This window comes from Streptomyces sp. 4N124 (genome assembly GCF_052245395.1).
In the GTDB taxonomy this organism is placed as follows: domain Bacteria; phylum Actinomycetota; class Actinomycetes; order Streptomycetales; family Streptomycetaceae; genus Streptomyces.
In genome coordinates this window covers 170641-271041 of the sequence record NZ_JBQQBS010000006.1, presented here as the reverse complement: position 1 = coordinate 271041, position 100401 = coordinate 170641, and the positions used below count along the sequence as shown (strand labels likewise).

The 100401-nt window shown below is 69.8% G+C and carries 83 protein-coding genes and 2 pseudogenes (1 of these 85 only partly in view); 23 read left to right on the top strand and 62 right to left on the bottom strand.

Features of this window, described 5'->3' with window-relative positions:
• Positions 1 to 3 precede the first annotated feature (3 nt).
• Entirely contained in the window at positions 4 to 2214 is a 2211-nt protein-coding gene (locus ACTWQO_RS08895) for a 2Fe-2S iron-sulfur cluster-binding protein (protein ID WP_443236649.1), read from the bottom strand.
• Positions 2215 to 2281: 67 nt separating this feature from the next.
• Between ACTWQO_RS08895 and ACTWQO_RS08890 the strand changes: the two genes are divergently transcribed.
• Positions 2282 to 2902, top strand: coding sequence for a TetR/AcrR family transcriptional regulator (locus ACTWQO_RS08890; RefSeq protein WP_443236648.1), 621 nt, complete (start codon positions 2282 to 2284; stop codon positions 2900 to 2902).
• A 39-nt stretch (positions 2903 to 2941) separates the two neighbouring features.
• On the opposite strand, the gene ispG is transcribed toward ACTWQO_RS08890, so the two are convergent.
• The 6 genes from ispG to ACTWQO_RS08860 all read right to left on the bottom strand — a co-directional run bounded on the left by ispG (position 2942) and on the right by ACTWQO_RS08860 (position 10030).
• On the bottom strand, positions 2942 to 4099 hold the full coding sequence (ispG, locus tag ACTWQO_RS08885) for a flavodoxin-dependent (E)-4-hydroxy-3-methylbut-2-enyl-diphosphate synthase (RefSeq protein ID WP_443236647.1): 1158 nt from the start codon (positions 4097 to 4099) through the stop codon (positions 2942 to 2944).
• A gap of 168 nt (positions 4100 to 4267) precedes the next feature.
• Positions 4268 to 5560: a M50 family metallopeptidase gene (locus ACTWQO_RS08880; protein WP_443236665.1), complete on the bottom strand. Its 1293-nt coding sequence runs from the start codon at positions 5558 to 5560 to the stop codon at positions 4268 to 4270.
• An 8-nt stretch (positions 5561 to 5568) separates the two neighbouring features.
• Positions 5569 to 6825, bottom strand: coding sequence for a 1-deoxy-D-xylulose-5-phosphate reductoisomerase (gene dxr, locus ACTWQO_RS08875; protein ID WP_443236646.1), 1257 nt, complete (start codon positions 6823 to 6825; stop codon positions 5569 to 5571).
• 229 nt (positions 6826 to 7054) lie between these two features.
• Positions 7055 to 8995 (bottom strand): acyl-CoA dehydrogenase family protein, encoded by a 1941-nt coding sequence (locus ACTWQO_RS08870; protein ID WP_443236645.1) that lies wholly within the window; start codon positions 8993 to 8995, stop codon positions 7055 to 7057.
• A 68-nt stretch (positions 8996 to 9063) separates the two neighbouring features.
• On the bottom strand, positions 9064 to 9771 hold the full coding sequence (locus tag ACTWQO_RS08865) for a hypothetical protein (RefSeq protein ID WP_443236644.1): 708 nt from the start codon (positions 9769 to 9771) through the stop codon (positions 9064 to 9066).
• Positions 9725 to 10030 (bottom strand): hypothetical protein, encoded by a 306-nt coding sequence (locus ACTWQO_RS08860; protein WP_443236643.1) that lies wholly within the window; start codon positions 10028 to 10030, stop codon positions 9725 to 9727. Before ACTWQO_RS08860 ends, ACTWQO_RS08865 begins: the two co-directional genes overlap by 47 nt.
• 208 nt (positions 10031 to 10238) lie before the next feature.
• Between ACTWQO_RS08860 and ACTWQO_RS08855 the strand changes: the two genes are divergently transcribed.
• Both ACTWQO_RS08855 and ACTWQO_RS08850 read left to right on the top strand, forming a co-directional pair.
• On the top strand, positions 10239 to 11252 hold the full coding sequence (locus tag ACTWQO_RS08855) for a LacI family DNA-binding transcriptional regulator (RefSeq protein WP_443236642.1): 1014 nt from the start codon (positions 10239 to 10241) through the stop codon (positions 11250 to 11252).
• A gap of 62 nt (positions 11253 to 11314) precedes the next feature.
• A complete protein-coding gene (locus ACTWQO_RS08850) occupies positions 11315 to 13366 on the top strand; it encodes a glycoside hydrolase family 31 protein (protein ID WP_443236641.1) in 2052 nt (683 codons plus the stop codon).
• Between the two features lie 52 nt (positions 13367 to 13418).
• On the opposite strand, the gene ACTWQO_RS08845 is transcribed toward ACTWQO_RS08850, so the two are convergent.
• The 6 genes from ACTWQO_RS08845 to ACTWQO_RS08820 form a co-directional block, all read right to left on the bottom strand.
• Positions 13419 to 14138 carry a glycoside hydrolase family 12 protein gene (locus ACTWQO_RS08845; RefSeq protein ID WP_443236640.1) on the bottom strand — a complete coding sequence of 240 codons (720 nt, stop codon included), beginning with the start codon at positions 14136 to 14138 and terminating at the stop codon, positions 13419 to 13421.
• A 58-nt stretch (positions 14139 to 14196) separates the two neighbouring features.
• Positions 14197 to 16386 carry a glycosyl hydrolase family 95 catalytic domain-containing protein gene (locus ACTWQO_RS08840; RefSeq protein WP_443236639.1) on the bottom strand — a complete coding sequence of 730 codons (2190 nt, stop codon included), beginning with the start codon at positions 16384 to 16386 and terminating at the stop codon, positions 14197 to 14199.
• The gene (locus ACTWQO_RS08835) at positions 16383 to 18362 is read right to left on the bottom strand and encodes a beta-galactosidase (protein ID WP_443236638.1); all 1980 of its coding nucleotides are present in this window, start codon (positions 18360 to 18362) and stop codon (positions 16383 to 16385) included. Before ACTWQO_RS08835 ends, ACTWQO_RS08840 begins: the two co-directional genes overlap by 4 nt.
• A 126-nt stretch (positions 18363 to 18488) precedes the next feature.
• Positions 18489 to 19424 carry a carbohydrate ABC transporter permease gene (locus tag ACTWQO_RS08830; protein ID WP_443236637.1) on the bottom strand — a complete coding sequence of 312 codons (936 nt, stop codon included), beginning with the start codon at positions 19422 to 19424 and terminating at the stop codon, positions 18489 to 18491.
• Complete coding sequence (locus ACTWQO_RS08825; protein WP_443236636.1) at positions 19421 to 20473, bottom strand: ABC transporter permease; 1053 nt, start codon at positions 20471 to 20473, stop codon at positions 19421 to 19423. Before ACTWQO_RS08825 ends, ACTWQO_RS08830 begins: the two co-directional genes overlap by 4 nt.
• Positions 20474 to 20500: 27 nt before the next feature.
• Positions 20501 to 22192, bottom strand: coding sequence for an extracellular solute-binding protein (locus ACTWQO_RS08820; RefSeq protein ID WP_443236635.1), 1692 nt, complete (start codon positions 22190 to 22192; stop codon positions 20501 to 20503).
• Between the two features lie 288 nt (positions 22193 to 22480).
• On the opposite strand from ACTWQO_RS08820, the pseudogene ACTWQO_RS08815 reads away from it, so the two are divergent.
• A pseudogene (locus ACTWQO_RS08815) lies at positions 22481 to 25301 on the top strand (glycoside hydrolase family 3 C-terminal domain-containing protein).
• A 97-nt stretch (positions 25302 to 25398) separates the two neighbouring features.
• Here ACTWQO_RS08815 and ACTWQO_RS08810 read toward each other — a convergent pair.
• From ACTWQO_RS08810 to ACTWQO_RS08800, 3 genes are all read right to left on the bottom strand, one after another.
• Entirely contained in the window at positions 25399 to 26844 is a 1446-nt protein-coding gene (locus ACTWQO_RS08810) for an aldehyde dehydrogenase family protein (protein ID WP_443236634.1), read from the bottom strand.
• Positions 26845 to 26987: 143 nt separating this feature from the next.
• Entirely contained in the window at positions 26988 to 28565 is a 1578-nt protein-coding gene (locus tag ACTWQO_RS08805; protein WP_443236633.1) for a PucR family transcriptional regulator, read from the bottom strand.
• Positions 28566 to 28683: 118 nt separating this feature from the next.
• Positions 28684 to 30807: an ATP-binding protein gene (locus ACTWQO_RS08800; protein WP_443236632.1), complete on the bottom strand. Its 2124-nt coding sequence runs from the start codon at positions 30805 to 30807 to the stop codon at positions 28684 to 28686.
• 168 nt (positions 30808 to 30975) lie between these two features.
• Here ACTWQO_RS08800 and ACTWQO_RS08795 point away from each other — a divergent pair, with 168 nt between their 5' ends.
• The 3 genes from ACTWQO_RS08795 (at position 30976) to ACTWQO_RS08785 (ending at position 33618) form a co-directional block, all read left to right on the top strand.
• A complete protein-coding gene (locus ACTWQO_RS08795; RefSeq protein ID WP_443236631.1) occupies positions 30976 to 31128 on the top strand; it encodes a hypothetical protein in 153 nt (50 codons plus the stop codon).
• Between the two features lie 98 nt (positions 31129 to 31226).
• Positions 31227 to 32561 (top strand): 4-aminobutyrate--2-oxoglutarate transaminase, encoded by a 1335-nt coding sequence (gene gabT, locus ACTWQO_RS08790; RefSeq protein WP_443236630.1) that lies wholly within the window; start codon positions 31227 to 31229, stop codon positions 32559 to 32561.
• A 181-nt stretch (positions 32562 to 32742) separates the two neighbouring features.
• On the top strand, positions 32743 to 33618 hold the full coding sequence (locus ACTWQO_RS08785; RefSeq protein ID WP_443236629.1) for a phosphatase PAP2 family protein: 876 nt from the start codon (positions 32743 to 32745) through the stop codon (positions 33616 to 33618).
• Here ACTWQO_RS08785 and ACTWQO_RS08780 read toward each other — a convergent pair.
• The 9 genes from ACTWQO_RS08780 to ACTWQO_RS08740 form a co-directional block, all read right to left on the bottom strand.
• Positions 33557 to 35350, bottom strand: a complete 1794-nt coding sequence (locus ACTWQO_RS08780; protein WP_443236628.1) for a chitinase — start codon at positions 35348 to 35350, stop codon at positions 33557 to 33559. The genes ACTWQO_RS08785 and ACTWQO_RS08780 overlap by 62 nt on opposite strands.
• An 88-nt stretch (positions 35351 to 35438) precedes the next feature.
• Positions 35439 to 35891 (bottom strand): hypothetical protein, encoded by a 453-nt coding sequence (locus ACTWQO_RS08775; RefSeq protein ID WP_443236627.1) that lies wholly within the window; start codon positions 35889 to 35891, stop codon positions 35439 to 35441.
• A 136-nt stretch (positions 35892 to 36027) separates the two neighbouring features.
• A complete protein-coding gene (locus ACTWQO_RS08770) occupies positions 36028 to 37431 on the bottom strand; it encodes an NAD(P)/FAD-dependent oxidoreductase (RefSeq protein ID WP_443236626.1) in 1404 nt (467 codons plus the stop codon).
• On the bottom strand, positions 37428 to 38228 hold the full coding sequence (locus ACTWQO_RS08765; RefSeq protein ID WP_443236625.1) for an ABC transporter permease: 801 nt from the start codon (positions 38226 to 38228) through the stop codon (positions 37428 to 37430). Before ACTWQO_RS08765 ends, ACTWQO_RS08770 begins: the two co-directional genes overlap by 4 nt.
• Entirely contained in the window at positions 38229 to 39155 is a 927-nt protein-coding gene (locus ACTWQO_RS08760) for an ABC transporter permease (protein ID WP_443236624.1), read from the bottom strand.
• Positions 39155 to 40309 (bottom strand): ABC transporter ATP-binding protein, encoded by a 1155-nt coding sequence (locus ACTWQO_RS08755; RefSeq protein WP_443236623.1) that lies wholly within the window; start codon positions 40307 to 40309, stop codon positions 39155 to 39157. Before ACTWQO_RS08755 ends, ACTWQO_RS08760 begins: the two co-directional genes overlap by 1 nt.
• Positions 40306 to 41553 (bottom strand): polyamine ABC transporter substrate-binding protein, encoded by a 1248-nt coding sequence (locus tag ACTWQO_RS08750; protein WP_443236622.1) that lies wholly within the window; start codon positions 41551 to 41553, stop codon positions 40306 to 40308. Before ACTWQO_RS08750 ends, ACTWQO_RS08755 begins: the two co-directional genes overlap by 4 nt.
• A gap of 49 nt (positions 41554 to 41602) precedes the next feature.
• Entirely contained in the window at positions 41603 to 43132 is a 1530-nt protein-coding gene (locus ACTWQO_RS08745) for a gamma-aminobutyraldehyde dehydrogenase (protein WP_443236621.1), read from the bottom strand.
• Positions 43133 to 43402: 270 nt separating this feature from the next.
• The gene (locus ACTWQO_RS08740) at positions 43403 to 44191 is read right to left on the bottom strand and encodes a DUF4190 domain-containing protein (RefSeq protein WP_443236620.1); all 789 of its coding nucleotides are present in this window, start codon (positions 44189 to 44191) and stop codon (positions 43403 to 43405) included.
• 23 nt (positions 44192 to 44214) lie between these two features.
• Here ACTWQO_RS08740 and ACTWQO_RS08735 point away from each other — a divergent pair, with 23 nt between their 5' ends.
• Entirely contained in the window at positions 44215 to 45402 is a 1188-nt protein-coding gene (locus tag ACTWQO_RS08735; protein WP_443236619.1) for an adenosine deaminase, read from the top strand.
• A gap of 20 nt (positions 45403 to 45422) precedes the next feature.
• Positions 45423 to 46166 (top strand): glycerophosphodiester phosphodiesterase, encoded by a 744-nt coding sequence (locus tag ACTWQO_RS08730; RefSeq protein ID WP_443236618.1) that lies wholly within the window; start codon positions 45423 to 45425, stop codon positions 46164 to 46166.
• Here the strand turns inward: ACTWQO_RS08730 and ACTWQO_RS08725 are convergent.
• A complete protein-coding gene (locus tag ACTWQO_RS08725) occupies positions 46111 to 47784 on the bottom strand; it encodes a sigma-70 family RNA polymerase sigma factor (protein ID WP_443236617.1) in 1674 nt (557 codons plus the stop codon). The two genes, ACTWQO_RS08730 and ACTWQO_RS08725, sit on opposite strands and share 56 nt — an antisense overlap.
• A 267-nt stretch (positions 47785 to 48051) precedes the next feature.
• On the opposite strand from ACTWQO_RS08725, the gene ACTWQO_RS08720 reads away from it, so the two are divergent.
• The 4 genes from ACTWQO_RS08720 (at position 48052) to ACTWQO_RS08705 (ending at position 52772) form a co-directional block, all read left to right on the top strand.
• Positions 48052 to 49221, top strand: a complete 1170-nt coding sequence (locus ACTWQO_RS08720; RefSeq protein ID WP_443236616.1) for a serine hydrolase domain-containing protein — start codon at positions 48052 to 48054, stop codon at positions 49219 to 49221.
• Positions 49222 to 49257: 36 nt separating this feature from the next.
• Positions 49258 to 51273, top strand: a complete 2016-nt coding sequence (locus ACTWQO_RS08715) for an FAD-dependent oxidoreductase (RefSeq protein WP_443236615.1) — start codon at positions 49258 to 49260, stop codon at positions 51271 to 51273.
• Positions 51274 to 51377: 104 nt separating this feature from the next.
• A complete protein-coding gene (locus ACTWQO_RS08710) occupies positions 51378 to 51923 on the top strand; it encodes a PadR family transcriptional regulator (protein ID WP_443236614.1) in 546 nt (181 codons plus the stop codon).
• 195 nt (positions 51924 to 52118) lie between these two features.
• Positions 52119 to 52772, top strand: a complete 654-nt coding sequence (locus tag ACTWQO_RS08705) for a LuxR C-terminal-related transcriptional regulator (protein ID WP_443236613.1) — start codon at positions 52119 to 52121, stop codon at positions 52770 to 52772.
• A gap of 42 nt (positions 52773 to 52814) precedes the next feature.
• On the opposite strand, the gene ACTWQO_RS08700 is transcribed toward ACTWQO_RS08705, so the two are convergent.
• Positions 52815 to 53654, bottom strand: coding sequence for a GntR family transcriptional regulator (locus ACTWQO_RS08700; RefSeq protein WP_443236664.1), 840 nt, complete (start codon positions 53652 to 53654; stop codon positions 52815 to 52817).
• A gap of 258 nt (positions 53655 to 53912) precedes the next feature.
• Between ACTWQO_RS08700 and ACTWQO_RS08695 the strand changes: the two genes are divergently transcribed.
• Positions 53913 to 55328, top strand: coding sequence for a cellulose binding domain-containing protein (locus ACTWQO_RS08695; RefSeq protein WP_443236612.1), 1416 nt, complete (start codon positions 53913 to 53915; stop codon positions 55326 to 55328).
• 101 nt (positions 55329 to 55429) lie between these two features.
• Here ACTWQO_RS08695 and ACTWQO_RS08690 read toward each other — a convergent pair whose 3' ends face one another.
• The 3 genes from ACTWQO_RS08690 to ACTWQO_RS08680 all read right to left on the bottom strand — a co-directional run bounded on the left by ACTWQO_RS08690 (position 55430) and on the right by ACTWQO_RS08680 (position 59352).
• Positions 55430 to 56470: a glycoside hydrolase family 5 protein gene (locus tag ACTWQO_RS08690; RefSeq protein ID WP_443236611.1), complete on the bottom strand. Its 1041-nt coding sequence runs from the start codon at positions 56468 to 56470 to the stop codon at positions 55430 to 55432.
• 169 nt (positions 56471 to 56639) lie between these two features.
• Positions 56640 to 57830 carry an extracellular solute-binding protein gene (locus ACTWQO_RS08685; RefSeq protein ID WP_443236610.1) on the bottom strand — a complete coding sequence of 397 codons (1191 nt, stop codon included), beginning with the start codon at positions 57828 to 57830 and terminating at the stop codon, positions 56640 to 56642.
• Positions 57831 to 57912: 82 nt separating this feature from the next.
• The gene (locus tag ACTWQO_RS08680) at positions 57913 to 59352 is read right to left on the bottom strand and encodes a gamma-aminobutyraldehyde dehydrogenase (protein WP_443236609.1); all 1440 of its coding nucleotides are present in this window, start codon (positions 59350 to 59352) and stop codon (positions 57913 to 57915) included.
• Between the two features lie 168 nt (positions 59353 to 59520).
• Between ACTWQO_RS08680 and ACTWQO_RS08675 the strand changes: the two genes are divergently transcribed.
• The 7 genes and pseudogenes from ACTWQO_RS08675 (at position 59521) to ACTWQO_RS08645 (ending at position 66253) form a co-directional block, all read left to right on the top strand.
• Positions 59521 to 60018 carry an Lrp/AsnC family transcriptional regulator gene (locus tag ACTWQO_RS08675; protein ID WP_301984594.1) on the top strand — a complete coding sequence of 166 codons (498 nt, stop codon included), beginning with the start codon at positions 59521 to 59523 and terminating at the stop codon, positions 60016 to 60018.
• A gap of 19 nt (positions 60019 to 60037) precedes the next feature.
• On the top strand, positions 60038 to 61402 hold the full coding sequence (locus ACTWQO_RS08670; protein ID WP_443236608.1) for an aspartate aminotransferase family protein: 1365 nt from the start codon (positions 60038 to 60040) through the stop codon (positions 61400 to 61402).
• 183 nt (positions 61403 to 61585) lie between these two features.
• Positions 61586 to 62326 carry an ABC transporter ATP-binding protein gene (locus ACTWQO_RS08665; RefSeq protein ID WP_443236607.1) on the top strand — a complete coding sequence of 247 codons (741 nt, stop codon included), beginning with the start codon at positions 61586 to 61588 and terminating at the stop codon, positions 62324 to 62326.
• A pseudogene (locus ACTWQO_RS08660) lies at positions 62308 to 63660 on the top strand (hypothetical protein). The gene ACTWQO_RS08665 and the pseudogene ACTWQO_RS08660 overlap by 19 nt, the downstream one beginning before the upstream one ends.
• A gap of 108 nt (positions 63661 to 63768) precedes the next feature.
• Positions 63769 to 64176, top strand: a complete 408-nt coding sequence (locus ACTWQO_RS08655) for a VOC family protein (protein ID WP_443236663.1) — start codon at positions 63769 to 63771, stop codon at positions 64174 to 64176.
• Positions 64177 to 64279: 103 nt separating this feature from the next.
• On the top strand, positions 64280 to 65404 hold the full coding sequence (locus ACTWQO_RS08650) for an LOG family protein (protein ID WP_443236606.1): 1125 nt from the start codon (positions 64280 to 64282) through the stop codon (positions 65402 to 65404).
• 147 nt (positions 65405 to 65551) lie between these two features.
• On the top strand, positions 65552 to 66253 hold the full coding sequence (locus ACTWQO_RS08645) for an LAETG motif-containing sortase-dependent surface protein (RefSeq protein WP_443236605.1): 702 nt from the start codon (positions 65552 to 65554) through the stop codon (positions 66251 to 66253).
• A 72-nt stretch (positions 66254 to 66325) separates the two neighbouring features.
• On the opposite strand, the gene ACTWQO_RS08640 is transcribed toward ACTWQO_RS08645, so the two are convergent.
• From ACTWQO_RS08640 to rpsB, 11 genes are all read right to left on the bottom strand, one after another.
• Positions 66326 to 67123, bottom strand: a complete 798-nt coding sequence (locus ACTWQO_RS08640) for a maleylpyruvate isomerase family mycothiol-dependent enzyme (RefSeq protein ID WP_443236604.1) — start codon at positions 67121 to 67123, stop codon at positions 66326 to 66328.
• Positions 67124 to 67148: 25 nt separating this feature from the next.
• Positions 67149 to 68168 carry an ABC transporter ATP-binding protein gene (locus ACTWQO_RS08635; RefSeq protein ID WP_443236603.1) on the bottom strand — a complete coding sequence of 340 codons (1020 nt, stop codon included), beginning with the start codon at positions 68166 to 68168 and terminating at the stop codon, positions 67149 to 67151.
• Complete coding sequence (locus tag ACTWQO_RS08630) at positions 68168 to 69868, bottom strand: ABC transporter permease (protein ID WP_443236602.1); 1701 nt, start codon at positions 69866 to 69868, stop codon at positions 68168 to 68170. Before ACTWQO_RS08630 ends, ACTWQO_RS08635 begins: the two co-directional genes overlap by 1 nt.
• Positions 69844 to 70920: a thiamine ABC transporter substrate-binding protein gene (locus tag ACTWQO_RS08625; protein WP_443236601.1), complete on the bottom strand. Its 1077-nt coding sequence runs from the start codon at positions 70918 to 70920 to the stop codon at positions 69844 to 69846. The genes ACTWQO_RS08630 and ACTWQO_RS08625 overlap by 25 nt, the downstream gene beginning before the upstream one ends.
• Before the next feature lie 180 nt (positions 70921 to 71100).
• Positions 71101 to 72207, bottom strand: coding sequence for a 23S rRNA (adenine(2503)-C(2))-methyltransferase RlmN (rlmN, locus tag ACTWQO_RS08620; RefSeq protein WP_443236600.1), 1107 nt, complete (start codon positions 72205 to 72207; stop codon positions 71101 to 71103).
• Between the two features lie 43 nt (positions 72208 to 72250).
• A complete protein-coding gene (locus tag ACTWQO_RS08615; protein WP_443236599.1) occupies positions 72251 to 72700 on the bottom strand; it encodes an SRPBCC family protein in 450 nt (149 codons plus the stop codon).
• A 179-nt stretch (positions 72701 to 72879) separates the two neighbouring features.
• Positions 72880 to 74028: a phosphatidate cytidylyltransferase gene (locus ACTWQO_RS08610; RefSeq protein ID WP_443236598.1), complete on the bottom strand. Its 1149-nt coding sequence runs from the start codon at positions 74026 to 74028 to the stop codon at positions 72880 to 72882.
• The gene (frr, locus tag ACTWQO_RS08605; protein ID WP_443236597.1) at positions 74028 to 74585 is read right to left on the bottom strand and encodes a ribosome recycling factor; all 558 of its coding nucleotides are present in this window, start codon (positions 74583 to 74585) and stop codon (positions 74028 to 74030) included. The genes ACTWQO_RS08610 and frr overlap by 1 nt, the downstream gene beginning before the upstream one ends.
• A gap of 130 nt (positions 74586 to 74715) precedes the next feature.
• Positions 74716 to 75474 carry a UMP kinase gene (gene pyrH, locus ACTWQO_RS08600; protein ID WP_210588117.1) on the bottom strand — a complete coding sequence of 253 codons (759 nt, stop codon included), beginning with the start codon at positions 75472 to 75474 and terminating at the stop codon, positions 74716 to 74718.
• A 185-nt stretch (positions 75475 to 75659) separates the two neighbouring features.
• Entirely contained in the window at positions 75660 to 76496 is an 837-nt protein-coding gene (gene tsf, locus ACTWQO_RS08595; RefSeq protein WP_443236596.1) for a translation elongation factor Ts, read from the bottom strand.
• Between the two features lie 195 nt (positions 76497 to 76691).
• Entirely contained in the window at positions 76692 to 77642 is a 951-nt protein-coding gene (gene rpsB, locus ACTWQO_RS08590; RefSeq protein WP_443236595.1) for a 30S ribosomal protein S2, read from the bottom strand.
• Positions 77643 to 77914: 272 nt separating this feature from the next.
• Here rpsB and ACTWQO_RS08585 point away from each other — a divergent pair, with 272 nt between their 5' ends.
• The gene (locus tag ACTWQO_RS08585) at positions 77915 to 78514 is read left to right on the top strand and encodes a peptidoglycan DD-metalloendopeptidase family protein (RefSeq protein ID WP_443236594.1); all 600 of its coding nucleotides are present in this window, start codon (positions 77915 to 77917) and stop codon (positions 78512 to 78514) included.
• A gap of 116 nt (positions 78515 to 78630) precedes the next feature.
• Here ACTWQO_RS08585 and ACTWQO_RS08580 read toward each other — a convergent pair whose 3' ends face one another.
• From ACTWQO_RS08580 to proS, 18 genes are all read right to left on the bottom strand, one after another.
• Entirely contained in the window at positions 78631 to 79188 is a 558-nt protein-coding gene (locus ACTWQO_RS08580; RefSeq protein WP_443236662.1) for a TetR/AcrR family transcriptional regulator, read from the bottom strand.
• An 83-nt stretch (positions 79189 to 79271) separates the two neighbouring features.
• Positions 79272 to 80114: an RNA polymerase sigma factor WhiG gene (gene whiG, locus ACTWQO_RS08575; protein WP_301984576.1), complete on the bottom strand. Its 843-nt coding sequence runs from the start codon at positions 80112 to 80114 to the stop codon at positions 79272 to 79274.
• Between the two features lie 270 nt (positions 80115 to 80384).
• Positions 80385 to 81545, bottom strand: a complete 1161-nt coding sequence (gene dprA, locus ACTWQO_RS08570) for a DNA-processing protein DprA (protein WP_443236593.1) — start codon at positions 81543 to 81545, stop codon at positions 80385 to 80387.
• Positions 81542 to 83167: a YifB family Mg chelatase-like AAA ATPase gene (locus ACTWQO_RS08565; RefSeq protein WP_443236592.1), complete on the bottom strand. Its 1626-nt coding sequence runs from the start codon at positions 83165 to 83167 to the stop codon at positions 81542 to 81544. The genes dprA and ACTWQO_RS08565 overlap by 4 nt, the downstream gene beginning before the upstream one ends.
• A 1-nt stretch (position 83168) precedes the next feature.
• The gene (locus ACTWQO_RS08560) at positions 83169 to 83561 is read right to left on the bottom strand and encodes a YraN family protein (RefSeq protein WP_210577482.1); all 393 of its coding nucleotides are present in this window, start codon (positions 83559 to 83561) and stop codon (positions 83169 to 83171) included.
• A gap of 58 nt (positions 83562 to 83619) precedes the next feature.
• Positions 83620 to 83928 (bottom strand): DUF2469 domain-containing protein, encoded by a 309-nt coding sequence (locus tag ACTWQO_RS08555; protein ID WP_003993268.1) that lies wholly within the window; start codon positions 83926 to 83928, stop codon positions 83620 to 83622.
• A gap of 56 nt (positions 83929 to 83984) precedes the next feature.
• A complete protein-coding gene (locus tag ACTWQO_RS08550) occupies positions 83985 to 84509 on the bottom strand; it encodes an NUDIX hydrolase (protein WP_443236591.1) in 525 nt (174 codons plus the stop codon).
• Positions 84499 to 85275 (bottom strand): signal peptidase I, encoded by a 777-nt coding sequence (lepB, locus tag ACTWQO_RS08545; RefSeq protein ID WP_443236590.1) that lies wholly within the window; start codon positions 85273 to 85275, stop codon positions 84499 to 84501. The genes ACTWQO_RS08550 and lepB (ACTWQO_RS08545) overlap by 11 nt, the downstream gene beginning before the upstream one ends.
• 70 nt (positions 85276 to 85345) lie before the next feature.
• Positions 85346 to 86326 carry a signal peptidase I gene (lepB, locus tag ACTWQO_RS08540; RefSeq protein WP_443236589.1) on the bottom strand — a complete coding sequence of 327 codons (981 nt, stop codon included), beginning with the start codon at positions 86324 to 86326 and terminating at the stop codon, positions 85346 to 85348.
• On the bottom strand, positions 86217 to 87308 hold the full coding sequence (gene lepB, locus ACTWQO_RS08535; protein WP_443236588.1) for a signal peptidase I: 1092 nt from the start codon (positions 87306 to 87308) through the stop codon (positions 86217 to 86219). The genes lepB (ACTWQO_RS08540) and lepB (ACTWQO_RS08535) overlap by 110 nt, the downstream gene beginning before the upstream one ends.
• Positions 87301 to 88017, bottom strand: a complete 717-nt coding sequence (gene lepB, locus ACTWQO_RS08530; RefSeq protein WP_443236587.1) for a signal peptidase I — start codon at positions 88015 to 88017, stop codon at positions 87301 to 87303. The genes lepB (ACTWQO_RS08535) and lepB (ACTWQO_RS08530) overlap by 8 nt, the downstream gene beginning before the upstream one ends.
• A gap of 45 nt (positions 88018 to 88062) precedes the next feature.
• A complete protein-coding gene (rplS, locus tag ACTWQO_RS08525; protein ID WP_031485105.1) occupies positions 88063 to 88413 on the bottom strand; it encodes a 50S ribosomal protein L19 in 351 nt (116 codons plus the stop codon).
• A 136-nt stretch (positions 88414 to 88549) separates the two neighbouring features.
• Complete coding sequence (trmD, locus tag ACTWQO_RS08520; protein ID WP_443236586.1) at positions 88550 to 89383, bottom strand: tRNA (guanosine(37)-N1)-methyltransferase TrmD; 834 nt, start codon at positions 89381 to 89383, stop codon at positions 88550 to 88552.
• Positions 89380 to 89925, bottom strand: a complete 546-nt coding sequence (gene rimM, locus ACTWQO_RS08515; RefSeq protein ID WP_443236585.1) for a ribosome maturation factor RimM — start codon at positions 89923 to 89925, stop codon at positions 89380 to 89382. Before rimM ends, trmD begins: the two co-directional genes overlap by 4 nt.
• Before the next feature lie 88 nt (positions 89926 to 90013).
• Positions 90014 to 90253 (bottom strand): RNA-binding protein, encoded by a 240-nt coding sequence (locus ACTWQO_RS08510; RefSeq protein ID WP_007384965.1) that lies wholly within the window; start codon positions 90251 to 90253, stop codon positions 90014 to 90016.
• Positions 90254 to 90255: 2 nt separating this feature from the next.
• Positions 90256 to 90675, bottom strand: coding sequence for a 30S ribosomal protein S16 (rpsP, locus tag ACTWQO_RS08505; protein WP_443236584.1), 420 nt, complete (start codon positions 90673 to 90675; stop codon positions 90256 to 90258).
• A 388-nt stretch (positions 90676 to 91063) separates the two neighbouring features.
• The gene (locus tag ACTWQO_RS08500) at positions 91064 to 91660 is read right to left on the bottom strand and encodes a hypothetical protein (RefSeq protein WP_443236583.1); all 597 of its coding nucleotides are present in this window, start codon (positions 91658 to 91660) and stop codon (positions 91064 to 91066) included.
• Positions 91661 to 91911: 251 nt separating this feature from the next.
• Positions 91912 to 93327: a proline--tRNA ligase gene (gene proS / locus ACTWQO_RS08495; RefSeq protein WP_443236582.1), complete on the bottom strand. Its 1416-nt coding sequence runs from the start codon at positions 93325 to 93327 to the stop codon at positions 91912 to 91914.
• A 199-nt stretch (positions 93328 to 93526) separates the two neighbouring features.
• Between proS and ACTWQO_RS08490 the strand changes: the two genes are divergently transcribed.
• On the top strand, positions 93527 to 94384 hold the full coding sequence (locus ACTWQO_RS08490) for an SAM-dependent methyltransferase (RefSeq protein ID WP_443236581.1): 858 nt from the start codon (positions 93527 to 93529) through the stop codon (positions 94382 to 94384).
• Positions 94385 to 94479: 95 nt separating this feature from the next.
• Here the strand turns inward: ACTWQO_RS08490 and ftsH are convergent, their stop codons facing one another.
• The 3 genes from ftsH to ACTWQO_RS08475 all read right to left on the bottom strand — a co-directional run.
• Positions 94480 to 96417: an ATP-dependent zinc metalloprotease FtsH gene (ftsH, locus tag ACTWQO_RS08485; RefSeq protein ID WP_443236580.1), complete on the bottom strand. Its 1938-nt coding sequence runs from the start codon at positions 96415 to 96417 to the stop codon at positions 94480 to 94482.
• Positions 96418 to 96546: 129 nt separating this feature from the next.
• Positions 96547 to 98097 (bottom strand): signal recognition particle protein, encoded by a 1551-nt coding sequence (gene ffh / locus ACTWQO_RS08480; protein ID WP_301984557.1) that lies wholly within the window; start codon positions 98095 to 98097, stop codon positions 96547 to 96549.
• Positions 98098 to 98220: 123 nt separating this feature from the next.
• On the bottom strand, positions 98221 to 100401 hold the 3' portion of the coding sequence (locus ACTWQO_RS08475) for a [protein-PII] uridylyltransferase (RefSeq protein WP_443236579.1). Its footprint extends 270 nt past the window's final position; 2181 of the gene's 2451 nt are visible here — the last part of the coding sequence; the start codon falls outside the window, past its right edge; the stop codon is at positions 98221 to 98223.

Sequence of the window (100401 nt, the reverse complement as noted above, 5' to 3'; positions counted from 1 at the left end):
CGATCACTCGTCCGGGATGTCGAGGGTGACCTTGGACAGCGGGCAGCCCACGCACGTCAGGACATAGCCGTCGGCTTTCTGCTGTGGCGTGAGGCAGTTGGGCTCGTTCTGGGTGACCTCTCCGCTGCGGAGCCGCACCATGCAGTCGCCGCAGTTTCCGACCGTGCAGGAGTACGGCATCGGCAGCCCGGCGGCGAGTCCCGCGTCGAGGAGCGTCTGGCCGGGCTCGACCACCACCGCGCCGAGGGGGTGCCCGTCCTGCTCGACGGTCATCTCCTGCGGCACCGTCGTCGCGGTCCCGGTGTCCGCACTGCTGGTGTAGCGCTCGTGGTGCACCCTCTCGTCCGGGACCCCGAGCCCGGCCAGAACGCCCTGGACGGTGTCCATCAGCGGTTCGGGACCACAGACGTAGTAGTGAGCGTCCCGGGACGGCGACCGGCCGGTGATCCACCGACGCACGCCGTCCGCGTCGAGCCGCCCGTCCCTGCGGGTCAGGACGTGGGTGACCGAGAGCCGGTCGGGATGGTCCTTCGCCAGCCGGGTCAGCTCCTCGGCGAAGATGATCTCCTCCGCGCTGCGGCTGCTGTAGAGCAGCGCGATCCGGTCCCCGCCCGGCCGGCCGGCGAGCCGGGTGCGGATCATGCTCATCATCGGCGTCATGCCGCTGCCCGCCGCGACGAGCACGATCTCGTCCGGGGGCTGCGGCCCGGCGTGGAAGGTCCCCGAGGGGCCGCGCACCGCGAGGCGGTCCCCGGCGCGGAGATTCCGGTGCGCGTGGGTGGAGAACCGGCCGCCCTCGACGTGCTTGACGGTGACCTCCAGCCGGGACGACCCGGGCGCCGACGAGGCCGAGTAGGCCCGTCGCACCGGGCGGCCGTCGATGTCGGCGACGAGCGTGAAGAACTGGCCGGGCCGGAAGGCGAACGGTCCCGGGTTCTCGGCGGCGTCCTCCAGCACGAGGGTGACCGCACTCGGTGTCTCCCTGCGCACCTCGACTATGCGCACCTCCCGCAGGAGGTGCTCCGTCCCAGCGTCGTCGGCGGGACGCCGGCGCAGGATGCCACGGCGCCGGCCGCCCGCGCCGGGCTCGATGTCCTCGTAGCCCTCTTTCCGCAGCCCGGAACGGTAGAGACGGTTCCCCACCAGCCGCAGCAACCAGTTCACTCCCGGGATCGCCCCGACGACCTTGAGCAGGAACGCGGGTGGACCACCCTCGGCGTCGGCCGCGTTGGCGGTGAGGTGTTCTCCTGCCAGCGCCATCAGGTCCGGCATCGTGCCGCGGTCGAGGTGCGCGCCGGGAGTCCACAGCCGCGAGCGCGCGACGGCGTCGTTGCCGGTCACCTCGGCGTGCTCGACGTCGATGAGCAGCGCCAGGTGCGGAGGCATCCCGCGCAGCGCCATCGTCTCCAGCAGTGCGGGATCGTCGGTGATCGCGCCGCGGCCGCGGACGTGCAGCACACCACTGCGCCCCGGAACGAGCGCGGCGAACGAGAGCCTGTCGTCCCGCAGCAGGTTGTGGAGCGTGTCGGCGCGTTTGTTGCCCTTCCGATCCGGGATGACCAGCGTGCGGCTGTCCAGGATCCGCGCCACCGCCTGCCGGTCCCCGCGCGGGCTCGTGTCGCTCCCACCGGAGGAGTCCCACGTGGACAGTGCGAGAAACGGTGCCGCGGCCAGGAACTCGGCGACGCCGGGCCGGCACAGGGGCCCGTCACCCGCGAGTTCGGCGGCCGGCTCGGCAGGGGCGGGCGGCTGCCACAGACGGGACCGGAGGACGGCCTGTGCGCAGTGCACGTACGCCTCCCCGATGTCGACGGTCGTCTGCGCGCCCTTGCGTGCGGCCACCGAGCCGTTGACGCGCAGGATCTCGCCGACTCCCGGCAGGAGGAAGAAGAACGAGACCGGACCGTGCGGGTCGCCGGGCTCGGGCAGGGAGAACGAGATCCGCGTGGGCGAGTGGACGCGTGCGAATCCCGGAGTGCCGCCGATGAAGGTCGTCCTGCTGGTGCCGTCGGCGTCCCGGTAGCCGAAGGCCGCGACCGGACACCGGGCGAGGACGGTCCGGCAGCCCTCGTCGAGGGCGCTGATCTGCTTGAGCATGACCACCGGCGCCGGACGGCCGACGGTCGTCTCGACCTCGTCCACCGTCGTCACACGGCGCAGGCCGCTCAAGCGGTCGTTTCCCGCACCTGTCAGGGCCTTGTTTTCGCAGCTCATGGCACTATTGTGAGCAATAGCTCAGCTCTCTGGCTACTCGCTTTTCATGCCTTGAGGAGGCCTCCGGATGCCGTCGGCCGACCGCCGCCTTCAGCCACGTCGCAAGCCCCGCCAGGTGCGCGCCGAACTCACCCGCGAGCGCATCCTCACCGCCGCTGCTCACGTTTTCACCGAGTTCGGCTACGCCGCCGGCACCACCAACCGCATCGCCGAACGCGCCCGCATCTCCATCGGCTCGCTGTACCAGTACTTCCCGAACAAGGACGCCATCCTTGCCGAGCTGCTGGTGCGGCACCTCGACCGAGGCACGTGGACCGAGGCCGAGCAGCTCGATCTGTCCGCCGGGAGCCTGGAGGCAACGGTGCGGGCACTGGTCCGCGACGCGATCAACAACCACCGCGACGATCCGCAGCTGCTGCGGATCATGCTCGAGGAGGCGCCGCTCTCGCAGGAAGTGCTCGACACGATCAACCGGCACGGTAAGAAGCGCGTCGGTCAGGTGCGTGATCTCCTCGCCCGGCACCCGGATGTCCGCGTGCGGGACCTCGACATCGCGGCCGAGCTCATCGTGTTCACAGTGGAGACGAACACGCACAAGCTCATGGCCGACCCTCGGACCATCCCGGTCGAGACGCTCGAGAACGAACTGGTGGACATGGTCACCCGCTATCTGCGCGGCGATCAGTAGCCGCTCACCAGCACGGCGCGGGCGCGGCAGGGCTCGGTGTCAGCCCGCCACCGACACCGACGGCTCGCCCGACTCGGTCCCGTCCGCCTCCATCTGTTCGGCCAGCTTCATGGCCTCCTCGATGAGGGTTTCTACGATCTTGGATTCCGGGACGGTCTTGATGACCTCGCCCTTGACGAAGATCTGGCCCTTGCCGTTGCCGGAGGCGACGCCGAGGTCGGCCTCGCGGGCTTCGCCGGGGCCGTTCACCACGCAGCCCATCACCGCAACGCGGAGGGGAACCTCCATGCCGGTCAGGCCCGCGGTGACTTCCTCGGCGAGCTTGTAGACGTCGACCTGGGCGCGGCCGCAGGACGGGCAGGAGACGATCTCCAGGCCGCGCTGCCTGAGGTTCAGGGACTCCAGGATCTGGTTGCCGACCTTGACCTCCTCCACCGGAGGCGCGGACAGCGAGACGCGGATCGTGTCGCCGATGCCCTGGGAGAGGAGGGCGCCGAAGGCCACCGCCGACTTGATCGTGCCCTGGAAGGCCGGGCCCGCCTCCGTCACACCGAGGTGGAGGGGGTAGTCGCACTGGGCGGCGAGCTGGCGGTACGCCTCGACCATGACCACCGGGTCGTTGTGCTTGACCGAGATCTTGATGTCCCGGAAGTCGTGCTCCTCGAAGAGGGACGCCTCCCACAGCGCGGACTCGGCCAGCGCCTCGGGGGTCGCCTTGCCGTACTTCTGGAGGAGCCGGCGGTCCAGCGAACCGGCGTTGACGCCGATGCGGATCGGCGTGCCGTGGTCCTTGGCGGCCCGCGCGATCTCCTTGACCTTGTCGTCGAACTGCTTGATGTTGCCGGGGTTGACGCGGACCGCGGCGCAGCCCGCCTCGATGGCGGCGAAGACGTACTTCGGCTGGAAGTGGATGTCCGCGATCACCGGGATCTGCGACTTGCGGGCGATGGTGGCGAGGGCGTCCGCGTCGTCCTGCGTGGGGCAGGCGACCCGGACGATCTGGCAGCCGGACGCCGTGAGTTCGGCGATCTGCTGGAGCGTGGCGCCGATGTCCGACGTACGGGTCGTGGTCATCGACTGGACCGACACGGGAGCGTCCCCGCCGACCGCCACGGATCCGACCTGGATCTGCCGGCTCTTCCGGCGTTCGGCGAGCTTGGTCGGAACGGACGGCATGCCGAGAGAAATCGCAGTCATCTGCTGTGCAACCCCAAGTCGTGGATCAAGTCCGGTTCCCGTCGAGGGCGGGCTCCAGGCTTCGAGATTACGGCACCTGCCTGGGCCCAGGCACATCGCGCTCGTAAACCCACTCGATGGAGAACGGCCCAGCACAGATCGTGCCGGGCCGCCACAAACTCCGTATGACTAGGAGATTCTCACCGGGTTAACCACGTCCGCCACCAGCACGAGCAGCGTGAAGCAGATGAAGATCCCGGCCACCACGTAGGCCACCGGCATCAGCTTCGCCACATCGAACGGGCCCGGGTCGGGGCGGCGCAGCACCTTCGCCAGGTTGCGGCGCAGGGACTCCCACAGGGCGCCCGCGATATGGCCGCCGTCCAGCGGCAGCAGCGGGAGCATGTTGAAGAGGAACAGGGAGAGGTTGAAGCCGGCCACCAGCATCAACGCCATGGCCAGCTGCTGCGTCGGCGGGATGTCGAGGGTGAAGATCTCGCCGCCGACGCGGGCCGCGCCCACCACGCCCATCGGGGAGTCCGCCTCGCGCTCACCGTCACCGAAGGCGGCGTCCCACAGGGCGGGCACCTTGCTGGGGATGGCGGCGAGGGAGTCGACGGCGTCGCCGACCCGGTCTCCCATCCAGGTCACCGAGGAGCCGAAGTCCTGCTGGACGATGCCGGTGGCGGCGCTGAAGCCGAGGAAGCCCGCCGAGACGAACTCGCCCTGGACGATCTGGCCGCTGGAGTCCTTCTTGGCGACCTGGTTGGCGACGATCTTCGCGTGCAGGGTGACTTCCTGGCCGTCGCGGTCGACGACGATCGGGACGTCCTTGCCGGGGTTGGCGCGGATGAGGTCCGAGAGCTGGTTCCATTCGTCGGTGCGCACTCCGCCGAAGGAGACGATCTTGTCGCCCGCCTTCAGACCCGCGGCCGCGGCCGGGGAGGCGGGGTCGGACTTCTCGCAGGTGTCGCGGTTCTCGGTCTGTGCGATGACGCACTGGGAGACCGAGCTGACGGTGGTGGTCTGCTGGGAGATGCCGAAGCCCATCAGGACGGTGAGGAACAGCGCCACCGCCAGGATCAGGTTCATGAACGGGCCCGCGAACATCACGATGACCCGCTTCCACGGCTTGCGCGTGTAGAAGAGGCGGGTCTCGTCGCCGGGCCGCAGTTCCTCGAAGGCCGCCGAGCGGGCGTCCTCGATCATGCCGCGCCACGGTGAGGTGGAGCGGGCTTCGAGGCGGCCGTCGGGGCCGGGCGGGAACATGCCGATCATGCGGATGTAGCCGCCGAAGGGGATGGCCTTGATGCCGTACTCGGTCTCGCCCTTGTTGCGCGAGAAGATCGTCGGCCCGAAGCCCACCATGTACTGCGGCACGCGGATGCCGAAGAGCTTGGCTGTGGACAGGTGCCCCAGCTCGTGCCACGCGATCGAGACCAGGAGGCCGAACGCGAAGACCACTATGCCGAGGATGAACATCAAGGTCGTCATGCACGGGCCTCCGCCGTCTGTGCCGCCAGTTCGCTCGCCCGGGTCCGCGCCCAGGCCTCCGCCTCGAGGACGTCCGCGACGGTGAGTGAGGTTCCCGTACGCGGTGTGCCGTGCTCCTCGACCACGCGCGTCACAGTCTCCATGATCCCGTTGAACGGCAGTGCGCCGGCCCGGAAGGCCTCCACGCACTCCTCGTTGGCGGCATTGAACACCGCCGGGGCCGTGCCCGCGAGCTGTCCCACATGCCGGGCCAGTCCGACCGACGGAAACGCGTCGGTGTCGAGCGGGAAGAACTCCCAGGTGGACGCCTTGCTCCAGTCGAACGTGGGCGCGGCGTCGGGGACGCGTTCCGGCCAGCCGAGGCCGATGGCGATCGGCCCGCGCATGTCGGGGGGCGTCGCCTGGGCGATCGTGGATCCGTCGGTGAACTCAACCATCGAGTGGACATACGACTGGGGATGCACGACCACCTCAATGCGGTCGAAGGGAATGTCGTAGAGAAGGTGTGCCTCGATGACTTCCAGCCCCTTGTTGACCAGGGTCGCGGAGTTGATCGTGATCACCGGGCCCATCGCCCAGGTGGGGTGGGCGAGGGCGTCCTCGACGGTCACCCGGTCAAGGTCAGCCTTCGTCCGGCCGCGGAAGGGCCCGCCGGACGCCGTGACGACCAGCTTGCGTACGTCGGCCCGCGCACCGGACGCCAGCGCCTGGAACAGCGCCGCGTGCTCGGAGTCGACCGGGATGATCTGGCCGGGCTTGGCGACCGCCTTGACCAGCGGACCGCCCACGATGAGCGACTCCTTGTTGGCGAGCGCGAGCGTGCGGCCCGCCTCCAGGGCGGCGAGGGTCGGGGCGAGGCCGATCGAGCCGGTGATGCCGTTCAGCACGGTGTGGCAGTCGGAGGCGGCGAGCTGGGTGGCCGCGTCCGGTCCGGCGAGGATCTCGGGGAGCGGCTCCCCCGCGCCGTACTCGGCGGTGAGGGCCTCGCGCAGCGCCGGTACGACGTCCTCGCGGGCGACCGCGACGGTGCGGACCCGCAGCCGGTGCGCCTGCTCGGCGAGGAGGGCGACCCGTCCGCCGGCGGCGGAGAGTCCGGTGACCCGGAACCGGTCCGGGTTGCGCAGCACGAGGTCGATGGCCTGGGTGCCGATCGACCCGGTGGAGCCGAGGATGACCACGTCCTTCGGACCGTCGCCCGACACCGGGTCATAGACGAGGTGCGGGTCGGCGAGGGGGGCTGGGCTGTCGCTCATTCCTCCATTGTGGCCGTATCCACTGTCAGTAAGGACAGGGCGTCCCTCGGGAAGGTGCCCCAGCAGTTGTTTGCGGTGATTGAAGCAACTTCCCCTCTTGTGAAGCTCTCGTGAAGATCGCGCGATAACGCTTCTTTCGTGGTCGGCAGACAACCTGGCCCTCACCGGCTCCGTGCTCAGCACTCCGGCCCAGGCCGCCATCGGTGTCCGAGCGGCAGCTCCCGTTGGCTCACCTGATAGGGCGATGCACGTTCTCCTTCGTTGACGGCCCGGGGGTTGCGTCCGCGATCCACGGGCCCTCGCCCGAGGGGTCGACGATGCCTTCCTCTAGCCAGGTGTAGGCGCCGCCGAGGACTCCCTTGACGACCTTGCGGTCCAGGTCGTCCGTGTTGGTCCACAAGCGGCCGAAGAGCTCGTCGATCCGGATGCGGGCCTGGCGGCAGAAGACGTCGGCGAGTTGGTAGGCCTCGCGGCCGTGATCGCCCTTGCTGCGCAGGAGTTCGGCGCGGACGCAGACCGCGCTCATCGCGAACAGCTCCGCGCCGATGTCGACGATCCGGCCCAGGAAGCCCTGCTTGGTCTCCATCCGGCCCTGCCAGCGGGACATGGCGTAGAAGGTGGAGCGGGCGAGCTTGCGCGAGGTCCGCTCGATGTACCGCAAGTGCGGCGAGAGGTCGACGCCGCGGTTGAACTCGGCGTACGCGCGCGGGTTCTGGCCCGGTCCCGCGACCAGCTTCGGCAGCCACTTGGCGTAGAAGACACCCGCGTTCCCGGCCGCCTTCGCCTTGTCCTGGAGGGACTTGTCGGGGTCGATCAGATCGCCGGCGACCGACAGATGGGCGTCAACCGCCTCGCGGGCGATCAGCAGGTGCATGATCTCGGTCGAGCCCTCGAAGATCCGGTTGATGCGCAGATCGCGCAGGACCTGTTCGGCGGGGACCGCGCGTTCGCCGCGGGCGGCGAGGGACGCGGCCGTCTCGAAGCCACGGCCACCGCGGATCTGAACGAGTTCGTCGGCCATCAGCCAGGCCTGCTCGGAGGCGAAGAGCTTGGCCAGCGCGCCCTCGATGCGGATGTCGTTGCGGTCCTCGTCGGCCATCTGCGACGACAGGTCGAGTACGGCCTCCAGAGCGAAGGTCGTCGCGGCGATGAAGCTGATCTTCGACCCGACCGCCTCGTGGTGGGCGATCGGCTTGCCCCACTGTTCACGCGCGGCCGACCACTCGCGGGCGATCTTCAGGCACCACTTGCCGGCCGCGACGCAGGACGCGGGGAGCGAGAGGCGGCCGGTGTTCAACGTCGTGAGCGCGATCTTCAGGCCAGCGCCCTCGGGGCCGATGCGGTGGGCGGCGGGGACCCGGACCTGGTGGAAGCGGGTGACGCCGTTCTCGATGCCGCGCAGGCCCATGAAGGCGTTGCGGTTCTCGACCGTGACGCCGGGCGAGTTGGTCTCCACGACGAAGGCGGTGATGCCGCCCTTGTGGCCCTCGCTCCTGGGCACCCGGGCCATCACCACGAGCAGGTCGGCGACGACGCCGTTGGTGGTCCACAGCTTGACCCCGTCGAGCACGTACTCGTCCCCGTCGGGGATCGCGCTCGTCGCGAGCCGTGCCGGGTCGGAGCCGACGTCCGGCTCGGTGAGGAGGAACGCGCTGATGTCCGTGCGGGCGCAGCGCGGCAGGAACTGCTCCTTCTGCTCCTGGGTGCCGAACAATTTCAGCGGCTGCGGTACGCCGATCGACTGATGCGCCGACAGCAGCACCCCGATCGCCGGACAGGCCGAGCCCGCCAGGGCCAGCGCCTTGTTGTAGTACACCTGGGTGAGGCCGAGCCCGCCGTACTTGGTGTCGATCTTCATGCCGAGGGCGCCGAGTTCCTTGAGCCCGTCGATGACCTCGTCGGGGATCTTGGCCTCGCGCTCGATCAGGGCCGCGTCCACCTTGGTCTCGCAGAAGTCGCGCAGCTTGGCCAGGAACTCCTCGCCACGCTGCACGTCCTCGGCAGGCGGGGTGGGGTGCGGGTGGACCAGATCGAGCCGGAAGCGGCCCAGGAACAGTTCCTTGGCGAAGCTGGGCTTGCGCCAGTCCTGTTCCCGGGCGGCCTCGGCCACCTGGCGTGCCTCGCGCTCAGTGACAGAAGGTCGAGAAGATGACGCGGGTGCTGCGGACATGAGGCTCACCTCGCCGCGAATAGGGATCTTGGGGCCGCACGTTACTGACTGGTGCTACTGGATCGTTACTACCCGATACGGGACGACCCCACCACCCTCGCGCGGCCCCGGTCCCCGTTCAGCCGATGTCGCCCTGGTTCAGGCCAGCGGGTACACCCTGAGGCGGTCGCCGCGCAGGACGTACAGGGTCCGGTCGTCGGCGAGCAGTTGGGGCTCGGTGGCGGCGCTGTCGATGGACTTGAGGGTCCACGCAGGTCGACCGCGACCACGTCCTCCTCGGGGGAGGTGAGGTTGACGGCGGTCTGGGGGAAGACGTAGCCGCCCGCGAGCAGCGGGGGCGGGGCCGGGCCGGAGCCGATGGTGCCGGGGCGCTCCCAGTTCCACAGGGGCTTGCGGCGGTCGCTTCGGACGGCCATCAGGTCCTGGCCGACGAGAGTCAGGTAGATCGTCCTGCCGTCGATCGTCGCCCCGCCGTACAGGATGTCCCCGGCCAGTTCGGTCCCGGTGTCCTCGGGGTCGAGGCTCCAGCGGGTGCGGCCGGTGCGCAGGTCGAGGCAGAGGCAGCCGCGTCCGGCGACGAAAGCGATGCCATGGCCGGCGGTGACCGTGCGGTCGGTCAGCGCGCCGACGCAGAAGGCGCCGTCGTGCACGGCGGGGGCGGGGGCGCCTGCCGCGCCGTCGTTCCACAGGACCGGCCTGCCGATGGCCCAGCGCCAACTCGGCGTTCCGTCACGGGTGTCGAGGACCTGGGCGGTTCCGTCGTCGGTGCTGACCATGAGCCGCTGCCGGGTCACGGCGGCGCGCGCGGGGCCGGTACCGCACCGCCGAGGCCGCGTCCGCCTCGCGCCGGAAGCGCCGCACCATCTCGGCGTCCCGCGACAGCTCGGCGCGCAGCACCTTCACGGCCGCCGGCCGCCCGCGCCGGTCCCGTCCCAGATGGACGGCGCCCATCCCGCCCTCGCCGAGCAGTGCGACGATCCGGTACGGCCCTATGTGCCGGACCGGCTCCTCCGCCCCCGTTCCATGGCCCCCCACGGCCGGTCATGGTAGGCAGGAAGCCACACCTCGGGAAGGCCGTTCCGGGACGAACCGCCCCAGCCGCCGCTCCGGCCCGCAAGTCCGTGTCGAAGCGCTTCGACAACCTATGGACACCCACTCGCGGTAGGGCTAGTGTCGAACCACCCCCACCCGCCCATATTCGCACTGCGCACTGTCGAAGCGCTTCACAAACTTGGAGAGCTGGATGGTCACCCTCGCCGAGGTCGCCCAGCACGCCGGAGTCTCGGCGAGCACGGTGAGCTATGTCCTCAGTGGCAAGCGGTCCATCTCCACGACCACCCGGCAGCGGGTCGAGCAGAGCATCCGCGATCTCGGCTACCACCCGAACGCGGGCGCCCGCGCCCTGGCCAGCAGCAGGTCGAACATCATCGCGCTGATGGTCCCGCTGCGCACGGACATGTATGTGCCGGTGATGATGGAGATCGCCATCGCGGTGGCCACCACGGCCCGTACGCACGGATACGACGTCCTGCTGCTCACCGGCGAGGAGGGCCCGGACGCCGTCCGCCGTGTCACCGGCAGCGGACTCGCCGACGCGATGATCCTGATGGACGTCGAACTCGACGACGAGCGGCTGCCGTTGCTGCGCGGCACCGACCAGCCGTCCGTGCTGATCGGACTGCCCGCCGACACCTCCGGACTGACCTGTGTCGACCTGGACTTCAGGGCGACGGGCGCACTGTGCCTGGAACATCTGGCGATGCTGGGGCACCGCGACATCGCTGTCATCGGCGAGGCCCCCGCGGTCTACGAACGGCACACCGGGTTCGCCGAGCGCACCCTCGACGGACTGCGCGGCCGCTCCCAGGAGTTGGGCGTACGGCTGCTGCACCGCCCCTGCGACGGCGGGTACGACGCGATGGCCGTGACCCTCGCCCGCATCCTCGACGAGCGCCCCGGCACCACGGGGTTCGTCGTACAGAACGAGTCGGCGGTCGAGCCGCTCCTCGGTCTGCTGCGCCAGCAGGGCCGTGCCATCCCCGAGGACGTGTCGGTGGTCGCGATCTGCCCCGACCAGGTCGCCACCCAGGCCTCGGTGCGGCTCACGTCGGTCGCCATCCCCGCCCAGGAGATGGGCCGGCACGCGGTGGAGCACCTGGTCGCGAAGCTCGACGGCCGCGGCACCGACGAAGTCCTGCTGATCGCACCCGAGTTGACGGTCCGGGCGAGCACGGGTCCGGCGCCGGCCCGGTCCTGACCACCACCCCTTCCATGTGTCGGCCCCCACCGGGGCTCCCCATGTCCTGAGGAGTACGCGTCGTGAACCAGCCTGCCGAAATCCAGACCCCGACCGGCGCGGTCAGCCTCGCGCAGTCGTCACCCACCGTCGGCACGCTCCGTGAGCGGGGCGGTGCGCTGGAGTGGAGCGGCCGCCAGGAGACCGTACGCATCGAGCCGTGGGGCCCGGACGCGGTGCGGGTCCGGGCCCGGCTCGGCGGCCCCCTCCTGGAGGGGCTGCCCGGCGCGCTCCTGGACGAGGCTCCGGCGACCGAGTCCACGGTCAAGGTCGCGGACGGAGAGGGCCGGCTGACGGTCGGCGCGCTGACCGTCGAGGTGAACGCCGAGGGGATGATCCGGTTCCTGCGGACGGACGACCTCTCGGAGATCCTCGCCGAGGAACGCGCCCACTTCTGGTGGCCCGGTCCACGCCTCTACACGGCCGTCGGCAACGGCCACCACCGCCTGGAGCAGCGCTTCGCCGCCTACGACGACGAGAAGCTGTTCGGCCTCGGCCAGCACCAGCACGGGCGCCTGGACCAGAAGGGCCTGGTCGTGGACCTGGTCCAGCGCAACGCCGAGGTGGGCATCCCGGTCCTCACCTCCAGCCGCGGCTACACCCTGCTGTGGAACAACCCGGCGATCGGCCGGGTCGAGCTGGCGGGCAACGGCACCCGCTGGGTCGCGGACTCGGCCCGCCAGATCGACTACTGGATCACCGCGGGCGCCCCGGCCGACGCCCAGCGCCGCTACAGCGCGGTGACCGGCCGCACCCCGATGCTGCCGGAGTGGGCGGCGGGCTTCTGGCAGTGCAAGCTGCGCTACCGCACGCAGGACGAACTCATGGCGGTGGCGCGGGAGTACAAGCGCAGAGGCCTGCCCATCTCCGCCATCGTCTGCGACTTCTTCCACTGGACCCATCTGGGCGAGTGGAAGTTCGACCCGAAGGAGTGGCCCGACCCGGCGGCGATGGTGCGGGAGCTGGAGGAACTCGGCATCAAGCTCGTCGTGTCGGTCTGGCCGTCGGTGTCGCCGCTGAGCGAGAACCACCCGGTCATGGAGCAGCGCGGCTACTTCATCGGCACGCAGTACGGCCCCATGGCGCACGCCGACTGGCCGGACAAGGAGGTCGCCTCCACCGTCCAGGTCGCCTTCTACGACGCCACGAACCCCGATGCGCGGGAGTTCATGTGGTCGAAGGTGAAGGCGAACTACCTGGACCCGTACGGCATCACCGCCTTCTGGCTGGACGCCTGCGAGCCGGAGCTGAAGCCGGGCTTCCAGGAGAACCTGCGCTACTGGGCGGGCCCGGGTCTGGAGGTCGGGAACATGTACCCGGCCGAGAACTCCCGCGCCTTCCACGAAGGGCTGGTCGCGGAGGGCGAGTCCGAGATCGTCACCCTCAACCGCTCGGCCTGGGCGGGCAGTCAGCGCTACGGCGCCGCCCTCTGGTCCGGCGACATCGGCACCGACTTCCCGACCCTGCGCCGTCAGATCGCGGCGGGCCTCAACACGGCCCTGTCCGGCATCCCCTGGTGGAACACCGACATCGGCGGCTTCCACGGCGGCGACCCGACCGACCCCGCGTACCAGGAAGTCATGGTCCGCTGGTTCCAGTTCGGCACGCTGTCCCCGCTGATGCGTCTGCACGGCTTCCGCGACCCGGGCATGCCGCTGGGCCCGAAGATGACCGGCGGCCCGAACGAGGTCTGGTCCTACGGCGAGCAGGCCGGCGCGATCCTGGAGCGGTACCTGCGCCTGCGCGAGCGCCTGAAGCCGTACGTCCTTCAGGTCATGCGCGAGGCCCACGAGGAGGGCCTGCCCGTCATGCGCCCGCTGTTCCTGGAGTTCCCCGAGGACCAGGCGACGTGGTCGGTCGACGACTCCTACCTCTTCGGCCGGGATCTGCTGGTCGCCCCGGTCCTCACGGCGGGCGCCACGGCCCGCACCGCGTATCTCCCGGCGGGCGCGACCTGGACGGACGCGTGGACGGGGACGACGTACGAGGGCGGTACGACCGTGACGGTCGACGCCCCGCTGGACCGCATCCCGCTGTTTCTGCGGGACGGGGCGCGGCTGCCGATAGGGGAGTAGCCGGGCGGGAGATGGCCGGAGCCTGACGGTTCCGGCCATCTCTGTCAGTCGCTCAACTACTGCTGACCGTCAGGTCGTTGGTGCGGAAGTCGAGTCCGCCGGACGACGAGGTGATCTCGTAGCCGAACTGGACGTCACCGATGGTCTCGCTGCTGGACATCCAGCCCTTGGTGCCGGAGATCCAGCTGAGGATCGGCTTGATGTTCACGCTGCCGGAGCTGGAGTCGGAGGTCCGCAGGAACGAGAACACCTCGTTGACGCCGTTGCTGCCCTTGTAGACGTTCCACGTGTGGCCGCCGAGGGTGACGCTGCCCTGCGAGGTGCCGAGCGGACCGACGGCTCCGTTGTAGTTGACCCAGAGCATGATCTCGTAGTCGTAGTCCGTGTCCCAGATGTCGTACGACGTGTTGTACGCGCCGGACGACGGCACCGTGACGTTGTAGTTGCTGGTGAGCGAGCCGAGAGAGGCGATCGTCTTGTTGATCACCTTCTTCGAGTTGGGGTACGACTTGATGCCGCCGGTGTTGGGGTGGTTGGCCCAGACACCCCAGTTCGTGCCGGAGTTGGCCCAGACGCACTGGCTGCCGGCGCCGGAGCCCCAGATGTTGTTGTAGAGCGTGTAGCCGTTCAGGTTGGTGTTGCCCCACTGGTCGCAGGAGTTCCAGACGGCGGCCTGGGCGGGGGCGGAGGCGAGACCGACGGTGGCGCCGAGCGCGAGGGCCGGGGCCAGCAGGGCCTTGGTGATTCTGCCGAGCGTGCGGGTTGTTGCCATGGTGTCCCTTCCATGGATGGGGGGATGAGCGCGGGACTAGCACGGGACTAGCGGTGATTCACCACGTCTCCAGGGTGAGGACGTGGTCTTCTCCGGCGACGAGGTCGAGCGGCCGTGCGCCGGAGGAAGTCCGGAGTTCGACGCGGTGGGTGCGGGTGGGACGTACGACTGCGGTGGCTTGTCGCGGGCTCCAGCTGAGGTCGACTTCCGCCCCGAACCGCGTGCGGATGCCGGTGAGTTCACCCTTCGGATACGCCGCCGGAAGCGCGGGCAGCAGCACCAGCCGGTCCGGGGTCGACTGCACGAGCATCTCGACCAGGACCGCGGGCAGGGTGTGGGCGGCATCGGCGTTGTAGACGTTGAGGTTCGGGTAGTGCGAGCTCATCAGCGAGGCGTGGAAGAAGTCGCCCTTGAGGACCTGGCCGAGGGCATGCGCCACCCGGTCGCCGTCGCGCAGCCGGGCCGCGACGAGGGCGTGGTGGAGGTGGCCGTGCGCGGAGTCGTTCTCGGCGCCGCGGAGTTCGAGGGCGCGGTGTGCGGCGGTGGCGAGGTCCGGGGTGTCGTAGGGGTTGATCTCGTCGAGCGGCCAGACGCCGTAGAGGTGGCTGAGGTGCCGGTGGTCGTAGGTGTCGTCGAGGCCGGGCCAGGCCCATTCCGCGAGTGCGCCGTCGTCGTTGATCCGGTGCGGCGGAAGCCGGTCTGCGAGGGCACGCCACGCTTCCGCCTCCTCCGGGTGGTACTCGGCGGCCGTGCGCAGGGCGTGCCCGGCCGCGGAGAGGTCCATCGCCGCGTTGATCGCGCCCCAGCTCGCGTTCGCGGGCCGGTTCTCGGGTGAGTAGGAGGGGACGACGATGACGTGTCCCTCGTCATCGGTGCGGGTGAGGAAGTCCTCGTAGAACAGGGCGACTTCGGCGAGCGCGTCGGCGGTGCGCGGGTCGCGTTCGCCGCGGGTCTCGTCGTGGTCGACGAGCGGCTTGAGCAGCCAGTCGGCGCCGGCGGTCCACAGATGCAGCGGGTATTCGCGGTTGAAGTGGTACGTCAGCCCCGACTCGCCGTCGCTGTGGGCCGGGGCGACGGCACCCCGCGCACCGAAGATCGCGCGGGCGTTCTCCCGCCAGTCCGGCAGCTGGCGGCCGATCAGGGTGGCGAGGGCGTCGGTGACTTCGGGGAGCGCGGCGGCTGCGGCCGATGCGGTCTGGAGGTTGACGTTGGCGTCGTTGGTGAACGCCCCCGACCACGCCGTGTTCCAGTCGCCGGTCCACAGGCCGGTGAGGCGGGGCGGGAGCAGGCCCGCGGCGGAGAGCAGGTGGTAGCGGCCGGCAGCGAAGAGGCGTTCCAGGAAGGCCGGGCTCTCGGGGAGCTGAAGCAACTCCGAGCCCGGCAGGGCGCGTTCGGCGGGGTCGGCGTCCAGGTCGAGTGTCACGCGCGTGTAGGCGGTGCGGTGGAGGGCGGCGTGGCGGTCGAGAAGATGGGCGTAAGCGTCACCGTCCGGTACCAGGTCTCGCAGGTCACGGGAGACAGCGGGCACGTCGATCTCGCCCGTGTGACGCAGTACGCGGGTCAGCAGCAGGGCCGAGTCGGCGCCGGTGACCTGGAGGCCGAGCGGCGTGAGCGTGGTACGGCCGCCGGTGACGATGACCAGCGTGATGCCCGTGTACGCGCGGTCGCTGCCGGGGTAGCGGGCGCGCAGGTTGAGCAGGGCGCCGTCGGGGGTGAGGACGGCGCCGTGGCCGACGGCGAGGTCGTGCGGGGCGCCGGGGATGCGGTGGTCGAGGTCGATGGTGAGATCGGCGCCGGTGACCCGCTGGACGATGACGTCGTCGGCGCGGGAGACGAAGACGCGGCTGTCCCAGCCGTCCCCTTCGGCTTGGGTGACGCCGGTGGTGAAGTCGACCGAGCGACGGTAGTGCCTGCCCGCGCCGGACGCCCTCCGCAGCCGTATCTGAAAGGCCGGATGGAAGGGCTGCACCCACTGGAGGTAGCGCCCGTCCGTGAAGGTCTCCGCCGCCCGCAGCTCCCCCGCGAGCAACCGGTCCTGGAGTTCGGGAAGTCGGGAGGCCAGCTCGGGCGGGCGGGCGCGCTCGCCGCCGTTGGGGCGGACCAGGGTGTGGTGGGTGACGACGACCCGCTCGTCGTTCGGATCACCGAACACAAGGGCGCCGTGGTGGCCGTTGCCGCTGAGGTAGCCGTCCTCCCAGCGGGTGGCGGGGGTGGGCTCCCAGGTGCCGTGGACAGGATCGGTGGTCATGGGCGCAGCACCGCCACTCCGTAGCGTGAGAGGGCGAGTTGGCCGGTGACGGTCTCGCCGGTCAGCAGGTCGTGGTGGGTACCGGGGATGTCGACGGTCACCGGCTCGCGTCCGTGGTTGAGGACGAACAGCAGGTCACCGCGGCGGACGGCCTCCACGCGCGCGGGCAGGCCGTCGAGCACGGGCCGGGCGCCCGCTTCGGTGGCGATCCCGGAGAGCAGATCGCTGAGCGCGTCCGGCTCGGGGAGGGTGGAGACGTACCAGGCGCGATCCTTGTGGAGCACGGCAGGCAGGCCGTCGAGTTCGCCGCCCTTGTACGAGATGGCCGCCTCGCCGCCTCCGGCCTCGATCTCCTCCGACCACAGCGTCCCGCGGAACCCGTCGCACTCGACGGTCTCCTCCGCGTCCAGCGGCCACCACTCGTGCAGGGTGCGGATGCCGAACAGCTCGCGCAGCCGGGCGTCCATGCCGCCGGGGCGTACCCGGTCGTCCTCGTCGGCGATGCCGGTGAGGAAGCCGCAGACGAGGGTGCCGCCGCCGTGGACGTACGCGAGGAGGTTCTCGATCGCCGTGTCCGTGAGGAGGTAGAGCTGCGGGGCGACGACGAGCTTGTACCGGGTGAGGTCGTGCTCGGGGTGGGCGAAGTCGGTGGTGAGGTGGGCTTCCCAGAGGGCGCGATGCCAGGCGCGGAGGACGTCGGAGTGGTCGACGTGGGTGGAGAGGCGGCCGTCCTGGGCGCCGGCCCACCAGGAGTGCCAGTCGTGAAGGATGGCGATGTCGGACGTGATCCGACCACCCGTCACCTCACCACTGATCCTGTCCAGCTCAGCCCCCAGCTGCTTGACCTCCTGATAGGTACGGCCCTCCTCCCCCGCGTGGCTGACCATCCCGGAGTGGAACTTCTCCGCGCCCTGCCGGGACTGCCGCCACTGGAAGTAGCAGACGGCGTCGGCACCGCGGGCCACCGCCTGGAGGGACCAGAGGCGATTCATTCCGCGCGGCTTGGGGTGGTTGACGCCCCGCCAGTTGACCGGTCCGGCCGCCTGCTCCATCAGCATCCAGGGGCCGCGGGCCTGTGAACGGGTCATGTCCTGGACGAGGGCACCGCTCTGTGCGCCGTACGGATCACGGGGGTCGGGATAGAGGTCGACGGAGACGACGTCCTCCTCGTCCGCCCAGCGCCAGGCGTCCTGCCCCACCCACAGAGGCATGAAGTTGCTGGTCACCGGGATATGCGGGGTGTGCCGCCGGACGATGTCCCGCTCGGTGACGTAGCACTCCAGGAGCATGTCGGAGGTGAAGCGTTTGAAGTCCAGTACCTGGGTGGGGTTCTTGAGGTAATGGGCGTGGCGCGGCGGGAGCACCTCGTCCCACTCGCCGTAGCCCTGGCTCCAGAAGGCGGTGCCCCAGGCGGTGTTGAGGGCGTCGAGGGTGCCGTACTTGCCCTGGAGCCACCGACGGAAGCGGACGGCGGCCTCGTCGCCCCAGTCGTAGGTGCAGTACTCGTTGTTGATGTGCCACAGGGTCAGGGCGGGGTGGCTGCCGTAGCGGGCGGCGAGATCCTCGGTGATGGCGGCGGCATAGCGACGATACGCCTCGCTGGAGTGCGAGAAGTGCTGACGCCCGCCCCACCATTCGACACGGCCGTCCTCGTCACGGGGCAGGGTCTCGGGGTGCCGGCGCCCGAGCCACGGCGGGGGCGAGGCGGTCGGCGTGGAGAGAACGACGCCGATGCCATGGTCGTGCATCAGATCCATGAGCCGGTCGAGCCACCCGAACTCCCGTGCCCCCGGCCGTGGTTCGAGCTTCGCCCAGGAGAAGACGCCGAGCGTGACCGAGTTGACGCGGGCCTCTTTCATCAGGCGTACGTCATCGAGCCAGACCTCCTCCGGCCACTGCTCGGGGTTGTAGTCACCGCCGTAGAGGACACGACCGCGGGTGACATCACCGAGCGCGGGCAGATGGGACGTACGCATGACAGACCTCGTTCTATGAAAGCGGGGGACCGGAGAGCCCCAAAGGGGCGCGGGGAACTGCGCGACAAGCCACAACGAACCCGCAGCCGCCGGACGGTCCGCAGCCCCCTCTGATCAGGCACCCCGTCACCCCTTAACCGCCCCAGTCAACATGCCCTTCTTGAAATGCCGCTGCACAAACGGCGACAGCACAGCCACCGGCAACAGAGCCATCACCATCACAGCCATCTGCACAGCAAGCCCGGACAACTGCCCGGTCTTGATCGCCTGCCCCAATCCCACCGGCGCCTCCTGCTTCTGCACCAGCTGGATCATGACATTCTGCAACGGCATCATGTCCTGCTCGTTCAGATACAGCGACGCATTGAACCAAGCACTCCAGTACCCCACCGCGTAAAACAACGTGATCACCGCGATGACGGCCCGCGACAACGGCATGACGATCTGCCAGAGAATCCGGAAATCCCCCGCCCCGTCGATCCGCGCACTGTCGATCAGCTCCTGCGAGATCCCCATGAAGAACCCCCGCAGCACCAGGATGTTGAAGACACTGATCGCGCTCGGCAGGATCAACGCGAGGTACGTGTCGGTCAGCCCGAGCGTCTGCACCAGCAGATACGTGGGAATGAGCCCGGCGCTGAAGAACATCGTCGCCAGCAGCGTCATCAGAATCCACCGGTGCGCCAGCGACCCGGTCCGGGACAACCCGTACGCACACAGCACGGACACGGTCATCGAGAAGACCGTACCGACCAGCGTGACCAGCACACTGATGATCGCGGCCCGCGTGACCTGACCGCCGCTGAGCAGCTCCGTGTAGGCGATGAAGGTGATGTCCTTGGGGATCATCACCAGCCCACCGGCCTCGTCGATGGTCTTGCGCGTGGACAGACTGGTGACCACCACGATCCACAACGGAAAGAGAATCGCGAAGCAGGCAAGCCCCAGGACCAGCCCCTTGCCCGCCAGCCCCACCTTGGTGGGCTCCTCCTCCCACACGGGCCGGGGAGGTGCGGCCCAACGCCCGGGCCTGCGCACGGGTTTGTCGATGACGGCGGTCACTTCTTGTACACCCCCTGCTCGCCCATGAGATGGGCCACCTTGTTCGCGGCGAGGACCAGTCCGATACTGACGACGCCCTTGACGAGTCCGGCGGCGGCCGCGTAGCCGAAGTCCTGGTTGCGGACGCCGTTCCACCACACGAAGGTGTCGAGGACTTCCGCGGCGCCCGGTCCCACCGCGTCGCGTTGCAGCAGGATCTGCTCGAAGCCGACGGTGAGGGCGTCGCCGACGCGCAGCACCAGCAGCAGCGCGATCACCGGCCGCAGCGCGGGCAAGGTGACATGCCACATGCGCCGCCAGCGGTTCGCGCCGTCCATCGCGGCGGCCTCGTACAGATCGGGGCTGACGGCGGCCAGCGCGGCGAGGAAGACGATGATCCCCCAGCCGGCGTCCTTCCACACGGTCTGCGCGGTGACCAGGAACTTGAAGGTCTCCGGGTCGGTCATGACGCTCAGGCCGTCATAGCCGTGGTCGCGCAGCAACGTCGAGAGCAGCCCGGCGCCGCCGAGCAGCTGCTGGAAGACGGCGATGACCAGCACCCAGGAGAAGAAGTGCGGCAGATAGAGAACGGCCTGCGCGATCGCCCGCACCCGGGGCCTGACCACGCTGTTGATGAGCAGCGCGAGCAGGACCGGGATCGGGAAGAACAGCACGAGCTGGAGGAAGAACAGCACCAGGGTGTTCTCGAGCGCCTGCCAGAAGGCGGAGTCCTCGAAGATCCGCTGGAAGTTCTCCACTCCCACCCATGGGCTGTTCAGGATGGAGACGATGCCGTTCTCGCTGATGTAGGGGTCGTAGTCCTGGAAGGCGACCACGTTGCCGAGGATCGGCACGTAGTTGAAGAGCAGGACCAGGACGACGGCCGGCAGCGTCATCAGCAGCAGGACGCGATCGCGCCGGAACCTCAGTCGCAGGCTCAGCTTGTCCGGGGGGCGTTTCCCCGGTGAGCCGGTGGATCCGGTGGATCCGGTGGCGCCGCCGGACGTCGCCGGGGTCTTCGCCGTCGTGTCGGCCTCGGCCCTGCTCCGAGGCACCGTGCTGTGGGACACGGCCGTTCTCCTTGCCTCGGTGCCCGGTCAGTTGGCCGCGGAGCCGTTCTCGTCGAGGATCTGCTGGTACCAGTCGCGCAGCCGGTCGCCGCCCTTGCTCTTCCAGTCGGAGACCCACTGCTGCATGTCGCTGATCTTCTTGCGGCCGCGGACGACGTCGTCCTCCATCTGCTCCATGTCGTTGGTGAGGTTGGTGTAGCGGCCCGGCTCGGTGATCTGCATGCCCCAGAAGGAGGACTTCTTGGTGAAGGCACCCATCCGCTGCTGCCACTCGACCTGGCCCTTGGCGACCTCGGGGAAGTCGGGGTGCGCAGTGGTCGCGGCGGGGCTCGCCACCATGACGTAGGCGTTCATCACTTCGATGTTGCCCTGGTCGGTCTTGGTGGGGACGCCGTCCTTGACGGTGTAGTGGGTGCCCTCCACGCCGTAGTTGGTCATCATGTACTCCTTGGTGCCGTACGGCGCCGCGGTGACGTTCGCGACGGCGAGCACGTCGCGGATGACCGACTCGGAGGCCTTCTTGTTGACGAAGGCGAAGATGCCGGCGGGCTGTTCGGCCCATATGGTGGGGTTGCCGCCGTCGTGGCCCCAGACATCCATGCCCCAGACCTTGAACTCCGGGTTCTGGGTGGCCTGTTCAGTGGTGCGGCTCCACCACTGCGAGATGTTGTTGGCGTAGATGAGGAACTCGCCCGCCGCGAACTTGGGCCCCGGGTCCGGGGAGTTCTTGCCCATCTTGGCGTCGGGGTGGACGACGCCCGCCTCGAAGAGCTTGCGGGACCACTCCAGCGCTTCGAGGTACTCCTCGGTCTCGATGCGGTAGACCAGCTTGCCGTCGACCAGGTTCCAGCCGAGCGGCTTCTCGCTGCCGGAGAACACGCCGAAGGCCTGGAAGGCGGTCCACTTCATGTCCAGGCACGCCCAGCGCTTGGCCTTGGCGTTGGTGATGTCCTTGGCCAGGGCCATGAACTCGTCGCAGGACTTGGGGACTTCGTAGCCCTCTTTGTCGAAGATGTCCTGGCGGTACAGGGGCACGATGCCGGGCGCCCACGGGGACGGTTGCGGCAGGCCCAGCAGCTTGCCGCCGAAGATGGAGCGCCGCCAGGCGTCCGTGGGGATCGCCGCGAGGTTCGGGTAGTCCTTGACCGCGTCGCCGGACAGGTAGGGGCCGAGGTCGGCGAACTTGCTGATGATGGCGCTGGGTATCTTGCCGCCCATGTTCCAGCCGGGGACCACCACGACGTCAGGGATGTCGCTGGAGGCGAGCACCGCGCCGAGCTTCTGGTCGTAGGTGTTGCCGTCCTGGTTCTGCCACTGGACGTCGACACCGATCAGGTCGTTCATCCCCGTGTAGTAGGGGTTGTTGCCCTTCGGGGGTGAGCCCCAGAACGGCGACATGATGGTGATCTTGGAGCCCTTGCCGAGCTTCTTGGGCACCGAGGTCTTCAGGCCGGCGAGGTCGAGCTTGCTCGTGAAGCCGACCGCGGATCCGTTCTTGGCGGGGATGTCGGGTGTCACCACGTTGTTGGTGACATACGCCGGCAGCAGCTTCTTGGCGTCCTTCCCCGACGTGGTCCCCTCCCGCGACCCGCTCTCCGATCCGCCGCAGGCGGCAAGCAGCGGCATCCCTCCACCCACCGCCACAGCGGCGATCGCCGTGTTGGCGAGGAAGGTTCTCCGGCTGGGAGCGGCGGAGGCGGAAGCGGCGTTCGGCGTCATTGCGTCAACCCTTCATGGCGCACCAGGACACCCGGCGGAGGCCGTCGGCTGCGGTGTCGTGAGAGGAACTGGCTGTAGTCGAAGCGCTTCGATGTTGCTGTGAGGTTAAGTGAACCCCCAGGGGTGCACAAGGGTCGCTTCCAAGATTCCTCCGACGCTTGGCAGTCGACCTTTTGTTATGCACCGCTTGAACTGACAGTGTTGATGTCTTGACACCCGGCCTTGCGTCGAACCAGCATCGAAGCGCTTCGAAAGAGCCGAGCCGATCCATCGCAAGGGGTTCCCCACGTGACCGCACAGACGCCGCACACGCCACCTTTTCGCGATCCGCAGCTGCCCGTCGCGAAGCGCATCGACGATCTGCTGTCGCGGCTGACCCCGGACGAGAAGACCGGATTCCTGCACCAGTTCGCCCCGGCCGTGGAACGGCTCGGCGTCGCGGCCTTCCGCACCGGCCAGGAGGCGCTGCACGGCGTGGCGTGGATGGGCCCCGCGACGGTGTTCCCGCAGGCGGTGGGCCTGGGCGCGACCTGGAACCCGGATCTCGTACGACGGGTCGGCGACGCCGTGTCCAAGGAGATCCGGGCGCTGCGCGTCCGCGACGACCGCGTGGGCCTGAACGTCTGGTCGCCGACCGTCAATCTCCTCCGCCACCCCCTGTGGGGCCGCAACGAGGAGGGCTACTCCGAGGACCCGAAGCTCACCTCCGCCATCGCCACCGCGTACACGCACGGCCTGCGCGGCGACCACCCCACGTACTGGCGCACGGCCCCGGTCCTGAAGCACTGGCTCGCCCACAACAACGAGACGGACCGCGCCGTCAGCTCCGCCTCCGTTCGCCCGCGCGTCCTGCACGAGTACGACCTGCGCGCCTTCCGCGAGACGGTGGAGGCGGGCGCGGTGGCCGGGGTCATGCCGGCGTACAACCTCGTCAACGGCCGCCCGAACCACGTCTCGCCGTACCTGCGCGAGCATCTGCGCACCTGGAGCGAGGACGAGTTGCTGGTCTGCTCGGACGCGGGCGCGCCCTCCAACCTGGTCGACCACGAGCACTACTTCGACACCCACGAGGAGGCGACCGCCGCCGCGCTCCTCGCCGGCGTCGACAGCTTCACCGACCACGGCACGGACAGCTCGCAGATCGTCACGCGGGTCCAAGGCGCCCTGGACCAGGGCCTGTTGACGGAGGCCGATCTCGACGCGGCGGTCCACCGCCAGCTCTCGGTCCGTTTCCGGCTCGGCGAGTTCGACGCGTACGACGAGAGCGGCGCCTTCGACACCCCGGAGCACCGCGCGCTCGCGCGGGAGGCGGCCGAGCAGGCGATCGTCCTGCTCAAGAACGACGGCCTGCTCCCCCTGGCCCCCGACACCCGCCTCGCCGTCGTCGGTCTGCTCGCCGACGAGTGCAAGCTCGACTGGTACAGCGGCACGCTCCTGCACCGCTCGTACACCGCTGGAGGGCCTGTACGAGCGGTTCGGCGCCGAGCGGGTGGAGTTCGCGGAGGGGGTGGACCGCGTACGGCTGCGGACGTCGGACGGTTCCTACCTGCACGTTCCCGCCGCGGAGGGGGTCGACGAAGTCCGCGGCGCCGAGGGCGCGTTGGACCCCGCGCTGCTCGCGGGCCGTACCGACCTCCCGCCGCTCACCACCGACGCCACCGGCTCCGAACTCGCCCTCGTCGACTGGGGCGAGGGCCTCCTGACCCTGCGCGCCCCCGACGGCCGCTACCTCTCGGTCGCCGACGACGGCTGCGTACGGGCCTCCGCCGACCAGCCCGGAGGCTGGATCGTCCAGGAGACGTTCCGCCTGGAACCGCACGAGAACGGACACCTCCTCAGGCACGTCGGTACGGGTCGCCACGTCTCTGTCGCCGCCGACGGCGTGAAGGTTGCCGAGGAGAACCCGGAGATCTTCCGGCTGGAGATCGTCGAACGCGGCGAGGACGCGGTGGCGCGCGTCGCCGCGCAGGCGGACGTGGTCCTCGTCGTCGCGGGCAACGACCCGCACATCAACGGCCGCGAGACCGAGGACCGTACGACGCTGCGCCTGCCCGACCACCAGGAGCGCCTGCTGCGCGCGGCCCGTACCGCGAACCCCGCCACGGTGCTGACGCTGGTCTCCGCCTACCCGTACGCGGTCGAGACGGCCGCCCTCCCCGCCCTGCTCTGGACCGCACACGGCGGCCAGGCGGCCGGCACCGCCCTGGCCCGGGTCCTCGCCGGTGACGCCTCCCCCGCGGGTCGCCTCCCGCAGACCTGGTACGCCGACGACGCCGACCTCCCGGACCTGCTCGACTACGACGTGATCGGCGCCCGCCAGACCTACCTCTACTTCGAGGGCACGCCCCTGTTCCCCTTCGGCCACGGCCTGTCGTACGCGTCCTTCTCGTACGCCGATCCGTCGGTCCGGGTGGAGGGGGAGACGGTGCACGTCTCCTTCAGCGTCACCAACACCGGTGATGTGACCGCCGACGAGGTCGCCCAGCTCTACACCCGGGCCGTGGACCCGTCGGTCCCGCGCCCGCGCCGCGAGCTGGTGGCCCACCGCCGCATCACGCTCTCCCCGGGGTCGACCGAGCAGCTGGCCTTCGAAGTCCCGCTGTCCGCCTTCGAGTTCTGGGACGTCGCACACGGGAGGTGGCGGCGCGAGCCGGGCCCGTACGACGTCCTGGCCGGCGCGTCCAGCGAGGACATCCGCCTGCGGACGACCCTCGTCCTCGACGGCGAGCCCGCCACGCCCCGCCCGGTCGCCCGACTCGGCCTGGACGCGGCCGACTTCGACGAGCAGAGCGGATCGATGATCGTGGACCGTACGAAGGTGGCGGGCGACGCGGTGACGCCTGCGGGCAGCTCAGCGGCCGAACTCGTCTACCGTGCCTGCGACTTCGGGACGGGTGTCACTCAGGTGAGTGCGACGGTGGCGGGCGTGGGCGCGGTGGAGGTGTCGCTGGACGGCGGCCCCGCGCTGGCGGTCCTGGAGGCGGTCGCGGGATCGGGCCCGTACGACTACACCACCCTCGGCGCCGATCTCAACGGCGCGGGTGTGCACGACGTGTACCTCAGGCTGCGCGGCCCGGTGCGGCTCGCGCATGTCGGCTTCTCCGGTTGAGGGTCCGGAGCAGGCCGGCACAGAGAAGGGGCCCGGCACCGGAAGGCATCGGTGCCGGACCCCTTCGGGAACTCTATATGAAAATGGTTCCCATGAGCTAGAGGGTGAGGCCCGTGAGTACCAGCACCCGCTCGTAGGTGTAGTCGTCCATCGCGAACTTCACGCCCTCACGGCCGACACCGGACTGCTTGGCTCCGCCGTACGGCATCTGGTCGGCGCGGTAGGAGGGCACGTCGCCGATGACGACACCGCCGACCTCCAGGGCGCGGTGGGCCCGGAAGGCGACCTGGAGGTCGTGCGTGAAGACGCCCGCCTGGAGGCCGTACTTGGAGTCGTTGGCGGCGGCGAAGGCCTCGGCCTCCCCATCGACCTTCTGGACGGTGAGGACCGGCCCGAAGACCTCCTCGCAGGAGATCGTCGTGTCGGCCGGTACGTCGGTGAGGACGGTCGGCGCGTACGAGGCGCCGTCGCGCTTGCCACCGGTGAGGAGCGTGGCACCGGCGTCGACGGCCTCCTGCACCCAGGCCTCCACGCGCTTGGCGGCGTCCTCGCTGACCAGCGGGCCGACATCCGTCGTGTCGTCGCTCGGGTCGCCGGTGACCTGGGCCTCGACGGCGGCGACGATGCGCGGCAGCAGGCGGTCGTAGACGGACGCGTCGGCGATGACCCGCTGCACGGAGATGCAGGACTGGCCGCCCTGGTAGTTCGAGAACGTGGCGATGCGGGTGGCCGCCCAGTCGAGGTCGGCGTCGGAGGCGTAGTCACCGAGCACCACGGCCGCACCGTTTCCGCCCAGCTCCAGCGTGCAGTGCTTGCGCGGCACCGAGTCCATGATCGCGTAGCCGACCTTCTCGGAACCCGTGAAGGAGATCACCGGCAGCCGCTCGTCCTGGACGAGGGCGGGCATACGGTCGTTGGTGACCGGGAGGATCGACCAGGAACCGGCGGGCAGCTCCGTCTCGGCGAGCAGGTCGCCGATGATCAGGGCGGAGAGCGGGGTCGCCGGGGCCGGCTTCAGGATGATCGGCACGCCCGCCGCGATCGCCGGGGCGATCTTGTGGGCGCAGAGGTTCAGCGGGAAGTTGAAAGGCGCGATACCGAGGACGACGCCCTTCGGGAACCGTCGCGTGAGGGCGAGTCGGCCCTGCCCGCCGAGGTCGGTGTCGAGACGCTGGGCCTCGCCGCCGTTGAAACGCCGGGCCTCCTCAGCGGCGAACCGGAACACGGACACCGCCCGGCCCACCTCGCCCCGGGCCCACTTGATCGGCTTGCCGTTCTCCGCGGAGATCAGCTGCGCGATCTCCTCTGTGCGCTCGACGAAACGCCGGCTGACGTGGTCGAGGGCGGCGGCGCGGACGTGGGCGGGCGTGGCGGCGAACTCGTCCCGGACGGCATACGCGGCGGCGACAGCCTCCTCGATCTGCGCGTCGCTCGGTACGGCAACCTTGCCTACGGTCCGGCCGTCCCACGGCGAGGTGACATCGAAGCTGGCCTCGCCGGTGGCCTGGCGGCCGGCGAGCCAGAAGGCGTGGGTGGAAGTCATGTCCCGGCCCTTCCGCGTTGGGGGTGTGCGATGGCGTTCGGGTCCACGGTAGGGGTGGGGATGCGCATGGTCGTTTGTCCGGAGCGGAGTGGTGAGTGGTGGGGGCGCGCCGGTTTGGCGGGGGCGAACAAACCCGGCGGCCACTACTCGGCCGACGTAGCCTTCAGCGCCAGCCAAAGCTCCATCCGCGCGTCCGGATCATCCAGCGACCGCCCGATGATCTCCTCCACCCGCCGCATCCGATACCGCAGCGTGTGCCGGTGTACACCGAGGTCGGCAGCCGCAGCGTCCCACTGCCCATGCCGCGACAGCCACGCCCGCAGCGAGGCGACCAGATCCCCCCGCCCCTTCGCATCGTGCTCGTACAGCGGCCGCAGCAACCCGTCCGCAAACGCCTTCACCGCATCATCCGCGAGCAACGGCACCACAGACCCCGCCGCCAACTGCTCATGCTCGACGGCCACCCGCCCCCGCCGCCGAGCCACGGACAACGCCTGCTCGGCCTGCTTGTAGGCAGCCGCGGCGGCGATCGGCCCGACGGGGGCCGACAGACCCACGACCAGTTCGTCCTCGTCGGCCAGCGCCTGCTCCGACCCCGCACCCCGCGCCGCCTCCAGGGCCGCCGCGAACTCCCCGCACGCGGCCACCGCGGCCCCGCCGTCCGCGGCCAGCGCCACCAGCCGCTCCCCCTCCGGCACCACCAGGACGACCTCACCCGCCCGCGCACCCGCCGACTCCATGACCTCGGCGAGCCCGGCCAGCGCCTCCCCGTCCGCGGCGGCGGGCTCGGCGACGATCACGCGGAAGGGCGCGTCGAGGAGACCGCCGTACAGATCCCCGGCCACCGCGCGGGCATGGTCCGGCTCCCCGGCGAGCAGCATCCGCAGCACCGCAGCACCGAGCCGCTGCTCGGCGGCATGCAGGGGCCGGGATCGTTCCGTCGTCAGCGTCAGCAAGGCGATGGCCGAATGGACGGCGTACCGCTCGGCCGTGCCGAGCGCCGCCGCCGTACCCACCGCGAGCGCCGCCCGTGGCCGCCGGCCCGTGCCGAGGGAGTGCAGCTCGATCCGGTCCTCGTTCTCCGGCCCGCCCACCACCGAGGAGGCCGGCGCGGGCCGCTCCCCCAGCCGTTCCACGTCCGCCGTCAGCCGCGCGGCCCGGCGGCTCGCCCACTCCGGCGCGGTCGCGACGACGGCGCCCGAGGCGTCGTACAGCGCGGCCCATCCGTCGACCTGCGAGGCGAGCGAGCCGAGCAGCCCCTCGGGCCCGTCCGTCAACGCCTGCTTGGTCAGCTCGCGTTGGGCCGCGAACCCGGCCGTCACCGCCCGGTACTGGTCGGCCGCGATCGCCGCCGAGACGGCCTTGCTGATGGCGAGAAACGGTGTACGGCGTGGCACCTCCAGCAGCGGCAGGCCCTCTTCCTGCGCCGCGTCGACGAGAGCCTTGGGGGTCTCCTCGTAGTTGACCCCGACGGCGAAGCCGAGCCCGACGACCCCCGCCCCCACCAGCCGTTTCACATACCGCCGCATCGCCTCCGGATCCTCCGCGTCCAGCTTCAGCGCGGTGATCAGCAGCAGTTCCCCGCCCTCCATGTACGGCACGGGATCGGCCAGCTCGCTGACATGCGCCCAGCGGACGGGCACGTCCAGCCGGTCCTCGCCCGCGCGCACGGTGAGCTTGAGCGCGGAGTGGTGGACGAGGGAGGCGAGCGTGGGGGGCATGGAGCCTTCAGGTAGGTGAGGGTTACGTGATCCTTGTGATCCTTTGGCCGCCACGTATGAACGACCTATGCCGATTCTGCCTCACCGTACGGTCGCCGCACTCCCTCTTGTCCGGCTGTCAGTCCCGCAGATCCACCAGCAGCGGCGGCGCGTGCTCCCCCTGCACGGTCGTCAGCGACAGCACCGCATGCCCCGGCGGCACGCCGTGCGCCAGCTCGGACGCGGACCACCGCTCCCGCTCGACCTGTCGCACGGTCACCGCCCGCGCGGTCGGCGCCTTGCCGGTGATCACGCGCCGCAGCATGTGCACGGCCTTCCCGGCCGGGGTCTCGGCGATGATCTGCCGGTCGGTGACATCCCGCGCCTCGGTCCACTCCTTGCCCCACACCTCGGCGAAGTCCTGCCCGTCCCACGGTGTCAGCCCGGACAGCGCCATCCGGCATCCGGCGGCCCCGAGCAGCGGACCGCGCAGCGGCCTCGGTACGTCGTCGAGGGTGCGCAGGGTCAGGACGACTCCGGCATGCGCGGACCGCAGCCGCTGAATACCTCGTACCGCTTCGGGCGTGACGACACCCGAGGCGTCGTCCAGGATCAGACAGGCGAACAGCGAACGGTCCTCCCGCACCGCCACACTCGCCGTGAACTGCGCGAGCACCAGCCGCGCCAGCATCCGCGAGGCGTCCGCGTGCCCGCGCTCGGGCAGATCGATCCGCACCCGCACCGGATGGTCGAGGGCCTTGAGCGAGAACGGCCGCGACTGCCCCGACGTGTCGAAGAACCCCGCGAACGCCGGCCGGTCCAGCAGCGCCACCCGGTCCGCGAGGACCCCGGCCACATCGCCCGGCTGCCCCATCTGCCGTGCCCGCGCGTCCAGTTCACGCAGCAGCGACTCCTGGCCGGAGCCCTGGAGTCCGGTACGCAGCGCATCGAGCGGACCGGGCGCCCCGTCGAGCAGCTGCCGCAGTTCCGGCACGGACGGGAAGCGTCCGTGGACCGCCCGGAACGGCCCGAGCAACTGCGCGAGCACCGTCGTGGACCGGCGGCTGTCACTGCCCGGATGCGGATCGGCCAGATCCCCCACGAGCGCCTCGGCGAGCACGGCCGCGGCCTCATCGGGGTCCGTGGTCCCGCCGTACAGGTCCAGGTCGTACACGGATTCCGGATTCCCGATCCGTACGACGACGTCATACGCGTCGGCCGGGCCGAGCCCGGCGCCCGCCCCGCCGACCACGACGACCGCGGCCCGCCCGGCGAGCGCGTGCAGGCACAGCGACTCGGCGAGCGGTCGGACGACGCTCCCGGTCTTGCCGGAACCCGCCGGCCCCACGGCCAGCAGCGACGTGCCGAGCAACTCGGGACCGAGGCCCAGGCCGGCGCCTCGGTAGGCATACGGGTTGCGGGCGTCGTCGGCCGTCGTACCGAGCCGCACCTGCCCGGTGAGCAGGTCGTGCCGGGCCACCCGGGTCGGCAGATCACGCGCCCCGGAGGGGTGCAGACAGGCGGCGGCGCCGTCCTTCAGCACGGCACCGGTGAAGGTGGCGAGACTGTGCCGACCGGTGCGTACGCCCTGCCAGGCGCGGGCGATCCGGGCGTGGTCCACGTCCCGCATGAGCCCTTGGCGCGCCTCGGCGGCGAGCCGCTCGGCAGCGTCGGCGGCACCGGCGGCACGGAGGGCGGGCCAGGCGGCGGGGTCCTCTTCGGGGGCGGGCGGGCGCTCGTTCGTCCGGGGGGTCCGGCGCCAGGCAGGGGGGCCGTAGCGGCGCCAGATCTCGCCCCAGCGGCCGAGCCGGCCGACGCCGACCATGATGATCAGCGCGATCACCACGTAGTAGGCGTAGACGACCACGACGGCGGCGAAGCTGTGCGGTTCGACCCAGGACTCGGGGATCATCGCGTAGAGCGGCAGCAGCCACCAGCCACCGAGATAGCCGTTCCACAGCAACGACCAGATCAGCCAGCCGACCAGGAACGCGATCAGCGCTCCGCCGATCAACTGCCGCCCCGGAATGACCTCCGGCTCCTCCGCCGGCCGCGGCCGGTGCCCGAACCGCCACACGCCGGGCGCCGCCTCCGGCCGGGGTGCCCGCAGCCACGCCAGGAACGCCGTGCCGTCCGGCCGTGGCGGCACACCCGGTGCCTCCGCAGGCCGCGGCGGCACCGCGGGCACGGCCGGCGGTCCCGCCGGACGCGGCACAGGATTCGCATGCGTACCCCGCGCGTCCTGCGTCCCGTCGCTGTCCATCGCGCTTGCCCCCTGAGCAGCCGTTCCGTCCACCATCCGCGAGTCAATCTAACGCCCCGGCAAGGGGAGTTCACCGCTAGCACCGTCCGGCGCGCGGAGCGGACCAACATGCTCCGGATATCGTCGTCCCTTCATATCGCACGCGGAGGACGAAACGGGGATGTGATCGTGGCCACGCGCCGCACGGCCCGCACGCTGGCCGCGCACCCCTGGCGTCCGGTCGACTGCGAGGTCCGTATGCCACGCCGCGTGGTCTCCGTCCCCGGCGGTGCCCGTCCGCTCGGCGTCGCTATGTCCACCGCGGACAACCGGAATCCCTGACAACGCCCACATGGAGCATGCCCACCCCCCGCTCCCGGTCCTAGCCTGCGAGAAAAGAAGAGAACGCCAAAGCGTCCGCACCACCCCAGGAGCCCCTCATGACCGCAATCCCGCAGGAGCGCCGCGTCGTCACCGCCATCCCCGGTCCGAAGTCGCAGGAGCTGCAGGCCCGCCGTGTCGCCGCGGTCGCGCAGGGCGTGGGCTCCGTGCTGCCGGTGTTCACCGCGCGGGCGGGCGGCGGGATCATCGAGGACGTCGACGGCAACCGGCTGATCGACTTCGGGTCGGGCATCGCCGTCACGTCCGTCGGCGCGTCCGCCGAGGCTGTCGTACGCCGGGCGTCCGCGCAGCTCGCCGACTTCACCCACACCTGTTTCATGGTCACGCCGTACGAGGGGTACGTCGAGGTCGCGGAGGCGCTGGCGGAGCTGACGCCGGGCGACCACGCCAAGAAGTCCGCGCTGTTCAACAGCGGCGCCGAAGCCGTCGAGAACGCCGTCAAGATCGCCCGTGCGTACACCAAGCGGCAGGCCGTCGTCGTCTTCGACCACGGCTACCACGGCCGTACGAACCTCACGATGGCGCTGACCGCCAAGAACATGCCGTACAAGCACGGCTTCGGGCCGTTCGCGCCCGAGGTGTACCGCGTGCCGGTGGCGTACGGCTACCGCTGGCCGACCGGGCCGGAGAACGCGGGCCCCGAGGCCGCCGCGCAGGCCATCGACCAGATGTCCAAGCAGGTCGGGGCGGACAACATCGCCGCGATCATCATCGAGCCGGTGCTCGGCGAGGGCGGCTTCATCGAGCCGGCGAAGGGCTTCCTGCCGGCCGTGCGGAAGTTCGCCGCCGACAACGGGATCGTCTTCGTCGCCGACGAGATCCAGTCCGGCTTCTGCCGTACCGGCCAATGGTTCGCCTGTGAGGACGAGGGCATCGTTCCCGACCTGATCACGACCGCGAAGGGCATCGCCGGTGGCCTCCCGCTCGCCGCGGTGACCGGTCGCGCCGAGATCATGGACGCCGCGCACGCCGGTGGCCTCGGCGGCACCTACGGCGGTAACCCGGTCGCCTGCGCCGGTGCGCTCGGCTCGATCGAGACCATGAAGGAGCTCGACCTCAACGCCCGGGCGAAGGCGATCGAGGCGACGATGAAGGCCCGGCTGTCCGCGATGGCCGAGAAGTTCGACATCGTCGGCGACGTGCGCGGCCGTGGCGCGATGATCGCCATCGAGCTGGTCAAGGACCGCACCACCAAGGAGCCGAACCCGCAGGCCACCGCCGCGCTCGCCAAGGCCTGCCACCAGGAGGGCCTGCTGGTCCTGACCTGTGGCACCTACGGCAATGTGCTCCGCTTCCTGCCCCCGCTCGTCATCGGCGAGAACCTCCTGAACGAGGGCCTCGACATCATCGAGCAGGCTTTCGCCCGCATCTGAGCCGAACCGTGGTTGATCCCTGGATCACCTCATGAATCCCACCCGTCCCAGCCCTGTCTCCCACCAGGATTCCAGGGCCGGCACGGCGGCCGTCAGAGCGTGTGAAGAACGTGTGCGAGGTGGATGACGGGACGCGATTCCGTCTGTCTTACGCCCACCCCCTGCCGTAGGTTCTACCCAGATGAGAGATACACCCCGCCCACAGGGGACTGTGGGCGGCAACAGGCCGGGGCCTCCCCAGCTTCGACCTGGTCGTGCCCTCGCGCACACAACCGGAGCCTCTGGCTCTGGATCTCCTCACCGATCGGACAGTCGCCCGCCCCAAACCCCCCGGGGCGGCCGACCATCCGATCTGATCGGCCGCCCCGGAACCACCCCCCCTGTTCCGGGGCGGCCGGCCTCCTTCCTTCTCCTTCTCGGCCTTCCGGCCCTTCTCTTCGCGCTGATCACCTGGCAGGTCGTCGTCGACGGCCCGCTGCTGCGTCTCGACGCGCGCGTCAGCCGGGCCCTGGTCCACCCGGACCGGATCTCCGGTCTCCTCGCCGACCTGGGCAGTGTCCCGGTCGCGGTGCCGGTTCTCGTGGTCGCCCTCGGGTACTCCGCCTGGCGCGCCCGCCGCAGTGGTACAGACCGCTGGTGGCTGCCGGCCACCGCGGCGGCCGTCCTGATGGCGCTCGTCCCGGCCCTGGTCGTCCCGCTGAAGGTACTGACGGACCGCCCCGGCACCCCGGCCGTGCCGCCCGCCACCGGCTACTACCCCTCCGGCCACACGGCCACGGCCGCCATCGCCTACGGCTGTGCGACCCTGCTCCTCCTCACCTGGCTCCGCACGGCCCGGGCCCGCCGCGCACTCGTCCTCCTCTGCGTCGCCGTCAACGCCGGTGTCGGCTTCGGCCTGGTCCGCCGCGGCTACCACTGGCCACTGGACGTGGTGGCCAGTTGGTGCCTCGGCGCGGTGCTGCTGACGGCGTTCGTGCTGTGCGTGCGCCTGGGCGTCAGCCGAAGTAGCCGTCGAACGTCCGCTGGAACTCCCAGTTCGCATAGCGGTCCCAGTTGATCGACCACGTCATCAGGCCGCGCAGGGCGGGCCAGGTGCCGTGGGTGGTGTACGAGCCGCAGTTGCTCTTCTTCGTCAGGCAGTCGAGGGTTTTCACGACCTCGGCGGGGGCCACGTAGCCGTTGCCCGCGTTGATGGAGGCCGGCATGCCGATGGCGACCTGGTCGGGGCGCAGGGGCGGGAAGACGTTGCTCGCGTTGCCCGCGACCGGGAAGCCGGTGAGCAGCATGTCGGTCATGGCGATGTGGAAGTCGGCGCCGCCCATGGAGTGGTACTGGTTGTCGAGTCCCATGATCGGGCCCGAGTTGTAGTCCTGGACATGGAGCAGGGTCAGGTCGTCGCGCAGGGCGTGGATCACCGGGAGGTAGGCGCCCGCCCTCGGGTCCTGGCCGCCCCACTGACCCGTCCCGTAGTACTGGTAGCCGAGCTGGACGAAGAAGGTCTCCGGGGCCATCGTCAGTACGAAGTCGTCGCCGTACTTGGCCTTGAGGGTCTTCAGCGCCGATATCAGGTTCACGATCACCGGCGTCCTGGGGTTCTTGAAGTCCGTGTCGTCGGCGTTGAGGGAGAGCGAGTGGCCCTCGAAGTCGATGTCGAGGCCGTCGAGGCCGTACTCGTCGATGATCTTCGAGACGGAGGAGACGAAGGTGTCGCGGGCCGCGGTGGTCGTCAGCTGTACCTGGCCGTTCTGGCCGCCGATCGAGATCAGCACCTTCTTGCCGGCCGCCTGCTTGGCCTTGATCGCGGCCTTGAAGTCGGCGTCGCTCTCCACGTTCGGGCACTCGGCGACCGGGCAGCGGTTGAAGCGGATGTCGCCGGAGGTGACCGACGTCGGTTCGCCGAAGGCCAGGTCGATGATGTCCCAGCTGTCGGGGACGTCGGCCATCCGCGTGTAACCGGAGCCGTTGGCGAAGCTGGCGTGAAGGTAGCCGACGAGGGCGTGCGGTGGGAGTTCCACGGGATTGCCGGTGCCCGCGGTCGTCGTCGCGGTCACCGTGGGCGTCTTCGCGGACTCGCCCACGTCGTTCAGCGCGGCGACCTGGAAGCCGTACGCCGTGGACGGCGCCAGTCCGGTCACGGTGGCCGAAGTGCCGGTCACCGTCCGGATCTTGGCTCCATCGCGGTAGAGGGCGTAGCCGGAGGCGCCGGCGACCGGGGACCAGGACAGCGCCACGCTGGTGGGGGTGACGGTGCCGACCGTCAGTCCCGTGGGCGCGGCGGGCGGCTGGCCCGCGTCCACACCCGGTCCGGTGAGCGATATGTCGTCGGCGTGGTAGACGCCGGTGCCGTACCAACCGTGCGTGTAGATCGTGACCTTGGTGGTGGCGGCGCCGGTGCGGAAGGTCGTGGTGAGTTTCTGCCAGTCGGGGGCGGACTGGGTCCAGGTGGAGACGTCGGTGGTGCCGGTGCCGGTCGCGCCCAGGTAGACGTAGGAGCCGCGGACGTAACCGGAGAGCGTGTACGGGGAGTCGGGCTTCACGGTCACCGTCTGCGCGCACCGGGCGTTGTCGCTGCCGGCCGGGGTTGCCTGGAGCGCGGAACTGCCGGTGCGTACGGGTGAGTTGACCGTCGTACCGGAGGTGCAGGTCCAGCCGTCGAGGCCGGATTCGAAACCTCCGTTGCGGGCGAGGTCCGCGTCGGCCGCACGGGCGGCCGACGAGAGCGCGGTGATGCCGGACACGGCCAGGACGGTGGCCGTGAGGGCGGCGACGAAGGGTCTGGTGCGATCCACAAGGGCCTCCGGGCATGGGGGAATTGGAGGGTGGAGCGCCGCCAACTTGGTCCAGACCAATCGGGTTGTCAAGACCTCCCGCCGCCGTTCAGCGGTCTTCGTCCGCCGCCATACCCCCCGCCGCCTCATGCATGGCCAGTTCGAGCAGCCCCGGATCGGTGAGGGTGCCGGAGCCGTCCGGCGGTACCAGCCAGCGGACTCCGCCGGTGGCGCGTCCCGGGTACGGCACGACGATCCACGTCCCCGCCCCCGCCGTGCGGATACCCGTGCCGAGCCAGCGGGCGGCCGTGCCCGGTGGCACGAAGAAGCCCATCCGGGCGTCGCCGAAGTCGACCAGTACGGGCCCGAGTTGGTCGATGATGCGGGTCAGTACATCGAGGGTGGGGTAGCCGAGTTCACCCGGCAGGATCAGGACGTCCCAGGCTTTGCCGGCCGGGAGCAGCGCGATCCCCAGGGGGTTGCGCTCCCACTCCCAGCGGCAGGCCTCGGGGTCCGGTGCGACGGACGCTAGCCACTCGACCGCCGTCTTCGCCCCTGTCATGAGAAGACCTCCTTGTCTCTCGTCGACGCAGAGCGCGTCACGAGGGAGAGGGAGGTCTCCCGGCGGCATTACGCGGGTTCGCTCAACCCGTCGGAGTGAACTGAATCACAGGCTCGCATCTGCATCTGCGTCGCCGTCAGCTGTCGAAGCCGAGCCCCAGCCTGTCCATGGTTCTCAGCCACAGATTGCGCCGCCCGCTGTGCGCGTCCGCGCGGGCCAGGGACCACTTCGTCAGCGCGATCCCGGTCCAGGCGAAGGGCTCGGGCGGAAAAGGGAGCGGCTTCTTGCGGACCATGTCGAGTTCCGTGCGCTCCGTGCGCTCCCCCGCCAGCAGGTCCAGCATCACGTCGGCGCCGAAGCGGGTGGCGCCGACACCCAGGCCCGTGAACCCGGCCGCGTAGGCCACCTTCCCCTGGTGTGCGGTGCCGAAGAACGCCGAGAAGCGCGAGCAGGTGTCGATCGCGCCGCCCCACGCGTGCGTGAAGCGCACGCCCTCCAGCTGCGGGAAGCAGGTGAAGAAGTGCCCGGCGAGCTTGGCGTACGTCTCCGGGCGGTCGTCGTACTCGGCCCGCACCCGGCCGCCGTACGGGTAGACCGCGTCGTAACCGCCCCAGAGGATGCGGTTGTCGGCGGACAGCCGGAAGTAGTGGAACTGGTTCGCCGAGTCACCGAGGCCCTGGCGGTTCTTCCAGCCGATGGAGGCCAGTTGGTCAGCCGTCAGCGGCTCGGTCATCAGGGCGTAGTCGTAGACCGGAACGGTGTACGCCCGGACCCGCTTGACCAGGCTGGGGAAGATGTTGGTGCCGAGCGCGACGTGGCGGGCGCAGATCGAGCCGTAGGGGGTGCGTACGGCCATACCGGCGCCGTACGGCTTCAGGGTGAGCGCGGGGGTGTGCTCGTAGAAGCGGACGCCGAGTTCGAGGCAGGCACGCTTCAGGCCCCAGGCGAGCTTGGCGGGATGGAGCATGGCGACGCCGCGGCGGTCGTGGAGGCCCGCCTGGAATGTCGGTGAGTCGACTTGTTCCCGTACCGCTTCGGCGTCCAGGAACTCGACGCCGTCAGCCAGGCCCCGGTGCGCCATCTCCTCGTACCAGTCGCGCAGTTCCCGCGCCTGGTACGTCTCGGTGGCGACGTCGATCTCGCCGGTGCGCTCGAAGTCGCAGTCGATGGAGTAGCGGGCGACCGCCGCCTCGATCTCGTCGAGGTTGCGGGCGCCCAGCTGCTCCAGCTGGTGGATCTCGTCCGGCCAGCGGGCGAGCCCGTTGGCCAGGCCGTGCGTGATCGAGGCGGCGCAGAAGCCGCCGTTGCGGCCCGAGGCGGCCCAGCCCACCTCGCGGCCCTCCACCAGCACCACGTCCCGCTGCGGGTCGCGCTCCTTGGCGATCAGCGCGGTCCACAGTCCGCTGTAGCCACCGCCGACGACGAGCAGATCGCAGGTCTCGGCGCCGGTGAGGGCGGGTTCGGGGCGGGGCTTGGCTGGATCGTCGAGCCAGTACGAGACCGGCTGGGCCTCAGAGAGTGACTTTGTCCAACGGGTCATGCCTTTTGCCTGTTCCGGCGATTGCTGATGACCATTCCGGCCAGCACGAACAGTACGGCGACGATGAACATGGCCGTACCGATGACATTGATCTGAACGGGTGTGCCGCGCTGTGCCGAGCCCCAGACGAACATGGGGAAGGTGACGGTCGAGCCCGCGTTGAAATTGGTGATGATGAAATCGTCGAAGGAGAGCGCGAAGGCTAGCAGCGCGCCCGCGGCGATTCCCGGAGCAGCGATCGGCAGGGTGACCCGGAGGAATGTCTGGAGCGGTCCGGCGTACAGATCCTGCGCCGCCTGCTCCAGCTTCGGGTCCATCGACATCACGCGCGCCTTGACGGCCGTCACGACGAAGCTGAGGCAGAACATGATGTGGGCGATCAGGATCGTCCAGAATCCCAACTGCGCGCCCATGTTCAGGAACAGGGTGAGCAGCGAGGCCGCCATGACGACCTCGGGCATCGCCATCGGCAGGAAGATCAGCGAGTTGACGGCACCCCGCGCGCGGAACCGGTAGCGGACCAGCGCGAAGGCGATCATCGTGCCGAGGACGGTGGCGCCGAGCGTCGCCCAGAACGCGATCTGGAGGCTGACCGACAGCGAGCCGCACATGTCGGCGACACCGCACGGGTCCTTCCAGGCGTCCGTGGAGAACTCCTGCCATTCGTAATTGAAGCGCCCCTTCGGGTTGTTGAAGGAGAACACCGTGACGACGACGTTCGGCAGCAGGAGATAGCCGAGGGTCACCAGTCCCGCGATGACGACGAAATGACGCTTGAGCCAGTTGACGAAGGCCATTTAAACCAGATCCTCCGTTCCGGACCTGCGGATGTAGAGGGTGACCATGATGAGGATCGCGGCCATCAGGATGAAGGAGAGGGCCGCGGCCGTCGGATAGTCGAGAATCCGCAGGAACTGGGTCTGGATGACATTGCCGACCATGCGGGTGTCGGTCGAGCCGAGCAGATCGGCGTTGACGTAGTCACCGGCCGCCGGGATGAAGGTCAGCAGCGTGCCGGAGACGACACCCGGCATCGACAGCGGGAAGGTGACCTTCCGGAAGGTCGTGATCGGCTTGGCGTAGAGATCGCCCGCCGCCTCGTGCAGCCGCCCGTCGATGCGCTCCAGCGAGGAGTACAGCGGCAGGATCATGAACGGCAGGAAGTTGTACGTCAGACCGCACACGACGGCCAGCGGAGTGGCCAGCACGCGGTCGCCGGAGGTCCAGCCGAGCCAGCTGGTGACGTCCAGGACGTGCAGGGTGTTGAGGGCGCCGACGACCGGCCCGCCGTCCGCGAGGATCGTCTTCCAGGCGAGCGTACGGATCAGGAAGCTGGTGAAGAACGGCGCGATCACCAGGATCATGATCAGGTTCCGCCAGCGGCCCGCACGGAACGCGATCAGGTACGCCAGCGGATAGCCGAGGACCAGACACAGGATCGTCGCCGCGCCGGCGTACAGCACCGAGCGCAGGAACTGCGGGTAGTACTCGGACAGCGCGTCCCAGTACGTCGCGAAGTGCCAGGTGACCTTGTAGCCCTCCTCCAGGGAGCCCGTCTGCACGGACGTGGAGGCCTGGTAGATCATCGGCATCGCGAAGAAGACCAGCAGCCAGAGGATGCCGGGCAGCAGCAGCACGTACGGCGTCCAGCGGCCCCGCTTGCGAGGCGGCTTCTTCTCCGGGGCCGGCGCGAGAGGCGGTGGCGCCTCGGTGAGGGTCGCCATCAGACCGCCGCCTCTTCTTCGATCCCCGCGTCGATGTCCTGGGCGGCGTCGAGGCCGAAGGTGTGCGCCGGGCTCCAGTGCAGGACGACGTCGGCGCCGGGGACGAGCCGGGCGTCGCGGTCGATGTTCTGGGCGTAGACCTCGAACTCGGGGCAGACCGGGCTGTCGATGACGTACTGCGTGGAGACCCCGATGAACGACGTGGCCGCGATCTTGCCGGTGATGCGGTTGCGGGCCGCGGGGATCTCGCCCGCGTCGTCCGCGTGGGTGAGGGTGATCTTCTCCGGGCGGACGCCGACCAGCACCTTGCCGCCGGTCGTCGTGGGCGCGGAGCAGCGCACCTCGGGCAGGACGAGCTTGCCGCCGCCGGCCCGGACGACGATCTCACCGCCGGTCTTGTTGTCGACCTCGGCCTCGATCAGGTTGGACGTGCCGAGGAAGTTGGCGACGAACGTCGTCTTCGGGTTCTCGTAGAGGTCGGCGGGCGAGCCGAGTTGTTCGACGCGGCCCGCGTTCATCACGGCGACCGTGTCGGCCATCGTCATGGCCTCCTCCTGGTCGTGCGTGACGTGCACGAAGGTGATGCCGACCTCGGTCTGGATGCGCTTGAGCTCCAGCTGCATCTGGCGGCGCAGCTTGAGGTCGAGGGCGCCGAGGGGCTCGTCGAGAAGGAGCACCTTGGGGGTGTTGATCAGCGCACGGGCCACGGCCACCCGCTGCTGCTGGCCGCCGGAGAGCTGATGCGGCTTCTTGCGTGCCTGCTCGCCGAGCTGGACCAGGTCGAGCATGTCCCCGACCTGCTTCTTCACCGACTTGATGCCGCGTCGGCGCAGGCCGAAGGCGACGTTCTCGAAGATGTCGAGGTGCGGGAAGAGGGCGTACGACTGGAAGACCGTGTTCACCGGCCGCTTGTACGGCGGCAGGTGCGTGACCTCCTGGTCGCCGAGGTGGACGGTGCCGCTCGTCGGCTCCTCAAGTCCCGCGATCATGCGCAGAGTTGTGGTCTTGCCGCAGCCGGAGGCACCGAGCAGGGCGAAGAAGGAGCCCTGCGGCACGGTCAGGTCGAGCGGATGTACGGCGGTGAAGGAGCCGTAGGTCTTGCTGATCCCGGAGAGGCGGACGTCGCCGCTGCTGTCGTTCGTCATCGTCGTCACGCCCCTGTCAGCTTCGCGAACTTACCTTCATAGGCCGTCTCTTCCTTCGAGCTCAGCGAGCGGAAGGCATGGGACTTCGCGGCCATTTCCTTGTCCGGGATGATCAGCGGGTTGTCCGCCGCGCCCTCGTCGATCTTCGCGAGATAGGGCTTCACTCCGTCCACGGGACAGACGTAGTTGATGTAGGCGGCCAGTTCGGCGGCCGGCTCCAGCTCGTAGTAGTAGTCCATGAGCCGCTCGGCGTTCGTCTTGTGGCGTGCCTTGTTGGGGATCAGCATGTTGTCGGTCGACGTCATGTAGCCGCTGTCCGGGATGATGAAGTCGACGTCCGGGCTGTCCGCCTTGAGCTGTACGACGTCACCGGCCCACGCGATACAGGCCGCGAAGTCGCCGCTGGTGATGTCGGACGTGTAGTCGTTGCCGGTGAAGCGGCGGATCTGGCCCTTGTCGACGGCCTTCTGGAGACGGGCGATCGCCGCGTCGTAGTCGTCGTCCGTGAACTTCGCCGGGTCCTTGCCCATGTCCAGCAGCGTCATGCCGATGCTGTCGCGCATCTCGGTGAGGAAGCCGACGCGGCCCTTGAGCTTGGGGTTGTCGAGCAGGTCGGAGACCGACTTCACCTCGATGCCGTCGAGCGCCTTCTTGTTGTACGCGATGACCGTCGAGATGCCCTGCCAGGGATACGAGTAGGCGCGTCCGGGATCCCAGTCCGGGCTGCGGAACTGGGACGACAGATTGGCGTACGCGTGCGGCAGGTTGGCCGGGTCCAGTTTCTGGGCCCACCCCAGGCGGATGAGGCGCCCGGCCAGCCAGTCGGTGAGGACGATGATGTCACGGCCTGTTTCCTGGCCCGCGGCGAGCTGCGGTTTGATCTTGGCGAAGAACTCGTTGTTGTCGTTGATGTCCTCGGTGTACTTGACCTTGATGCCGGTCCGCTTGGTGAACGCTTCGAGCGTGGGGTGGTGCTTCTCGCTCTCGTCGATGTCGATGTACTCGGTCCAGTTGGAGAAGCTGACCTCCTTCTCCTTCGCCGAGTAGTCCTCCGCGGAGGTGCCGCCCTCCGACTTGCCCGCCGCGGGGATCCCGCAGGCGCTCAGCGCCCCGAGGCCGCCGACCGCGAGCGCGCCGCCCGCGGAGGCGCGCAGCAGCGAACGACGGGTGAGGGCGGCCCTGCCGTTCCGGAGGCTGCGCCGCATGGCGGCCAGCTGGACCGGAGTCAGCGGTTCGGGCTCGTACTGCTCCATGCGCTTGGTGCCCTTTCGGGAGGCGGCCGCGGGTCTGGCGGCCTGTCTGCTATCGGTCCCCGAAGATCGTTCGGTGCCAGTCCTTTCTGGGCACCGCCGTGTTGTCGAACATGACGTGCTTGATCTGGGTGTACTCCTCGAAGGAGTAGGTTGACATGTCCTTGCCGAAGCCGGACGCCTTGTAGCCGCCGTGCGGCATCTCGCTGATGATCGGGATGTGGTCGTTGACCCACACGCAACCGGCCCTGATCTCGCGGGTCGCGCGGTTCGCCCGGTAGACGTCCCTGCTCCACGCGGAGGCGGCCAGTCCGTACGGGGTGTCGTTGGCCAGCCGGATGCCGTCGTCGTCGCTGTCGAAGGGGAGGACGACGAGGACCGGGCCGAAGATCTCGGACTGGACGATCTCGCTGTCCTGGGACGCGTCGGCGACGAGGGTGGGCCGGTAGTACGCGCCGTTCTTCAAGTCGCCCTGCGGTGCCTCACCGCCGGTGACCACGCGCGCGTAGGCACGCGCCCGGTCGACGAAACCGGCGACGCGGTCGCGCTGGACGTGCGAGATGAGGGGGCCGAGGTCGGTGGTGCTCTGGAAGGGGTCGCCGAGGCGGACGGTGTCCATGAGGGCGGCGGTCTGCTCCACGAAGGCTTCGTAGAGGGGCCGTTGCACGTACGCGCGCGTGGCGGCCGTGCAGTCCTGGCCGGTGTTGATGAGGGCGCCCGCGACGGCGCCGTTGACGGCCGCCTCCAGATCGGCGTCGTCGAAGACGACGAAGGGGGCCTTGCCGCCCAGCTCCAGGTGGAGGCGCTTGACGGTGGCGGTGGCGATCTCCGCGACGCGCTTGCCGACGGCCGTCGAGCCGGTGAAGGAGGTCATGGCGACGTCGGGGTGGCCGACGAGATGCTCGCCCGCTTCCTTGCCCGTCCCGGTGACGATGTTGATGACGCCGTCCGGGATACCGGCCTCGGTGGCGGCCTCCGCGAAGAGGAGCGAGGTCAGCGGGGTGAGCTCGGCGGGCTTCAGGACGATGGTGTTGCCCGCGGCGATCGCCGGGAGAACCTTCCAGGCGGCCATCTGGAGGGGGTAGTTCCAGGGCGCGATGGAGCCGACGACGCCGATGGGTTCACGGCGGATGTACGAGGTGTGGTCACCGGAGTACTCCCCCGCCGACTGCCCCTGGAGATGCCGGGCCGCCCCCGCGAAGAACGCGGTGTTGTCGATGGTGCCGGGGACGTCGAACTCACGCGTGAGCTTCAGCGGCTTGCCGCACTGCAGGGACTCGGCACGGGCGAACTCGTCGGCGCGGTCGGCGAGCACGGCGGCGAAGCGGTGCATCGCGTCGGAACGCTCGCCGGGCGTGGTCGCGGCCCAGCCCGGGAAGGCGGCGCGCGCGGCAGCGACAGCCGCGTCGACGTCGTCCGTGCCGGCCAGCTCGTACGTGTAGACGTCCTCGCCGGTCGCCGGGTCGACGACCGCGTGCGTACGACCTGAGGTGCCCTTGGTCAGACGGCCCGCGATGTACTGCGCACCGGCCGCGAGGCGCTCCTGTGCGGGGAATCGGTCCGGGGTTCCCGGGTAGTGCATGTCGTCGCTCTCCTCCGCCGTCGCCCCTGGTGATCAGGGGTGGGTGGCGTAGCTTCAGCTCGATTTGAGTGCCGATCCTGACAGAGCCATGGGCGTCCAACAAGTGATTCCGTTGTTGCCTTTTGGTTACGCGACGGAATCTGTCGACCAGGTGTCGAGTCGACAGGGGAAAGGCGGGACGGATTGTCAGTGGACGTCCGAGGGCGGCAACCCGGAAGGCGACGACGCCGGGAACGACGCCCCAGAAACCGGACGTCGGATCGGGTGCTGTCAGAGGGAGAACACCAGGAAAATCATGCCGAGGCCCAGTGCGATGCCGACCGCACCGCAGATGATGCCGGCCAGGGCGTGGCCCCCGTTCGTGGCCTCGCCCTTGCGGGCCTTGCCGCGGCCGAGCACGCCGAAGATCACGGCGAGGATGCCGAGGACGATGGCCAGCGGCCACAGACAGAAGACGACGGCCGCGCAGATGCCGAGCACGAGGCTCGCCGTGCCCATCCCGTTGGCCGGCGCGGGCTGCATACCGGGCCAGCCGTAGTAGCCCGCGCCGGGCGGGGACGGGTAGCCGGGACCGGCGGGGTAGCCGGGGCCGGCCTGGTAGCCCGCGCCGGTCGGGGGCGGGTAGCCCTGACCGGCCGGGTAGCCGTAACCCACCGGGTAGCTGGGGCCCGCCGGATAGCCGTACGCGACCTGACCGGGGCCGTCGGGGGCCATGGGCGGCGGGGGAACGGGCTCGCCGTGGGCGGGCGGTGCGGGTGGGGCGAAGGGGTTGCCCATCGAGGGGACCGACGTCACTGTCTGCTGATCGTGGACGGAGGGGCCGGGGCCAGTGTCGTCCGCCGGCGGAGCCCACGGGTTCGGCTCGGGACGGGCATCGGCAGGGACACTCGCCGGGTCCGTCTTCCTCAGGTCGACCTCGGACTCCGCACCCTCGGCCAGCGGCACCTCCGTCGCGTCGGCCGCTGCCGCGCCCGGTGCTGCCGCCGCGTCGCCGGGCGGCGTCGGCCAGAGTGCTGCGGCGTTGTCACGCGCTTCCGGCGTCTGCGCGTCGTCGGACATGCGCGGGGTCCCCTCTGTCGTGCGTGCCGTCATGCTACGGCCCGTGCCATGGCGGCAGGGGTCCGGCCTACGATGATCCCCGAGTCATCGATCAGCCGATCACCCGCGTCCCGCCGGACACCGGCCGGGGACGCCGTTCCCGGGGAGGAACCTTGACCCAGTACGTCGCCGCAAGCGCCCCGCGCGACCTGCATGCCTTCATCGCCGGACTGCCCAAGGCCGAACTGCATGTGCATCACGTCGGCTCCGCCTCCCCCCGGATCGTCTCGGAACTGGCCGCCCGCCACCCCGACTCCAAGGTGCCCACGGATCCCGAGGCCCTGGTCGACTACTTCACCTTCACGGACTTCGCCCACTTCATCGAGGTGTACCTGTCCGTCGTCGACCTGATCCGCACGCCGGAGGACGTACGTCTGCTGACGTACGAGGTGGCCCGTGACATGGCCCGGCAGCAGGTGCGCTACGCGGAGCTGACCATCACGCCGTACTCCTCGACCCGGCGCAACATCGACGAGGGCGCCTTCATGGACGCCATCGAGGACGCCCGCAAGGCCGCGGAGGCCGACTTCGGGACCGTACTGCGCTGGTGCTTCGACATTCCCGGCGAGGCGGGCCTGGAGGCGGCGGAGGAGACTACGCGGCTGGCCACCGACGACCGGCTGCGCCCCGAGGGGCTGGTGTCGTTCGGGCTCGGCGGGCCCGAAATCGGCGTGCCGAGGCCGCAGTTCAAGCCGTTCTTCGACCGCGCGCTGGCCGCCGGGCTGCGGTCGGTGCCGCACGCCGGTGAGACGACCGGTCCGGAGACGGTGTGGGACGCCCTCACCGAGCTGCGTGCCGAGCGCATCGGGCACGGCACCAGTTCCGCCAAGGACGCGAAGCTGCTCGCGCACCTGGCCGAGCACCGCATCGCGCTGGAGGTGTGCCCGACCTCCAACATCGCCACCCGCGCGGTCCGCACCCTCGACGAGCACCCCATAAAGGAGTTCGTGCGGTCCGGCGTCCTGGTCACCATCAACTCCGACGACCCACCGATGTTCGGCACCGACCTCAACAACGAGTACGCGGTCGCCGCCAGGCTCCTCGAACTCGACGAGCGCGGCCTCGCCGACCTCGCGAAGAACGCGGTCGAGGTGTCCTTCCTGGACGAGCCCGGCAAGACCCGTATCAAGGACGAGATCGACACCTACACCTCGACCTGGCTCGCGCCTTGACCTCCACCACAATGAGGCCCATGCAGAACGTGACCGCCGTGGCCCACCGCGGCGACCCCTACCGGCTCCGCGAGAACACGCTCGGCTCGCTGCGTTCCGCGCTCAGACAGGGCGCGGACGCGGTCGAGATCGATGTACGGCTCACCCGGGACGGCGTGCCCGTGCTGCTGCACGACGACTCGCTCAAGCGGTTGTGGGAGCACGACCGGCCGCTGAGCTCGCTGTCGGCGGCCGAGGTGCACGGGCTCACGGACGGCGGGGTGCCGACGCTGGCGGAGGCCCTCTCCGCCACCGACGGCCACCGGGTCATGCTCGACCTGCCCGGCGGGCCGAGTGCCAAGGCGGTCCGCCGGGTCGTGGGCGTCGTACGGGAGTCGGGGGCGGCCGACCGCGTGTACTACTGCGCCGACGCCGGCGCCATGCTCGACGTGCGCGCCGCCGACCCGGCCGCCGAGATCGCGCTGACCTGGACGACGCTGGCGCCGGCCCGGCCCGCGCTGCTGGACGCGGTACGGCCGCGGTGGCTCAACTACCGCTTCCCGCTGGTCGACCGCGGCCTCGCCGCCCGCCTCCACGCGGACGGCTATCTGGTCTCCGTCTGGACGCCCGACACCCGCCGCTCCATGCGCCGGCTCGTCGACATCGGCGTCGACTCGATCACGACGAACCGCATCGACGCGCTGTGCACCCTGCGCGGCCCCAGGGGCACTACACGCGCGAACGCTGAGCCACTGTCGCCGGATCGGCCGGGGTCGCTCGCGTGACGTACTGCGGTACGGGAGCGGTGTCCTTGCCGTTGTCGCGGACCAGGCCGTAGCGGATGGCGCCCTGGTCGGGGCCGTTCTGGATGTCCTCGGTGACCTTGTCCCAGCTGGACGGGAAGACGGTCAGGCCGTAGGAGGCGCCGCGTTCGTTGACGTTGAGGGTGACGGTTCCGTCGACGTAGAAGAACTCGTTCTGCCACATCTGCTGGGTGCCGTCCGGGAGGACGGTGTAGCCGGTTTCCGGGCTTCCCATGCCCGTGGCCGCGCCGTCGGCACTGCCGTCCAAGGGGTCGTCCATACGACGGCTGCCGCCGGAGGCAACGTGGAAGATCTTGCCCTTCAGACCGGTCCAGGTCGGCATGGTCATCCCACCGGCCCGGTCGTGCGGGGCGATCTGCCAGCGCACCAGGACGTAGCCCTGGCCGCTCAGCGTCACGCTCTCTCCGCGGTGCTGCATCACGGTCCTCGGTCCGCCACTGCTGGTGATCCCGGATTCGGGGCGGCGCGGCAGCGCGCCCGGCGGGGTGTTCCGGTCGGGTGCCGTGTCGACGGCGTCGACGACTGTGCCGTACAGGTCGACGTTCTGTGTCTTCGTCGGGGACGGTGAGGGTGACGGCGTGGGCGAGGCGGGCGCGGAGGGGGACGGCGGGCGGGCCGTGCTCGCCGCGGTCGGGGCCGCCGCGCGCGGGGGCGGGTCGGCCGGGGGCTGGGTGACAACGTACGCGCCGCCCGCCACGATGCTCGCGCCGGCCGTCATCGCGACGGCGGGCTTGGTCAGCGCGCCCAGCACCTTCGCGGACCAGCCGACGGAGGTGGCGGCCACGGCCGTCTTGCCGCCGAAGGCCAGCGACAGGGTGAAGCCGACCGGGAGTGGCACGAGCGCGATCCCGACGAGGAGCCGCTCGGCCGGTACGACGGCCTGGCGGGCGTCGCCGCAGTAGCCGCAGCCGCGGACGTGCCGGGCCAGCCGCTTGCGCCAGACGGAGTCGGGGCGGCCGTTCCAGCGGGCCGTCACCTCGCGCAGTTCGGGGCAGGCGCCATCCAGGGCGCGCACGATGCCGCGCGCGGTCTCCAGGCGTTCCTTCAGCCGCTGGACGCGGACGGCGGCATGCTGGCGGCTGATGCCGGCGGCCGAGGCCAGCTCACGCCGGGTGAGTTCGCCGGCGACCTCCAGCCACCACAGCGACAGCAACTGCCGGTCCTCGTCGTCGAGCCAGCGCACCGCCTCCGCGACCTCGCGCCGCTGGCCCTCCAACTGGAGCCGCAGAACGGTGAGTTCGGCGAAGTCGGTGGCCTCGTGCGCGGCGGACTCGTCCAGCCGGTCGGGCTGCTTGCGGCGTGCCCGGTCCCGTATCTGCCGCATGGCGATCGCCACCAGCCAGGACCGGAAGCTGTCCGGGTCGCGCAGCGAGCCGAGGTTGTCGACGGCCCGCAGCATCGTCTCCTGGACGACGTCGTCGACATCGGCATGACCGTTCAGGGCGCGGCCGACGATGTTGTAGACCAGCGGCAGCCAGCCCGCGACCAGCTCGTCCAGCGCCTGCCGGTCACCGGCCTGCGCCGCCGCGATGGTGGATCGCCACTGCCGCCCTTCCACACTCGTCCTCTCCTGTGTCATTCCGTGTCCGTACGCACCTTCTCAGCCGTGACTGTGTGGCTCGCCATGAGGAAGATCACAGATACGGAGACGGGGTGAAGGCGGCCTCGATAACAGTTTTTCGGTGCCGGTGCCGGTCCCGTAGGGGCGATCCCTGGCAACTCCATTGCCGGCGGCGGGGGTTGCTCGGGGTTCCACCAGGGTGGGTGCCCTCCTCGGTGACGATTCGGGCACCGTCGTACGCGCAGAGGATCATCACAAACACCCCGCCTCCCCCAGGAGCAGCCCATGCGCACCTCTGTCCTCGCCGCCTGTGTCGCCGTCGCGCTGACCGCCGGCCCCCTGGCGGCGCCCGCGTTGGCAGCGCCGTCGTCGGCCTCCGCCCGCGCCACGGCGGGCCCGGACGCGGAGGCCCTGTGCGCCGCGATCGCCGGGCTTCCGGACGAGGACGCGACGGCGGCCCTGGTCCGGGTCGGCGGCACCGACGGCAGCTGGCACGGCAGCTCGGGCGTGCGGGACCTGGTCAGCGGGCGGGCGGCGGATCCGGACGCGCGGTTCCGGGCCGGTTCGACGACGAAGGTGGTGACGGCGGCCGTGGTCCTGCACCTCGCGGCGGAACGCAGGGTCGACCTGAACCGGCCGGTGCAGCACTACCTCCCCGGCCTGTTGAGCAACCGCTTCGAGCCGATCACGGTGCGGCAGCTGCTGAACCACACCAGCGGCATCCAATACGGCGACGCCCTCGGCGACACCCTGGAGGAGGTGTACGAGCACCGCTTCGACACGCTGCCGCCGCGGCAGGTGGTGGCGTCGGCGGTGGCGAAGGGGCCGGAGTTCCGCCCCGGGAAGCGGCAGCACTACCTCAACATCAACTACACGGTGCTCGGGATGCTGATCGAGAAGGTGACCGGACACTCGTACGCCACCGAGGCCACCCGTCGTGTGCTGCACCCCGCAGGAATGTGGGACACGTACTTTCCCGGCACCGATCCGCGCATCCTCGGCCCGCACAACCGCGGCTACCAGAGGATGAAGCAGCCGGACGGGACGACCCGGCTGGTCGACGTCACCGAGTGGAACCAGGCGGACCGCTGGGCGGCCGGCGACATGATCTCCACGACCGCCGACCTGGAGCGGCTGATCAACACGCTCTTCCGGGGCCGGATCGTGCCCCAGCCGCAGCTGCGGGAGATGTTCACGGTGCCGCGCGTCAAGGACGCGACGATGAGCGCGGGGCTCCAGCGGTTCGCGTACGAGGGGAAGGTCTACTGGATCAAGTCGGGCGCCCGGTACGGCTACAGCACGGCGATCGGCGCGACCCGCGACCTCGACCGGACGGTGGTCTACTCGCTCAACGACACGAACGCCAAGGACCAGGCGATGAACCCGGTCGCGGAGCGGATCGTAGGGGCGGCCCTCAAGCAGGGCGTGAGTGGGCGAGGCCACTTGTGCAACTAGTTGCATAATCGGCGGACCGTCCTCTACAACAGTCGAATGAGCCGTTACCCGCATCTGCTGACCCCCCTCGACCTGGGCTTCACCACCCTCCCCAACCGCGTGCTCATGGGCTCCATGCACGTCGGTCTGGAGGAGGCGGAGCGCGGTTTCGAGCGGATGGCCGCCTTCTACGCCGCCCGCGCCCGGGGCGGGGTCGGACTGATCGTCACCGGAGGCATCGCGCCCAACGAGGAGGGCCGGCCGTACGAGGGCGGCGCGAAGCTGACCACCGACGCCGAGGCGGAGCAGCACACGGTCATCACCGAGGCCGTGCACCGCGAGGGCGGGCGGATCGCGATGCAGATCCTGCACTTCGGCCGGTACGCCTACCACCAGGACCTCGTCGCCCCGAGTCCGCTCCAGGCGCCCATCAGCCCCTTCCCGCCGCGCGAACTCAGCGACGAGGACGTGGAGCGGACGATCGACGACTACGCGCGCGCCGCCCGTCTCGCCCGGCAGGCCGGGTACGACGGGGTCGAGATCATGGGCTCCGAGGGCTATCTGATCAACGAGTTCATCGCGGCCCAGACCAACCAGCGCACCGACCGCTGGGGCGGCTCGTACGAGAACCGGATGCGGTTCCCCGTGGAGATCGTGCGGCGGGTGCGGGAGGCGGTCGGCCAGGACTTCATCGTCATCTACCGGCTGTCGATGCTGGACCTGGTGCCGGGCGGTTCGACGCACGACGAGGTGGTCACGCTCGCCAAGGCGGTCGAGGCGGCCGGCGCGACGATCATCAACACCGGCATCGGCTGGCACGAGGCCCGTATCCCCACGATCGCCACGTCCGTGCCGCGCGGCGCGTACACCTGGGTCACCAAGCGGCTCATGGGCGAGGTCTCGGTGCCTCTCGTCACCACCAACCGCATCAACACCCCTGAACTGGCGGAGGAGTTGCTCGCCGACGGCTGCGCCGACATGGTGTCGATGGCCCGGCCGATGCTCGCCGACGCGGAGTTCGTGAACAAGGCGGCCGAGGGCCGCCCCGAGGCGATCAACACCTGCATCGGCTGCAACCAGGCCTGCCTCGACCACACCTTCAGCGGGCAGATCACCTCCTGCCTGGTCAACCCGCGCGCCTGCCACGAGACCGAGCTGGTGCTCTCCCCGACCCGGCTGCGCAAACGGGTCGCGGTCGTCGGCGCCGGGCCCGCCGGACTCGCCTGCGCGGTGAGCGCCGCCGAGCGCGGCCACGAGGTGACGCTGTACGACGCGGCGAGCGAGGTCGGCGGCCAGCTCAACGTGGCCAGCAAGGTCCCGGGCAAGCAGGAGTTCGACGAGACGCTGCGCTACTTCCGCCACCAACTCGACGCGCACGGTGTCGACGTACGCCTGAACACCCGGGTCTGTGCGGACGATCTGCCCGGCTACGACGAGGTCGTCGTCGCCACCGGCGTCACCCCCCGCACCCCCGACATCCCCGGCGTCGACCACCCGAGCGTCGTGGGCTATCTCGACGTCCTGCGCGACGGTGCCCCCGTCGGCGACCGCGTCGCGGTCCTCGGCGCGGGCGGCATCGGCTTCGACGTCGCCGAATACCTCACCGACGGCGGCGACAAGGCGAGCGAGGACCCGGCGACGTACTTCCGTCACTGGGGCGTCGACATGACGTACGAAGGCCCCGGCGGCCTCACCGCCCCCGAGCGCCCCGCCCCGCCCCGCACGGTCCACCTGCTCCAGCGCAAGACGTCCAAGGTCGGCGCGGGCCTCGGCAAGACCACCGGCTGGATCCACCGCACCGAGCTCAAGCACCGCGGCGTCCGCATGGTCCCGGGCGTGCGCTACGACCGGATCGACGACGCCGGACTGCATGTGACGGTCGGCGACACCAGCACGGTCCTGGAGGTCGACACGATCGTGCTGTGCACGGGGCAGGAGCCACGCCGCGATCTGTACGAGGAGTTGGTGGCCGCGGGCCGGAGCGCGCACCTGATCGGCGGCGCCGACGTGGCCGCCGAACTGGACGCCAAGCGGGCGATCAAGCAGGGTACGGAGGTCGCGGCATCGCTCTAGCTCCGCCGGGGCGCCGGTTATCTGTCCGCGGGTCCGTTGCGGCTGGTCGCGCAGTTCCCCGCGCCCCTCACGGGGCGCTGCTGCACCGTTCCTAGGATGTGCCCATGTCCCTGCCGCACGCGATCCTGACCGCCCTGCTGGAGAAGCCGTCCTCGGGGCTGGAGCTGACCCGGCGGTTCGACCGGTCGATCGGCTACTTCTGGTCGGCGACGCACCAGCAGATCTATCGCGAACTGGGGAAACTCGAGGCCGAGGGCTCGATCAGGGCCCTGCCCACCGCGCAGCCGGCCCGCGGGCAGAAGAAGAGTTATGAGGTGCTGCCCGCCGGCCGCGCCGAACTGGCCCGCTGGACGGCCGCCGCCCAGGACCCCAAGCCGCACCGGGACGCCCTGTTGCTGCGGCTGCGCGCGGCGGCCGTGGTCGGCACGGCGGGTCTTGAGGCCGATCTGCGCCGCCATCTGGAGCTGCACCGGCGGCAGTTGGCCGAGTACGAGGAGATCGAGCAGCGCGATTTCCCGCCCGGCAAGGACGGCCCCGAGGACCGGCTGCGGCATCTGGTGCTGCGGGCGGGCATCGACCTGGAGAGCTTCTGGACGGGCTGGCTGACGCACGCGCTGGAGGAAGTCGCCGGGATGCCGGATCACGGCTGAGCGCTCCGCTGGAATCCCCCGCCCCTTCAGGGCGTTGCAGTGACCAGCACCGCGCACGGCGTCGGGCTGTGGGGGAAGTCATAGCCGTTCGCCTACTCCAGCTTTATACGAGCTGGAGTAGCTTGATGAACGAAACAGTTTCGTTCCGATGGGCGGACAGCTCTGCTCTCCGCTTCCGTCAGGGAGAAGGCAGACATGGTCTCCGTACTCGTGGTCACCGACCAGTCTCTGCAGCGTCTCGCCCTCCGCATGCTTCTCGCCGCCGAGCCCGATCTCAGCGTCGTCGGGGAAGCGGCGAGCGCGGCCGAGGCGGTCCACCTGAGCGCCTCGCTCCGTCCCGACGTCGTCCTGGTCGACGGCAGGCCGGCCCAGGCGGACGGCATCGAGACCGTCCGGCGCCTCGCAGAGCACACGCCGCGCACCCTGGTGCTCACCCCCGCCGGTGACGAGGGGTACGCCTATACCGCCCTGCACGCCGGCGCCGACGGCTTCGTCCTCGAAGACGCCGCCCTTGACGAACTCGTCTCCGCCATCCGCGTCGTGGCCGCCGGCGACGCCGTCATCACTCCTGGCCTGACCCGCGCCCTGATCGATGCCGTCCGGCAAAAGGGCACCGTGTACCCGCTGCGTCGCGCCTCCACGGTCGACGCCCTCACCGCACGCGAACGCGACATCCTCGTCGCCGTCGCCTCGGGCCGGTCCAACGCCGAGATCGCCCAGTGGCTCTCCATCGCCCCGACCACCGTCAAAAGCCACGTCAGCCACATCCTCGCCAAGATCGGCGCCCGGGCCCGCGTCCAGGCCGTGGCCTTCGCCTATGAGTCCGGCCTGGTGCGGCCGGCCGCCTGACTCATCCGCACCGGCTGCCGGTGGCGCGCTTGCGGGAGCGGTTCACGGTGCCGACTGGATGTCCCCGCGTGTGGAGGAAGCGATGGTGTCGCGGTGGGCGAAGTCGCCCGGGGGGATGCCGGGGTGGTGTCCCAGGGCGGTCGGCGGTGCTGTGGCCGCGGGGCCGAGGGTGAGCCGGGAGACGATGCGGTAGCGGTCGCCGCGGTAGATCGAGTGGACGTATTCGACGGCCTGGCCCGTGGTGTCCGAGGTGAGCCGCTCGAAGAGCAGCGCGGGGGACAGCTCGGGCACGTCGAGCAGTTCGGCCTCCGCCCGGGTGACGACGGTCGGCTCGATCGCCTGTACGGCCTCCTGGACGTGCACGCCGTGCTGTTCGCGCAGGTGCTCGTACAGGTCGCCGGCTTCCAGTTCCTCGGCGGACAGGACGGGGACCAGGTCGGCCCTGATGTGCAGATGCTCGATGGCCATCGGGGCGCCGTCGACGAGGCGCAGCCGTGCCACGTACACGATCTCGGCGGCGGGTGAGAGGCGCAGTTTGCGGCCCACGCGCGCGCCTGCCGGGATGGTGGTGAACTCCAGCAGGCGGCTCGACCAGGTACCGGAGGCCTGAGGCACCGTCATCGCCTGCTGGGCGGAGACGAGTTCCTGGGTGATCTTCTCAGGCGCCACGAACATGCCGCGCCCGTGTTCCCGCACCAGAAGACCCGCGGCGACGAGCTCGTCGACCGCCGCGCGCAAGGTCGGGCGGGACACACCCAGTTGGGCACACAGGGAGCGCTCGGAGGGGATCGCATCCCCCGGGCGGTGTGACTCGACGAGGTCGAGGATGAAGTCGCGAACTCGCTCCCGTTTGAGCACCGCACCTGGTTCGCCGGCCTTCATGTCGTCCTCCCGCATGCACACGAGCCTCAGTTGACCAGCTGACCAGTAGTCGCCCGCAACCGTCCCCTTGGTCAGGGAAGTGTAGCCAAAACCCCGTGAAGCACGGGGGGTTGACGCCTCGATTGGTCTATGCCAACTTCGTCCCCACATCAAGAGGTGAGCTGTCCAGTGGACTCCACTGGTCAGGTCATGCGTACCGCGTCCCGCCCAGGCCGCGTTCCGGCTCGGGAAGCCCCCACCTTCTGGAGAGGAACAAGGATGAGATCCGCGAAGAACCGGCTACGTACCACCGCGGTCACCGCCGTAGCGGTGGCCATGGGCGCCACCGCCCTCACCGCCCTCCCGGCGACCGCGAGCGCGGCTGCCGACGGGCTGAGCGTCCAGTACCGTACGAGCGCCACCGGAGCCAGTGCCGACCAGGCCGAACCCTGGTTCAAGGTGAAGAACACCGGCGCCGCGAGCGTGCAGTTGAGCGGCGTCAAGGTCCGCTACTACTTCAAGGCCGACTCGGCGAGCGCGACCTACCGCTTCGCCTGTTCCTGGGCCGTCAAGGGCTGCGCGAACATCACGGGCACCTTCGGCACGCTCGCCAACCCGACCGCCACCGCCGACCGTTACCTGGAGATCGGCTTCACCTCCGGTGCCGGCTCGCTCGCCCCCGGCGCAGACACCGGCGACCTGCAGCTGCGCTTCTACCAGTCGACATGGGCGCCGCTGAACCAGAGCGACGACTACTCCTTCGGCGCCGCCCGGACGTCGTACGGCGACTGGTCCAAGGTCACGGCGCAGCTGTCCGGCGCCACCCTGTGGGGCACGGCTCCCGCGGGCAACGAACCGACGGACCCGCCGACCGATCCTCCGGCCGACGGCGCCACACTGTTCGACGACTTCAACTACAGCAGCCACAGCGACCCGAACATCTCCGCGCACGGCTGGAGCGTGCGCGCCAACTCCGGCGGTCCCGGCGTGCCCGGCGCCACCTGGGCACCCGAGAACGTCACCTTCTCCAGCAGCGGCGGCAACTCCATCATGAACCTGGAGACCTCCAGCGCCGGCACCGCGGGGAGCACCGAGCAGACCGAAATCCTCACCCGGGCGATGAAGTTCAAGAACGGCACCTACGCGGCCCGGGTCAAGTTCAGCGACACGCCCAAGTACGGCCCGGACGGCGACCACCTCGTCCAGACGTTCTTCACCATCAACGACCTCAAGGCACCGATGGCGGACGACTACGCCGAGTACGACTTCGAGTACCTGCCCAACGGCGGCTGGGGCGAGCCGTCGAACATCCTCTACACGACGTCCTGGGAGACGTACCAGCCCGACCCGTGGGTGGCGGTCAACCAGCACACCGAGAGCCGCCAGAGCTACGCCGGCTGGCACGACCTGGTGCTGACCATCGACAACAGCACCATCAAGTACTACGTCGACGGACAGCTCTTCGGCACCCATGACGCCGCGTACCTGCCGGAGCGGCCGATGTCGATCAACTTCAACCAGTGGCTGATCGACCTGGCGGGCCAGACCAGCACCACCGCCCGTGCGTACGACCAGCAGGTCGACTACGTCCTCCACGTCAAGGACCAGGTCCTCACGCCGGCGCAGGTCGCCGCACGGCTGACGGCGTACCGCAGCGCGGGCACCACGTTCGAGGACACCGTCCCCAGCAGCTGATCCCGGCGCGAGCAGTGGTCGAAAGCAGTGAGCTCCCTTCCGGGTTCGGTTGCCCCGAGGCGCCGAACCCGGAAGGTGCACCAACCGCTATCGCACCGCTGTCACTTCCTCCAGGCCCAGTGCAACCGGTCGAGACCGCTCTGGTTGTTCACCGTCAGGCTGAGGCGGGTGCCCGTGCCCTGGAGGGTGGTGAGGGAGTAGGTGTCACCGTTGCGCAGGCCGGGCCAGTAGACCGAACCCAGGCCCAGCTCCCGGATGGTGTCGGTCGCTGCCTGGATGTAGGCGACCTCGTTGGAGCCGTTGACCGGGCCGTTGTAGTCCAGGCCGGTCGTCATGGAAGCACCGAACTCGTCGAGGATCGTGCGCGAGGCGCAGTCGCCGATGCGCTCCTTGAAGTCCGCTTTCCACTGGTCGACGCTGGTCCAGTCGGTGTGCCAGAACCCGTAGTTGTGCAGGGCGATCCGGGTGCCCTTGAGGCGCGGGTCGGCGCAGACCGGCTTCACGTCCTCGCTGTACTTGTACCCGCCGATCAGCATCCGGTCGCGGGGCACATTGCGGTGGGTGGTCACCCACTTCGCCGCGATGTCGGTCCACTCCTGGGCGGTGTAGCCGAACGGCTCGTTCATCGGCTCGAAGTACACCTTGGAGTTGCGCGTGTAGGCGGAGGTGATCCGGGCCCACATCCGGTCCCAGGAGGCCTGGTCGTCGATCTTGCCGTCCTTGGCGTTGTCGGCCTCCCAGTAGCCCAGGATGACCTTGAAGCCCTTGGCGGTGGCGGCGTCGATCGCGCCCCGGTACGACTTCCAGAAGGGGCCGTTCACGGAGGTGGGATTGACCGGAAGGCGGACCGTGTTGGCGCCGAGCCCGGCGAACCCGCCGATGATCGCCCGGGACTTGGCGTAGGTCGTGGCGTAACTGTCGGAGGTGGACAGGCCCGAGGGCACGACCGCGTCGTCGGCGTAATTGTCGCGCGGGTCGGCCCAGTTGACGCCGCGGAAGTCGCTGACGGGCGGCGGGGAAGCGTGGGTGGAGGCGGCTGCGGGAGCGGCGGACGCGGGGGAGGCGAGGGCCCCGCCGAATGCCGTGACGCCGGCCAGCAACGCCCCCAGGCAAGCTGTCCCGCGACGGTTCTTTCGTGACACGACGTCCCTTTCTGGGCAGTTACGTCCGCGAAGCCCTGCAAGCAGGTCGGCGGCTCTGTGGCTCCCGCAACGTAGAAGAGACTTCGAACAAGGGTCAACACATCTGCACACCAAATTTCATCAAGAACGCAGGAGTTGACGCGGCTGAGGTCGTGGGAGTGCGTCTCCTCTACAACCCCGCGATCGCGTTCCACCGCTGCGCGAACTCGGTCCGCTCGTCCGCGGTGATGTCCCGCGCGATGGCGAGCCGCCCCCGCATCGCGGCGTCCGGGAAGATCAGCGGATCCTCGGCCAGCGCGGCGGTCTCCTCATCCTTCGACGAGGCCAGAACGTCCTGGGCGGCCGGGACGGGGCAGACGTAGTTGACCCAGGCGGCCAGCTCGGCGGCGACCTCGGGGTCGTAGTAGTAGTCGATCAGCCGCTCGGCGTTGGCCTTGTGGGCGGCCTGATTGGGGATCATCAGCGACTCCGCCCACAGCTCGGCGCCCTCCTCGGGGACGAGGAAGCGGATGTGAGGGTTGTCGGCCTGGAGCTGGATCACATCACCGGAGTACGCCTGACAGGCCAGTACGTCACCGCTGACCAGGTCCTTGGTGTAGTCGTTGCCGGTGAAGCGGCGGATCTGGCCGCTGTGGACGTACTTCTCGACCTGGTCGCACACCGTGTGGAAGTCGTCCGCCGTCCACCGCGTGATGTCGACGCCGTTGCCCTGCATCAGCAGCGCGAACGCCTCGTCGAGCCCGGACAGCAGCGTGACCCGCCCCTTCAGGTCGCTCGCCCACAGGTCGGAGACGTGCCGGAGTTCCCGACCGAGCCGACGCCGGTCGTACGCGATACCGGTGATCCCCGACTGCCACGGCACCGTGAACGTGCGGCCGGGGTCGAAGGCGGGCGAACGGAGCTGCGGATCAAGGTACTTGGTCACGTTCGGCTGCCGGGCGCGGTCCATCTCCTGCACCCAGCCGAGCCGCACGAACCGCGCGCACATCCAGTCGCTGATGACCATCAGATCGCGGCCCGTCCGCTGACGGTTCATCAGCGCGGGGCTGATCTTGCCGAAGAACTCGTCGTTGTCGTTGATCTCCTCGACGTAGTCGACGGCGATCCCCGTCCGCTTCTCGAACGCCTCCAGCGTGGGCCGCCGCGACTCGTCCGCGTCGTCCGTGTCGATGTACAGCGGCCAGTTCGCCCAGGTCAGCCGCTTGTCGCGGGCGGAGAGATCGGCACCGGCCCGGTCACCCGGCTCGACATACGCGGCGGGCACACCACACCCGGCCAGCGCCCCGAGCGCGGCGGTGCCGCCCAGGGCGCGCAGCACGGAGCGACGGGACAGCGAGGACGTCTTCGGCGTTGGGGGCATGGGCGCAGCATGCCGCAACGCCCCTCAGGGGCGCGGGGAACTGCGCGACCAGCCCCCCACACCCCCGCAGCCGAAATACGACCTACGCCTCCAGCGACGTCATCACATGCTTGATCCGCGTGTAGTCGTCAAACCCGTACGCCGAAAGATCCTTGCCATACCCCGACTTCTTGAACCCACCGTGCGGCATCTCCGCAACCAGCGGAATATGCGTGTTGATCCACACGCACCCGAAGTCCAGCGCCTTCGACATCCGCATCGCACGCGAATGATCCTTCGTCCACACGGAAGACGCCAGCGCGTACTCGACCCCGTTCGCCCACTCGACCGCCTGGTTCTCGTCGGCGAAGGACTGAACGGTGATGACCGGCCCGAAGACCTCCTTCTGGATGATCTCGTCGTCCTGCTTGACGCCGGACACGACGGTCGGCGCGAAGAAGTACCCCTTGTCGCCGACCCGCTTGCCTCCGGCCTCCACGCGCGCGTGCGCCGGCAGCCGCTCGATGAACCCAGTCACCTGCTTCAGCTGGTTCGGGTTGTTGAGGGGCCCGTACAGCACGTCCTCGTCGTCCGGCTGCCCCGTCTTCGTATCGGCCGCCGCCTTCGCCAGCGCCGCGACGAACTCGTCGTGGATCGCCTCGTGGACGAGGACGCGGCAGGCCGCCGTACAGTCCTGACCGGCGTTGAAGAAGCCCGCGACGGAGATGTCCTCGACGGCCTTGGCGATGTCGGTGTCCTCGAAGACGACGACCGGCGCCTTGCCGCCCAGCTCCAGGTGAACCCGCTTGACGTCCTTGGACGCGGACTCGGCGACCTGCATACCGGCGCGGACGGAGCCGGTGATGGAGGCCATCGCCGGGACGGGGTGCTCGACCATCATCCGGCCGGTCTCGCGGTCACCGCAGATGACGTTGAAGACGCCCTTGGGCACGATCGAGCCGATGATCTCGGCGATCAGGACCGTCGACGCCGGGGTCGTGTCGGACGGCTTCAGGACGACCGTGTTGCCCGCGGCCAGCGCCGGCGCGAACTTCCAAACAGCCATCATCATCGGGTAGTTCCACGGCGCGACCTGCGCGCAGACGCCGACCGGCTCGCGCCGGACGATCGAGGTCAGCCCCTCCATGTACTCACCGGCGGAACGGCCCTCCAGCATCCGCGCCGCGCCGGCGAAGAACCGGATCTGGTCCACCATCGGCGGGATCTCCTCGGACCGGGTGAGCCCGATCGGCTTGCCGGTGTTCTCCACCTCGGCCGCGATCAGTTCCTCCGCCCGCTCCTCGAACGCGTCCGCGATCTTCAGGAGGGCCTTCTGCCGCTCGGCCGGGGTGGTGTCGCGCCAGGCCGGGAAGGCCGCGGCGGCGGCCGCCATCGCGGCGTCGACGTCCGCCTGCCCGGACAGCGGCGCGGTCGCGTACGCCTCGCCCGTCGCGGGGTTGACCACCTCGGTGGTCCGTCCGTCGGCGGCGTCGCGGAACTCACCGTCGATGTAATTGCGCAGACGACGCAGCTCGGTGCTCACTGCCGGCCTCCTGTCAGGTCGAACTGTCCATTGACTGAGACACCCACCCTAGTCCCGCGGCCCACGTTTTCAACAGCCCAGATCGCGCCGTTTCTGCGAAATCCGCAGGTCTGGGATACGTAAACAACGAATTTCATCGCCTCGACCTTGCGGAACGGTCGAGACGTCGTGCACAGTGAGGTCGTGGCCAGTCGAAGCGCAGATCAGCGGAACGGCAATCCCCAGCTGGATGCCGTCTCCCTCGCCATCATCGAACAGCTCCAGGAAGACGGCCGCCGGCCGTACGCCGCGATCGGCAAGGCCGTCGGCCTCTCCGAGGCGGCCGTGCGTCAGCGCGTCCAGAAGCTGCTCGATCAGGGCGTGATGCAGATCGTCGCCGTCACGGACCCGCTCACCGTGGGCTTCCGCCGGCAGGCGATGGTCGGCATCCATGTCGAGGGCGACGTGGAGTCCGTGGCCGACGCGCTGACCGCCATGTCCGAATGCGAGTACGTGGTGATGACCGCAGGCTCCTTCGACCTGATGGTGGAGATCGTCTGCGAGGACGACGACCACCTCCTGGAGGTCATCAACCGACGCATCCGGGCCATCCCCGGAGTGCGCTCCACCGAGAGCTTCGTCTATCTGAAGCTCAAGAAGCAGACCTACATGTGGGGAACCCGATAACCGTGAGGACCCGATAACCGTGAGCACCAAGGACCTCAGCCAGACCGCGTACGACCACCTGTGGATGCACTTCACCCGCATGTCCTCGTACGAGAAGGCCCCCGTCCCCACGATCGTCCGGGGCGAGGGCACCTACATCTACGACGACAAGGGCAAGCGGTACCTCGACGGTCTCGCCGGTCTGTTCGTGGTCCAGGCGGGCCACGGCCGCGTGGAGCTGGCGGAGACCGCCTTCAAGCAGGCCCAGGAGCTGGCGTTCTTCCCGGTGTGGTCCTACGCCCACCCGAAGGCCATCGAGCTGGCGGAGCGCCTCGCGCACCACGCCCCCGGCGACCTGAACAAGGTCTTCTTCACCACCGGCGGCGGCGAGGCGGTGGAGACCGCCTGGAAGCTGGCCAAGCAGTACTTCAAGCTGGTCGGCAAGCCCACCAAGCACAAGGTGATCTCCCGCGCGGTCGCGTATCACGGCACCCCGCAGGGCGCCCTGTCCATCACCGGTCTGCCGGCTCTGAAGGCCCCGTTCGAGCCGCTGGTCCCGGGCGCGCACAAGGTCCCGAACACGAACATCTACCGGGCGCCGCTGTTCGGTGACGACCCGGAGGCCTTCGGCCGCTGGGCCGCCGACCAGATCGAGCAGCAGATCCTCTTCGAGGGCGCGGACACGGTCGCCGCGGTCTTCCTGGAGCCGGTGCAGAACGCGGGCGGCTGCTTCCCGCCCCCGCCCGGCTACTTCCAGCGCGTCCGCGAGATCTGCGACCAGTACGACGTACTGCTGGTCTCGGACGAGGTCATCTGCGCCTTCGGCCGCCTCGGCACGATGTTCGCCTGCGACAAGTTCGACTACGTCCCGGACATGATCACCTGCGCCAAGGGCATGACCTCGGGCTACTCCCCGATCGGCGCCTGCGTCATCTCCGACCGGCTGGCCGAGCCGTTCTACAAGGGCGACAACACCTTCCTGCACGGCTACACCTTCGGCGGCCACCCGGTGTCGGCCGCGGTCGGCCTCGCCAACCTCGACCTGTTCGAGCGCGAGGGCCTCAACCAGCACGTCCTCGACAACGAGGGCGCGTTCCGGTCGACCCTGGAGAAGCTGTACGACCTGCCGATCGTCGGCGACGTCCGCGGCAACGGCTTCTTCTACGGCATCGAGCTGGTCAAGGACAAGCACACCAAGGAGTCCTTCAACGACGAGGAGACGGAGCGCGTCCTGTACGGCTTCCTCTCCAAGGCGCTCTACGACAACGGCCTGTACTGCCGTGCCGACGACCGAGGCGACCCGGTCGTCCAGCTCGCGCCGCCGCTGATCTCCAACCAGGAGACGTTCGACGAGATCGAGCAGATCCTGCGCGCGACGCTGACGGAGGCGTGGACGAAGCTGTAAACCCCCGGCGCTGCCACGGCCCGGGTGCACCCATGCGAGTGAGAAGGGTGCACCCGGGCCGCGTGCTGTCCGGCGTTGCTGCCCCAAATCCCTAGCGTGCCTTGTAGCTGGCCGGCCCTGCCTTCGTTCCCCCGCCTGGGGAATCGGCACCGGGAATTACGGATCTGAACGAGGTGTACGCCCATGGTGGCCCCGCCGGACAACGACGTTCTCTGGGCACGCGCCCTGCACTTCCAGCACGACGACGGCTCGCCCGCGCTCGGCGGCGTCTCCCTCCACGTCCAGGAGGGCGAGATCGTCGCGGTGAGCGGCCCGCGCGGCAGCGGCAAGACAACGCTGCTGAGATGTCTGTCCGGTCTGGTACGACCGTTGCGCGGCGAGGTCTGGTTCAACAGCGTGCCGGTGCACACCATGGGCCCGATCGCCCGAGAACGGCTGCGCCGCGACCGCTTCGCGTGGATCGACCCGGCCCCGCTCCTCGTCCCCGAACTCAACGCCTGGGAGAACGCCGCCCTGCCGCTGATGCTCCGCGGCACCAGTCGCCGTCGCGCCAAGGTGGCCGCGATGGAGTGGCTGGCGCGCCTGGACGTCGGCGACCGTGCCCGTAAGCGGCCGCACGAGATGGTCCAGGCGGAACGCCAGCGCGTCTCGATCGCCAGGGCCCTGGCCCCGACCCCCACGGTCCTGTTCGCGGACGAACCCACGGCTCCCCTGCACCGCGCCGACCGCGGCCACGTCCTGCGCACGCTCACCACGGCGGCCCGCTCGCACGGCATCACGGTGATCCTGGCGACACACGACGCGGAAACGGCGGCGGTCGCGGACCGCACGGTCTCCCTCCTCGACGGCCGGCGCGTGACCACGGTGCATCTGCCCCCGGTCACCGAGTCGGAAGGCCGGGCCGCGTGCTCGCTCTCCGTCTGACCCGCGTCGCCCAGCCCGCCGTACATCTGCGCCGCCTCGCGGTGGCCGCGGCCTCGGCCGCGACGGGCTTCCTGCTTCTCTCCGCCCTGGGCCACGCGATGTCCCACCAGGACCCCGCCGCATCGACCCTCCGCCTGACCTGGTGCACGGCCCCCCTCGCGACCACCGTCTACTTCGCCGTGGCGGTGGCCCGCACGGACCCGGGAACCAAACCCCGACCCGGCCTCTCCGCCATCGGCCTGGGCCCCGGCCGCCTGATGATCACCTCCGCCCTCACGACCGCCCTGGCCACCACCCTCGGCTCCCTCCTCGCCCTCGTGACCTTCCTCCACCTGCGTGGCGACCTCACGGGCATGCCGTTCGACGGCGCGGCAACGGAGTATCTGGCGGCAGAGCAACCACTGCCCCTACCGGCAACCCTGACGCTGCTGTCCCTGGTACCGGCAACAGCATCCCTCTCAACGGCCCTGGTCCTACGCCCGAAGGACCTACGCAGGCCTCCACAACACGGAGCCCCCAGGAAATACGGCCGCTTCGGCGCGTACGGGCTGGCGGGGGCACGGTAGACGTTCGGAGCGTACGGACGCTTCGGCCGCCAAGCTGCGGGCAGTCGTGCCGCTGGGGCGGCTCCCGACCCAAAGAAAGGCGGCACCCCGCAAGCGCCGGGGAGCGCGACCGACCCCTCAGCGGCAACCCCGGACGCCGCTCCAGCAGACGCCCCCCAACCCGACCCCCACCTCGGCCCCCCGGCCCCCCGAGAAGCCCCCCGAGGCCTCCCCTGGGGCATCACCGTCCTCGCCGCAGGCCTCACCGTAGAGGCCTACGCCAGCCGCACCGCAGACCCCACCTCCCCCGGCCTCCTCGCGGGCTGGGCCCTCGCCGCCCTCGGCCTCGCCCTCGCCGCCCCCGGCCTCACCCACCTCTGCGGCCGGCTCCTCCAGTCCGCCCACCCCGGCGCCCTGCGCCTCCTCGCGGGCCGCGTCCTCATGGAGGAGTCCGCCCGCATCGGCCGCCCCCTGGGCATCGTCTGCGCCGTGGCCTCGGCGGCGTACACGACCGCCCTCGTCCACGACACCGAGGTCCAGCCCCTCGGCTCGCTCACCGACCTCGGCGCCCTGGTGGTCGTCGGCTGCACCGCGGCCACCCTCCTCACCGCCGCCGTGGAGGCGAAGCAGGCCCGCGCCGACACCACCGCCGCCCTCCTGCGCCTCGGTGCCCCCACCGCCATGCTCCGCAGCGCCGCCGCCCTTCGCGCCGGCGCCCTGCTGGCCCTCTTCGCGCCGCTCACCCTGATCGTCGCCGAGCTGGCGGCGCTGCCGATGGCCGCCGGCTGAGCCGCGTACGAGAAGACGTACGAAAAAAGTCCCCTTACGGCGATGAGTTCTGCGCGACCCTTGGGTCTACCCCCACGTAACGACACGAACTCGATGGGAGAGACCACGATGTACCAGCAGATGATCTTCCTGAACCTGCCCGTGAACGACCTCGACGCCTCGAAGAAGTTCTTCACGGAGCTGGGCTACTCGATCAACGAGCAGTTCAGCGACGAGAACGCGGCCTCGGTCGTGATCAGCGACACGATCGTGGCGATGCTGCTCAAGAAGTCGTTCTACTCGACCTTCACCAAGAAGGAGATCGCGGATGCCACGAAGACCAGCGAGGTTCTGATCGCGCTGAGCGCGGAGAGCCGCGAGAAGGTCGACGAACTGGTCGACAGGGCCATCGCCCTGGGCGGTTCGCCCACCGGCGAGGCCCAGGACCAGGGCTTCATGTACGGCCGCGCCTTCGACGACCTCGACGGCCACACCTGGGAGGTCGTCTGGATGGACCCGTCGGCGATCGAGGGCTGAACAACGCCCTAAGGGGCGCGGGGAACTGCGCGACCAGCCACGACGGACCCGCAGAGAACCGACAACCCATCCCGGCCCCCGCTGAGCACCTAACATGGGCGGCGTGCACTCGACACCCGCCCATATACTCGACCGCTCCCACGACCGTGAGATCGAGTCCCTCGCCGAGTTCGACGAGGTGGTCGCAACGGTCGGCTCGCTCGCCCATCACCGTGTCCAGGCCGTCGATCTGACGGACCGTACGGACGTCCTGCTGACCATGGACGCCACGGGCGCCGTCTTCCTCGGCTGCCCGATGGACCCCGAGGCCGCCGCCCATGTGCGCGCCTCGGGGTCCCTGGTCTTCCCGCCGGTCCCGGGCCTCCCCTTCGATCCGTACCGCGGGTTCGTCTACTCGCCCGCCGAACTGTTCGCCTCGCTCGACAAGGGTTACGAGGCGACGCCGGACGCCCTCTCGTACGCCTGGTTCCAGCGGACCAAGTCGGACGGCGACATATTCGGCTCCATGCTGCGCGCCATCCACGACGACGCGATCTCGGACGCCCTCGACGAACTCCTCGTCGGCGCCCGGGTGGTGGGCGTGATGGGCGGGCACGCGATGGCGCGCGGCACCGAAGAGTACGCCGGTGCGGCCCGTCTCGGCCGAGAGCTGGCCCGTGCCGGATTCACCGTCGCCACAGGCGGCGGGCCGGGCGCGATGGAGGCGGCGAATCTCGGCGCGTACGCGGCCCCGTTCGGCGACGAGATGCTCACCGAGGCGCTCCAACTCCTCGGGAAGGCCCCGAAGTTCGTCCCGTCGATCACCGACTGGGCGCGCGCCGCGTTCGAGGTCCGTGAGCGCTGGCCGGACGGCGGTCCTTCGGTGGGCATCCCGACCTGGTTCTACGGCCATGAGCCGCCCAACGCGTTCGCCGCGCACATCGCCAAGTACTTCGCCAACGCCACTCGCGAGGACGGCCTGCTGGCCCGCTCCACCGCGGGTGTCGTCTTCCTGCCGGGCGCCGCCGGGACCGTACAGGAGATCTTCGACAACGCGACGCCGAACTACTACGAGTCGCGGGGCGAGCCCACACCCATGGTGCTGGTGAACCGTGCGCACTGGACGGAGCGGCTGCCGACCTGGCCGCTGCTGCAGGCGCTGGCGCGGGACCGGTCGATGGAGGCCCGAATTGCCCTGGTCGACCGAATCGAGGACGCTCCGGCGGCGCTGAAACGTGTCGGCGGTTAATAAGAGGGCAAAGCCGAGGGCTGAGTCGCGCATATGCGTTGACACTTCTTATGCGGCGCTTATAAATCTGTGAGACTCCTGGGAATGTTGGTGTCCCATCAACACCCCTCCAGCCCCCCGCATTTGCGCATCACATGAAGGACAAACGTGGCAGTCCTGTCCCTATCCCGCCGTACCGTCGCACGCTCCGTGCGCATCCTCGGTGTCGCCTCCGCCTCGGCCGCGCTTGCGCTCGGTTCCGCGGGCAACGCCCTCGCCTGCAACATCAACGAGTTCTCGGCCGCGGCCAAGTGCGACGGTGACAAGGGTGTCATCACCGTCACCGACGTGGACCCCGCCGGCGTTCCGGCGACCATCACCGTGTACCTGCAGAACAACGGCGCCGACCTGAAGAAGGTCGGCGAGCAGGTGGTCAAGGGCTCGCGCGAGGGTGTGACCATCACCTTCACCGAGAACTGGAAGCCGAACGCGGAGTACCGCATCCACGTCGACGCCGCGCCCTACGTGAACGAGGACATCAAGCCCAACCTCGTCACCCCGGACACGGCCTGCAAGAAGGAGGAGAACCCGACCCCGCCGGCCACGCCGACGCCGTCGGAGACCCCCTCCGCCCCGGCCGAGTCCGACACGCCCACTCCGACCCCGTCGGCCTCGGAGAGCGACAGCACCCCGCCCGCGGACGCCCCGAGCAGCGCCCCGTCCCCCGCGGCCGGTGACTCCAACCTCGCCGAGACCGGCGCCAACTCCAACACCGGCATCATCGCCGGCATCGCGGCAGCCCTGGTCGCCGTAGGCGGCGGCGCCGTCTACTTCGGCTTCCGCCGCCGCGGGGCGAACAGCAACCGCTGACACCCCTGGCACCACCGTTCTCCGTGGCCCGTCCCGCACTCGGGGCGGGCCACACCCATGTCTCCCTCACCCTCACCCGAACGTCGCCCGCTCCAGCCAGAACTCCAGCAGCTCCCGCTCACCGAGGACCTCCAACTCCCGGCTGTCCAGCGGCAGTCGGCGGTAGAAGGCGAGCAGTACGGCGGTGAGCGGGCCGCGCAGTGCGACGGTCGCCTTCTCGTGCCCCCGCCGCCAGGAGACGCCGTCCTCGCCGAGCTCGATGACCCACTCGGCGTTCACCTCGGGGGTCACGTCGGTCGCGTGCAGGTGGATGCTGCGACCGGGCCCGCGCAGCTCCACCGCCGCGTCGTCCGGCATCGTCCGCTGCACGAACTCGATGATCTGCAGCCACTCGTCGATCGCGTCGGCCGCCACGTCCGGCGCGACCTCGTAGGGCAGTCCGGCGGCGAGGGTGGCGTCGGCGCGGTGGACGGTGAGTTCGTGGGTCATCCGGCGGGCCCAGAAGCCGGAGGTGTGGATCCCGGCCCACGCCCAGACCTTCGCGTCGGGGCCGGCCTCGCGCAGAGCGGCGACGACCATCTCGCCGGTCTCGGCGAGCCAGGCGTCCAGCGCGTCGGGGTCGCCGTTGGCCTCGGGACCATGGGCCAGCGGCACCTCGTCCTCGGGGATCTCCTCCGGCGCGCGCGTCCGCACCAGCAGCTCGACCCAGCGCAGGGCACCACCCGTATGCCGTACGAGATATTCCAACGACCAGTCCGGACAGGTCGGCACGGTGGTGGAGAGGTCGGCCCCGGACGTCACCACCGCCCTCAACTGGCCCACCTGGTGGGCAATCTCGTCGCAGTAGCGGTCATGTGCGAGCAGCGTCATGTCGCCGACCCTAGACGCACCCCTATCAGTCGAGCACGACGATTTCGTCCGCGTCGAACTCCACCCCCACCGAGTCCCCGACCTCCGGCGCCTCCCGCAGAGCGCACGCCGCTTCGAGGCGGGGCGCGTCCGTCGGCTGGAGGTGTACGGCGACATGGGTGCCCTTGAAGGTGCGGGCGGTGACCGTGCAGCGCAGACCCGTGTCGGCGGACACCAGCCGCACGCCGGCGGGCCGTACGAGCAGCGTCCGCGTTCCCTGCACGGTGCCCTCGCCGACCGGCAGCTTCCCCCACGGGGTGTCCGCGGCCTCTCCGGCGACCGTCCCCTCGACCACGTTGTCGAAGCCGAGGAAGCGGGCCACGAACTCGTCCACCGGCCGCTGCCAGACCTCCAGCGGCGTCCCGGTCTGGGCGATCCGCCCGTCCCGCATCACCACGACCCGGTCGGCAAGCGCGAAGGCCTCACCCTGGTCGTGGGTGACGGCGAGCACGGTCGTCCCCAACCGGCCGAAGAGTTCCCGGAGTTCGACGACCAGCCGCTCCCGCAGCGAACGGTCGAGCTGCCCCAGCGGCTCGTCCAGCATCAGCAGCCGGGGCTGCGGCGCGAGCGCACGGGCCAGCGCCACCCGCTGCTGCTCACCGCCGGAGAGGGACGCCACGGCCCGGCGGGCGGCACCCGGCAGCCCGACCAGGTCGAGCAACTCCCGTACCCGGCCCGCCTGTTCGCCCTTCGACGCCCCATGCATCCGCAACCCGAAGGCCACATTGCCGCCCACGTCCCGCTGCGGGAACAGCTGATGGTCCTGGAACATCAGCCCGACCCCACGCCGATGCGCGGGCACCCCCGACTGATCACGTCCGTCGAGCAACACCCGCCCGGCGCCGAGCGGTTGCAGCCCCGCCACCGCCCGCAGCAGCGTCGACTTGCCGCTGCCGCTGGGCCCGAGCACGCACACGATCTCGTGCTCGGCGACCCCCAGGCCGACGGCGTCGAGCACGGCCCGCCCGCCGAACCGTACGGTCGCGTCTTCGATGGACAGCAGCATCAGAACTCCCCCGTCCGATCGGTCCGCAGCCGCTCCAGCACCAGCAGCGCCACCGCGCACACCACCATCAGAATCGTCGAAAGGGCCATCGCCTGGCCGTAGTTGAGTTCCCCGGCCCGCCCGAGCAGCTTGGCCACCGCGACCGGCAGCGTCGGGTTGTCGGGCCGCGCGATGAACACGGTCGCCCCGAACTCCCCCAGCGACACCGCGAACGCGAACCCGGCCGCGATCAGCAACGCTCGCCGCACCATCGGCAGATCGACCTCACGCCACACCCGCCATGGCGACGCCCCGAGCACGGCCGCCGCCTCCCGGAGCCGCGCGTCCACCGCCCGCAGCACCGGCAGCATGGTCCGTACGACGAACGGGACGCCGACCAGCGCCTGCGCGAGCGGCACGAGGATCCAGGAGGCCCGCAGATCGAGCGGCGGCTCGTCCAGCGCGATCAGGAACCCGAAGCCGACCGTCACCGCCGACACCCCGAGCGGCAGCATCAGCAGCGCGTCGAACCCCCGCACGAACCGGCCCGCGTCCCGCCGGGTGAGCGCGGCGGCGGCGAGACCGCCGATCACCAGGGCGATGACGGTGGCGACGACGGCGTACCGCAGCGAATTGCCGATCGCCTCGATCGGCGCCACCAGGAAGACGCCCCCGTCGGACGACATCAGCGCCCGGTAGTAGCCGAAGTCCGGCGCGTCGAACGACCGTTGCACCAGCACGGCCAACGGCAACAGCAGGAGTACGGCGACGGAGGCGAGGACGCCCGCCAACAGCGCCCACTGGCCCGCCCCACGCGGTCGCCGGGCCGTCACGGAGGCGTCCACCAGCCGCAGGGCGCTCTCCCGCCGCCGTACGGTCCAGGCGTGCAGCGCGAGGATCGCGCCGACCGCCACGAACTGAATGATCGTCAGCACCGCGGCGGTGGACAGATCGAAGATCTCCGAGGTCTGCCGGTAGATCTCGACCTCCAGCGTCGAGAAGCCCGGTCCACCGAGGATCTGCACCACACCGAAGGAGGTGAAGGTGAACAGGAACACCATCAGCGTGGCGGCGGCCACGGCCGGCGCCAGAGCCGGGAGGGTGACCTGACGCCAGGCCTTGAGCGGCGACGCCCCGAGCATCCGCGCGGCCTCCTCCTGCCGCGGGTCGAGTTGGGCCCACAGCCCGCCGACCGTCCGTACGACGACCGCGTAGTTGAAGAAGACATGCGCCAGCAGGATCGCCCATACAGTCGTGTCCAGCCGTACGCCCCACAACTCGTCCAGCAGCCCGCCACGGCCCACCAGTGCCAGGAACGCCGTACCGACGACGACCGTCGGCAGCACGAAGGGGACGGTGACGATCGCCCGCAGAACGTGCGTGCCCGGGAAGTCGAAACGGGCGAAGACGTAGGCGCCGGGCAGCGCCACGAGCAGGGTGAGCGCGGTGGAGGCGAGGGCCTGCCAGGTGGTGAACCACAGGACATGACGGATGTCCGACTGCGCCACCACGTCCCAGATCCGGGCGAGTTGCCAGGCTCCGTCGACATGGAGCCCGCGCGCGAGGATCGCGGTGACGGGGTAGGCGAAGAAGACCGCGAAGAACGCGACGGGCACGGCCATGAGCCCGAGCCGCACCGCCGTGCCGCCCGTGCGTCCCTCGCGGCGGGCTGCTTCCGCTACCTCGGTTACTTCAGTTACTTCAGTACGAGCGAGGTCCATGACTTGACCCAGTCGTCACGGTTGTCGGCGATCTTCGCCGGGTCCATGGTCTCGGGATCCTCGGCCTGCGGACCGTACTTCATGAACTCCTTTGGCACCTGGGCGCCTTCACGCACCGGGTAGACGAACATGTTCAGCGGCATGTCGTCCTGGAAGGTCTTGGTCAGCATGAAGTCGAGGAGTGCCTTGCCGCCCTCGGCGTTCGCCGCGTTGCTCAGCAGCCCCGCGTACTCGAACTGCCGGAAGCAGGTGCCGGCCGCGACGCCGGTCGGCGCGGTGGCCGGCTTCGGGTCGGCGTAGATGACCTCGGCGGGCGGCGAGGAGGCGTACGAGACGACGAGCGGCCGGTCGGCCTTGGCCTTCTTGCCGCCGGCGGAACCGGAGAACTCCTCGTTGTAGGCCTGCTCCCAGCCGTCGACGACCTTGACGCCGTTGGCCTTCAGCTTCTTCCAGTAGTCCTGCCAGCCGTCGTCGCCGTATTGGGCGGCGGTGCCGAGGAGGAAGCCCAGTCCTGGTGAGGAGGTGGACGCGTTCTCGGTGACGAGGAGGTTCTTGTACTGGGGCTTGATCAGGTCGTCGAAGGAGGTGGGCGGGGTCAGCTTGTGCTTGCTGAAGTACGCCTTGTCGTAGTTGACGCAGATGTCGCCTGTGTCGATCGGCGTGACGCGGTGCTTGTCCTGGTCGACCCGGTACTCGGGGAGGATCAGGTCGGAGCCCTTCGGCTCGTACGACTGGAAGAGGTCGTTGTCGAGGGCCCGCGAGAGCAGGGTGTTGTCGACGCCGAAGAAGACGTCGCCCTGTGGGTTGTCCTTGGTCAGGATCGCCTTGTTGACGGCCTGCCCGGCGTCGCCGTCCTCCAGGACCCGGACCTTGTATCCGGACTTCTTCTCAAACTCGGCGATGACGCTCTTGGAGACGGCCCAGGAGTCGTGGCTGACGAGCGTGACGGTCTTGGAGTCACCGCCGCCCGAGCCGGACGACGATCCGCACGCGGACAGCGTGACGAGGCCCAGCCCGACGGCCAGGGCTATGTACTTGTTCGTGGTTCTCATGAGTGAAGACCGAACTTCCTACCCAGAATGACCTGGGCGAGGTTCAGAGGGTCTGCGGCCCGCCGGAACTATGGCTGCCGCACTCTCAGCGCTGTGGCGCTCCCCTGTCGGAAAATGAATCGGATATGAAGTTGTACCGACGTCGATGCACTGACAGTCGATGTACTGACGTCGATCAGACTACCTCTCGGTGGCCGCGAGCTGACCACACGCCCCGTCGATCTCCTGACCACGGGTGTCCCGGACCGTCACCGGCACACCATGCGCGGCGATGGCCTCGACGAACGCCTTCTCGTCCTCCGGACGGGAGGCCGTCCACTTCGAGCCCGGCGTCGGGTTCAGCGGGATCAGATTCACATGCACCGGCCTGCCCTTGAGCAGCCGTCCGAGCCGGTCACCGCGCCAGGCCTGGTCGTTGATGTCCCGGATCAGCGCGTACTCGATGGACAGCCGGCGCCCGGACCGGGCCGCGTACTCCCATCCGGCCTCGAGCACCTCGCGCACCTTCCACCGGGTGTTGACCGGTACGAGGGTGTCGCGCAGTTCGTCGTCCGGCGCGTGCAGCGAGATCGCGAGGCGGCACTTGAAGCCCTCGTCGGCGAACCGGTGGATGGCCGGGACGAGCCCGACGGTCGAGACGGTGATACCGCGCTGCGACAGCCCGAGCCCGTCGGGTTCGGGGTCGGTGAGCGCACGAATGGCACCCACAACGCGCTTGTAGTTGGCGAGCGGCTCGCCCATACCCATGAAGACGATGTTGGACAGCCGCGCCGGACCCCCGGGAATCTCGCCGTCCCTGAGCGCCCGCATCCCGTCCACGATCTGGTGGACGATCTCGGCGGTGGACAGATTCCGGTCGAGGCCTGCCTGCCCGGTGGCGCAGAACGGGCAGTTCATACCGCAGCCCGCCTGCGAGCTGATGCACATCGTCACCCGGTCCGGATACCGCATGAGCACCGACTCGACCAGCGTCCCGTCGAACAGCCGCCACAGCGTCTTGCGCGTGGTGTCCTGATCCGTCGACAGATGCCGTACGACCGTCATCAGCTCCGGAAGCAGCGCCTCCTGAAGCTTGCCGCGCGCGGCAGCCGGGATGTCGGTCCACTGCGCCGGGTCGTGCGCGAACCGCGCGAAGTAGTGCTGCGAGAGCTGCTTGGCGCGAAACGGCTTCTCCCCGACCGCGGCAACAGCTTCCTTGCGCTCGGCAGGCGACAGATCGGCAAGATGCCGCGGCGGCTTCTGGGCTCCGCGGGGGGCGACGAAAGTGAGTTCTCCGGGCTTGGGCATGATTTCTCAAGTGTCGCAGATCGTTTACGTGCCCCCGGACGGGCTATGCGGTGGGGTTTTCCAGCCGGTCCTTGAGGTGCTGCTCGTTGCGGGGGAGCTCCTTGCGGACCTGCGGGCGGACCACGAGAGGCACGAGGACCTTGCCGATGCCGTGCCCTTCGAAGTCGACTTCCAAGGTCACGCGGGAGCGGCGGCCCTCGTCGAGCGGGTCGATCTCACCGTGCACATGGCCCCTGACGGGCCCGTCGATGCCCTGCAGGCCCCAGATGTGCGGCGGCTCGTACTCGGTGACCTCCATGGTCATCGGAATGTCGCGGCGGCCTATGTGCCGGGTGACCCTGAGATGGGAACCGAGACCCAGCGGGCCCTCCTCCACCTGCTCCGCCGCGACCGCGCTCTCCTGCCATTCCGGCAGGTGGGAGGGGTCGCTGAGGTACGCGTAGACATCCTCGGGACTGCGGTCGACGACGATCGTTTCGCGGAAGCCTGACATGGTGCCCCCTTTCAGGGCGGCCCCTTCGAGGGTTCCGGAGTGACCCTCTTCGAGGGCTTACAACCGAATCGTCCCACCGTGCGGACCGGCACGCCAAGGAGAGGGCCGAGGGCAAGAGCAAGAAGGCCAAGAGCCCTCGCCCCATGCCGGGACGAGGGCTCCGCGAAACTCCTGTGCCGTCAGGCAGAACCCACGAACAGCACCATCAGCAGCCACACCACCGGAGCCGTCGGCAGCAGCGAATCCAGCCGGTCCATGATGCCGCCGTGGCCGGGCAGCAGCGTTCCCATGTCCTTGATGCCCAGGTCCCGCTTGATCATGGACTCGCCGAGGTCGCCGAGCGTGGCGCTGGCCGCGACGGCGAGGCCCAGGATCAGGCCCTGCCACCAGGTGCCGTCGTCGATCAGGAACTCCATGCACAGCGCGCCCGCCGCCATGGCGAAGGTGACGGCGCCGAGCAGGCCTTCGCGGGTCTTGCCGGGGCTGATGCGCGGGGCGAGCTTGTGCCTGCCGAAGCGCCAGCCGACGGCGTACGCGCCCGTGTCGCTGACGACGGCCAGCAGCAGGAACGTGAGCACCCGCCGCGCACCGTCGTCCGCGGTGAGCATCATCGCGACGAACGTGGCGAGGAACGGGATGTAGAAGGCCGCGAAGACGCCCGCCGTGACGTCCCTGAGGTAGCCCTCGGGCGGTTCAGTCATCCTCCAGACCAGCACCGCCAGCGCGGTGAGCGCCATCGCCACCCACGCGCCCTCGGCACCGCGGACGTACCCGGCGACGACCATCGCCGCACCGCCGACCGCGAGCGGCACGAGGGGCGCCTTGACGGCCTTGCGCTCCTGCAGCCGGGACGTCAGCTCCCAGAGGCCCACCACAACGGCGACCGCTATCACACCGACGAACACGGCCTTGACGACGAACAGCGACGCGATGATCACCGCACCGAGCCCGACCCCGACCCCTATGGCCGCACCCAGGTCCCTGCCCGCGCTCTTCTTCTGCGGTGCGGGCGCCGGCTGCGGGGCGTCGGGCATGGGCTCCGGATTCTGCTGCGCCGTCCGGTAGGACGTCCCGTCGGGCGTCCCATAGGACGACGTCTGCGGCGTGTCGTCGCGGAACAAGGGGCCGCCCAGCCGAGCGGCCCCCCGATCGTCATCCTGGTCTCCGCCATACGCGGGTACGTCGGGCACGATGGGCATGGGGCGAGTCTGCTGCGCGTTGTGCGCATCGTACGCGGGACCCGCCGGGGCAGCCCCCTGGACAGGCCCGCGGTCGGACGGCACCCAGTACCCGGCTTGTGGTGGCGCCCCCCAGGAAGAGTCGTTCATCAGACCTCGAGCAGCTCCGCTTCCTTGTGCTTGAGAAGCTCGTCCACCTGGGCAACGTACTTGTGGGTGGTGTCGTCGAGCTCCTTCTCCGCACGGCGGCCTTCGTCCTCGCCGATGTCGCCGTCCTTGATCGCCTTGTCGACGGCGTCCTTGGCCTTGCGGCGGACGGAGCGGATGGACACCCGCGCGTCCTCGGCCTTGGCCTTGGCGACCTTGATGTAGTCGCGACGGCGCTCCTCGGTGAGCTCCGGGAACACCACTCGGATGATGTTGCCGTCGTTGCTCGGGTTGACGCCCAGATCGGAGTCGCGGATCGCCTGCTCGATGTTGCGCAGCGCGCTCTTGTCGAACGGGGTCACCACCGCCATGCGCGGCTCCGGCACGGAGAACGAAGCCAGCTGGTTGATCGGCGTCGGCGCGCCGTAGTAGTCGGCCACGATCTTGTTGAACATCGCCGGGTGCGCACGGCCGGTGCGGATCGCGGCGAAGTCCTCCTTGGCGACCACGACGGCCTTCTCCATCTTCTCCTCGGCCTCGAGGAGGGTCTCTTCGATCACCACTTGCTCCTGCGTGTCTTGAGTAGGCCCGGCTGCGGTTCCTTGCGGGGGGCGGCGGCCGGCTGCGTCGCGTCTTCCTTCTGCACGTTTCCCGACCGGCAGAACATTGTCCATCCCCCGGTCAGGGTCATCAGCCCTGGCTGCCTTGGTCACCCACAAGCGTGCCGATCTTCTCACCCTTGACGGCGCGCGCGATATTGCCCTCGGCCAGAAGCTCGAAGACGAGGATCGGCAGCTTGTTGTCGCGGCACAGGGTGATGGCGGTCATGTCGGCGACCTTGAGGTCGCGGGTGATGACCTCGCCGTAGCCGAGGGAGTCGAAGCGCACGGCGTCCGGGTTGGTCTTCGGGTCGGAGTCGTAGACCCCGTCCACGCCGTTCTTGCCCATCAGCAGCGCCTCGGCGTCGATCTCCAGGGCGCGCTGGGCGGCGGTGGTGTCGGTGGAGAAGTACGGCATGCCCATACCGGCGCCGAAGATGACCACGCGGCCCTTCTCCAGGTGCCGTACGGCCCGCAGCGGGATGTACGGCTCGGCGACCTGCCCCATGGTGATGGCGGTCTGCACCCGGCTGTCGATGCCCTCCTTCTCCAGGAAGTCCTGGAGGGCGAGGCAGTTCATCACGGTGCCGAGCATGCCCATGTAGTCGGAGCGGGCCCGGTCCATGCCGCGCTGCTGCAGTTCGGCGCCGCGGAAGAAGTTGCCGCCGCCGATGACGACCGCGATCTGCGCCCCGTCACGCACGACAGCCGCGACCTCGCGGGCGATCTTGTGCACCACGTCAGGGTCGACGCCCAGGCCCCCGCCGCCGGAGAAGGCCTCTCCGGACAGCTTCAGCATGAACCGGCCGCGTACTTTGCCGTCGTCGCTCTTCTGGGGCTTGGTGGTCATGGAGATTTCGCCTCTTAACGTGTCGCACATACGAAGAAGGCCATTGCCGATGGGTGCGTGCTCCCATGTGCGGCAATGGCCTCCTCGTCAGATCTGCTGTCGTCCGCCACGCACGCGTGCGCGACGTCGTACGCGGACGACTGCTGTCGACCCTATCGGGGTCGCGCGTCGATCGCGGTACGGACTCAGATGCCGACCTTGATGCGCGTGAAGCGCTTCAGGGTGACACCGGCCTCGTCCAGGATCTTCTGGACGGACTTCTTGTTGTCGAGCGCGTACGGCTGGCCCAGCAGCGTGGCGTCCTTGAAGAAGCCGTTGAGGCGACCCTCGACGATCTTCGGCAGGGCGGCCTCGGGCTTGCCCTCGGCGCGGGTGGTCTCCTCGGCGACGCGGCGCTCGGACTCGACGACCTCGGCCGGGACGTCCTCCTTGGAGAGGTACTTCGGCGCGAAGGCGGCGATGTGCTGGGCGACGCCCTTGGCGACCTCGGCGTTCGGCTTGTCGAGCTCGACGAGGACACCGATCTGCGGCGGCAGGTCGGGCATCGTGCGGTGCATGTACGCCGTCACGAAGCCGTCGGCGAACTGCGCGAAGCGGTCCAGGACGATCTTCTCGCCCAGGTTGGCGTTGGCCTCGTCGACGAACGCCTGAACGGTCTTGCCGGGCTCGATCTCGGAGGCGAGCAGCGCCTCGAGGTCGGCCGGGGCGGTCTTGGCGACGTGCTCGGCGATCGCGTTGGCAGCGGCCTGGAACTTGTCACCCTTGGCGACGAAGTCCGTCTCGCACTTCAGCTCGACCAGGACACCGGAGGAGTTGTCGTCGGCGATGACGGAGACCACGGCGCCGTTCTCGGCGGAGCGGCCCTCGCGCTTGGCGACGCCCTTCTGGCCCTTGATACGGAGCGCCTCGACGGCCTTCTCGACGTTGCCCTCGGCCTCGTCCAGCGCCTTCTTGCAGTCCATCATGCCGGCGCCGGTGAGCTCACGGAGCTTCTTGACGTCGGCGGCGGTGTAGTTCGCCATGATCTGTGAATCTCTTCTCGGAGTTCGAAGTCTCGAAGTCGGCGGCGGCCGCGGCTTGAGCGGCGTACGCCGAAGATCTACGGGCTACGAAGATCTGCGGACTCTGCAGATCTAGAGGCTGTGGGTGAACGGCGGGTGGCGTGGTCGACGCCACCCGCCGTCACTTTCAGCCATACGGCCCTACGACCCAGAGGGTCAGGCCTGCTCGCCCTCGGCGGCCGGAGCGGCCTCAGCGGCGGGCGCCTCAGCGGCAGGCGCCTCGGCCTCGGCAGCGGGGGCCTCAGCGGCGGGAGCCTCAGCCTCGGCGGCGGGAGCCTCGGCAGCCGGCGCCTCAGCAGCGGTCTCGGCGGCCGGAGCGGCCTCCTCGGCCTTCTTCTCACCCTCGAGCAGGTCGCGCTCCCACTCGGCGAGCGGCTCGCCCGCGGCCTTCTCGCCCTTGCCCTCCGTCGCCACGCCGGAACGGGCGATGAGGCCCTCGGCGACGGCGTCGGCGATCACACGGGTGAGCAGGGTGACGGAGCGGATCGCGTCGTCGTTGCCCGGGATCTTGTAGTCGACCTCGTCGGGGTCGCAGTTGGTGTCGAGGATGGCGACGACCGGAATGTTGAGCTTCCGGGCCTCGCCGACCGCGATGTGCTCCTTCTTGGTGTCCACGATCCAGACGGCGCTGGGCACCTTCTGCATCTCGCGGATACCACCGAGGGTCTTCTCCAGCTTGGCCTTCTCGCGCGAGAGCACGAGAAGCTCCTTCTTGGTCAGACCCGAGGCCGCGACGTCCTCGAAGTCGATCTGCTCGAGCTCCTTGAGGCGCTGCAGACGCTTGTAGACGGTCGAGAAGTTGGTGAGCATGCCGCCCAGCCAGCGCTGGTTGACGTAGGGCATGCCGACGCGGGTGGCCTGCTCGGCGATGGCCTCCTGCGCCTGCTTCTTCGTACCGACGAACATGACCGTGCCGCCGTGGGCGACGGTCTCCTTGACGAACTCGTAGGCGCGGTCGATGTACGACAGCGACTGGAGCAGGTCGATGATGTAGATGCCGTTGCGCTCCGTGAAGATGAACCGCTTCATCTTCGGGTTCCAACGACGGGTCTGGTGACCGAAGTGGACGCCGCTTTCCAGCAGCTCCCGCATCGTGACGACGGCCATGGCCGTTCTCCTTGAGTTTCTCGGTTGTGCCGCGGGTGCCGGATCAGCACTCGCGCCTGACGCCCACATGCGCCGTGCCGCGAAGGACCGAGGAGCGCTGACAGGGACCGTTTCCGGTCGCCGTGTCGGGGCGTGCGAAGTCGACCCGGTGACCCGGATCGCCAGAAGAAGTGTACGGGACCCGCGAGGTACCGGGTGACGCCGCTGTCCACAACCCGGGAGTTATCCACAGGTCCCGGCCATGATCGGCCGCTGCGCGGGACCGTTCTCCCATGTCACATGCGCAAGCGAAACGATCTGCGGTCACATGGGCGGGCCTCCTGCTCGCCCTGACCCTTGCGGCCCTGACGCCCGTCGCATGGGCCGACACCCCGGCCTACGCTCCCGCGGCACCTCCGGCCGCCGACCACACGGTTCCGGCCATCGCCCGCACCTGGCCGGTGGGGGTACGCCCCTCGGTGGTACGAGGCTGGGAACCACCGGCGACGACCTACGGCCGGGGCCACCGGGGCGTCGACCTCACGGCCACCCCCGGCGCACCCGTGCGAGCGGTGGCGCCGGGCCGGGTGTCCTTCGCGGGCCGGGTGGCCGGAAAGGGCGCCGTCTCGGTGGAACTGACAGATACGGGCACCCCACCCCTGCGAACGACCTACGAACCGGTGAGCCCTTCGGTGAAGAAGGGCGACGAGGTGGAGGCGGGCGAGGTGGTGGGGGTGGTGGAGGCGGGCGGCTCGCACTGCACGACGAGATGCATGCACTGGGGCTTGCTCAGGGGCGAGACATACCTGGACCCCCTGTCACTACTCCCACCGTGGCTACTGCACAGGGGCCCATCGAGACTGCTGCCAGTACTGGACGTACCTCTGCCCTAGCTGCGGGCAGTCGTGCCGCCTGGGGCGGCACGGGTGGGCGCTGGGGGTCCCCCCTCTGGGGGAGGCACCCCGCAAGCGCCGGGCTGCGCAACCCACCTCACGGCGCCCAGCCCCACTCAGCCGCACACACCCCGCAACGCCATAGCCACAGCCGCATCCGTAATCGCCGAAGGCACCTCCGCAGCGCCCAGCTCAATCCGCCGCACAGCCGCATCCACCACACCCTGCAGCAACATCGCAGCCAGCCGAGGCTCCGCGTGCCCCATCTCCCCCAACGCCTCGACGATCATCGCGACCAGCCCTCCATGCGCGGCCCGGATCTTCTCCCGAGCCCCCGCATCCAGCTCACTCGCGGAGATCGCGACCACGGCCCGATGCCGCCGGTCCCCGACCAGCGCCAGCTGCTGCCGCACATACGCCTCGACCTTGCCCTCGGGCGTACCGGCCCGCTCCATGGCCGCCGACACCTCCGCGGCCCACACCGGGAAGTCGACCTCGCACAGCTCCTCGACCACGGCGGCCCGCGACCGGAAGTACTCGTACACGGACGACCGCGCAAGCCCCGTCCGCTCGGCGAGGGCCGGAAAGGTCAGCGCCTCCGTCCCACCCTCGGACAGCAAAGACCGAGCCGCGTCCAGCAGGGCGGCTCGCTGCATCGACCGGTGCTCGGCCACAGAGGCCGCTCGAATCCTTGGCACGTCAAACACTGTACGGACGCACCGCCCGCGAGGGGAGTCACTCCCGCCCGCTCCCCCGCTCAGCGGCCGAAACTCGCCAGCTTCGCCCGCAGCTGGAGCACGGACTTGGTGTGGATCTGGCTGACCCGGCTCTCGGTCACCCCCAGCACGTTCCCGATCTCGGCGAGCGTGAGGCCCTCGTAGTAGTACAGCGTGACCACGGTCTTCTCCCGCTCGGGCAACGTGTTGATCGCCCGCGCCAGGAACCGCCTCAGCTCCCGGTCCTCGGCCACCTCCACGGGGTTGTCCGCGGCGGTGTCCTCCAGCGTGTCCATGAGGCTCAACCGGTCGCCCCCTTCACCCCCCACATGCAGCAGCTCCTCCAGCGCCACCACGTTCGCCAGCGACAACTGACTGAAGACCGAGTGCAGTTCATCCACAGCAATCCCCATCTCGGCGGCTACCTCCCCCTCCGACGGCGTCCGCCTGAGCCGCGCCTCCAGCGTCGCGTACGCCCGCTCCACGTTGCGCGCCTTCTGCCGCACCGACCGCGGAATCCAGTCCAGTGCCCGCAGCTCGTCGATCATCGCGCCCCGGATCCGGGTGATCGCGTAGGTCTCGAACTTGATCTCCCGGTCGATGTCGAACTTCTCGATCGCGTCGATCAGCCCGAACACCCCGGAGGAGACGAAGTCCGCCTGCTCGACATTGGGTGGCAGCCCCACGCTCACCCGGCCGGCGACGTACTTCACGAGCGGCGAGTAGTGCAGGATCAGCTGCTCGCGCAGCCGCTCGTCCCCCGTCGCCTTGTACGACCGCCACAACTCGTCGAGCGTCGAGGGAGCGGGCGGCCGCACGCTGCCGCCGTCACGGGCGGCTGGGGGGATCGCCGCCCGGTCGGACCCGGAAGTGTGCTGGGGCATTCGTTGCCTTGTGCCGTTCTGCCGTGAAGTGGGGGTGCCTGGGTGAGCTGTCGGTCTGATGCGGAGTTGCCGGTCTGCGCCCGGATCTCGTGAGCGTAGCGTGACTGAAGTGTCGCAGTGCGCGAACGGCGGGGCTGAAGCCGTGCGCAGATACGTTCCGCTGGACGCACCGCCGGGTCACGATGATTGCTCTGCGTGATCACCGGCGGGCGCCAACTGCGGGAAATCCCAAGGGCGTCGGGGTTCCCCCGGACGGCCGAACACGCTCGGTCAGCAGCCGCGCCGACCGTCACGGACGGAGATCATCGCCTGGCGTGTCAACTTCCAGCCGTCGCCGTGTCGTTCGACGTAACCAAGTGCTCGGAGTTCGTACAGTCTCGCGATCGCGTCATCCTCCGTCGTCTGAGCACCGCGCGCGATCTCGTCCGCCGCCGCGGCACGGCGGGCGGGCAGGGCGGCCAGCGCCCGGCGGGCACCCGGTTCCAGCAGGTCCCGCGGCAGCACGGGGCCTCGCCGGTCCGGGGCCAGCTCGCCCATGTCGCCGACCAGCTCCACCACGTCCGCGGCGTCGGTGACCAGCACGGCGTCTGCACGCAGAAGTTCGTGCACCCCCGCCGAGAGACCGCTGGTGGCCGGCCCGGGTACGCCCATCGTGAACCGCCCCAACCGCTGCGCGGCCCGTGCCGTGACCAGCGATCCGCTCCGATAGGCGGCCTCCACGACCACGGTGCCCCGGGTGAGCGCGGCGATCACCCTGTTCCGCAGCACGAATCTGCTCGGCGTCGGATGATCACCGGGCGGCAACTCACCGATCACCAACCCCTGTTCGGCGATCCTGGTGATCAACTCGGTGTGTCCCCGCGGATAGGGCCGGTCGACTCCGCAGGCGAGTACGGCGACGGTGGCACCGCCGGCGCCGAGGGCCCCGCGGTGTGCGGCGCCGTCCACTCCGTAGGCCCCGCCGGACACGACCACCCATCCGCGCTCGGCCAGCCCGGCGGCGAGCGTGACGGCCATGTGCGCGCCGTACTCCGTGCAGGCCCGCGCGCCCACCACGGCGACCGACCTCAGCGCCCATATCCGCAGGCTGGGCCGCCCACGCACCCACAGCCCCAGCGGCCGGGCATCTCCCAGATCATCCAACTGCCCAGGCCACTCGGCATCCCCCGGCGACACGAACCGCACCCCGGCGTCCCGAGCGACGCCAAGATCCCACCGAGGCTCGGCCGCCTGAGCCCTGGCCCGCAGCCCGGCCCACCGCTTGTCCGTCACCCCGGCAAGCTGCGCCCCGCCCTCCCGCAACACCCGGGCCACCTCCACGGCCCCCAACTCCCGCACCCACCGCCCACCGACCTCGTCGCCCGGCTCGATGACGCGGGTGAGGAAGACACGGGCGAGGAGTTCGTCGTCCGGGTCGTCGTCACTGTTCACGTCATGGCCCCGATGGCCATGGGCACGCCGCGGGGCACCCCGGTGCGCAGCTGCAGGGCCAGGGCGACGTCCGTCGCATCGGGCCGGTCGTGACCGAGGAGGTCGGCGACGGTCCAGGCGACGCGCAGCACACGGTCGAGTCCGCGAGCCGTGAGCACGCCCCGCTCGAGGTTCCGTTCCGCTTCGTCCATGGCGCCGCGAGCGGCGTACCACCGGCTGCGCAGCTCACGCCCGGGGACTTCACTGTTGGTGCGCCATGGGGTGCCGGCCAGGCGGGCCGCCGCCCGTTCCCTGGCGCCGCGCACCCGGTCGGCGACCGTCGCGGTGGATTCACCCCGGGCGCCGCGCTCGGTCAGCTGCGCCCTCGTGACGCGGTCCACCTCGACCCGGAGGTCGACCCGGTCCAGCAGCGGGCCGGACAGCCTGGCCTGGTAGCGGCGGATCGACGACGGTGGGCAGTCGCAGAAGTCGTCCTTCACGGAGAAGCGCCCGCACGGGCAGGGGTTGGCCGCGAGCACCATCTGGAACTTCGCCGGAAAGCGCACGACGCCGGCGCTGCGCGCGATCACGACGTGCCCCGCTTCCAGCGGCTGCCGCAGGGCGTCCAGGGCCTGACTGCTGAACTCCGGCGTCTCGTCCAGGAAGAGCACGCCCCGGTGGGAGAGCGACACCGCACCGGGCCGGGCGATGGAGGCGCCGCCGCCGACGAGCGCCTGCATCGTCGCCGAGTGGTGCGGGGCGCAGTACGGGGCGACGTCGATCAGGGGTTTGCCCGGCGGCAGCAGACCCGCCACCGAGTGCACCGCCGTGACCTCCAGCGACTCCTGTCGGCTGAGCCGGGGCAGGATGGCGGGCAGCCGCTCCGCGAGCATGGTCTTCCCCGCGCCGGGCGGCCCTTCGAGGAACAGGTGGTGGCCGCCCGCCGCGGCGACCTCCACTGCCGTACGCGCCGAGATCTGGCCGACGACATCGGCGAGGTCATGGCCGTGGTCGGGCTGCGCGGTGCCCATGCTGTGCATGCCCGTGGCCGCACCTGTGCCGGGTACGCGCAGGCCGGCCAGGAGTGGGTCGGGGCGGCCTTGTTCGTCCGGTTCCTCCTCCGGCACGGGCTCGTCGGCGAGAACGGCGATCAGCTGGCGCAGGCTGCGCACACCCAGTACCGACACGCCGGGCACCAAGGTGGCCTCGGCGGCGGCGCACTCGGGCACGACCACCTGCTCATAGCCCGCGTCGGCCGCGGCCAGCACGGCGGGCAGGATGCCCCGCACCGGGCGCACCCGTCCGTCCAGCCCCAGCTCCCCGATCATCACGATGTCGGCGAGCACTCGTGGGTCGATCCGCTCGGCGGCGCCGAGAACGGCACATGCGACGGCCAGATCGAAGCCGCTGCCCGCCTTCGGTACCGACGCCGGGCTGAGCCCCACCGTCAGCTTCTTGGCGGGCCACTCCGCGCCGGAGTTCACCACCGCGGCCCGAACCCGATCCCGACTCTCCGTCAGGCTCTTGTCCGGCAACCCCACCAGCGTGAACGCGGCGACCCCGGGTTCCAGGTCGGCCTGGACCTCGACGACGACGCCCTCGACGCCGACCAGTGCCACCGAGCACGTACGAGCGAACCCCATGTCAGGCCACCCCCCGCGCGTGTTCGACGACGGCGGCGCCGCGGCGGGGCAGGACGACGCCGATGAGGTCGATGCGGACGCCTCCCGGCGGGGCTCCTCCGTGCTCCTGCACCCAGCGTTCCGCCAGGCGGCGCAGGCGATCGGTCTTGGCAGGCGTGATCGCCGCCATCGGATGTTCGAAGGGCCCGGCCCTGCGGGTCTTCACCTCACAGACCACCAGGACGTCGCCGTCCCTCGCCACGATGTCGATCTCACCTGTGCGTCCACAGCGCCAGTTGCGCTCCAGGACCGTCATCCCGACCGCGGCCAGTCGCCGTGCGGCCAGGTCTTCGCCGTACCTGCCGAGTCCACCTCGTGCGTTCATGTCGGCACCACCTCCGGCGCCAACCGTCACGCAATCGAGCAGATCAAATTGATCTTGGTGAATTACTCACCGGTTGTGGAAAACTCCGTCACCCACTCGGCAGTTCCAGATCACTCTTGTTCAGCTCCTCGATGTTCACATCCTTGAATGTGAGCACCCGGACCTGCTTCACGAACCGAGCCGGCCGGTACATGTCCCACACCCAGGCGTCCGCCATGGACACCTCGAAGAACACCTCACCCTGGACCGAGTGCACCTGCATCTCGTAGTCGTTGGTCAGGTAGAAGCGCCGCTCGGTCTCGATCACGTATTTGAACAGACCGACGACATCGCGGTACTCCCGGTAGAGCTTCAGCTCCATCTCGGTCTCGTACTTTTCGAGGTCCTCGGCGCTCATGGCATGTTCCCCTTCAGCCGTGCGATCCCACCATTGTGCGCCAGTCCCGTGAGCCCCTAGACGATTTCTGTGTCAAGGATCTCGGGACTGGCCGGGGGACCTTCGTCGAGCAGTCTGCGCAGCAGCTCGGCGAGTCTGGTCGGATACACCGTCTCATGCGCCCGGGTCAGTTCCTCACAGGTCCACCAACGTGCTCCGGCGACACTGCGCCGCTCCAGCTCGGTGAGGCCCGCGGCCCGCGTGGCCGTCTGTGTCGTACGGGCCAGGTAGTACCACTCGTCCTGGTCCCAGCGTCGGCCCGCGAACGGGAACGAGCACTTCCGCCGCCAGAGCACCGGCCCGAGCTCGACCTCGGTGATCCCGGTCTCCTCCGCGAGTTCCCTGAGAGCGGCCTGCTCACGGGTCTCGTCGCCCTCCAGGCCGCCCCCAGGCGTGAACCACCAGTCGTCGGTCCTGTCGTCCGGCTCATGGCCGTGCAGCAGCAGGATGCGGTCCTCCGGGTCGAGGAGGACGACCCGGGCCACCTTGCGCAGTCCGCCTTCGTACGATTCCTCGCCGGCGTCCGTCGCCTCAGCGGGCACCAGCGGACTCCGCGCTCGTACGGTTGCGGGAGCCGAACCGCTTGGCGATCGGGCCGTACGCCCCACCGCCGAGGACGAGGACACCGCCGACGATCACCAGCGCGACGATCATACGCAGTGGTCCGGGCGAGGACAGGGCGCCGAGCGTCTCGAAACCGCTGGGGCTCTGCAGCATGCCGTCCATGGGCCAGACGACCGCGTCGACCCGGGCGCTGACGGCGCTGCGCGCCACCGTGCCGCTGGCGGCGTCGGTCAGGTGGGCGGTGGAGTCCAGGGAGCCCTGTCGTTCGTCGCCGAGCAGGAACAGCCGCCCCTCGGGGACCGTCACGGTCGGGAAGTCCGTGATCTCGGCCGCGCTGCCCTTGGGCAGATACGGTTCGTCGATCTCCTTGCCGTTGACGGTCAGCTTGCCGTCGGTGCAGCAGGCGACGGTGTCCCCACCGACGGCGACGACCCGCTTGACCACGGGCGCGTTGGTCACCCAGGTCTTGTCCCGGAAGACGACGACGTCACCCCGGCGTACGTCGGCGCCGTCGACCCGCTCCGCGAGCACCCGGTTGCCCATGTCGATGGTCGGCGACATCGAGCTGGTGGGCACGGTGTACGGCCGATAGACGACCGCGCCCCATGCGAATCCGCCGAGGAACAGCACAAGGCCCAGCGCCACGGCCACTCCGGACAACCGCTGTCCGATCCGGCCGCCCGCCGGGCTCCTGTCCACCCCGCCGCTGCGCGGGGCCGTACGTGTCGTGCTCTCGCCACCCATGGGTCCGCACCCTACCCGGGGGTACGGCACCGGGTCAGCCCAAGTTTTGGTTCACAAACCAGCTGGGGCGCTACTCCGCGGCATTCCGGTACTCGGCCGCCTTCCGTCGCCGCCGCACCAGCACCAGCGGCACAGCGCCTACGAGCGCCAGGGCACCCGGCGCGGTGACCGCGGCCGCCGCCTGGGCGCTCAGGCCGGGCTGGTCGAAGGTGTCCGGAACCGGGAGCGTGCCCCAGCGGTTGATCGGCCAGGCCTTGACGATGGCGCGGCCGACGACCTTGTCCACCGGGACCATGCCCTTGTTCGCGTCCGACGTGTTGTAGCGGGAGTCGCGGGAGTTCTGCCGGTGGTCGCCCATGACCCAGATGAAGCCCTCGGGAACCTTCACCTTGAACTGGCCGCCCTGGTCGTCGACGCTGCACGGGGTGTTGCCCGGGTAGACGTACGACGACTCGTTCAGCGCCTTGCCGTTGACCTTCAGCGGGCCCGTGCCCTTGCACTCGATGGTGTCGCCGCCGACGCCGACCACGCGCTTGATGAGGTCCTTCTCCTCCGCGGACGGCATCAGGCCGATCCAGCTGAGGAAGGTCTGCAGCGCGTTCGGGTCGGTCGTGGGCTCGCCCGCCAGCCAGTTGTCCGGGTCGTGGAAGACGACGACCTCGCCGCGCTCGGGCTCGGAGCCGAACCAGGGGGTGAGCTTGTCGACCAGGACGCGGTCACCCTGCTGGAGGGTGTTCTGCATCGAGTCGGAGGGGATCGAGAACGCCTGCACCAGGAACGTCTTGATCAGCAGCGCGAGTACCAACGCGATACCGATCAGGATGGGCAGCTCCTTCCAGAAGGAGCGCGGCTTCTTCGCCTCGGGGGTCGAGTCGCCCGGTCCCCGGGTCCCGATCAGGTTCTGCTGGTCCGCCGTTGTCCCGTCGTCGGCCGCCCCGGAGTCATTCCCGGAGGTCACGGCGCTGTCCGCGGCCGGGACAGCTGCTTCCACGGGGCGCCCGCGGTCCTCGCCGTCTTGTCCGGACCGTGCGCCAACCGCCACATCCCCCACGCCAACTCCTTACTCTGTGCCGCCGCCTGCCCCATGCGCGGCGCAGGCCCACCACTCCCATAACGAGCGGGAGTTCCGCAGGGGTCGGGAGCTGGATCGTTCCGTTCGGATCGTCGGGTGCAACCCTATGCGACAGCTGGGGAGCCGCGGTCGACCCGGACGTCGAGTCGGTCACGGAAGCGTAGGTTTTTGGTTCGTTCAGGGAGTTCCAGTGGTTGAAGGGCCAGGCGATGACCATGGCCCGGCCCACCACCTCGCCCTCGGAGACCGTGCCGCCGTATTCCTGGTCCTGGTGCGAGCGGGAGTCCGCGGAGTTGCTGCGGTGGTCGCCCATCACCCACAGCCGTCCCTGCGGGACGGTGATGTCGAACTCGCTCTGGGACGGGGCGTTGCCGGGATAGAGATAGTCACCCTCCTCCAGCGGAACGCCGTTGACGGTCACCCGTCCTTGCGTGTCACAGCACTTGACGCGGTCGCCGCCGACTCCGACGACCCGCTTGATGAGGTCCTTCTCGTCGTCGGACGGCAGCAGGCCGATGAAGGTGAGCCCTTCCTTGACCTGCTTGACGATGATGGGGTCTTCCTTCTTGGTGGTGGTCTGCTCGTCCTGGAGCCAGCCGCCGGGGTCCTTGAAGACGACGACGTCCCCGCGCTGCGGCTTGGAGCCGAACCACGGGGTGAACTTGTCGACCAGGACGCGGTCGCCGATCTGGATCGTCTGCTCCATGGAGCCGGACGGGATCACGAAGGCCTGGACGAGGAACGTCTTCAGGACGAGGGCTATCAGCACGGCGACGCCGACGAGGAGGGGTATCTCCTTGGCGGCGGAGCGCCTGCGGCGCCGCTTGACCTTGCGCTGGAGCTTGCGCCGCTCGGCCCGGGTACGGCCGCCGGCCGGGGAGGACGCCCGCCGGACGCCAGTGGGCAGCAGATTGTCGGCCGCGTGAGCGGAGACACCGCGAGGCCTGCCACGGTTACCCATGCGCACCCTCCGCGGCGGGCACGCGCGCGTAGGCGTCGGGACGGTGCAGGCGGGTGGCGTGATCCGCGGGCCATACGATCCCGTCGGCCCGGCCCACGACGTCGTCCACGGGGATCATGCCGCCGCCCGGTGAGCCGAGGTGGTCTCGGGAGTCGCTGGACTCGCTGCGGTGGTCGCCGAGGACGAACAGGGTGCCTTCCGGCACGACGACGTCGAAGGGCACCGTGGACGGTCTGTCACCGGGGTACAGGAACGACGACTCGTCGACCGACCGGCCGTTCACCACGATCCTCCCCTCCTTGTCACAGCAGACCACGTGGTCTCCCCCCACACCGACAACGCGCTTGATGTAGTCCGCGTCCCCGAAATACCCGGTTCCGTCGAACACGATCACATCGCCACGCCGCGGCTGAGCACCGAAACGGTACGCCAACTTATTTACGAGAACGCGGTCCCCGATCCTCAATCCGCGCTCCATGGATCCGCTGGGAATCTGGAACGGCCGCACCACGAACGCGTTGAGCAGCAGGAGAAACAGCAGGCAGACAAGCAGGGTCAGGCTGATCCGCCCGCCGGGGAGCCAGTCGCTGATCCGCGAGACCAACGCGAAACGCGACCGTCCCTCCTGCCCCCCTGTGTCCGAGATCTCCTCGGATGCGAGTGGGCGGGAGGAGCGGTCGCGCTCCGTCGGCTGTGCTTCGGTGTCCATCGGGGCCAGATGCTATCCGGCCCCGCTGTGACCTCCGAGAAGCGCTCAGTTCTCGCGCTTCTCCTTGATCTTCGCGGCCTTGCCGCGCAGGTCGCGCAGGTAGTACAGCTTGGCGCGGCGCACGTCACCCTTGGTGACGAGCTCGATCTTCTCGACGATCGGGGTGTGCACCGGGAAGGTGCGCTCGACGCCGACGGAGAAGGAGACCTTGCGGACCGTGAAGGTCTCGCGCACGCCGGCGCCCTGGCGACGGATGACTACGCCCTTGAACTGCTGCACACGGGAGCGGTTGCCCTCGATGACGCGGACGTGGACGTTGACCGTGTCGCCCGGGCGGAAGGCCGGGACGTCGCTGCGCAGCGACGCGGCGTCGACGGAGTCGAGCAGGTGAGACATTTCGTCTGCTTTCTTCGCTGATGCCACAGGTCATCAACGGAAACTAGGTGTTCCTGGAATGAGAGCCGTGCTCGTCGGGGCGGGCGTCGTGTCCCCCTGTGGCAGGGGCGCACGCCGGACGGCGCACAGCAGCGGCCTATTCTTCCATGCCCTCTGGCCTGCGCCAAAATCGGCCGTACGGCTCGCCCTCCGGGTCGGGCATCCAGCCCAGGATGGAGAGCATCTCGCGGTCCTTCTTGTCGAAGGCCTTGGGGTCGCAGCGCTCGATGAGATCGGGCCGATGGGCGGTCGTCCGCTTCAGCGCCTCGTCCCTGCGCCAGCGGGCGATCTTGCCGTGGTGGCCGCTGAGCAGTACCTCCGGGATCTCCCGGCCGCGCCACTGGGGCGGCTTGGTGTAGACGGGCCCCTCCAGGAGGCTGGCCATGGCGCCGGGCGCGAAGGAGTCGTCCCGGTGGGACTCGGCGTTGCCCAGGACGCCGGGCAGCAGGCGGGCGACGGCCTCCGTGATGACGAGTACGGCCGCCTCGCCGCCGGCGAGGACGTAGTCGCCGATGGACACCTCGTAGACGCGCATCCGCGTCGCGTACTCGTCGATGACGCGGCGGTCGATGCCCTCGTAGCGGGCGGGCGTGAAGATCAGCCAGGGGCGCTCGGAGAGCTCGACGGCGAGTTCCTGGGTGAAGGGGCGGCCGCTGGGCGTGGGGACGAGGAGCGCGGGGGCGTGGGAACCGGTCTCGTAGCCGTCGGCGAGGACGGAGTCCAGGGCGTCGCCCCAGGGCTCGGTCTTCATCACCATGCCGGGGCCGCCGCCGTACGGGGTGTCGTCGACCGTGTTGTGGCGGTCGTACGTCCAGGTCCGCAGGTCATGCACGTGCACATTCAGCTGTCCACGCGCGCGTGCCTTGCCGACGAGGGAGACGTTCAGGGGCTCCAGGTACTCGGGGAAGATCGTGACGACGTCGAGTCTCATGCTTCGGGGTCCTTCGACGAGACGACCTCTGCCTGGTCGTCGATCAGCCCCGGCGGCGGGTCGATGACCGCGCGCTGCTCCTCGAGATCGATCTCGGTGACGATCTCCGCCACGAACGGGATCAGTACTTCGCTGCCGTCGGGGCGCTCCACGATGAACAGGTCCTGGGACGGCAGGTGCGAGATCTCCGTGATCCGGCCGACCTCCGTGCCGTCCTTGGTGACGACGTCCAGGTCCATCAGCTGGTGGTCGTAGTACTCGTCCTCTTCCTCAGGGAGTACCTCCGGGTCCACTTCGGCGATCAGGAGGGTGTTGCGCAGGGCCTCCGCGCCGGTCCGGTCGCGTACGCCCTCGAAGCGCAGCAGGAGGCGGCCGCTGTGCACCCGGCCGGTCTCGATGGTGAGGGGGCCCACGGAGGCGGGGTCGGTGGCCAGTACGGCGCCGGGGCCGAGCCTGAGTTCAGGCTCGTCGGTACGTACCTCGACGGTGACCTCGCCCTTGATGCCGTGGGCGCGGCCGATCCGGGCGACTACGAGCTGCACTTTTCGAAGATCTCCTGTCGTACGTACGACTGCGGGCCGGGGACGGCCCAGTGGCCCTCCCCGGCCCGAGCCGGTGCTGCGATTGGCGTCAGCGGACGTGGTCCACGTCGACGAGGTCGACGCGGACACCGCGGCCGCCGATGGCGCCCACGACGGTACGCAGAGCGCGTGCGGTACGGCCGTTGCGGCCGATGACCTTGCCGAGGTCGTCCGGGTGGACCCGGACCTCGAGCACGCGTCCGCGGCGCAGGGTGCGCGAGGCGACCTGCACATCGTCCGGGTTGTCGACGATGCCCTTCACGAGGTGCTCGAGAGCCTCCTCGAGCATGCTCAGGCCTCGGTCGACGCGGACTCGGCGGCGGCCTCGTCCTTCTTCTCAGCCTTCTTCTTCTGGGTGATCGCCTCACCCTTGCCCTCGTCGTCGCCACCGAGAGCCTCGAAGGACGGACGCGCCGCCTTCTCGGCAGGCTGCAGCAGCGGCGGCGGGGCGGGCTCGCCCTTGTACTTCTGCCAGTCGCCGGTCTTCTTCAGGATGGCGAGGACGGGCTCGGTCGGCTGGGCGCCGACGGAGAGCCAGTACGCCACGCGGTCGGCGTTGACCTCGATGCGCGAGGGGTTCTGCACCGGGTGGTACAGACCGATCTCCTCGATCGCACGGCCGTCACGGCGAGTGCGGGAGTCGGCGACGACGATGCGGTAGTGAGGCGAACGGATCTTGCCCAGACGCTTCAGCTTGATCTTGACTGCCACGGGAGTGGGTTCTCCTGGATTGACGTGGTTGGGCACGGCGAGATGGCCGCGTGGGGTTGCGGGTACCCGAGTGCCCGATGGACGCGTCAGCCGGAGGAGAGAGGGGTCCTGTGCGGCTGTCGAGTACAGCTAGTCATTGTGCCACACCCTGCGGGTCGCTTTGGACCGACGGTGCGCGGAGCTGGGCATGCCTGAGGGGCACCCGGCGTCTTGGGTGCCCTGGGGGTGCGTCGCGCAGCCCGGCGCCACGGGGTGCCGCCTGCGCCCACCCGTGCCGCCCCAGGCGGCACGACTGCCCGCAGGCGGCGGCACGAGCTGCAACAGCCCCACCCCATCGCCACGCGTTCCGACCGGCAGCCACGAGATGCCGGTACTCAACGCCCCGTGGTTACGCCGCGCCCACGACCTCCGGGATGCGGAACGGCTTGCCGCAGCCGCCGCAGACGATCGGGGCCTGGGCCAGGACCGACGGAACGACGCGGACGTTGCGCCCGCAGTCGCAGACGGCCTTGACGCGGACACCGCCGCCGGAGGAGCCATGCCGGGCCGCCGGGCCGCGGAAGGTCCGGGACGTGTCGGCGGAGGTCGCTGCGGTATGGGCCTTGAGGGCGCGCTGGAGCCGCTCGATCGTCGGGCGGTAGCGCCTCTTCGCCTCGGGGTTGAGCGTGACCAGGGAGAAGCCGCTGCTGGGATGCGGTTCCTCCGGGTGGTCAAGGCCCAGCTCCTCGGCGATCGCGAGGAATCTGCGGTTGTGGTACCGGCCGGCGCGCGAGGTGTCGCGGATTCCGCGGGCGGCGGCGATGCCATGGACTGCCTCATGGAGCAGTCGCTCGAAGGAGAGCGCGTGCCCGCAGGCGGACGACGACTCCCCGATCAGTGACTCGGGCGCGGCAAGATCCGGCAGCTCGGGGTGGTACCGCTGAATGTCGGCCCACGCCTGCGCCAGCTCTGCGGCGAGAACAGGTGGTGTCTGTGTCGTGCTCACGTAATGACAACGAGCCAGAGTGCCGCTGTGTTCCTATTCCGGGGCATCCCAAATAATTTGCACGTACCCGTCAGTTGCCGCTGATGCGTCCGGACGAGGGCGGGTGCGCTGATCTGCGGAGAAGCCTCGCAGCTCATACCAAGCCGGTACGTAGTCTGACGTACGGCCCGGCGCGTAGAGCCTGTCCGCGCGCCGGGGTACGTGTGTTCGCGCGATGCGCAAGAGGCGTTTCGGTCGGCTCCGCCCATGGCTCAGTAGGCTCGCGCGACGATCGCGACGTTACCGGGTGCGTCATCGGCGTCCGGCACCGACCCGTCCTCGGCGACCAGACACCGTACGGTCACCGCGTGCTCACCCAGCTTGGCCTCGCCTTCTTCGCCGAGGGCCGCCCAGGGGATGCGCGCCCAGCCGCCGGCGGTCGTGGCGTCCACGGCCTCCTCGATGCTCGACACGTCGGACGTACGGGACTCACGGCGCTCGCGGGACTGGGTCAGCAGCAGCGCCTGATCCTCTTCGAGGACCGTGGGGAGCAGCCGTACGAGCGAGTCGATCGCCACCGGCTCCTTGCCGCCGGGGATCCGGCGGGCCAGCATCGCGGTGCCGTTCTCCAGGTCACGGGGGCCGACCTCGATCCGGACCGGCACGCCCTTCAGCTCCCAGTCGACGGCCCGGCGCCCGAAGGGGGTGTCCGTGCGGTCGTCGACGTGGACGCGGATGCCCGCCGCCTTCAGCTGGTCGCCGATCTCGCGGACCTTGGCCAGAACCGCGTCATCGCCCTTGATCGCGAGGACGACGGCCTGCACCGAGGCGAGGCGCGGCGGGACGCGCAGGCCATTGTCATCTCCGTGAGTCATCACCAGGGCGCCGATCATGCGGGTGGTGGACCCCCAGGACGTCTGCCAGACCAGTTCCTGTCTGCCGTCCTTGGACAGGTACTGGGTGTTGAAGGCCTTGGCGAAGTTCTGGCCCAGCTCATGACTGGTGGCCAACTGGAGGGCCTTGCCGTCGCCCATCATCGCTTCGAGGGTGAGGGTGTTGAGGGCGCCCGCGAAGCGCTCCTTGACGGTCTTGCGGCCGGGGACGGAGTCCATGGCGAGGACGTTCACCATGAAGTCCTCGTAGACCTTGCGGTGGATGTGCGCGGCGAAGTCGCGGGCGTCCTCGTATGTGGCGTGTGCGGTGTGGCCTTCCTGCCACAGGAATTCGGTCGTACGGAGGAAGAGGCGGGGCCGCAGCTCCCAACGGACCACGTTCGCCCACTGGTTGATCAGCAGCGGCAGATCGCGGTAGCTCTGCACCCACTTCGAGAAGTAGTCGTTGATGATCATCTCGGAGGTGGGACGGACGACGGCCGGCTCTTCGAGCTCCTTGCCGCCGCCGTGCGTGACGACGGCGAGTTCGGGTGCGAAGCCCTCGACGTGCTCGGCCTCCTTGGCGAAGTACGACTGCGGGATCAGCAGCGGGAAGTACGCGTTCTGGGTGCCCGTCTCCTTGATGCGGGCGTCCATCTCGGCCTGCATCCGCTCCCACAGCCCGTACCCGTACGGTCGGATCACCATGGTGCCGCGCACCGGACCGTTGTCGGCCAGTTCGGCCTTGTTGATCAGATCCTGGTACCAGCGCGGGAAGTCGTCCGCCCGCGGGGTGAGTACGGGTGCCTTGGCCATGGCGAGATGGTACGGGCCCACGTTGCCGGAATGTGAAATCTCGCCACTCGTACAGCGAACCCACAAGCCGGGCGGCACAACCCTCTGGACGAGGCGTCGGACGCGGAGTTTCCTGGCATACGGGGGGACAGCGAGCGCACGTCACGGGGGCTACGGAATCGGGCACAGCGGCAACTCTCGTCGGATTGGGGCGCTTTACATGACACCTACGCTCGTGCGGCAGCACCTGTCTCCTGCGGGCCCCGGGCCACGCGTGGACCTGTGTGCACGCGCGCGTGACTGGTCCGAGATCCAGGAGCGGATGCTGGTTCCGCTCTTCGAGGCCGTCTACGAGCGACTGGAAGTGGGCGTCGGCACACGGCTCCTCGGCCTCGGCTGCGGATCCGGGCTGGCCCTGCTGATGGCTGCCTCCAGAGGCGCCGCCGTCACCGGTGTCGAACCCTCCTCGCCTCAGCGGCTCGCCCTCGCGCGGGAGCGGCTGCGGCCCGAGGCGTGGGGCACGCGCGCGCGTGCGGACACCCGGCTCGTCGACGGCTCACCGCGGGACGCGGCCGACGCGGAGACGCCCGCGTACAGCCTGGTGACCGCTTTCGAGCCCATCGGGTGTCTCGCGGGCGACTCGGAGGGACTCGGCGAGCTGCTCGAGGCAGCGGCACCGCTCGCCGATCGGGGGGCGCCCGTGGTGCTGGCCGGCTGGGGTCCGCCGGAACGTTGCACCACGTCGTCCGTGCTGCGGGTGGCCGCCAAGCTGGCGGATCCGCTGCGCAGCGCGGGCAGTTGGCGCCCCGCCCTCCGCGACGACCTGGAGGAGGTCGCCCAGCGGGCCGGCCTCAAGCCCGACGGCTCGGGCCGGGTGGCCTGCCCCTTCGGCTACGCCGACATGGACAGCGCGCTGCGCGGACTGCTGTCCACGGGGCTGTTCGACGCGGCGATCACCGCGACGGACCAGGCGCAGGTCGACAAGGAGCTGACGGAGGCTCTGCATCCGTATCTGCGGCGGGACGGGACGGTGTGGATGCCGAACGTGTTCCGGTACCTGATCGCCCGTACGCCCTAAGCGGAGCGCCCCGAAGGGGCGCGGGGAACTGCGCGACCAGCCACGACGGAGCCGCAGCAAACCGACGACACATCGCGGCACAACCAGCGGAGCGCTCACGTGTCCACGTCCTTCGCCAGGCGCGTGATCCCCGCGATCCGGTACGCGTCCGCCTCCTCCAGCGTCTCGTTCTCCAGGAGCGCCTGGGCGAGGTCGTCCAACTGGCCGCGATGGTCGCGGAGTTTGCGGCACGCCTCGTCGTAGCACTCGTCGACGATCCGCCGCATCTCGTCGTCGATCACATCGAGGGTCTGGGGCGCGGCGGCGAGGCCGTACGCCTGCTGAGCGTCGTTCGGGAGCGCGGACAGCCGTCCCACCCGCTCACTCATCCCCCACCGCGCGACCATGCCGCGCACGATGTTGGTGACCTGTTCGAGGTCGTTCTCGGCACCGGTCGTGATCATGCCGTACACGACCTGTTCCGCCGCCATGCCGCCGAGGGCGCCGATGACGCGGCCTCGCAGATACTCCTCGGTGTACGCGTACTTGTCCGACTCCGGGGTGGAGAGCGTGACGCCGAGGGCCCTGCCGCGCGGCACGATGGTGATCTTGCGGACGGGGTCGGCGCCCGGCTGCAGCATGCCGAGGAGGGCGTGGCCGCTCTCGTGGTACGCGGTGCGCCGGCGTTCCTCCAGGGGCATCACCAGCGGGCGTTCGGCGCCCAGTTGGACCTTTTCCAGGGCCTCGGAGAGGTCAGCCTGCTTCACCCTGTCCTGCTTGCGCTTGACCGCGAGGAGGGCGGCCTCGTTGGTGAGGTTGGCCAGTTCGGCGCCGGTCATGCCCGGGGTCGTGCGCGCGACCTGGGCCAGGTCGACGTCCTCGGCGAGCGGGATCTCCCGGGTGTGGATCTCCAGGATCGCCTTGCGGCCACCGCGGTCCGGCGGCGAGACCATGACCACCCGGTCGAAGCGGCCCGGGCGGGTCAGGGCCGGGTCCAGGACGTCGGCGCGGTTGGTGGCGGCGATGACGATCACGCCCTCCGCGCCCGAGAAGCCGTCCATCTCGGTCAGGATCTGGTTGAGCGTCTGCTCGCGCTCGTCGTGCCCGCCCATGCTCGCGCCGCCGCCGCGTGCCCGCCCGATGGTGTCGATCTCGTCGATGAAGATGATCGACGGCGCCACCTTGCGCGCCTCGGCGAACAGCTCACGCACGCGTGACGCACCCACGCCCACGATCATCTCGATGAACTCGGACGCCGACGCCGAGAAGAACGGCACCCCCGCCTCCCCCGCGACCGCCCGCGCGAGCAGGGTCTTCCCGGTGCCGGGCGCCCCCGCGAGGAGGACACCCCGGGGCATCTTGGCGCCCATACGGCGATAGGCGTCGGGATTCTTCAGGAAGTCCACGACGTCATTGAGCTCGCCCTCCACCTCGTCGATGCCCGCCACGTCCGCGAAGGTCGTGCGCTCGGCGCCGGGCTCCAGCTCGACCGGCTTCGGCGGGGCCTTCCGGCCGAGCATGCCGCCCGCGCCCCCCATCCCCGCGCTCATCCGCCGCGCGATGAAGATCCACAGCACGACCAGGAGCACCATCGGCGCCAGCGAGATCAGCAGATTGGCCAGAAAGCTTCGCTGCTGGACGACCGGCTCCGCCGTGACGGTGACGTTGTTCTTGGTCAGCTCCGCCCAGAGCTGATCGTCCGCGAACTCCGGGCGCTGCGTCTTGAACTTGCTGTACTTGCCGTCGCCCTCGGGATCGTCCTGGGACTTCTTCAGCTGCCCCTGGATCGCGTCACCCTTGGAATAGATCTTGCTGACATTGTCGGCGTCGACCTGCTTGCTGAACTCCGTGTACGAGATGGTCGGCTCGTCCTCGTCGAAGTACGAGAGCACCAGATTGGCGACGAGGAACACGACCAGCGCGGCGAGGACCAGGCTCCACCAGCCTCCACGCAGCCTGCGCCCACCGGACGGCGGCTTCGGCGGCTCCTCGGGCGTGCCCTCGGTTCGCCAGGGCTGCTCGGGAGACTTACGGGTCGGCGCCGGGTTGGTCATATCGGGACGTTACGACATCACACGCCCGCAAGCATGTGCGCATACGACGCTGGGGGCGCCCCTGGCGAGGGGCGCCCCCAGCGTCGTATGAACCAGGCTGTACAGACCGAACCGTCAGCCCATGAACCTCTAGCCCATGAACTTCTTGAACTCGTCCGGCAGCTCGAAGTCCTGCGCGCCCTGCTGCGGCACACCGAACGCGTTGCCGCCCTGAGCGGCGGCGGCGCGGCGGGCGGCCTCCTCCTGCTCCTGCTGCTTGCGCTTCATCGGGTTGCCGGAGCGCTGCTTGCCCTTGGCCTTCTTGGGCTGCTTCTTCGACCGGCCGGGGCCGCCACCCATGCCCGGGACGCCCGGCATACCGGGCATGCCGCCGCCCTGGGCCATGCGGGACATCATCTTGCGGGCCTCGAAGAACCGCTCGACCAGGCCCTTGACCGCGCTGACGTCGACGCCGGAACCCTTGGCGATACGGGCACGCCGCGAGCCGTTGATGATCGTCGGCTCCTGGCGCTCGGCCGGGGTCATCGACTTGATGATCGCGGCCGTGCGGTCGACGTCACGCTCGTCGAGGTTGTTGATCTGGTCCTTGATCTGGCCCATGCCGGGCAGCATGCCGAGCAGCTTGGAGATGGAGCCCATCTTCCTGACCTGCTCCATCTGGGCCAGGAAGTCGTCCAGGGTGAAGTCCTGGCCCTTCTTGGACGCCAGCTTGGAGGCCATCTTCTCGGCCTCTTCCTGGCTGAACGTCTTCTCCGCCTGCTCGATCAGGGTGAGCAGGTCACCCATGTCGAGGATGCGGGAGGCCATCCGGTCAGGGTGGAAGGCGTCGAAGTCGTCGAGCTTCTCGCCGTTCGACGCGAACATGATCGGCTTGCCGGTGACCTGGCGGATCGACAGGGCCGCACCACCGCGGGCGTCACCGTCGAGCTTGGAGAGCACCACGCCGTCGAAGCCGACGCCGTCGCGGAAGGCCTCGGCGGTGTTGACCGCGTCCTGGCCGATCATCGCGTCGACGACGAAGAGGATCTCGTCCGGCGAGACCGCGTCCCGGATGTCCGCGGCCTGCTGCATCATCTCCTGGTCGATGCCCAGGCGGCCGGCGGTGTCGACGATCACGATGTCGTGGACCCGGGTCTTCGCGAAATCGATGGAGTCCTTGGCGACCTTGACCGGGTCACCGACGCCGTTGCCCGGCTCCGGCGCGAAGACCGCGACGCCGGCGCGCTCGGCGACGACGCTGAGCTGGTTCACGGCGTTCGGGCGCTGGAGGTCGGCGGCGACGAGCAGCGGCGAGTGGCCCTGCTCCTTCAGCCAGTGGCCGAGCTTGCCCGCGAGGGTCGTCTTACCGGCACCCTGCAGACCCGCCAGCATGATCACGGTGGGCGGCTGCTTGGCGAAGCGGAGACGACGGGTCTCGCCGCCGAGGATGGTGACCAGTTCCTCATTGACGATCTTGAGGACCTGCTGGGCCGGGTTCAGCGCGCGGGAGACTTCGGCGCCGAGAGCCCTTTCCTTCACGTTCTTGATGAAGGTACGGACGACAGGCAGCGCCACGTCCGCTTCGAGAAGGGCGATGCGAATCTCGCGCGCCGTGGCGTCGATATCCGCTTCGCTCAAGCGCCCCTTGCCGCGCAAGTTCTTGAAGGTCGCTGAAAGGCGATCGGAGAGAGTATCGAACACGGCGGCGTCGGTCCTCGGGGTCGGGAGCAGTCTGAGCGTCTTCCAGGGTATCCGGCCTTGCAAGGCAATCGTCCCCGCCGCCTGCATTCAGCAGCGGAGGCGACACATCACATGACCGCGAGGTCACCCCCGCAGTGTCTCCTCCAGCTTCCGCGCCACGGCCCCCGCCTCCTCGCTCGGCAGCGGGGCGCCCTCCGAACTGGTGACGTAGAAGGCGTCCACCGCGTTCGCGCCCAGCGTCGACACATGCGCACTGCGTACCCGCACGCCCGCGTCCTCCAGCGCTCGCCCGATCCGGTGCAGCAGGCCCGGGGCGTCATGGGCCCGGACCTCGAACACCGTCGCCAGCCGCGATGCCGCCGGTGCGACCGTCACCCGGGGCGGCGGCGCCACGACGCCACGACGCCGCGGATAGGCCGCGTCGCGCTCGGCGAGGCGGCCCGCGATGTCCAGGGAACCGTCCAGGGCCCGTACGAGATCGGCGCGCAGCCGGGCTGCCTGCGGCAGGGAGCCGTACTCGGCGGCGACCCGCCAGTTCAGCAGCAGGACGGACCCCTCGACGCCGTCCGGCAGGTCCAGGGCCCGCAGTTCCGCGGTCCGTACCGTCAGCCGGTGCATCGCCAGCACACCGGCCACGGCGGGCAGCACCCCCTTCTGGTCCGGTACGGCGATGAGGAGCTCGACGCCGAGTGGTTCGGGCTCGCCGGTCGGCTGGTCCTCCGTCGGCGGCTCGGTCTGCGCGCGCAGCGACAGCACGGGGCTGCCGGTCGCGATCGCCTCGATGGAGAGCCGCTCCTGCTCGGCGGTGGGCGCGGCGGCCTCCGGTTCCTCCGGAATGTCCCCGGCGAGCACCGCCGAGACCCGTCGCACCAGGTCGGCGACGAGGGATCCGCGCCAGGACGACCAGGCGGCCGGGCCGGTGGCCAGCGCGTCCGCCTCGGTCAGCGCGTGCAGCAGCTCCAGCGTGCTCTGCGTGCCGACCGCCTCGGCGACCGAGCGCACGGTGGCCGGGTCCTCCAGGTCGCGCCGGGTGGCCGTCTCGACGAGCAGCAGGTGATGCCGTACGAGCGTGGCGAGCACGGCGACGTCCTCGCGGTCGAAGCCGATCCGGGCCGCCACGTCGCGGGCGATGATCTCGCCGGCCACCGAGTGGTCGCCGGGCCAGCCCTTGCCGATGTCGTGCAGCAGCGCGGAGACCAGGAGCAGGTCGGGGCGGCTGACCCGGCGGGCGAAGTCGGAGGCGCGGACGGCGGTCTCGATGAGATGCCGGTCCACGGTCCAGATGTGCACGGCGTTGCGCTGCGGGCGGCAGCGGACCCGCTCCCAGTCGGGGAGCATGCGGGTGATCAGGCCCTCGGCCTCCAGCGCCTCCCACACCTCGATGGTCGGGTGGCCGGAGCCCAGCAGGGTGACCAACTGCTCACGTGCCTCGGCGGGCCACGGCGTGGGCAGGGGGCGTGTGGTGGCCGCCATGCGCCGTACGGCGTGCAGGGAGAGCGGCAGGCCAGCCTCCGCGGCGGCGGCAGCGGCGCGCAGGGGCAGCACGGGGTCGCGTTCGGGGCGCGCGGCGCGGGCGAGCACCACCTCGCCGTCCTGTTCCACCACGCCCTCGGCGAGCGGGGACCGCTCGGCGACCGGCTTCCCGCCACCGCCCAGCATGGCGCGCAGCCGCGGCCGCACCGCGCGCGACCGCAGCACGCGCCCCACTTCACGCCAGGTGACATCGCTCGCATACGACACGACGCGCGCCGCCTCGTACACCTGCCGCAGCAGAGTGTCGGCGTCGAGGAGTCCCAGTTCGGCGGCGACCTGGTCCTGCTCCTGGAGGGACAGCCGGTCGGTGGCCCGGCCCGTCGCCAGATGCAGGGCGTCGCGTACGTCGAGCAGTCGGCGCCGTGCGTCGTCGAGGCCCTCGCGCGGGGCGTCGGCCAGCCAGGAGGCGGCGACGGCGCGCAGGGCGGTGGCGTCACGGAGGCCGCCGCGGGCCTCCTTCAGGTCCGGCTCCAGCAGGTACTGCAGCTCACCCTGACGCTCGGCGCGCTCGGCGCACAGCTCCTGGAGTTCGGGGAGACGTTTCGGCGCCTGGTTGCGCCAGTCGGCGAGGACGGCCGTGCGCAGTCCCGCGGTCAGGCCGAGGTCGCCGGCGATGTGCCGGGCGTCCAGGAGACCGAGTTGGACTTTCAAATCCTCGGCCGCGGTCTTGCGTGCCTCGGCCGGTGTACGCACCGAGTGGTCGAGCGCCAGGCCCAGGTCCCAGACCGGGTACCAGATGCGGTCGGCCAGCGCGGCGACCGCGTCCGAGTC

Coding starts and splice junctions, on each gene's coding strand:
- ACTWQO_RS08610 (WP_443236598.1), bottom strand. CDS start 74,028: ATGAACGACTCTTCCTGGGGGGCGCCACCACAAGCCGGGTACTGGGTG.
- ACTWQO_RS08565 (WP_443236592.1), bottom strand. CDS start 83,167: ATGGGGTTCGCTCGTACGTGCTCGGTGGCACTGGTCGGCGTCGAGGGC.
- ACTWQO_RS08585 (WP_443236594.1), top strand. CDS start 77,915: ATGTCACATGCGCAAGCGAAACGATCTGCGGTCACATGGGCGGGCCTC.
- ACTWQO_RS08880 (WP_443236665.1), bottom strand. CDS start 5,560: ATGTTCATCCTCGGCATAGTGGTCTTCGCGTTCGGCCTCCTGGTCTCG.
- ACTWQO_RS08705 (WP_443236613.1), top strand. CDS start 52,119: ATGGTCTCCGTACTCGTGGTCACCGACCAGTCTCTGCAGCGTCTCGCC.
- ACTWQO_RS08840 (WP_443236639.1), bottom strand. CDS start 16,386: ATGACCACCGATCCTGTCCACGGCACCTGGGAGCCCACCCCCGCCACC.
- ACTWQO_RS08845 (WP_443236640.1), bottom strand. CDS start 14,138: ATGGCAACAACCCGCACGCTCGGCAGAATCACCAAGGCCCTGCTGGCC.
- pyrH (WP_210588117.1), bottom strand. CDS start 75,474: ATGACCACCAAGCCCCAGAAGAGCGACGACGGCAAAGTACGCGGCCGG.
- ACTWQO_RS08785 (WP_443236629.1), top strand. CDS start 32,743: ATGAGAGATACACCCCGCCCACAGGGGACTGTGGGCGGCAACAGGCCG.
- gabT (WP_443236630.1), top strand. CDS start 31,227: ATGACCGCAATCCCGCAGGAGCGCCGCGTCGTCACCGCCATCCCCGGT.
- ACTWQO_RS08870 (WP_443236645.1), bottom strand. CDS start 8,995: ATGTCCGCAGCACCCGCGTCATCTTCTCGACCTTCTGTCACTGAGCGC.
- ACTWQO_RS08750 (WP_443236622.1), bottom strand. CDS start 41,553: ATGGAGCAGTACGAGCCCGAACCGCTGACTCCGGTCCAGCTGGCCGCC.
- ACTWQO_RS08745 (WP_443236621.1), bottom strand. CDS start 43,132: ATGCACTACCCGGGAACCCCGGACCGATTCCCCGCACAGGAGCGCCTC.
- ACTWQO_RS08740 (WP_443236620.1), bottom strand. CDS start 44,191: ATGTCCGACGACGCGCAGACGCCGGAAGCGCGTGACAACGCCGCAGCA.
- ACTWQO_RS08630 (WP_443236602.1), bottom strand. CDS start 69,868: ATGGACCTCGCTCGTACTGAAGTAACTGAAGTAACCGAGGTAGCGGAA.
- ACTWQO_RS08865 (WP_443236644.1), bottom strand. CDS start 9,771: ATGGTCAGCACCGACGACGGAACCGCCCAGGTCCTCGACACCCGTGAC.
- rpsB (WP_443236595.1), bottom strand. CDS start 77,642: ATGGCCGTCGTCACGATGCGGGAGCTGCTGGAAAGCGGCGTCCACTTC.
- ACTWQO_RS08555 (WP_003993268.1), bottom strand. CDS start 83,928: ATGAGCGCCGAGGACCTCGAAAAGTACGAGACCGAGATGGAGCTGAAG.
- ACTWQO_RS08800 (WP_443236632.1), bottom strand. CDS start 30,807: ATGGACAGCGACGGGACGCAGGACGCGCGGGGTACGCATGCGAATCCT.
- ACTWQO_RS08695 (WP_443236612.1), top strand. CDS start 53,913: ATGAGATCCGCGAAGAACCGGCTACGTACCACCGCGGTCACCGCCGTA.
- ACTWQO_RS08720 (WP_443236616.1), top strand. CDS start 48,052: ATGCGCACCTCTGTCCTCGCCGCCTGTGTCGCCGTCGCGCTGACCGCC.
- rlmN (WP_443236600.1), bottom strand. CDS start 72,207: ATGCCCAAGCCCGGAGAACTCACTTTCGTCGCCCCCCGCGGAGCCCAG.
- ispG (WP_443236647.1), bottom strand. CDS start 4,099: ATGACTGCGATTTCTCTCGGCATGCCGTCCGTTCCGACCAAGCTCGCC.
- ACTWQO_RS08615 (WP_443236599.1), bottom strand. CDS start 72,700: ATGTCAGGCTTCCGCGAAACGATCGTCGTCGACCGCAGTCCCGAGGAT.
- ACTWQO_RS08770 (WP_443236626.1), bottom strand. CDS start 37,431: ATGACCCGTTGGACAAAGTCACTCTCTGAGGCCCAGCCGGTCTCGTAC.
- ACTWQO_RS08890 (WP_443236648.1), top strand. CDS start 2,282: ATGCCGTCGGCCGACCGCCGCCTTCAGCCACGTCGCAAGCCCCGCCAG.
- trmD (WP_443236586.1), bottom strand. CDS start 89,383: ATGAGACTCGACGTCGTCACGATCTTCCCCGAGTACCTGGAGCCCCTG.
- ACTWQO_RS08730 (WP_443236618.1), top strand. CDS start 45,423: ATGCAGAACGTGACCGCCGTGGCCCACCGCGGCGACCCCTACCGGCTC.
- ACTWQO_RS08835 (WP_443236638.1), bottom strand. CDS start 18,362: ATGCGTACGTCCCATCTGCCCGCGCTCGGTGATGTCACCCGCGGTCGT.
- ACTWQO_RS08715 (WP_443236615.1), top strand. CDS start 49,258: ATGAGCCGTTACCCGCATCTGCTGACCCCCCTCGACCTGGGCTTCACC.
- lepB (WP_443236590.1), bottom strand. CDS start 85,275: ATGGGTGGCGAGAGCACGACACGTACGGCCCCGCGCAGCGGCGGGGTG.
- ACTWQO_RS08710 (WP_443236614.1), top strand. CDS start 51,378: ATGTCCCTGCCGCACGCGATCCTGACCGCCCTGCTGGAGAAGCCGTCC.
- ACTWQO_RS08775 (WP_443236627.1), bottom strand. CDS start 35,891: ATGACAGGGGCGAAGACGGCGGTCGAGTGGCTAGCGTCCGTCGCACCG.
- ACTWQO_RS08700 (WP_443236664.1), bottom strand. CDS start 53,654: ATGAAGGCCGGCGAACCAGGTGCGGTGCTCAAACGGGAGCGAGTTCGC.
- dxr (WP_443236646.1), bottom strand. CDS start 6,825: ATGAGCGACAGCCCAGCCCCCCTCGCCGACCCGCACCTCGTCTATGAC.
- ACTWQO_RS08635 (WP_443236603.1), bottom strand. CDS start 68,168: ATGCTGCTGTCCATCGAAGACGCGACCGTACGGTTCGGCGGGCGGGCC.
- ACTWQO_RS08490 (WP_443236581.1), top strand. CDS start 93,527: ATGACACCTACGCTCGTGCGGCAGCACCTGTCTCCTGCGGGCCCCGGG.
- lepB (WP_443236588.1), bottom strand. CDS start 87,308: ATGGGTAACCGTGGCAGGCCTCGCGGTGTCTCCGCTCACGCGGCCGAC.
- ACTWQO_RS08640 (WP_443236604.1), bottom strand. CDS start 67,123: ATGACGCTGCTCGCACATGACCGCTACTGCGACGAGATTGCCCACCAG.
- ACTWQO_RS08625 (WP_443236601.1), bottom strand. CDS start 70,920: ATGAGAACCACGAACAAGTACATAGCCCTGGCCGTCGGGCTGGGCCTC.
- ACTWQO_RS08725 (WP_443236617.1), bottom strand. CDS start 47,784: ATGACACAGGAGAGGACGAGTGTGGAAGGGCGGCAGTGGCGATCCACC.
- ftsH (WP_443236580.1), bottom strand. CDS start 96,417: ATGACCAACCCGGCGCCGACCCGTAAGTCTCCCGAGCAGCCCTGGCGA.
- ACTWQO_RS08760 (WP_443236624.1), bottom strand. CDS start 39,155: ATGGCGACCCTCACCGAGGCGCCACCGCCTCTCGCGCCGGCCCCGGAG.
- tsf (WP_443236596.1), bottom strand. CDS start 76,496: ATGGCGAACTACACCGCCGCCGACGTCAAGAAGCTCCGTGAGCTCACC.
- ACTWQO_RS08765 (WP_443236625.1), bottom strand. CDS start 38,228: ATGGCCTTCGTCAACTGGCTCAAGCGTCATTTCGTCGTCATCGCGGGA.
- ACTWQO_RS08685 (WP_443236610.1), bottom strand. CDS start 57,830: ATGCCCCCAACGCCGAAGACGTCCTCGCTGTCCCGTCGCTCCGTGCTG.
- ACTWQO_RS08510 (WP_007384965.1), bottom strand. CDS start 90,253: ATGCTCGAGGAGGCTCTCGAGCACCTCGTGAAGGGCATCGTCGACAAC.
- ACTWQO_RS08895 (WP_443236649.1), bottom strand. CDS start 2,214: ATGAGCTGCGAAAACAAGGCCCTGACAGGTGCGGGAAACGACCGCTTG.
- ACTWQO_RS08855 (WP_443236642.1), top strand. CDS start 10,239: ATGGTCACCCTCGCCGAGGTCGCCCAGCACGCCGGAGTCTCGGCGAGC.
- lepB (WP_443236587.1), bottom strand. CDS start 88,017: ATGGACACCGAAGCACAGCCGACGGAGCGCGACCGCTCCTCCCGCCCA.
- ACTWQO_RS08820 (WP_443236635.1), bottom strand. CDS start 22,192: ATGACGCCGAACGCCGCTTCCGCCTCCGCCGCTCCCAGCCGGAGAACC.
- proS (WP_443236582.1), bottom strand. CDS start 93,327: ATGGCCAAGGCACCCGTACTCACCCCGCGGGCGGACGACTTCCCGCGC.
- whiG (WP_301984576.1), bottom strand. CDS start 80,114: ATGCCCCAGCACACTTCCGGGTCCGACCGGGCGGCGATCCCCCCAGCC.
- ACTWQO_RS08810 (WP_443236634.1), bottom strand. CDS start 26,844: ATGACTTCCACCCACGCCTTCTGGCTCGCCGGCCGCCAGGCCACCGGC.
- ACTWQO_RS08805 (WP_443236633.1), bottom strand. CDS start 28,565: ATGCCCCCCACGCTCGCCTCCCTCGTCCACCACTCCGCGCTCAAGCTC.
- ACTWQO_RS08665 (WP_443236607.1), top strand. CDS start 61,586: ATGGTGGCCCCGCCGGACAACGACGTTCTCTGGGCACGCGCCCTGCAC.
- ACTWQO_RS08655 (WP_443236663.1), top strand. CDS start 63,769: ATGTACCAGCAGATGATCTTCCTGAACCTGCCCGTGAACGACCTCGAC.
- rplS (WP_031485105.1), bottom strand. CDS start 88,413: ATGTCTCACCTGCTCGACTCCGTCGACGCCGCGTCGCTGCGCAGCGAC.